This is a genomic window from Modestobacter sp. URMC 112, assembly GCF_053502575.1.
This window is the reverse complement of record NZ_CP199957.1, coordinates 4,529,419-4,641,884: the sequence shown is the minus strand read 5'-3', so window position 1 is coordinate 4,641,884 and position 112,466 is coordinate 4,529,419. Positions and strand designations below refer to the sequence as shown.

Annotated in this window: 103 protein-coding genes, 5 tRNA genes, 1 other RNA gene and 1 pseudogene (2 of these 110 only partly in view); 70 read left to right on the top strand and 40 right to left on the bottom strand. The window is 74.7% G+C overall.

Annotation, left to right across the window (positions count from 1 at the left end; genetic code table 11):
- From ACWIX6_RS22100 to ACWIX6_RS22075, 6 genes are all read right to left on the bottom strand, one after another.
- Positions 1–1,163, bottom strand: partial view of a fibronectin type III domain-containing protein gene (locus ACWIX6_RS22100; RefSeq protein WP_448614592.1) — the 5' portion only. 1,264 nt of this gene lie to the left of the window's left edge; 1,163 of the gene's 2,427 nt are visible here — the first part of the coding sequence; it begins with the start codon at positions 1,161–1,163; its stop codon lies off the left edge, out of view.
- Between the two features lie 128 nt (positions 1,164–1,291).
- A complete protein-coding gene (locus tag ACWIX6_RS22095) occupies positions 1,292–2,860 on the bottom strand; it encodes a lipopolysaccharide biosynthesis protein (RefSeq protein WP_448614591.1) in 1,569 nt (522 codons plus the stop codon).
- Between the two features lie 10 nt (positions 2,861–2,870).
- On the bottom strand, positions 2,871–5,066 hold the full coding sequence (locus ACWIX6_RS22090) for a fibronectin type III domain-containing protein (protein WP_448614590.1): 2,196 nt from the start codon (positions 5,064–5,066) through the stop codon (positions 2,871–2,873).
- A 126-nt stretch (positions 5,067–5,192) separates the two neighbouring features.
- Positions 5,193–6,494, bottom strand: a complete 1,302-nt coding sequence (locus ACWIX6_RS22085; RefSeq protein ID WP_448614589.1) for a hypothetical protein — start codon at positions 6,492–6,494, stop codon at positions 5,193–5,195.
- Between the two features lie 225 nt (positions 6,495–6,719).
- Positions 6,720–7,802, bottom strand: a complete 1,083-nt coding sequence (locus tag ACWIX6_RS22080; protein ID WP_448614588.1) for a hypothetical protein — start codon at positions 7,800–7,802, stop codon at positions 6,720–6,722.
- Positions 7,803–7,892: 90 nt separating this feature from the next.
- The gene (locus tag ACWIX6_RS22075; protein WP_448614587.1) at positions 7,893–8,069 is read right to left on the bottom strand and encodes a hypothetical protein; all 177 of its coding nucleotides are present in this window, start codon (positions 8,067–8,069) and stop codon (positions 7,893–7,895) included.
- 330 nt (positions 8,070–8,399) lie between these two features.
- Here ACWIX6_RS22075 and ACWIX6_RS22070 point away from each other — a divergent pair, with 330 nt between their 5' ends.
- Together ACWIX6_RS22070 and ACWIX6_RS22065 are read left to right on the top strand one after the other, a co-directional pair.
- A complete protein-coding gene (locus tag ACWIX6_RS22070) occupies positions 8,400–9,719 on the top strand; it encodes a UDP-glucose dehydrogenase family protein (RefSeq protein WP_448614586.1) in 1,320 nt (439 codons plus the stop codon).
- A gap of 300 nt (positions 9,720–10,019) precedes the next feature.
- Entirely contained in the window at positions 10,020–11,672 is a 1,653-nt protein-coding gene (locus ACWIX6_RS22065) for a GMC oxidoreductase (RefSeq protein WP_448614585.1), read from the top strand.
- Here the strand turns inward: ACWIX6_RS22065 and cysC are convergent.
- Positions 11,656–12,735, bottom strand: a complete 1,080-nt coding sequence (gene cysC / locus ACWIX6_RS22060) for an adenylyl-sulfate kinase (RefSeq protein ID WP_448614584.1) — start codon at positions 12,733–12,735, stop codon at positions 11,656–11,658. The two genes, ACWIX6_RS22065 and cysC, sit on opposite strands and share 17 nt — an antisense overlap.
- 65 nt (positions 12,736–12,800) lie before the next feature.
- Entirely contained in the window at positions 12,801–12,986 is a 186-nt protein-coding gene (locus ACWIX6_RS22055) for a hypothetical protein (RefSeq protein WP_448614583.1), read from the bottom strand.
- A gap of 165 nt (positions 12,987–13,151) precedes the next feature.
- Here ACWIX6_RS22055 and ACWIX6_RS22050 point away from each other — a divergent pair, with 165 nt between their 5' ends.
- Positions 13,152–14,030, top strand: a complete 879-nt coding sequence (locus tag ACWIX6_RS22050; protein WP_448614582.1) for a hypothetical protein — start codon at positions 13,152–13,154, stop codon at positions 14,028–14,030.
- Between the two features lie 10 nt (positions 14,031–14,040).
- On the opposite strand, the gene ACWIX6_RS22045 is transcribed toward ACWIX6_RS22050, so the two are convergent.
- From ACWIX6_RS22045 to ACWIX6_RS22025, 5 genes are all read right to left on the bottom strand, one after another.
- The gene (locus tag ACWIX6_RS22045; protein ID WP_448614581.1) at positions 14,041–15,081 is read right to left on the bottom strand and encodes a PHP domain-containing protein; all 1,041 of its coding nucleotides are present in this window, start codon (positions 15,079–15,081) and stop codon (positions 14,041–14,043) included.
- A 10-nt stretch (positions 15,082–15,091) separates the two neighbouring features.
- On the bottom strand, positions 15,092–15,640 hold the full coding sequence (locus tag ACWIX6_RS22040) for a DoxX family protein (RefSeq protein ID WP_448614580.1): 549 nt from the start codon (positions 15,638–15,640) through the stop codon (positions 15,092–15,094).
- Positions 15,641–15,782: 142 nt separating this feature from the next.
- Positions 15,783–15,956 carry a hypothetical protein gene (locus tag ACWIX6_RS22035; RefSeq protein ID WP_448614579.1) on the bottom strand — a complete coding sequence of 58 codons (174 nt, stop codon included), beginning with the start codon at positions 15,954–15,956 and terminating at the stop codon, positions 15,783–15,785.
- 116 nt (positions 15,957–16,072) lie between these two features.
- Positions 16,073–17,503 (bottom strand): phosphatase PAP2 family protein, encoded by a 1,431-nt coding sequence (locus ACWIX6_RS22030; RefSeq protein ID WP_448614578.1) that lies wholly within the window; start codon positions 17,501–17,503, stop codon positions 16,073–16,075.
- A gap of 167 nt (positions 17,504–17,670) precedes the next feature.
- A complete protein-coding gene (locus ACWIX6_RS22025; RefSeq protein WP_448614577.1) occupies positions 17,671–18,201 on the bottom strand; it encodes a CGNR zinc finger domain-containing protein in 531 nt (176 codons plus the stop codon).
- A gap of 103 nt (positions 18,202–18,304) precedes the next feature.
- Between ACWIX6_RS22025 and ACWIX6_RS22020 the strand changes: the two genes are divergently transcribed.
- The 14 genes from ACWIX6_RS22020 (at position 18,305) to ACWIX6_RS21955 (ending at position 32,719) form a co-directional block, all read left to right on the top strand.
- Positions 18,305–19,510, top strand: a complete 1,206-nt coding sequence (locus ACWIX6_RS22020) for an MFS transporter (protein WP_448614576.1) — start codon at positions 18,305–18,307, stop codon at positions 19,508–19,510.
- 98 nt (positions 19,511–19,608) lie between these two features.
- A tRNA-Ser gene (locus tag ACWIX6_RS22015) sits at positions 19,609–19,697 on the top strand.
- 20 nt (positions 19,698–19,717) lie between these two features.
- Positions 19,718–19,790, top strand: a tRNA-Arg gene (locus tag ACWIX6_RS22010).
- Between the two features lie 378 nt (positions 19,791–20,168).
- Positions 20,169–21,371: a hypothetical protein gene (locus tag ACWIX6_RS22005; protein WP_448614575.1), complete on the top strand. Its 1,203-nt coding sequence runs from the start codon at positions 20,169–20,171 to the stop codon at positions 21,369–21,371.
- Positions 21,372–22,190: 819 nt separating this feature from the next.
- Positions 22,191–23,156, top strand: coding sequence for a hypothetical protein (locus ACWIX6_RS22000; protein ID WP_448614574.1), 966 nt, complete (start codon positions 22,191–22,193; stop codon positions 23,154–23,156).
- Between the two features lie 32 nt (positions 23,157–23,188).
- Positions 23,189–23,725 (top strand): MarR family winged helix-turn-helix transcriptional regulator, encoded by a 537-nt coding sequence (locus ACWIX6_RS21995; protein ID WP_448614573.1) that lies wholly within the window; start codon positions 23,189–23,191, stop codon positions 23,723–23,725.
- A 92-nt stretch (positions 23,726–23,817) separates the two neighbouring features.
- The gene (locus tag ACWIX6_RS21990; protein WP_448614572.1) at positions 23,818–25,284 is read left to right on the top strand and encodes an HAD-IIIA family hydrolase; all 1,467 of its coding nucleotides are present in this window, start codon (positions 23,818–23,820) and stop codon (positions 25,282–25,284) included.
- Positions 25,281–26,282 carry a glycosyltransferase family 9 protein gene (locus ACWIX6_RS21985; protein WP_448614571.1) on the top strand — a complete coding sequence of 334 codons (1,002 nt, stop codon included), beginning with the start codon at positions 25,281–25,283 and terminating at the stop codon, positions 26,280–26,282. The genes ACWIX6_RS21990 and ACWIX6_RS21985 overlap by 4 nt, the downstream gene beginning before the upstream one ends.
- On the top strand, positions 26,279–27,244 hold the full coding sequence (locus ACWIX6_RS21980) for a glycosyltransferase (RefSeq protein WP_448614570.1): 966 nt from the start codon (positions 26,279–26,281) through the stop codon (positions 27,242–27,244). Before ACWIX6_RS21985 ends, ACWIX6_RS21980 begins: the two co-directional genes overlap by 4 nt.
- Entirely contained in the window at positions 27,241–28,515 is a 1,275-nt protein-coding gene (locus tag ACWIX6_RS21975) for a glycosyltransferase (RefSeq protein WP_448614569.1), read from the top strand. Before ACWIX6_RS21980 ends, ACWIX6_RS21975 begins: the two co-directional genes overlap by 4 nt.
- Positions 28,512–29,222 (top strand): D-sedoheptulose-7-phosphate isomerase, encoded by a 711-nt coding sequence (locus ACWIX6_RS21970; protein ID WP_448614568.1) that lies wholly within the window; start codon positions 28,512–28,514, stop codon positions 29,220–29,222. Before ACWIX6_RS21975 ends, ACWIX6_RS21970 begins: the two co-directional genes overlap by 4 nt.
- Complete coding sequence (rfaE2, locus tag ACWIX6_RS21965) at positions 29,219–30,577, top strand: D-glycero-beta-D-manno-heptose 1-phosphate adenylyltransferase (protein ID WP_448614567.1); 1,359 nt, start codon at positions 29,219–29,221, stop codon at positions 30,575–30,577. Before ACWIX6_RS21970 ends, rfaE2 begins: the two co-directional genes overlap by 4 nt.
- Positions 30,578–30,687: 110 nt before the next feature.
- Positions 30,688–31,587, top strand: a complete 900-nt coding sequence (locus ACWIX6_RS21960; protein WP_448614566.1) for a glycosyltransferase family 9 protein — start codon at positions 30,688–30,690, stop codon at positions 31,585–31,587.
- Between the two features lie 130 nt (positions 31,588–31,717).
- The gene (locus ACWIX6_RS21955; RefSeq protein ID WP_448614565.1) at positions 31,718–32,719 is read left to right on the top strand and encodes an IS481 family transposase; all 1,002 of its coding nucleotides are present in this window, start codon (positions 31,718–31,720) and stop codon (positions 32,717–32,719) included.
- 59 nt (positions 32,720–32,778) lie between these two features.
- Here the strand turns inward: ACWIX6_RS21955 and ACWIX6_RS21950 are convergent, their stop codons facing one another.
- Positions 32,779–33,768 (bottom strand): UDP-glucuronic acid decarboxylase family protein, encoded by a 990-nt coding sequence (locus tag ACWIX6_RS21950; protein WP_448614564.1) that lies wholly within the window; start codon positions 33,766–33,768, stop codon positions 32,779–32,781.
- 160 nt (positions 33,769–33,928) lie between these two features.
- Positions 33,929–34,171, bottom strand: a complete 243-nt coding sequence (locus tag ACWIX6_RS21945; RefSeq protein ID WP_448614563.1) for a DUF2630 family protein — start codon at positions 34,169–34,171, stop codon at positions 33,929–33,931.
- A gap of 101 nt (positions 34,172–34,272) precedes the next feature.
- On the opposite strand from ACWIX6_RS21945, the gene ACWIX6_RS21940 reads away from it, so the two are divergent.
- Together ACWIX6_RS21940 and ACWIX6_RS21935 are read left to right on the top strand one after the other, a co-directional pair.
- Positions 34,273–34,719, top strand: coding sequence for a VOC family protein (locus ACWIX6_RS21940; RefSeq protein ID WP_448614562.1), 447 nt, complete (start codon positions 34,273–34,275; stop codon positions 34,717–34,719).
- Positions 34,720–34,778: 59 nt separating this feature from the next.
- Complete coding sequence (locus tag ACWIX6_RS21935) at positions 34,779–35,204, top strand: hypothetical protein (RefSeq protein ID WP_448614561.1); 426 nt, start codon at positions 34,779–34,781, stop codon at positions 35,202–35,204.
- An 8-nt stretch (positions 35,205–35,212) separates the two neighbouring features.
- Here ACWIX6_RS21935 and ACWIX6_RS21930 read toward each other — a convergent pair whose 3' ends face one another.
- Together ACWIX6_RS21930 and ACWIX6_RS21925 are read right to left on the bottom strand one after the other, a co-directional pair.
- Positions 35,213–36,124, bottom strand: coding sequence for a prephenate dehydrogenase/arogenate dehydrogenase family protein (locus tag ACWIX6_RS21930; protein ID WP_448614560.1), 912 nt, complete (start codon positions 36,122–36,124; stop codon positions 35,213–35,215).
- Complete coding sequence (locus ACWIX6_RS21925; RefSeq protein ID WP_448614559.1) at positions 36,121–36,624, bottom strand: PaaI family thioesterase; 504 nt, start codon at positions 36,622–36,624, stop codon at positions 36,121–36,123. The genes ACWIX6_RS21930 and ACWIX6_RS21925 overlap by 4 nt, the downstream gene beginning before the upstream one ends.
- Before the next feature lie 12 nt (positions 36,625–36,636).
- On the opposite strand from ACWIX6_RS21925, the gene ACWIX6_RS21920 reads away from it, so the two are divergent.
- The 6 genes from ACWIX6_RS21920 (at position 36,637) to ACWIX6_RS21895 (ending at position 39,854) form a co-directional block, all read left to right on the top strand.
- Positions 36,637–37,164 carry a tRNA adenosine deaminase-associated protein gene (locus ACWIX6_RS21920; protein ID WP_448614558.1) on the top strand — a complete coding sequence of 176 codons (528 nt, stop codon included), beginning with the start codon at positions 36,637–36,639 and terminating at the stop codon, positions 37,162–37,164.
- Positions 37,161–37,808, top strand: coding sequence for an HAD-IA family hydrolase (locus ACWIX6_RS21915; RefSeq protein ID WP_448614557.1), 648 nt, complete (start codon positions 37,161–37,163; stop codon positions 37,806–37,808). The genes ACWIX6_RS21920 and ACWIX6_RS21915 overlap by 4 nt, the downstream gene beginning before the upstream one ends.
- Complete coding sequence (locus tag ACWIX6_RS21910; RefSeq protein ID WP_448614556.1) at positions 37,805–38,263, top strand: nucleoside deaminase; 459 nt, start codon at positions 37,805–37,807, stop codon at positions 38,261–38,263. Before ACWIX6_RS21915 ends, ACWIX6_RS21910 begins: the two co-directional genes overlap by 4 nt.
- A gap of 10 nt (positions 38,264–38,273) precedes the next feature.
- Positions 38,274–38,358 (top strand) — tRNA-Ser (locus ACWIX6_RS21905).
- A 235-nt stretch (positions 38,359–38,593) separates the two neighbouring features.
- Positions 38,594–39,487 carry a hypothetical protein gene (locus ACWIX6_RS21900; RefSeq protein WP_448614555.1) on the top strand — a complete coding sequence of 298 codons (894 nt, stop codon included), beginning with the start codon at positions 38,594–38,596 and terminating at the stop codon, positions 39,485–39,487.
- Positions 39,488–39,683: 196 nt separating this feature from the next.
- Positions 39,684–39,854, top strand: coding sequence for a hypothetical protein (locus ACWIX6_RS21895; RefSeq protein WP_448614554.1), 171 nt, complete (start codon positions 39,684–39,686; stop codon positions 39,852–39,854).
- A gap of 36 nt (positions 39,855–39,890) precedes the next feature.
- Here the strand turns inward: ACWIX6_RS21895 and ACWIX6_RS21890 are convergent, their stop codons facing one another.
- Both ACWIX6_RS21890 and ACWIX6_RS21885 read right to left on the bottom strand, forming a co-directional pair.
- The gene (locus ACWIX6_RS21890) at positions 39,891–41,648 is read right to left on the bottom strand and encodes a serine/threonine-protein kinase (protein ID WP_448614553.1); all 1,758 of its coding nucleotides are present in this window, start codon (positions 41,646–41,648) and stop codon (positions 39,891–39,893) included.
- Positions 41,649–41,685: 37 nt separating this feature from the next.
- Positions 41,686–42,033 (bottom strand): hypothetical protein, encoded by a 348-nt coding sequence (locus ACWIX6_RS21885; protein WP_448614552.1) that lies wholly within the window; start codon positions 42,031–42,033, stop codon positions 41,686–41,688.
- 159 nt (positions 42,034–42,192) lie between these two features.
- Between ACWIX6_RS21885 and ACWIX6_RS21880 the strand changes: the two genes are divergently transcribed.
- Positions 42,193–42,277: transfer RNA gene (locus ACWIX6_RS21880), tRNA-Ser, on the top strand.
- Positions 42,278–42,343: 66 nt separating this feature from the next.
- On the opposite strand, the pseudogene ACWIX6_RS21875 reads toward ACWIX6_RS21880, so the two are convergent.
- Positions 42,344–43,150: pseudogene (locus ACWIX6_RS21875) on the bottom strand (DMT family transporter); the annotation flags it as partial.
- A gap of 66 nt (positions 43,151–43,216) precedes the next feature.
- Between ACWIX6_RS21875 and ffs the strand changes: the two are divergent.
- The 12 genes from ffs to ACWIX6_RS21815 all read left to right on the top strand — a co-directional run bounded on the left by ffs (position 43,217) and on the right by ACWIX6_RS21815 (position 56,173).
- An RNA gene (gene ffs, locus ACWIX6_RS21870) (signal recognition particle sRNA small type) lies at positions 43,217–43,312 on the top strand.
- 101 nt (positions 43,313–43,413) lie between these two features.
- Positions 43,414–45,870, top strand: coding sequence for a DNA polymerase III subunit gamma and tau (locus tag ACWIX6_RS21865; protein WP_448614551.1), 2,457 nt, complete (start codon positions 43,414–43,416; stop codon positions 45,868–45,870).
- Between the two features lie 132 nt (positions 45,871–46,002).
- A complete protein-coding gene (locus tag ACWIX6_RS21860) occupies positions 46,003–46,338 on the top strand; it encodes a YbaB/EbfC family nucleoid-associated protein (RefSeq protein WP_448614550.1) in 336 nt (111 codons plus the stop codon).
- Between the two features lie 63 nt (positions 46,339–46,401).
- Entirely contained in the window at positions 46,402–47,001 is a 600-nt protein-coding gene (recR, locus tag ACWIX6_RS21855; RefSeq protein ID WP_448614549.1) for a recombination mediator RecR, read from the top strand.
- Between the two features lie 328 nt (positions 47,002–47,329).
- Positions 47,330–48,418, top strand: coding sequence for a methionine ABC transporter ATP-binding protein (locus tag ACWIX6_RS21850; RefSeq protein WP_448614548.1), 1,089 nt, complete (start codon positions 47,330–47,332; stop codon positions 48,416–48,418).
- Complete coding sequence (locus ACWIX6_RS21845; RefSeq protein WP_448614547.1) at positions 48,415–49,074, top strand: methionine ABC transporter permease; 660 nt, start codon at positions 48,415–48,417, stop codon at positions 49,072–49,074. The genes ACWIX6_RS21850 and ACWIX6_RS21845 overlap by 4 nt, the downstream gene beginning before the upstream one ends.
- A 50-nt stretch (positions 49,075–49,124) precedes the next feature.
- Positions 49,125–49,943 carry a MetQ/NlpA family ABC transporter substrate-binding protein gene (locus ACWIX6_RS21840; RefSeq protein WP_448614546.1) on the top strand — a complete coding sequence of 273 codons (819 nt, stop codon included), beginning with the start codon at positions 49,125–49,127 and terminating at the stop codon, positions 49,941–49,943.
- 260 nt (positions 49,944–50,203) lie between these two features.
- Positions 50,204–51,919: an ABC transporter substrate-binding protein gene (locus ACWIX6_RS21835; protein WP_448614545.1), complete on the top strand. Its 1,716-nt coding sequence runs from the start codon at positions 50,204–50,206 to the stop codon at positions 51,917–51,919.
- A gap of 91 nt (positions 51,920–52,010) precedes the next feature.
- On the top strand, positions 52,011–53,015 hold the full coding sequence (locus tag ACWIX6_RS21830; protein WP_448614544.1) for an ABC transporter permease: 1,005 nt from the start codon (positions 52,011–52,013) through the stop codon (positions 53,013–53,015).
- Positions 53,012–53,956: an ABC transporter permease gene (locus ACWIX6_RS21825; RefSeq protein ID WP_448614543.1), complete on the top strand. Its 945-nt coding sequence runs from the start codon at positions 53,012–53,014 to the stop codon at positions 53,954–53,956. The genes ACWIX6_RS21830 and ACWIX6_RS21825 overlap by 4 nt, the downstream gene beginning before the upstream one ends.
- A 4-nt stretch (positions 53,957–53,960) precedes the next feature.
- Complete coding sequence (locus ACWIX6_RS21820; protein ID WP_448614542.1) at positions 53,961–55,034, top strand: ABC transporter ATP-binding protein; 1,074 nt, start codon at positions 53,961–53,963, stop codon at positions 55,032–55,034.
- Positions 55,031–56,173, top strand: a complete 1,143-nt coding sequence (locus ACWIX6_RS21815) for an ABC transporter ATP-binding protein (RefSeq protein WP_448614541.1) — start codon at positions 55,031–55,033, stop codon at positions 56,171–56,173. Before ACWIX6_RS21820 ends, ACWIX6_RS21815 begins: the two co-directional genes overlap by 4 nt.
- A gap of 77 nt (positions 56,174–56,250) precedes the next feature.
- Here ACWIX6_RS21815 and ACWIX6_RS21810 read toward each other — a convergent pair whose 3' ends face one another.
- Positions 56,251–56,607, bottom strand: a complete 357-nt coding sequence (locus ACWIX6_RS21810; protein ID WP_448614540.1) for a Rieske (2Fe-2S) protein — start codon at positions 56,605–56,607, stop codon at positions 56,251–56,253.
- Between the two features lie 142 nt (positions 56,608–56,749).
- Here ACWIX6_RS21810 and ACWIX6_RS21805 point away from each other — a divergent pair, with 142 nt between their 5' ends.
- The 9 genes from ACWIX6_RS21805 (at position 56,750) to ACWIX6_RS21765 (ending at position 67,961) form a co-directional block, all read left to right on the top strand.
- Positions 56,750–57,508 carry a VOC family protein gene (locus ACWIX6_RS21805; RefSeq protein WP_448614539.1) on the top strand — a complete coding sequence of 253 codons (759 nt, stop codon included), beginning with the start codon at positions 56,750–56,752 and terminating at the stop codon, positions 57,506–57,508.
- A gap of 144 nt (positions 57,509–57,652) precedes the next feature.
- Complete coding sequence (locus tag ACWIX6_RS21800; protein ID WP_448614538.1) at positions 57,653–58,099, top strand: hypothetical protein; 447 nt, start codon at positions 57,653–57,655, stop codon at positions 58,097–58,099.
- A gap of 18 nt (positions 58,100–58,117) precedes the next feature.
- Positions 58,118–60,214, top strand: coding sequence for a TPM domain-containing protein (locus ACWIX6_RS21795; protein WP_448614537.1), 2,097 nt, complete (start codon positions 58,118–58,120; stop codon positions 60,212–60,214).
- 73 nt (positions 60,215–60,287) lie between these two features.
- Positions 60,288–61,451 (top strand): ROK family transcriptional regulator, encoded by a 1,164-nt coding sequence (locus ACWIX6_RS21790; RefSeq protein ID WP_448614536.1) that lies wholly within the window; start codon positions 60,288–60,290, stop codon positions 61,449–61,451.
- Positions 61,452–61,713: 262 nt separating this feature from the next.
- Positions 61,714–63,249 (top strand): sugar ABC transporter ATP-binding protein, encoded by a 1,536-nt coding sequence (locus tag ACWIX6_RS21785; protein WP_448614535.1) that lies wholly within the window; start codon positions 61,714–61,716, stop codon positions 63,247–63,249.
- Positions 63,246–64,433 carry an ABC transporter permease gene (locus ACWIX6_RS21780; RefSeq protein ID WP_448614534.1) on the top strand — a complete coding sequence of 396 codons (1,188 nt, stop codon included), beginning with the start codon at positions 63,246–63,248 and terminating at the stop codon, positions 64,431–64,433. Before ACWIX6_RS21785 ends, ACWIX6_RS21780 begins: the two co-directional genes overlap by 4 nt.
- Before the next feature lie 110 nt (positions 64,434–64,543).
- The gene (locus tag ACWIX6_RS21775; protein ID WP_448614533.1) at positions 64,544–65,602 is read left to right on the top strand and encodes a substrate-binding domain-containing protein; all 1,059 of its coding nucleotides are present in this window, start codon (positions 64,544–64,546) and stop codon (positions 65,600–65,602) included.
- 62 nt (positions 65,603–65,664) lie between these two features.
- The gene (locus ACWIX6_RS21770) at positions 65,665–66,846 is read left to right on the top strand and encodes a Gfo/Idh/MocA family protein (protein ID WP_448614532.1); all 1,182 of its coding nucleotides are present in this window, start codon (positions 65,665–65,667) and stop codon (positions 66,844–66,846) included.
- 107 nt (positions 66,847–66,953) lie between these two features.
- Positions 66,954–67,961, top strand: coding sequence for a sugar phosphate isomerase/epimerase family protein (locus ACWIX6_RS21765; protein WP_448614531.1), 1,008 nt, complete (start codon positions 66,954–66,956; stop codon positions 67,959–67,961).
- A gap of 129 nt (positions 67,962–68,090) precedes the next feature.
- On the opposite strand, the gene ACWIX6_RS21760 is transcribed toward ACWIX6_RS21765, so the two are convergent.
- From ACWIX6_RS21760 to ACWIX6_RS21750, 3 genes are all read right to left on the bottom strand, one after another.
- Positions 68,091–69,068 carry a pirin family protein gene (locus ACWIX6_RS21760; RefSeq protein WP_448614530.1) on the bottom strand — a complete coding sequence of 326 codons (978 nt, stop codon included), beginning with the start codon at positions 69,066–69,068 and terminating at the stop codon, positions 68,091–68,093.
- 16 nt (positions 69,069–69,084) lie between these two features.
- Positions 69,085–70,779, bottom strand: a complete 1,695-nt coding sequence (locus tag ACWIX6_RS21755) for an alpha/beta hydrolase (protein ID WP_448614529.1) — start codon at positions 70,777–70,779, stop codon at positions 69,085–69,087.
- 244 nt (positions 70,780–71,023) lie between these two features.
- Complete coding sequence (locus ACWIX6_RS21750; protein WP_448614528.1) at positions 71,024–71,683, bottom strand: maleylpyruvate isomerase family mycothiol-dependent enzyme; 660 nt, start codon at positions 71,681–71,683, stop codon at positions 71,024–71,026.
- A 125-nt stretch (positions 71,684–71,808) separates the two neighbouring features.
- On the opposite strand from ACWIX6_RS21750, the gene ACWIX6_RS21745 reads away from it, so the two are divergent.
- From ACWIX6_RS21745 to ACWIX6_RS21730, 4 genes are all read left to right on the top strand, one after another.
- Positions 71,809–73,449, top strand: coding sequence for a circularly permuted type 2 ATP-grasp protein (locus ACWIX6_RS21745; RefSeq protein WP_448614527.1), 1,641 nt, complete (start codon positions 71,809–71,811; stop codon positions 73,447–73,449).
- Entirely contained in the window at positions 73,443–74,393 is a 951-nt protein-coding gene (locus ACWIX6_RS21740) for an alpha-E domain-containing protein (RefSeq protein ID WP_448614526.1), read from the top strand. Before ACWIX6_RS21745 ends, ACWIX6_RS21740 begins: the two co-directional genes overlap by 7 nt.
- A complete protein-coding gene (locus ACWIX6_RS21735; protein WP_448614525.1) occupies positions 74,390–75,322 on the top strand; it encodes a transglutaminase family protein in 933 nt (310 codons plus the stop codon). The genes ACWIX6_RS21740 and ACWIX6_RS21735 overlap by 4 nt, the downstream gene beginning before the upstream one ends.
- A gap of 90 nt (positions 75,323–75,412) precedes the next feature.
- On the top strand, positions 75,413–77,239 hold the full coding sequence (locus tag ACWIX6_RS21730) for an ABC-F family ATP-binding cassette domain-containing protein (protein ID WP_448614524.1): 1,827 nt from the start codon (positions 75,413–75,415) through the stop codon (positions 77,237–77,239).
- A 110-nt stretch (positions 77,240–77,349) separates the two neighbouring features.
- Here ACWIX6_RS21730 and ACWIX6_RS21725 read toward each other — a convergent pair whose 3' ends face one another.
- The gene (locus tag ACWIX6_RS21725; protein ID WP_448614523.1) at positions 77,350–77,799 is read right to left on the bottom strand and encodes a helix-turn-helix domain-containing protein; all 450 of its coding nucleotides are present in this window, start codon (positions 77,797–77,799) and stop codon (positions 77,350–77,352) included.
- A 135-nt stretch (positions 77,800–77,934) separates the two neighbouring features.
- Here ACWIX6_RS21725 and ACWIX6_RS21720 point away from each other — a divergent pair, with 135 nt between their 5' ends.
- From ACWIX6_RS21720 to mnhG, 6 genes are read left to right on the top strand one after another with little or no spacing between them, the layout of a single operon-like run.
- Entirely contained in the window at positions 77,935–80,817 is a 2,883-nt protein-coding gene (locus tag ACWIX6_RS21720) for a Na+/H+ antiporter subunit A (RefSeq protein ID WP_448614522.1), read from the top strand.
- Positions 80,814–81,341 carry a Na(+)/H(+) antiporter subunit C gene (locus ACWIX6_RS21715; RefSeq protein WP_448614521.1) on the top strand — a complete coding sequence of 176 codons (528 nt, stop codon included), beginning with the start codon at positions 80,814–80,816 and terminating at the stop codon, positions 81,339–81,341. The genes ACWIX6_RS21720 and ACWIX6_RS21715 overlap by 4 nt, the downstream gene beginning before the upstream one ends.
- The gene (locus ACWIX6_RS21710) at positions 81,338–83,146 is read left to right on the top strand and encodes a Na+/H+ antiporter subunit D (protein WP_448614520.1); all 1,809 of its coding nucleotides are present in this window, start codon (positions 81,338–81,340) and stop codon (positions 83,144–83,146) included. The genes ACWIX6_RS21715 and ACWIX6_RS21710 overlap by 4 nt, the downstream gene beginning before the upstream one ends.
- The gene (locus tag ACWIX6_RS21705) at positions 83,143–83,709 is read left to right on the top strand and encodes a Na+/H+ antiporter subunit E (RefSeq protein WP_448614519.1); all 567 of its coding nucleotides are present in this window, start codon (positions 83,143–83,145) and stop codon (positions 83,707–83,709) included. The genes ACWIX6_RS21710 and ACWIX6_RS21705 overlap by 4 nt, the downstream gene beginning before the upstream one ends.
- Entirely contained in the window at positions 83,706–84,077 is a 372-nt protein-coding gene (locus ACWIX6_RS21700; RefSeq protein WP_448614518.1) for a monovalent cation/H+ antiporter complex subunit F, read from the top strand. The genes ACWIX6_RS21705 and ACWIX6_RS21700 overlap by 4 nt, the downstream gene beginning before the upstream one ends.
- On the top strand, positions 84,074–84,475 hold the full coding sequence (gene mnhG / locus ACWIX6_RS21695; RefSeq protein ID WP_448614517.1) for a monovalent cation/H(+) antiporter subunit G: 402 nt from the start codon (positions 84,074–84,076) through the stop codon (positions 84,473–84,475). Before ACWIX6_RS21700 ends, mnhG begins: the two co-directional genes overlap by 4 nt.
- 159 nt (positions 84,476–84,634) lie before the next feature.
- Here the strand turns inward: mnhG and ACWIX6_RS21690 are convergent, their stop codons facing one another.
- From ACWIX6_RS21690 to leuA, 3 genes are all read right to left on the bottom strand, one after another.
- Entirely contained in the window at positions 84,635–85,525 is an 891-nt protein-coding gene (locus ACWIX6_RS21690; protein ID WP_448614516.1) for a VOC family protein, read from the bottom strand.
- Complete coding sequence (locus ACWIX6_RS21685; RefSeq protein ID WP_448614515.1) at positions 85,522–86,052, bottom strand: RNA polymerase sigma factor; 531 nt, start codon at positions 86,050–86,052, stop codon at positions 85,522–85,524. Before ACWIX6_RS21685 ends, ACWIX6_RS21690 begins: the two co-directional genes overlap by 4 nt.
- A gap of 88 nt (positions 86,053–86,140) precedes the next feature.
- Entirely contained in the window at positions 86,141–87,874 is a 1,734-nt protein-coding gene (gene leuA, locus ACWIX6_RS21680) for a 2-isopropylmalate synthase (protein ID WP_448614514.1), read from the bottom strand.
- A 410-nt stretch (positions 87,875–88,284) separates the two neighbouring features.
- Between leuA and fdhA the strand changes: the two genes are divergently transcribed.
- The gene (gene fdhA / locus ACWIX6_RS21675; RefSeq protein WP_448614513.1) at positions 88,285–89,499 is read left to right on the top strand and encodes a formaldehyde dehydrogenase, glutathione-independent; all 1,215 of its coding nucleotides are present in this window, start codon (positions 88,285–88,287) and stop codon (positions 89,497–89,499) included.
- A gap of 83 nt (positions 89,500–89,582) precedes the next feature.
- On the opposite strand, the gene ACWIX6_RS21670 is transcribed toward fdhA, so the two are convergent.
- Positions 89,583–91,178: a phospholipase D family protein gene (locus ACWIX6_RS21670; protein WP_448614512.1), complete on the bottom strand. Its 1,596-nt coding sequence runs from the start codon at positions 91,176–91,178 to the stop codon at positions 89,583–89,585.
- A 74-nt stretch (positions 91,179–91,252) separates the two neighbouring features.
- Between ACWIX6_RS21670 and ACWIX6_RS21665 the strand changes: the two genes are divergently transcribed.
- From ACWIX6_RS21665 to ACWIX6_RS21655, 3 genes are all read left to right on the top strand, one after another.
- Positions 91,253–92,518, top strand: coding sequence for an aspartate kinase (locus ACWIX6_RS21665; protein ID WP_448614511.1), 1,266 nt, complete (start codon positions 91,253–91,255; stop codon positions 92,516–92,518).
- Entirely contained in the window at positions 92,515–93,564 is a 1,050-nt protein-coding gene (locus ACWIX6_RS21660; RefSeq protein ID WP_448614510.1) for an aspartate-semialdehyde dehydrogenase, read from the top strand. Before ACWIX6_RS21665 ends, ACWIX6_RS21660 begins: the two co-directional genes overlap by 4 nt.
- 84 nt (positions 93,565–93,648) lie before the next feature.
- The gene (locus ACWIX6_RS21655) at positions 93,649–94,143 is read left to right on the top strand and encodes a hypothetical protein (protein WP_448614509.1); all 495 of its coding nucleotides are present in this window, start codon (positions 93,649–93,651) and stop codon (positions 94,141–94,143) included.
- Between the two features lie 31 nt (positions 94,144–94,174).
- On the opposite strand, the gene ACWIX6_RS21650 is transcribed toward ACWIX6_RS21655, so the two are convergent.
- The 5 genes from ACWIX6_RS21650 to ACWIX6_RS21630 form a co-directional block, all read right to left on the bottom strand.
- The gene (locus ACWIX6_RS21650) at positions 94,175–95,974 is read right to left on the bottom strand and encodes a prolyl oligopeptidase family serine peptidase (RefSeq protein WP_448614508.1); all 1,800 of its coding nucleotides are present in this window, start codon (positions 95,972–95,974) and stop codon (positions 94,175–94,177) included.
- A gap of 4 nt (positions 95,975–95,978) precedes the next feature.
- Positions 95,979–97,088, bottom strand: a complete 1,110-nt coding sequence (locus tag ACWIX6_RS21645) for a hemolysin family protein (protein WP_448614507.1) — start codon at positions 97,086–97,088, stop codon at positions 95,979–95,981.
- On the bottom strand, positions 97,085–98,479 hold the full coding sequence (locus tag ACWIX6_RS21640; RefSeq protein WP_448614506.1) for a hemolysin family protein: 1,395 nt from the start codon (positions 98,477–98,479) through the stop codon (positions 97,085–97,087). The genes ACWIX6_RS21645 and ACWIX6_RS21640 overlap by 4 nt, the downstream gene beginning before the upstream one ends.
- A 68-nt stretch (positions 98,480–98,547) precedes the next feature.
- A tRNA-Pro gene (locus ACWIX6_RS21635) sits at positions 98,548–98,624 on the bottom strand.
- A 50-nt stretch (positions 98,625–98,674) separates the two neighbouring features.
- Positions 98,675–99,586, bottom strand: coding sequence for a metallophosphoesterase (locus tag ACWIX6_RS21630; RefSeq protein WP_448614505.1), 912 nt, complete (start codon positions 99,584–99,586; stop codon positions 98,675–98,677).
- A gap of 66 nt (positions 99,587–99,652) precedes the next feature.
- Here ACWIX6_RS21630 and ACWIX6_RS21625 point away from each other — a divergent pair, with 66 nt between their 5' ends.
- Positions 99,653–100,105, top strand: coding sequence for a GatB/YqeY domain-containing protein (locus ACWIX6_RS21625; protein ID WP_448614504.1), 453 nt, complete (start codon positions 99,653–99,655; stop codon positions 100,103–100,105).
- 27 nt (positions 100,106–100,132) lie between these two features.
- On the opposite strand, the gene ACWIX6_RS21620 is transcribed toward ACWIX6_RS21625, so the two are convergent.
- The 3 genes from ACWIX6_RS21620 to ACWIX6_RS21610 all read right to left on the bottom strand — a co-directional run bounded on the left by ACWIX6_RS21620 (position 100,133) and on the right by ACWIX6_RS21610 (position 104,664).
- A complete protein-coding gene (locus tag ACWIX6_RS21620; RefSeq protein WP_448614503.1) occupies positions 100,133–102,379 on the bottom strand; it encodes a transglycosylase domain-containing protein in 2,247 nt (748 codons plus the stop codon).
- A 108-nt stretch (positions 102,380–102,487) separates the two neighbouring features.
- Entirely contained in the window at positions 102,488–103,675 is a 1,188-nt protein-coding gene (locus ACWIX6_RS21615) for an ArsA family ATPase (protein ID WP_448614502.1), read from the bottom strand.
- Positions 103,672–104,664 carry an ArsA-related P-loop ATPase gene (locus ACWIX6_RS21610; RefSeq protein ID WP_448614501.1) on the bottom strand — a complete coding sequence of 331 codons (993 nt, stop codon included), beginning with the start codon at positions 104,662–104,664 and terminating at the stop codon, positions 103,672–103,674. Before ACWIX6_RS21610 ends, ACWIX6_RS21615 begins: the two co-directional genes overlap by 4 nt.
- Before the next feature lie 120 nt (positions 104,665–104,784).
- On the opposite strand from ACWIX6_RS21610, the gene ACWIX6_RS21605 reads away from it, so the two are divergent.
- Genes ACWIX6_RS21605 through ACWIX6_RS21595 form a run of 3 tightly spaced genes read left to right on the top strand, consistent with a single transcriptional unit; the run spans position 104,785 to position 106,233 of the window.
- On the top strand, positions 104,785–104,958 hold the full coding sequence (locus tag ACWIX6_RS21605) for a hypothetical protein (protein WP_448614500.1): 174 nt from the start codon (positions 104,785–104,787) through the stop codon (positions 104,956–104,958).
- A 10-nt stretch (positions 104,959–104,968) separates the two neighbouring features.
- Positions 104,969–105,439, top strand: coding sequence for a RidA family protein (locus ACWIX6_RS21600; protein WP_448614499.1), 471 nt, complete (start codon positions 104,969–104,971; stop codon positions 105,437–105,439).
- Positions 105,436–106,233, top strand: a complete 798-nt coding sequence (locus tag ACWIX6_RS21595; RefSeq protein WP_448614498.1) for an NUDIX hydrolase — start codon at positions 105,436–105,438, stop codon at positions 106,231–106,233. Before ACWIX6_RS21600 ends, ACWIX6_RS21595 begins: the two co-directional genes overlap by 4 nt.
- A gap of 222 nt (positions 106,234–106,455) precedes the next feature.
- Here the strand turns inward: ACWIX6_RS21595 and ACWIX6_RS21590 are convergent, their stop codons facing one another.
- Together ACWIX6_RS21590 and ACWIX6_RS21585 are read right to left on the bottom strand one after the other, a co-directional pair.
- Positions 106,456–107,130, bottom strand: coding sequence for a Crp/Fnr family transcriptional regulator (locus ACWIX6_RS21590; RefSeq protein WP_448614497.1), 675 nt, complete (start codon positions 107,128–107,130; stop codon positions 106,456–106,458).
- 170 nt (positions 107,131–107,300) lie between these two features.
- Entirely contained in the window at positions 107,301–107,585 is a 285-nt protein-coding gene (locus ACWIX6_RS21585) for a hypothetical protein (RefSeq protein WP_448614496.1), read from the bottom strand.
- A gap of 147 nt (positions 107,586–107,732) precedes the next feature.
- Between ACWIX6_RS21585 and nth the strand changes: the two genes are divergently transcribed.
- The 5 genes from nth to ACWIX6_RS21560 are packed head-to-tail and all read left to right on the top strand — an operon-like array spanning position 107,733 to position 111,646.
- Positions 107,733–108,584 (top strand): endonuclease III, encoded by an 852-nt coding sequence (gene nth / locus ACWIX6_RS21580; protein WP_448614495.1) that lies wholly within the window; start codon positions 107,733–107,735, stop codon positions 108,582–108,584.
- Complete coding sequence (locus ACWIX6_RS21575; RefSeq protein ID WP_448614494.1) at positions 108,581–109,162, top strand: TlpA family protein disulfide reductase; 582 nt, start codon at positions 108,581–108,583, stop codon at positions 109,160–109,162. The genes nth and ACWIX6_RS21575 overlap by 4 nt, the downstream gene beginning before the upstream one ends.
- A complete protein-coding gene (locus ACWIX6_RS21570; RefSeq protein ID WP_448614493.1) occupies positions 109,159–109,950 on the top strand; it encodes an NUDIX hydrolase in 792 nt (263 codons plus the stop codon). The genes ACWIX6_RS21575 and ACWIX6_RS21570 overlap by 4 nt, the downstream gene beginning before the upstream one ends.
- Positions 109,947–110,459, top strand: a complete 513-nt coding sequence (locus ACWIX6_RS21565) for a plastocyanin/azurin family copper-binding protein (RefSeq protein ID WP_448614492.1) — start codon at positions 109,947–109,949, stop codon at positions 110,457–110,459. The genes ACWIX6_RS21570 and ACWIX6_RS21565 overlap by 4 nt, the downstream gene beginning before the upstream one ends.
- 14 nt (positions 110,460–110,473) lie before the next feature.
- Positions 110,474–111,646: a MarP family serine protease gene (locus ACWIX6_RS21560; RefSeq protein WP_448614491.1), complete on the top strand. Its 1,173-nt coding sequence runs from the start codon at positions 110,474–110,476 to the stop codon at positions 111,644–111,646.
- Between the two features lie 252 nt (positions 111,647–111,898).
- On the opposite strand, the gene ACWIX6_RS21555 is transcribed toward ACWIX6_RS21560, so the two are convergent.
- Positions 111,899–112,466: the 3' portion of an alpha/beta fold hydrolase gene (locus ACWIX6_RS21555; RefSeq protein WP_448614490.1), read on the bottom strand. Its footprint extends 272 nt past the window's final position; the window shows 568 of its 840 coding nt (coding positions 273–840); its start codon lies beyond the right edge, outside the window; the stop codon is at positions 111,899–111,901.

Below are 112,466 nucleotides of genomic sequence, written 5' to 3'. Positions count from 1 at the left end.
ACGATTCCGGTGGCCGCGGTGACCGTCTGCTTGGTCGTGCTGGGGTTGTTGATGCTGGCGCCGGACCACTGGACGAAGGGGGCGCCCCTGCCGCTGGCGAAGGCCAGCGAGCCCAGCGGGGTGGACTTGTAGTAGACCGTGCCGCCGCTCTCGGTGGCCATGAACACGTACAGCCGGCTGTTGGTGCCGTCCAGCAGGATCTGCGGGCGGGTGAGGTTGTCGACCTTCTGGGCGGCCGTCGCGTTGGTCCAGCTCCCGGTCGAGGAACGCTGCAGGACGACGATGCTGGGGTCGGTGGAGCCGGTGCGGGAGGTCTTGACCGCCGCGAAGATCCGCCCGGAGTTGTCACCCTGCAGGGACTTCAGGTTCAGGTGGTCGTCGGCGTTGTTGGAGCCGGTCAGCGCGTTCTCGAGGGTCCAGCCGGCGGTCGGTGCGGCCGAGTCGGCGTGCACGGCGAAGCGCATGACGTCCTGGTCCTGGTCGGACCACATCACGCCGACCTTGCCGGCGAAGGCGATGACCCCGGCGATGTCGTCGGAGGAGACGGTGTTGTCCGACACGGGCACGAGGAACGGGGTGCCGAAGGTGAGCCCGTCGGTCCCGGTGTTGGTCACGTACACCCGCCGGGGCGAGCCCTGGGTGTAGGCGGCCCAGAGGCGGCCGGTGGTGTCCTTGGCGATCGACATCGACTCGGTGCCGCCGTTGCCGAAGGTCTTGCTGTACTCCCGGGTGTAGGTGTCCGTGCTGGCGTTGTAGGAGAACCGGATGGCACGCATGGCGCTGCCGGTCCGGCTGCCCACGTAGAGCTTGCTGCCGTCCCAGAGCGCGTCGCCGGTGCTGCTGGTGCGCTCGTCGACGACCGTCCCGGTGTTGACCCAGCGGTGGTCGGCCCCGAGCCGGTGGATGTAGACGCCGCCGGTGGCGGTCATGAGGGCCCACCAGGAGCCGTCGTTGTACCAGAGCTTGCTCTGCGGCTTGTCCGCGGTCGCGGCGAACCCGGGTCCCGGGTAGGTGGGGCCCTGGTAGGTCACCGGGTCGGCGGCCCGGGCTGCGGGTGCGCCCTGGACCTGCAGGGTGAGCATGGCGACCACGAGAGTGGCGAGGAGCCACAGGCTGCGGGTCCGGGTGGGGACCGCAGCGGGCAGAGCGGTGGTGGCAGGCACGTGACCTCATCGGACGTCGGGGCGGCCGGACCCGGCCGCGAAGCCCGATGAATATGCACAACCCCTCAGGGGTAGGACAACGAGTCGGCCATCGGGTCGCTACGCGCCGCAGCCGCGCCGGGAAGCCGTCACGGGACTGAATCGGATCGCCACGCCTCGTGGTCGTTCTGGCCGGAGGGCGCCGCATGCCCACCCGCTGCCGCCGCCGGGCGGGTGCGTCTGCCCTGCACCATGGACAGCACCTCGGTGTGCAGGGTGGGGGCGGCCAGCCGCAGGACGAGGGCTCCCGCCAGCCCCCCTGCCAGCACCGCGACGGCGAGCACCAGCGCGTCCGGTCCGGGGAGCAGCGTCACGACCAGCAGCGCCGCGCCACCGGCTCCCAGGCCGCCGGCTACACCGGGGGCCGCCGCCCGCACCAGCTGCGACCAGCGGCCGCCCATCACCCGCAGGGCGACGCCCTGCATCAGCACCACGAAGAGCGCGGCGGCGGCCGCCTGGGTCCAGGCGACCCCGACGATCCCCCAGCGGGTGGCGTAGACCAGCGCCGGCACCAGCAGCACGAGCCGCAGCAAGGAGATCTTGACCGAGATCCCCGGCCGTCCCAGCGCCTTGTAGAGGTCGTTGGCCCCGGCACCCAGTGACCGGAAGGCCGCGTACAGCGCCAGCGGCACCAGGGCGGCCACCGCCGGGCCCCACTGGTCCCCGAGCAGGACCGGGACGAGCACCGGTGCCACGGCGGCGACCCCGAGGCCGGCGCAGACGCCGTAGGTGGCCTGGATGCGCACGCTGGTGAAGTAGCCGCGGCGCAGCCGCTCGGGGTCCTCCCGGGCCTTGGAGTACAGCGGGAACGTCACCGACGACACGACGAAGAAGACGTTGATGATCAGCAGCTCGGGCATCCGGAAGGCCATCGTGTAGTAGCCCAGGGCCTCGGTGCCCAGTTCCCGGCCGACGATCAGGTAGTCGATGTCGAAGATGAGCTTGGCCAGCAGCATGCCGCCGGCGGCGGGCAGGCCGTACCCCAGGACGGCGCGCACGGCCGTGCGCTCGGCCCGCCACACCCGGGCGTCCGGGCGGTCGGGGAGCAGCACCCAGGTGGCGACGGCGTAGACGACCGCGCCGACGACGGTGCCCCAGACCAGGGCCAGTGCCCCCATGCCCAGGGAGGCCAGCACGATCGAGACGACGCCCAGCACCACCGACCGCAGGACGGCGGAGGCGCTGAGCCGGCGGAACTGCAGGTCCCGCCGCATCAGCGCCTCGGGCACCGAGGCGACCGCGCCGGCCAGCAACGAGATGCCCAGCAGCCGGATCAGCGGTGCCGCGTCCGGCTCGCCGAACAGCGCGGCGACGGCCGGAGCGGCGACCACGGCGCCGCCCAGGAGGAGCGCTCCGGAGGCGAGGGCGGTCAGCAGGGCGGCTCGTGCGGTGGCCACGGTCCGCGGCAGGTAGACCAGCGCCTGCGCCACCCCGAGGTCGGCGAAGGAGTCGGCGTAGGTGATGAACACCATCGCCAGGGCCACCAGGCCGAAGTCCTCCGGGACCAGCAGCCGGGCCAGGACGAGCGTCGTGGCGAGGACGCTGAGCTTGCCGAACAGGTAGGACGACCCCTGCCACGCCATCCCGGACGCGGCGGAGCCGCGCAGCGAGGGGTTGCGCGGCGGTTGTGGTCCCGCTTCCCGGGCCGTCGACGTCACCGTGCCCCGCTCACGCGCTCGGCCGCAGGGTCACGGTCTGGCCGACGCCACCGGACGAGCCGTTCGCGGTCGTCGTGTAGGGCCCGGCGGTGGTGCCCGGAGCCGTCGCGTCGCCGGCGGCGGCGGTGACCTTGTAGGTGGCCGTGCCCGGGGTGGTGACCTCGCTGCGCTCCACCAGCCGGGCGTCGGGGGTCAACGGGGTGGTCCGGGCGATCCCGGCGAAGGCGATGACCGGGCCGCCGGTGACGCCGGCCGCGGCAGGGCTGGTCACGGTCGCCGTCGTCGAGGTCGCCCCGGCCGACGCCACCACCGGGCTGGTGGTGGAGACGCCGCGGTAGGCCAGCACCTGCACGACGGTGCTCTGCGCCTTGCTGAGGGCGAACGTCGCCGACCCGTCGGTGCTGGTGGCGACCTTCACGAAGACAGCTTGACGCATGGTCGAGCCGTTGGCGTCCACGCGGACCTGGGTCCACCCGGTCGGGGCGGAGATCGTGGGTGCGCCGCGGGTGGCGACGGCAGCGACGAGGACGTCGCCGGTCTGCACGCCGGCCGGGGAGGCGACCGCGGTGCTGGTCGTCGTCCCCGTCGCCGTGGCGGCCCCGACGAACGTGGCCGGACCCGTGGCCGGGGGAGGAGCGGTGCTGCCGGCCGGCGTCGTCACCGTGGCGGGGTCCGACACCGGTGAGACGTTGCCGGCCGCGTCGACCGCGTGGACCGTGTAGGAGTACGTCCCCGACGCCGTGAGACCCGGGTCGGAGAAGGTCGTCCCCGTCGTCGTCCCGACCTGCGTCGCGGCCGCCGTGCCGGTGCTCCGGAGGACCCGGTACCCGGCCACCCCGACGTCGTCCGTGGCCGGCTGCCAGGAGACGGTGGCGGAGGTCGGCGAGGTGGCCTGGGCGGTCACCTGCTGCGGCGCGGTGGGCGGGGTGGAGTCCGGAGCGGGCGTGAGCGGCGGTGCGGACCCGAGGTACAGCTCACCGTGGTAGTAGCGGCCGTTCGTGTCGTCGGTGGCGAGGACGACCAGGCCGGTGCTCCCGTCGACCGCCTGCTTGGTCGTGCTGGGGTTGTTGACCTTCACGTTCGGCGTGGACACGAAGGGGGTGCCCTTCCCGCCGGTGAAGGCGAGCTGCCCGAGGGGGGTCCGCTTGTAGTAGACGATCCCGCCGCCGTTGCTCTCCGGCGACGTCATCAGGACGTAGAGCTGCCGGTTGGTGCTGTCCAGCGCGAGCTGGGGACGGGTCGCGTTCTCGGCCTTGGTCGCCGCGACCGCACTCGTCCAGACGCCCGCGGAGGTCCGCTGGTGGACGACGATGCTGGGCTCGCCGGAGCCGTCGTTGGACGTCTTCGTCGCGGCGTAGATGCGGCCCTGGTCGTCCTCGAGGAGTGACTTGAGGTTGATGTGGTCGTCCGCGGCGAGGCCGCCCGTGTAGGCGTCCTCCATCGTCCAGCTGGTGTCCGGCGCGGTGTCCACGTGCACCGCGAAGCGCATGACCTGGCTCTGCTGGTCGGAGTACATGACGCCGACCTTGCCGCCGAAGGCGATGACGGCGGAGATGTCGTCGCTGCTGAGCGTGGTGTCGGGCACCGGGATGACGAAGGGCGCGGTCCACGTCGTGTCACCGGTCGTGGTGTGGGCCACGTAGACCCTGCTGCCCTGGGTGTAGGTGACCCAGAGCCGGGACAGGCCGTCCCGGGCGATCGTGATCGACTCGCTGCCGCCCTTGCCGATGGTGATCGGGAAGCCGGCGTCCAGGGAGTAGACGTCCGTGGTGCTCTCGTAGGACATCCGGACCACCCGGAGCGTGCCGGCGGAGCCCGAGACGCGACTGGAGACGTACAGCTTGCCGCCCTCCCACAGGGCGTCCCCGGTGCTGGCGGCGCGGTCGTCCACGACCGTGCCGGTGTCCTGCCAGACGTGGTCCCGCAGGCGGTGGACGGTGATCGGTCCGCTGGTCGAGCGCAGCAGCCCCCACCAGGCGCCGTCGTTGTGCCAGAGCTTGCTCTGCGGCTTGTCCGCGGACGGCGGACCCCCCGCCACCGGGTAGGCCGGCCCCGCGTAGGTCACCGGCACCGCGTCCGCCGCGGCGGCGGCCGGCGCCCCCGCGGTGTGCAGGGTCAGCAGGCCCAGCACGATCGCGATCAGCGCAGCCGTCACGCGCGCGGGGACCGGCGTCGGGCGCACACTGCTGGACTGCACGGCGGACATGCACACCTCGGGAGAGATCGGGGGCTGGCTGAGCCGTGGGTCTCCCGGGAGCGGGGACGGCTGGGACTCTGAGCTGATCGTGACAGGAAGGGGACGCTCAGTCGCTCCCCAATGTGCGGGGTCGCGTCACGGGGCGGACAGGATGCCCCCGAGCGACAACTCCGCGTGGTAGTAGCGGCCGTTGTCCTTGTCGCTGGCCAGGACGACGAGCGGCACCGCCGGGTCGAAGGTGTTCCTGGTGGTCGTCGCGTCGTTGAGGATGACGCCCTCCCACGCGAGCAGGAGCGACCCCTTGCCGGGGGAGAAGCGCAGGTCGGCGGTGTCGGCGATCTTGTAGTGCAGCACGCCGCCCGTCTGGGGGGAGGTCGCGACCATGATCAGGTGCCGGCCGTCCGCGGTGATGGCCAGCTGCGGACGGGTCATGTTGTTCGCCACCGTCGCTGCGGTGTGCACCGTCCAGGCGCCGGAGGGGTCACGGCGCAGCACCTCGAGCAGCGGGCTCTCCGGTGCCTCGTCGTCGTCGCCGAGCGACGTCTTGACCGCGGCGTAGACGTCCCCGGTCGGGGACACGGCGAAGTTGATGTGCCCGTCGGCGATGTTGATGCCCTGGTCCACGACCTCGTTCTCGGCCCACTGGTCCACCGGCGCGGTGTCCTGACGGGAGGCCCAGTGGAAGGAGTCGGCGGTCTGGTTGGACCACAGCACGCCGATCTGGCCGGCGAACTCCACGATGGCGGTCGCGTCGTCGTCCGCGACGCTCTCCCCGCCCTTCAGCGTCACGGGCTGGGTGAACTGCTGACCGCCGGGTGCGCTGTTGTTGATCCACACCCGCCCGTCGGCGACCCAGGTGGCCCACACCCGGTCGACGGTGTCCACGGCGATGGTCAGGGACTGACCTCCGCCGATGGCGATCAGCTGCGGCGCCGGGGTCGACGGCGTCCAGACGCGGTCCGCCCCGTAGGTGTAGCGCTGCAGCAGCAGCTGGCCGGTGGAGGTGCGGGAGGCGATGTACAGGGTCTCGCCGGTCCACACCACGTCGGCGTTGCTCTGCGAACGGGCGTCCACGAACACGCCGGTGTCCACCCACGTGCCCTCGCGCAGCTCGAAGATGCGCACCTCGAGGCTGTAGGGCTCGATCATCGGTGCCCACCAGGACCCGTCGTGGAACCACAGCTTGCTCTGTGCCTTGTCACGGGTGGCGCTGAAGCCCAGCTCCCCGTAGCTGTAGTCCTGGGACGCGACCGTGAAGGGGTCGAGCTGGACCCGGCGCTGGTCCTCCGGGACCGCCTCGGCCGGGTCCGGCGTGGGAGCCGCGGCGGTGGCGACGCTGCCGCGGGGCTTCTCGTCGCCGAGCACGCTGAACGCGATGGCGGTGATCGCCACGATGGCGATCAACGCGACCACGACGGACCCGATCGTTCTCCGCACGCGACGTGCCCTCCAGTTCCTCGGGCCGGCCGGCCTCGGTGGTGGTGCCGCACGCTGACGTGCAGCAGCTCCGGCGGCCCCGACACCCGGGTCGCCTCTCCACAGTAGAACCATCGCACGGTCGCGCAGGCTCAGGCAGACGTCGGTGCGCGGGTCAACCCCTCGACCGGGTGATGCCTGCCGATTCGGGACGCGCCTGACGTCCGGCCGGACCCGGCGCGGCCGTCAGCGGGAGGTGGAGGACGTCTGGGCTGTTTCCGAGGTGGTCTGGCTCGTCTCGGTGGTCGTCTCGACCGGGGGGTTCGTGGTCTCGACCGGGGGGTTCGTGGTCTCGACCGGGGGGTTCGTGGTCTCGACCGGGGGGTTCGTGGTCTCGACCGGGGGGTTCGTGGTCTCGACCGGGGGGTCCGTGGTCTCGACCGGGGGGTCCGTGGTCTCGACCGGGGGGTCCGTGGTCTCGACCGGCGGGGTGGTCGTCTGGACCGGCGGGGTCGTGGTCTGGACCGGCGGGGTCGTGGTCTGGACCGGCGGGGTGGTCGTCTGCACCGGCGGCGGGGTGGTCGTCGGGACCGAGGGAGGGGTCGTGGTGCCCGGCGGAGTGGTGCCGGGGGGCGGCGGAGCCGGAGGCGGCGTCGTGATCTTGCTGGGTGAGCTCACCGTCGTGGTGCCGCCGGACGTCGTCCGCGGGGCGGTCGTCGACGACGGGGCCGGCAGCGGGCGGGCCAGCCGGGCGGGGGTCTTCGCGGCAGTCGGGGTGTCCTGCTGCCGCGTGGTCGCCGGCGCCGGGCGCTCCGCTGCCGCGATCGAGGGCGAGACCTGCGACGGCTCGACGTCGGCCGCCGGGTCCTCGGTGCGGGACGAGGTCGACGGGATGGTGGTGGTGCGCGGTGTGGTCTCGGCCGGTTCCTCGACGTCCGGCTCGAACAGCGCCTCGGCGAGGCTGACCCGGTCGTCGGCGGGCCCCGGAGCCACGCTCTGCACCCCGCCGACGATGGCGATGGCGGCGCCGGCGACCCCGAGCAGGCCTGCCACCTGGCGGTTGTCGATCACGGCCCACCGGGACCGGCGGGCGAGCAGGGTCACCGCGGCGGGGGCGAGGAGGGCGAGCCCGAGCACCACCAGGGTGAGGCTGATGCCGGCGACGAGCACCACGGCGGTGAGGGCGGCGACGGCCATCGGCACGGTCACCGCCAGCAGCAGCCCCGCCGGCAGGTCGGCGACGTGCCTGCGCCGACGTCGGGCCGGCTCGTGGACGGGCCGCCGGCCGGGTGCCGACTGGTGCCCCCCACCCAGTGGTGCGGCTGGCATCTCTGTTCCTCCCAAGGTGTGGGTGGGCCGCGACCTGCGATCTCGCCCGTTCGGAGGACAGTGGACCGGAACCTGCCGGTCCACGGCAACCTAGGTCGTCGCGCCGACTCGCGCCAGTTCGGGAGCGGGGAGCCGGACCGGTGACCGGTGCGGGTCCGCGCAGAGGGTCGCCGCGGACCGGTCGCCGTGCCGGACGAGCGCCCCCAGGAAGCCGCCGGCGAGGAGCGCGAGCCCCAGCCAGGCGGGGATGAGCAGTGCAATCGTCATGCGACCGAGGATCGGCAGCGCAGTTGTCCGTGCGGTGAACGCGTGCCCACGGGGGGACGCACAGTGCGCCACCATCCGCTCACCCGGGGACGCGCCGAGCGACGAGACGTGCACAACGGTTACTCCGAGGTCACGCACCGTGCCCGGTCGCGGGGTCCGCCCGGTGGTCGCTCTCCGTCAGCACCAGGTCCCCCGACCGGGTTGTCCAAGGAGTGCTGGCTGGACCCGGGCCGCCGATCCGGCCTACCGTCCGTCACGACATCGCACCGTCGGGATGTCGCGGGCGCCGCACGCGCTCGCCCCCGACCCCTGCCGCTCTGGAGCTGGTTCATGAAGATCTCGGTCATCGGTTGTGGCTACCTGGGCGCGGTCCACGCGGCCTCGATGGCCGAGCTGGGTCACGACGTGGTGGGCATCGACGTGGACCGGCCCAAGATCGAGGCCCTCCAGCAGGCGAAGGCGCCGTTCTACGAGCCGGGGTTCGAGGAGCTGCTGGCCCGGACGTTGGCGACGGGGCGGTTGCAGTTCTCCGCGGACATGGCCGACGCCGCGGAGGCGGTCCTGCACTTCGTGTGCGTGGGGACGCCGCAGAAGCGGGGGGAGTACGCCGCGGACCTGCGCTACGTGGAGGCGGCGACCGAGTCGCTGCTGGCGGTGCTGAAGCCCGGGGACCTGGTGGTGGGGAAGTCGACGGTGCCGGTGGGGACGGCGGCCCGGCTGGCCGAGACCGTCACCGGCAAGGTGCCCGGCGCGATGCTGGCGTGGAACCCGGAGTTCCTGCGGGAGGGCTTCGCCGTCCAGGACACCCTGCACCCCGACCGGCTGGTCTACGGCCTGCCCGCCGACGCCGACGGCGACACCGCCCGCGCCCTGCTCGACGAGGTGTACGCCACGATCGTCGCGGCCGGCACTCCGCAGGTGGTCACCGACTACGCCACCGCGGAGATGGTCAAGACGGCGGCCAACTCGTTCCTGGCGACGAAGATCTCCTTCATCAACGCGATGGCCGAGCTGTGCGAGGCCACCGGCGCGGACGTGAAGCAGCTCGCCGACGCGATCGGTCACGACGACCGGATCGGCCGGAAGTTCCTCAACGCCGGTCTCGGGTTCGGCGGCGGCTGTCTGCCCAAGGACATCCGGGCGTTCATGGCCCGGGCGGGAGAGCTGGGTGCCGACCAGGCGCTGACGTTCCTGCGTGAGGTGGACAACATCAACATGCGGCGGCGGATCCGGATGGTGGAGCTGGCCCGGGAGGTGTGTGACGGGTCGCTGGTCGGCAAGCGGGTCGCGGTGCTGGGGGCGGCGTTCAAGCCCGACTCCGATGACATCCGGGACTCCCCTGCGCTGAACGTGGCCGCGCAGCTGCAGCTGCAGGGTGCGGTGGTGCAAGTGACCGACCCGGCGGCTGGGGACAACATCCGCCGGTCCTGGCCGCAGCTGGACGTCGTGGACACCCCGGAGGCCGCCGCGGACCGGGCCGATGCGGTGCTGGTGCTCACCGAGTGGAAGCAGTACCGGGAGCTGGACCCGGTCGCGTTCGGGAAGCTGGTCAAGCAGAAGCGGGTGCTGGACGGGCGCAACGCCCTGGACCGCGACACCTGGGAGGCCGCCGGCTGGTCCTACCGCGCCCTGGGCCGCCGCGCCGGCTGACCGGGACGCGAGCCGCAGGGAGCTGCGGCACCCCCGTCGTCGACACAGCGTGAGGCCGTGACGGCAGCGCGTCCGGACCGTGTCGTTCGTCACCCCGGGAACGGCCCGGCCCGTGTCCCGAGGCCTGTCCGGCCGGTCCCGCCGGTGGCTAGGGTCCGCCTGACGTCCACCGGGCCGTCACCCGACGACGCGGCACCCGGTGGACCGAAGACGAGACGGTCGCCGGCGTCCCGCGCGTCCCGCGTCGTCCACGGAGGCCGGCGGGTGCCGCGCGGAGCCGGCCCACGACGGTCCGGGGCGGTGGCGGTGCTCTTCGACGGGCGAGAGGTCCCGGACGGGACGGTGCTGCGGGCCGACGTCTGCATCGTCGGCTCCGGCATCGCGGCCCTCGTGCTCGCGTCGAGCCTCGAGCGTGCCGGCCGGTCGGTCCTCGTGCTGGAGGCCGGTGGCCTGCACCGGGACCGGGCACTGGAGGAGACCCTGGAGGGCCTGCGGTCCGGCGCCGACCACGAGGGCCTCGCCTCGGTGAGCACCCGGCGGGTGGGCGGTGCCCTGGCGCTGTGGGGTGGCCGACTCGCGCCGCTGGACCCGGAGGACTTCGTCGCCCGCCCCGAGCGGGGTGAGAGCTGGCCACTGTCCCGGACCGACCTCGACCGGTGGTACGCCGAGGCCCAGCAGTGCCTGCGGGCCGGCCGCTACGAGTACCGGGCCGCCGCCGCGCTGCCCGGGAGCCGGCCGCTGCTCCCGGAGGGCGCTGAGGGGGCGCTGCTGACCGAGAAACTCTGGCGGTACTCCCCGCCGGTGCGGTTCCGGCACTTCGCCGAGCTGGTCGCCACCTCCCGGCGGCTCCGGCTGGGCCACCACGCCCTGGTCACCGCCCTGCACCAGGACGCGGACGGGCGGACGGCGCGCGCCGTGGTCGGCCGGGGCGGGGGTCCGCGGTGGTCGGTGCAGGCCTCGGAGTTCGTGGTGGCCGGCGGCGGGCTGCAGAGCACCCGGCTGCTGCTGGCCTCACGACGTCCCGAGGGTCCGGCCCTGGGTGACGAGCACGGGCAGGTCGGGCGCAACTACATCACCCATCCGGTGGCGGACGTGGCCCGGCTGGCGGTCACCCCGGACCAGGCCGCCCGGCTGTGCGCCTGGCAGCGGACGGAGGACGGCGTCTACGCCCGCACCTTCCTCGCCGTCCGGCCCGAGGTCCGGGCCGCGCACGGGCTGGTCAACGTCAACCTGGCGGTGTGGGGGCCGGACCCGCACGACCCCGCCCACGGCGACGGGCTGCTGTCGGCCTACGCCCTGGCCAAGCGGGCACTCCTCGTCGGCGGGCTCACCGGGAAGACGGCGGGCACCCACCGGTTCCACACCGACCGGCCGCTGGACCTGGCGCCCCACCTGCGCAACATCGCCACCACCGCGCCGGGCACCGTCCGGCAGGCCGTCGCGTTCGGCCGTCGGCGCTGGCTGGCGGACCGGGGGGTACCGGCCCTGCTCAACCCCGGGCGGTCCGGCGTGCTGCGGGTCCGGCTGGACGCCGAGCAGCGACCTCATCCGGGCAACCGGGTGGAACTCGCGGCCGAGCGGGACGCCCTCGGCATGCCCCGGCTGCGGTTGCACTACCAGGTGCGGGAGGCCGACCGGGACAGCTACTACCGGTCCCTGGACCTGGTGCGCACCGAGTTGGCGCGGCTCGGCGTCGGTCGGCTCCAGCTGCCCGACCGGGAGGCCTTCCTCGACCGGGCAGCGCTGGGCAGCGGCACCCACCAGATGGGGTTGCTGCGCATGTCGGAGAGGCCCGCGGACGGCGTGGTGGACCGGGACTGCCGGGTGCACTCCTCGCCGAACACCTACGTGCTCAGCACCGCGGTGTTCCCGACCGCCGGCGCCGCACCGCCGACGCTGACCCTCGTGGCGCTGGCGCTGCGACTCGGGCACCACCTCACCCGGCGGGCCTGAGCGTCGGGCCGGGGCCCGCGGATTCGGCCGTCGCGGGGGCAGGCGTGCCCAGCACGTGGCGCAGCACGAGCCGGGCGGCGTCCTCGACGCCCGACGTCCGGGTGTCGATGGTGACCTCGGCGGCTCCCGGCACCTCGTAGGGGTCGCTGATGCCGGTGAACTCGGCGATCTCCCCGCGGCGGGCCCGCGCGTAGAGGCCCTTGCGGTCGCGGGCCTCGCACTCGGCCAGCGGCGTCGCGACGTGCACGAGCACGAAGGAGCCCGGCCCGGCCTCGGCCTCCACCAGCCGGCGCACCTCGGCGCGGGTCTCCTCGTAGGGGGCGATGGGTGCGCAGACCGCGATGCCGCCGTGCTTGGCGATCTGCGCGGCGACCCACCCGATCCGGCGGACGTTGGTGTCCCGGTCGGCCCGGGAGAAGCCCAGGCCGGCGGAGAGGTGGCCGCGCACCTCGTCGCCGTCCAGCAGGGTCACCGTGCGCCCGGCCTCGAGCAGGAGCTCCACCAGCCGGCCGGCGATGGTCGACTTGCCGGCGCCCGACAGGCCGGTGAAGACCACCGCCCGGCCGCCGGTGGCGGGGCTCACCGCGGCCGTCCGGCTGCCCAGCAACCGCGCGCCGTAGGCGGCTGCGAGCTCCTCCTCCGGCAGCTCGGGGTCAGCAGCGCTGACCGGCACGGGCACGACGGTGAACCTCCGGCCGTCCGCGGCGGCGGCCCAGGCGGCAGCCGCGGTGGAGACGACGGCGGAGTCCGGCCGGGTGCCGGCCATCGGCAGCAGGACGAGCAGCCCGTCCGGCAGCTCGGCGACCTCCTCCGGCGGGAGCCCCACCCAGGCCGCACGCGGTGCGCCTGCGTCCAGGAGGTCACGGACGGTGCCGGGGGAGCGCCAGCGCGGGATCTCCCGCGGCAGGAGCCGGCCGTCCTCCCGGACGGCGACCAGGACGCCCTCGGCGTCCTCCAGCTCGTCGGCGTCGGGGAGCGCGGGCGGCTCGCCGGTCAGCCCGAAGGCGTACCGGGCCAGTGCGGCGAGCTCGGCGTCCGACAGTCGGGCTCGGGTCTGCGCCATGGCGACAGTCTGTCAAGCAGGGGCGACGGCCGACCTGTCCGAGCGCGAGCGACGCGGCCCCCGGCTCACATGCCGGGGCGGACGACCCCGCACCGGCAGGCGTAGAGCGAGGCGGCGCTGAAGGCGTCGTCGGAGACCCGGCGGAAGAGGTGCAGGTGGCCGGGACGGCGGCGGTGCGGGTCCAGGTGCGCCCGGTCGCCCGCCGACGCGCCGTCGAGCAGGGTCAGGGACGTGCCGGGGTGGATGATCACCCGGTCATCCTGACAGCGGCTGGGCCGCAGCGGTCTGCTGGGGGACGGCACCGGTCGCCAAGATCCACTCCGCTGCGTGACCGTGGGTGTGCCGTCACACTGTGATGTCACCCGGAAGCGTGGCGCTTCCTCAAGTGTCGCCTCCGCACTGCCGATGATCGGGTCATGCCGTGGTGGGGTTGGGTGCTGATCGGATGGACCGCTCTCGCGGTGGTGCTGGCCGTGCCGGTGGGCCTGCTGCTCGGTGCCGCCGAGCGACGCTCGGGGCTGGTCCCCGTCGAGATCGACTCCGTCCGAGCCGCCGTCCGGGCCGCAGCCCCCGCACGCCGGCGCATCCCCGTGCCACCGGTGGCGGTCGCGCTCGCCGGGGTCGGCCTGATCCTGGAGGCCGTCGGCTTCGTCGTCCGCACCACCGGCAACGAGCGCGGCACCGCGGCGCTGCTGTCGATGGACCAGCCGCTGTCGCTGCCGCGCATGTACGTGACGGCCCTCTTCGCCGCCGCCGCCATGGCCGCCTTCCTGGGAGCCACCCGGTCCCCCGGCCGCAGGTCCTGGTGGGTGGCCGTCGGCCTGGTGGCCGTCGCCGTCGCCCAGGTGAAGGGCGGCGGCACGGTGCACGTCGAGGCACTGACCTGGTTCGGGGTGCGGGGGCGGCCGGTCGTCGCCGCGCTCGGCAGCGCCGCCGTGCTGGCCGCCGTGCTGGCCGTGCTGTGGACCGTGAGCCGGAACGACCGGCGGAGCCGGCGTCGCGTGCTGGTCGCCTTCTCGCTGTACGGGGTCGCGGCCGTCGGGCTCTCCGCGGTGTCCTCGATCGCCGGCCGGTCGCTCGGTTCGTCGATCTGGCCGGCAACGGCGACGTTCGTGGAGGAGAGCGGTGAGGTGCTGGGCGGGGTCGCCGTCCTGGTCGCCGTCCTCGTCGGCGTGGCCCCCCGCCTCGTCCTGCCCGCCGCCTGGGCGCTGCGCCGCACCCAGGACGCGCAGACCATCGACGCCCCCGGCATGCTGCCGGGCTGGTCGCCGGAGTCGTCCTACCTACGCGGCTGATCCGCCGGGGTCACCGCGCCAGCAGCTCCTCGGCCGTCCGGGTGTTGACCACCCGGTCGGCCGGCACCCCGCACTCCACCGCCCGCGCGCAGCCGGCGTCCTGCCAGTCCAGCTGTCCGGGGGCGTGCGCGTCGGTGTCGATGGCGAAGTCGCAGCCCAGCTCGACGGCCAGGCTCAGCAGTCGCCTCGGCGGGTCCAGCCGCTCGGGGCGGGAGTTGATCTCCACCGCGGTGCCGTGCTCGACGCAGGCGGTGAAGACCGCCTCGGCGTCGAACTCGCTCTCCGGCCGGGGCCGCTGCGTCCCGTTGCGCTGCTGCCGGCCGATCACCAGCCGTCCGGTGCAGTGCCCGAGGACGTCGGTGTGCGGGTTGGCGACCGCCGCGAGCATCCGCTCGGTCATCTGCTCTCGGGGCGCGCGCAGCTCGGAGTGCACGCTGGCGACCACGACGTCCAGCCGGCCCAGCAGCTCGTCGCTCTGGTCGAGGGTCCCGTCCACGTTGATGTCGCACTCGATGCCGGTGAGCACCCGGAACGGGGCGAGCTCCTCGTTGAGGGCGGCGACCTCGTCGAGCTGGCGTTCCAGCCGGGCCGCGGTGAGGCCGTTGGCGACGGTCAGCCGGGGGGAGTGGTCGGTGAGCGCCAGGTACTCGTGCCCGATGGCGATCGCGGCCTCGGCCATCTCCCGGATGGGGCTCCCGCCGTCGGACCAGTCGGAGTGGCTGTGCAGGTCCCCTCGCAGGGCGGCGCGCAGCGCGGCGGCGTCGTCGGCCAGCGGTGCCAGCTCGGCGTGGGTCTCCTCGAGCGCCCGCAGGTAGGCCGGCACCTCGCCGCGGTGCGCCTCCACGACCACCGCGGCGGTCTTGTCGCCGATCCCCTTGAGGTCCTTGAGCGTCCGGGTCCGGATCCGGCGGTCCAGCTCGGCGTCGTCCAGCGCGGCGACCACGGTGGCCGCCGTCCGGAAGGCCTTCACCCGGTAGGACGGCTCGCGGGCGCGCTCCAGGAGGAAGGCGATCCTCCGGAGCGCGCCCGCGGGCGACAGTGGTGCGGTCATCGGGCTGGGGTCAGCGCTGCACCTTCTTGACCTGCTTGGCCGCCCGCTTCTGCGCCTTGGCGGCCCGCTTCTGCGCCCGCTCGTAGCTGGCCTCGGCGGCGGCAGCGGCCTTGCTGGCGGTCTTGCGGGTCCACCAGCCCACCGACGGCTTGCCCTCGGTGTCCACGGCGGCGATCAGCAGGCCGCCGAGCATGCTGAGGTTCTTGGCGAAGTGGGCGGACTGCCCGAAGCGCTCCTTCGGGTCCTCGTGCTCCCAGAAGCGGTGACCGGCGAGCGTCGTCGGCACCAGGGAGCCGGCCAGGGCCAGCGCGGAGAAGCGCGGGAAGCGGCCGAGCGCGAGCAGGCTGCCGGCGCCGACGTGGATGCCGGCGTTGATCTTCACCCACTGCTCGACGTCCCGCGGCACCTGCACGGGGAGCTGCCTGTCGGCGACCTCGGTGATCTGCTCGACGATAGGTGCGGCGCCGGGCACGCGGCTCTGCGGGTTGCGGAGGGTCTGGACACCCCCGTACACGAACGACGACGCGAGCAACGGCCGGGCGATCCGGCGGACCAACATGGGAGACCTCTTCCCTCGGGAACGTCAGCAGGGCCTGCACTGCCCGGCCCGGGGGCCGGACGACCTCTGCCTTCGGACCGTAGTGAGGTCCGGCGCTCCCCGCCCGGTCAACCCCGGGGTGACGGCTGCTCCGACGGGTGGTTCAGGGTGTGGGGACGGGGCGGCTCCGCCCGAGCACGTCGTCCACCGTCAGGTCGTCGGGCAGGCCCACCAGGTGGTCCGACATCGGCGCGCGTCGTTCGGCGATGCGGATGGCACCGCCCAGGAGGAGAGCAGCCGCCACAGCGACGACGAGCCAGACCACGGCGAGCACCACGACGATCACTCCCTCTTCCTAGTGCGGGCGACGATGTGGCCCCGCTCAGTACCCCGGGCAGATGGTGACGAAGCATCGCCTGTGCCTTGGCGCGGGTCGACGGCGGGTCCCCGGCCTCAGCGCTGCGCGTAGACGGTCAGCCGCTCCCGCTTGCCGAACCGGAACTCCGTCGCGGTCTCGCCGGTCTCGCCGTCGAAGGCCACCTGCTCCGGCCCGGACAGCAGTCGCACCGTGAGCTCGGGCACCTGGAAACCGTGGTAGCTGCGACTGTGCTCGCTCACCCCCAGGAGCGTGGCGAGCACCGCCCGGGTCCGGCCGAACCGCAGGTCGGCCCGGAGGTACTGCACGTCGAGCAGGCCGTCCTCCAGTCGCGGCCGCCACGCCGGGGACAGTCCGCGCGGCACGTAGCAGCCGTTGCCCACGAAGAGGATCCACGCCGAGATGTGCCGCCCGTCGACCTCCATCTCCACCGGGGACCCGTGCCGCAGCACCTGGGCGGCGGCCACCGTGAGCGCCATCCACTTGCCCATCCGGCCCGACAGCCGGTCGCGGCGCCGGACCATCTCGGGGTAGCTGCCGATGCTGGCGGTGTTGAGGAACGGCGTCCCGTTCACCTCGGCGACGTCCACCGACACCGCCGCGCCGTGCTCCACCGCGTCGACCGCCTCGGGCGGGGTCGCCACCCCCACGTCCCGGGCGAAGTGGTTCAGCGTGCCGGCCGGGATCACGGCCAGCGGCAGTCCGTGCTGCAGCGCGACGGCCGCGGCCGCCGCGACGCTGCCGTCGCCGCCGGCCACGCCCAGCGCCCGCGCCCGGCCCGACCGGGCCGCCTCGTCCAGCAGTTCGGTGACGCCGGCCTCGGCCGTGATCTCCCGGACCTCCGCGCGGGGGAGCAGCTGCGCGATGTCCGTCGCCGGGTCGTAGTCCTCCCGGCCCGACCGGGGGTTGACCGCGATGACCAGCCCCTCGCCGCCGGGCAGCGCGGGCGCCTCGTGGGAGGTGCGCACCCGGGCCGGCGTCGTCGGCCGGACCCGCCACCAGTGCTGGGTGGCCGTCGCGATCGCGCCCCCGATGACCATCCCGGCCACTACGTCACCGGGGTAGTGCACGCCGACGTGCACCCGCGAGTAGCCGACCCCCAGGGCCAGCGGCGCGACCAGCGCCGCCGCGCCCGGGCTCTCCAGCGCCACGCCGGTGGCGAACGCCGCCGCCGAGGCCGAGTGCCCGCTGGGGAAGGACAGCGTGTGCGGGGAGCGGCGCAGCGCCCGGCTGCTCTCGATGTTGGCCAGGTCCGGCCGGACCCGGCCGAACACCCGCTTGAGGACGACGTTCACCAGGGCGCTGGACACCGCCAGGGAGCCGACCCCCCGGACGGCCCCGCGGCGCAGCGGGCCCCGCTTGACGCCCAGGACCACGCCCAGCACCAGCCACAGCTTCCCGTGGTTCGCGAAGGTGGACAGCCGGCGCAGCCAGCGGTCGGCCGGCGTGGTGGGCAGCCGGCCGACGCGGGCGAGCAGCCGCGCGTCCCAGGTGAGCGGTGAGGGCATGCGCGGACGCTAGCCGAACGGCCTCCCTGCGGGGCCCGCCGCTCGGCCCGTCCAGTTGCGTGGGTGGCCTCCCTGCAGGGGCCCGCCGCGAGTGGAAGGACCCGCTCCTCCCCGACCCTCGCGAGCTCGGGCCGGGCCCCTGGAGTGGGCCCGGGGCAGGGGGGCCTCTAAGAGCGCTGGCGGGCCCGGTAGGCGGCCACCGTCGAGCGGCTGGCGCAGGTGTTGGAGCAGTAGCGGCGGCTGGCGTTGCGCGAGGTGTCGACGTAGACGTTGCCGCAGCCCTCGGCGGAGCACACCCCCAGCCGCTGCCAGCCGTGCTGCACGACCACCTGGGACAGCCCCATGGCGACCGTCGTCGTCAGCTGCTCGAGGGCGCCGGCGTCCGGGCGGGCGTAGTGCAGGTGCAGCTCCCCGTCGTGGTCGGTGGCGTAGGGCCGCGGCGAGGCCAGCGCCAGCAGGGCGTTGAGCCGGTCCCGCACCTCCTCCTCGCGCTCGGCGAGCGCCACGGCACGCACCAGGTCCGAGGTCCGCGCGACCTGCTCCACGTCACGGTCCGACAACTCGGCGGCCGTTCCTTCGGTGAACCACTCGGCGTGGACGTCGAGGAACGCCGGCACCCACGCGGGAACGTCGCGGTCGGCGTTGGCCAGGTCGATGGCCAGCTCCACCGCATTCGACCCGTAGGTGTCGTAGTTCATTTGACTCCCTACCCGTGCGTCCGTAGTCTCCGGGATGTGTAGGTGGTCAACCCTTGTTGGCCACCTACGATTCCCTTTCCGCTCGTCCTGAAGTGAGTTCGTCATGCGTTCGTACCTCACCGTGTGGCGGTTGCCGTCCGCCCCGGTGCTCCTGCTGGCCGGTTTCGCCGGACGGATGCCGTCCGCCATGGTGCCGCTCGCGCTGCTGCTCATGGTGCAGCAGCAGACCGGTTCCTACGCCGTCGCCGGCGCCGTCTCCGCGCTCTTCGGCATCGCCACCGCGCTGACCGCCCCCGTCCTGGGCCGGCTGGCCGACCGGCGCGGCCCGCGCGGGATCCTGCTCGCCCAGGTCGCCGCGTACCCGCTGCTGCTCGGCGGTCTGGTCGCCGTCGTCCTGGCCGGCGCACCGGTGCCGGTGCTGCTGGCCGCTGTCGCGGTGGCGGGGGTCAGCACCCCGCTGGTCTCGGGCACCGTGCGCGCGCTGTGGTCGCGGGTCGACCCGGTTGCCCGGCCCACCGCCTACGCGCTGGACGCCACGACCACCGAGCTGGTCTTCGTCGCCGGACCGACCGCGGTGGCCGTCCTGACCCTGGTGGCCGGCCCGCCGGTCGCGGTCGCCGTCGGGGTGGTCCTGGGCGTGGTCGGCGCTCTAGGCATCGCGACGTGCGCGCCGATGCGCGCGTGGGTCCCGGTCGCGGCGCCCGGGCGCCGCTTCCTGGCCACCGTCACCACCCCCGGCATGCCCCGCGTCCTGGTCAGCGGGACCGCGCTGATGATCGGTTTCGGTGGTCTCGAGGTCGCCATACCGGCGTTCGCCGACGCCGCCGGCTCGCCGGGGCTCTCTGGGCTCCTGCTGGCCGTGTGGTCGCTCGGGTCGGTGGCCGGCGGGCTGTGGTTCGGGGCGCGGATGGTCAGCGCCACGCTGCCGCGGCAGTACCGCTGGTGCCTGTTCGGCGTCACCATCGGGCTGGCGCCCCTGGCCGCGGTGCAGAGCCCGTGGGTGCTCGGCGTGCTGCTGTTCCTCGGTGGGACGGCGATCGCCCCCACGCTCACCGTGCAGAACTCACTGGTCGGCGCGATCGCCCCGGCGTCGGCCACCACCGAGGCGTTCACCTGGCTCTCGACCGTGGCGTTCGGCGCCTCGGCCGTCGGTGCCGCGCTCGGCGGTGCGCTGATCGAGACCTCCGCGGGCGTGGCCGGTGCCCTGGTGATGGCCACCGTCGCCGCGGCCCTGGCGGTGGCGGTCACCCTGGTGCCCGGACGCCGGCCGGTGGCGGGTCTGCCGCGCCGGGACGTCGTCCCGGCCTGACGCCGCGGGCGGCTCCCGGCGGGTCCACCCCCGTTGGGAGCCGCCCTCGGGCGCTGGTAACCTTCGTCCTCGGTGGTTCCGGGGCGACCCGGTCCCCGGGAGGCTTCGCCTAGTCCGGTCTATGGCGCCGCACTGCTAATGCGGTTTGGGTTCATCCCCATCCCGGGTTCAAATCCCGGAGCCTCCGCGCACGACAACTGAACACATGCACCCGTAGCTCAACGGATAGAGCATCTGACTACGGATCAGAAGGTTAGGGGTTCGAATCCCTTCGGGTGCACGTCTGGTTGAGACACCGACCTGCGCGTTTCCCCGACGGGGGAGGCGCGCAGGTCCGTTTTCGCAGCCTTGTGAGCGCAATGTGGGCGCATCCACCTCGGCGGTGGTCGCACGGAAGGGCAGGCGGGGGGCAGGGGGGCGCGTGATTCGACCGCCGCCCCTCGCCGGCACGGACTCCGTCCGCCATCGCGCCGGAGACCTCCCGAAGCATCGGGCTCTACTTGCTCGCTGGCCGGGACGCGCGTGGCCGCCTCGAAGAGGTCCGTGCGGTGCGTCGCCAGGCAACGCCACCGTCCGTAGCACGCCAAGGTCTTGCCCGTCATGCTGGACCGGAGCACCATGCGGGCGCCGGGGGATGAGCTCGTGAGGAAGTTGCTCGATGGAGCACATCAGCGCCAGCGACCTCCAGCAGATGTTCGCCCACGTGGTGGACGCCGGAACCTATGGCTGTTTCGAGTACCAGGGCATCGCGGTCGGACTACACAGCGATGAAGCGGACCTGTTGAATTGGTTCAATCAGTTCTTCGGCGGCTACTTCACGGTGACGGCAGCCGAGCGCACGGATGCTGTCGTGTACAGCAGCCACGATCCTGCCGTCTTCTCCCGAATCAAGGGGTGGGCGACATCCCACGGACAACGTCGCTCAGAAGATGAGACCGAGTATGCGGTCGATGCGAAGCATCGCGTCATCTACAGTCGCGTGGTCGACGACGCGAAGGGGAAAGTGGAGGAGAACTGCTTCGTCCTCTCGGCGTCAGGCAGGCGCGTGCTCGTGTCGTCTCCCGGCGCGCGCAAGGATCGCCAGAAGACCGTCAAGCGGTCACTTCGTAACCTCATGAAACTGCTCTTCATGGAGAAGGGCTGGCTTCCGTTCCACTCGGCCGCGTGCATCTGGAACGACACCGGGATCTGCATTCTCGGCGACAAGTACGCCGGGAAGACCAGCACGCTGGTCAACCTGCTAGCACGGCCCGGTGCACGACTGGTCACCAACGACAATCTGTTCTTGCGCGATGGCGGCGCAGTCCTCGAGGGCTGCGGCTTCCCGAACAAGGCCGGACTGCGGATCGGCACCTTGGCGGCCTATCCGAGACTGGTCGACTGGATCGGGAGAACCACCGAATCCTTCTATCCCCAGATCGATGCGGCGACGTTCCGCGATGTCGTCGCCACGACACCGGCCGATGAGTTGGGCAGCCGGTCCGAGAAGATCGTGCTTCTCTCCACCGAGCTCGCCGAGCAGTTCGACGTCCCCATCGAGCACGTTGCGGCGATCGAACTGTTCCTCGTCGTCCAGTTCGATCCCTCGCTCGAGCAATCGCACCTGACGCCGGTCACCGATCCGCAGCAGGTCAGTCGCTACCTGGCCGCCAACTTCCGAAGCCTGAGCGAGGAGAAGCAGGACTTCCTCCAGGACTTCTTCGACTTCGACGGCAACACGGCGTCCGCAGCTTTCAACGCACTGCTGGAGAAGTTCGCCTCGAGAGTGGCGGTGATGGAGCTGCATCAGAACGCGGACACGAACGAGCACTCCGCGGAACTGGTCGAACAGTTCACCCAGCAGTTGCGCGAGCGGGCATGAAAGTCGTGTCGTACTCGTGGCGATCCGAGTACGGGTGTGCGTTTCCTCGTCGCCCCGGCTGGCCGCCGTGCTCGTCCTCATCCGCACGGTGCCCGCCCTCGCCGAGCCGCTCCCGGGCGGCAGAGCTCACAGGGCGGCGGACAATGGTGGCCCTTCAGGACCGGCCGGGCACCGACCGCCGGTCGACGCGCCGGCGAACGACGCAGACCTCGACGGCGATCCGCTTGCTCGGGCGCTGTCGGGGCGCGGACTCGTTCACGTCCACCACCTCCGACGACCGCGGTGGGACTGCGACGAGCTGGACCCGGTCGCGTTCGCGAAGCTGGTCGAGCAGGAGCGGGTCCTGGACGGGCGCAACGCGTTGGTCCGCGACACCTGGGAAGCCGCCGGCTCGTCCTACCGCGCCCTGGGCCGCCGGCTGACCCGAACGACCGGTCGATGATCGTGCGGACGTGTGGCGGGCGGGGGGCCGGTCCTGACGGTCTGGCCGCGTTGGTCGGTCCACCCAGCACTGGGTGGCCATTGGTAGCCGGCTACCCCCGCCCGCAGTCACTGTGACCCAGCCCACACCGGTCGTCAAGCGGAGCCCGGCGCGCCCCCGGCGCCACGCGGTCGTCGTGCCCTGGACCCCCCACCGCGTCGCCGGCGGACCGGGCCGGGCCGGGCCGTCCGACACGCCGTAGCCGGCGACACGCCGTGACACGCGTGTGACTGGAGTGACGGAGCGCGATCCGTGAGGCGTCCCGGCACATGATGGGAGCTGCTCCCGGGCAGCACCCGGGGGTCCGATCGACCAGCGACGCACCAGGACGGAGGCGCGTGCCCACGACCCTGCTGCCGCCGCGGTCCCGTCCCGGTCGTCGTGTCACCGGTCGTGGCCCGGTGCGCGCCCGGGTCCTCCGCACGCCGGTGGTGCTGGCGGCCGCCGCCGGGCTGACCCTGTCCGGCCTGGCCCTGGCCGGGCCGGCCGCTGCGATCGAGGACCCCCGCCGGCCGGTCGTGACCGTCACCCACGGACCCAGCTGCGGTCCGGGCGCGGTGCGGGTGCACGTCACCAACGGCACCGAGGCGCACCGGGTGGCCCTCGTGCTGGACGGCGACGCGGAGCAGCAGGCCGCCGCGCTCGGCCCCGGGCAGGAGGCCGACCTGGGCAGCGCGGACGTCGCCTGGGGCACCACCGTGGCCGTGACCGTGACCGTGCGGGGGGCCGGCGGCGCCGCCGAGCCCCCGCTCGACCTGGGCACCTACACCCGTCCCAGCTGGGCCGACTGCGACGCCCTCGAGCCGCGCGTCCCCGCTCCCGGCGTCCCGGGTCAGCCGGTCGAGCTGGCAGGGAGCCCGGCGGCCGACCCGGTGGCGCCGGTGCCGGCCGGGGCGGCCACTGCGGTCGGCGTGGCCGCGTCGGTGGCCCCGGGCGGGGTGGTCACCGTGCGGGGGAGCGGGTTCAGCCCGGGCGAGGCGGTCGACGTCTCGCTGTCCGGCGGGTCGGGTGTGCTCGCCACCGTGGTGGCCGCCGCCGACGGAGCCGTCGAGGCGGTGGTGCAGATCCCGCGCGGCACCGACCTCGGACCGGTGTCCGTGCAGCTGGTCGGCCGGACCTCGTCGGCGGTCAGCGGGCTGGACCTCCAGGTCGCCGCGCGGCCGCCGTCCCTGGCAGAGTCGTCGACGTCGATGCCGGTGGTGGCCGCCGGGACGGCGTTGCTGGTCGCCGGCGCCGCCCTGGGGGCGGCGACCGCACGCCGGACCTCCAGGGCCGTCCGCCCCGCCCCCGCCCCATGGGCCTGACGCCGCCCCACCCCGAACCGCAGACGGAGACGATGGACCAGACCTCCCGGCACGATCCCCGGCACGCCGCCACCGAGGACGACGCCGCGCCGGCCCGCGGCGTCCCCCGGGACGTCCGCGGACTCGCGGCCGCCGGCCCGGGGGCACCCGAGACCTGGCTGCGCATCGTGCAGGTGCACGACCGGATCACCCGCCGCGTCGACTCGGCGCTGCACCGGCAGCACGGCCTGTCGCTGACCGGCTTCGAGGTACTGCGCCGGATCGCCGAGTCCCCCGCCGAGCAGGCGTCCATGGGCGACCTGGCCGAGGCGGTCGGGCTGTCCCGGCCGGGGATCACCAGCACGGTCAACCGGCTGGTCGAGGACGGGCTGGTCACCCGGGAGCGCGGCGACGCCGACCGCCGGCTGCTGCACGCCCGCCTGACCCCGGCCGGCCGGGACCGGGTGCAGTCGGCCCGCAGCACCCACGACGACCTGCTCGCCCACCTGCTGACGCTGCTCGGCGACGACGCCGCGGTGGTCACCGACGCCCTCGCCCGGGTCTCCGCGGCGGCCCGCAGACTCCCCTGAAGCAGGACACTTAAAGCCCGTAGTGTTTCGTCGTGCACCGGTCGGGCTAGATCACCGGAATGGCGTCGGATCTCGGACGGTGCACGGTCGTCGTGCCCACCCTCGGCAGGCCGTCCCTCGACGTGCTCCTCGACGCCCTGGCGGCCGCCTCCGGGCCGCGCCCGGCCGAGCTGGTCCTGGTGGACGACCGGCCCGCCGGGGCGCCGCTGCAGCCCGACCGCCCCGGCCTGCCGCCGGTCCGGGTGGTCCGCACCGGCGGGGGTGGTCCCGCCCGGGCGCGCAACCTCGGCTGGCGCACGGCCCGGACCGACTGGGTTGCCTTCCTCGACGACGACGTCGTCCCCGACCCCGACTGGTACGAGCGGCTGGCCGACGACCTGACCGCCCTGCCCGCCGATGCCGCGGGCAGTCAGGGCCGGGTCCGGGTGCCGCTGCCGGCCGACCGCCGGCCCACCGACTGGGAGCGGGGCACCGCGGGCCTGGCCACCAGCAGCTGGATCACCGCCGACCTGGCGTACCGCCGGGCCGCGCTGGCCGCCGTGGGCGGCTTCGACGAGCGCTTCCCCCGGGCCTTCCGGGAGGACTCCGACCTCGCGCTGCGCGTGATGGACGCCGGCGGGCGGCTCACCCGGGGCGAGCGGTGGATCACCCACCCGGTCCGCCCGGTCGACCGCTGGGTCAGCGTCCGCGTCCAGGCGGGCAACGCCGACGACGTGCTCATGCGCCGGCTGCACGGGCCGACCTGGCGGGAGCGCGCCTCCGCCGCCGTCGGCCGTCGACCCCGGCACCTCGCCGTCACCGCCGCCGGCCTGGCGGCCCTCGGCCTGGCCGCCGGCCGCCGGCCGCGAGCCGCCGCGCTGGCCGCGCTCGGCTGGGCGGCGGGCACCGCCGAGTTCGCCTGGGCCCGGATCGCGCCGGGCCCGCGGGACCGCGTCGAGGTCACCACCATGCTGGCGACCAGTGCCCTCATCCCGCCGCTGGCCACCTGGCACGTCCTCCGCGGCGCCGTGCAGCACCGGGCCGTACCGCCCTGGCGCGGACTGCCGGACCTGGTGCTCTTCGACCGCGACGGCACGCTGGTGCACGACGTCCCCTACAACGGCGACCCGGACCTGGTGCGGCCGGTCGACGGCGCCCGCGCGGCACTGGACGCGCTACGCGCCCGCGGCGTGCGGATCGGGCTGGTGAGCAACCAGTCCGGGGTCGGCCGAGGGCTGCTGACGACGGCGCAGGTGGAGGCGGTGAACGCCCGGCTCGCCGAGCTGCTCGGCCCCTTCGACACCGTGCAGGTGTGCCCGCACGCCCCGGAGGACGGCTGCGGCTGCCGCAAGCCCGCCCCCGGGATGGTCAAGGCGGCCTGCGCCGAGCTCGACGTCGACCCGGCCCGCTGCGTGGTGATCGGCGACATCGGCGCGGACGTCGGCGCGGCCGAGGCGGCCGGGGCGGTCGGCATCCTGGTGCCGACGCCGGTGACCCGCCCCGCCGAGGTCACCGCCGCGGCGCACCGCGCCCCGACCCTGACCGAGGCGGTCCAGGACGTGCTGGACGGCCACTGGTGACCCGCACCGTCCTCGTCGCCCGGCTGGACAACGCCGGCGACGTGCTGCTGCAGGGCCCGCTGGTCCGCGCGGTCGCCGCCGCGGCGGACCGGGTGGTCTTCCTCGCCAGCCCGCAGGGCACCGCCGCCGCGCAGCTTCTCCCCGGGGTGGACGACGTCCTGACCTGGCACTGCCCGTGGATCGACGGCGACCCCCGGCCGGTCGACGCCGACGACCTCACCGCGCTGGCCGACCGGGTCCGCGCGCTCGGCGTCGCCGAGGCCGTCGTCAGCACGTCGTTCCACCAGTCGCCGCTGCCGCTGGCGCTGGTGCTGCGCACCGCCGGCGTGCGCCGCATCTCGGCGATCAGCGTGGACTACCCCGGCTCGCTGCTCGACGTCCGGCACCGCGTCGACGACGACCTCCCGGAGCCCGAACGTGCCCTGTCCCTGGCCCGCGCGGCCGGGTTCGAGCTGCCCGAGGGGGACGACGGCCGGCTCGCCGTCCGCCGTCCGCTGCCGCCGGTCGACCAGGAGGGCCCGTACGTGGTGCTGCACCCCGGCGCGTCCGTGCCCGCCCGCGAGTGGCCGGCGCAGCGCTGCGCCGAGGCCGTCGAGGCGCTGTCGGACGCCGGCTGGCGGGTGCTGGTCACCGGCGGGCCGGGGGAGCGGGCCCTCACCGAGGCCGTCGCCGGCACCCGCGGCGTCGACCTCGGCGGTGACACGTCGCTGCCGGAGATGGCCGCGCTGCTCGACGGCGCGGCGGCGGTCGTCGTCGGCAACACCGGCCCGGCGCACCTCGCCGCCGCCGTCGGCACCCCCGTCGTCTCGCTGTTCTCCCCGGTCGTGCCGGCCGTCCGGTGGGCGCCCTACGGCGTCCCGACCGTGCTGCTCGGCGACCAGAGCGCGCCCTGCCGCGACAGTCGGGCCCGCGAGTGCCCGGTGCCCGGCCATCCCTGTCTGAACTCGGTGACCGCCGCGGACGTCGTGGCCGCGGTCGGGAAGGTGGTCGCGGCATGAAGGTCCTCCTCTGGCACGTGCACGGCTCGTGGACGACGGCGTTCGTGCAGGGCGCCCACGAGTACCTGCTGCCGGTCACGCCCGGCCGGGACGCCGACGGGCTCGGCCGCGCCCGCACCTGGGACTGGCCGGCGTCGGCCCGCGAGGTCACCCCGGACCAGTTGAGCGCCGAGGACGTCGACGTCGTGGTGCTGCAGCGCACCCGCGACCTGGAGTTGGTGCGGGAGTGGCTGGGCCGCGAACCCGGCCGCGACCTGCCCGCGGTGTTCCTCGAGCACAACGCCCCCGACGGCGCCGTCCCCGACACCCGGCACCCGCTGGCCGACCGGGACGACGTCCCGATCGCCCACGTCACCCACTTCAACCGGCTGTTCTACGACAACGGCCGGGCACCGACGACGGTGATCGAGCACGGCATCGTCGACCCCGGCGAGCGCTACACCGGCGAGCTGGCCCGCGCCGCCGTGGTGGTCAACGAGCCGGTCCGCCGCGGCCGGACCACCGGCGGCGACCTGCTGCCCGGGCTGGCCGCGGCCGCGCCGGTCGACGTCTTCGGGATGGGGCTGACCGGCCTGCACGAGCGCTACGGCCTGGACCCCGACCGGGTAGCGCTGCACGACGACCCGCCGCAGGCGGCCATGCACGCCGAGCTGGCCCGCCGCCGGGTCTACGTGCACCCGGTCCGCTGGACCTCGCTCGGGCTGTCGCTGCTGGAGGCCATGCACCTGGGCATGCCGGTGGTCGGGCTGGCCGCCACCGAGGCGGTGGAGGCGGTGCCCGCCGAGGCGGGGGTGCTGTCCACCCGGCCCGAGCGGCTGTGGGCCGCGGTCCGGGAGTACCTGCACGACGAGGACGCCGCCCGGCTGGCCGGCAAGGCCGCCCGGGCCGCGGCGCTGGAGCGGTACGGACTGGCCCGCTTCCTCGCCGACTGGGACCGGCTGCTCGAGGAGGTCACCCGATGAGGTCCGACCGACGGGGCAACCGTGCCGCGCCGACCGAGCCGCTGGGCACCGGGCCGCTGACCATCGACCTGGTCAGCGAGCACGCCAGCCCGCTGGCCGCGATCGGCGGCGTCGACGCGGGCGGTCAGAACGTGCACGTCGCCGCGCTGGCCGCGGGCCTGGCCCGCAACGGCCACGCGGTCACCGTGCACACCCGCCGCGACGACGCCGCGCTGCCCGAGGTGGTGACCACCGCCGACGGCTACGACGTCGCGCACGTGAGCGCGGGCCCGCCGGTGGCGCTGCCCAAGGACGAGCTGCTCGGCCACATGCCGGCCTTCGCGGCGGCGCTGCGCGCCCGCTGGTCGGTGCAGCGGCCCGACGTGGTGCACGCGCACTTCTGGATGAGCGGCCTGGCCTCGGTGGAGGCGGCCGGCAGCCTGCTCGCCCCGGTGCCGGTGCTGCAGACCTTCCACGCGCTGGGGTCGGTCAAGAAGCGGCACCAGGGCGCGGCCGACTCCTCTCCCGCGCAGCGGGTCGAGCTGGAGCGCGGGCTGTGCGCGGCGGTCGACCACGTGGTGGCCACCTGCTCCGACGAGGTGTTCGAGCTGCGCCGGCTGGGGCTGTCCACCGACCGGGTCTCGATCGTGCCGTGCGGCGTGGACACCTCGGTGTTCAGTCCCCGCGGCCCGGTCGCGCCGCGTTCGGGCCGGCCCCGGCTGCTGGTGCTCGGCCGGCTGGTGGAGCGCAAGGGCCAGGAGGACGCCGTCCGGGCGCTGGTCGCGGTGCCCGACGCCGAGCTCGTCGTCGTCGGCGGGCCGCCGGCCGACCAGCTGGACGCCGACCCGGAGGTGCAGCGGCTCCGCGCGGTCGCCGCCGAGGTCGGGGTGGCCGACCGGCTGGTGTTCGCCGGCGCGGTCGCCCGCGCCGACGTCCCCGCCTGGGTGCGGTCGGCCGACGTGGTGCTCGCCGTCCCCTGGTACGAGCCCTTCGGCATCACCCCGCTGGAGGCGATGGCGTGCGGCCGCCCGGTCGTGGCCACCGCCGTCGGCGGGCTGGTCGACACCGTCGCCGACGGCGTGACCGGTGACCTGGTGCCCGCCCGCGACCCGGCGGCCCTGGGCGTCGCGCTGGCCGCGCTGCTGGCCGACGCCGACCGTCGCGCCGCCTACGGCACCGCCGGGGTGTCCCGGGTCCGCAACCGCTACCGGTGGGCCCGCGTGGTGGCCGACACCGAGGCCGTCTACCGGCAGGTGCTGGCCGCCCGCCGTCCCGTGGAGGCCGCCCGATGACCACCCCCCTGAGCACTGGAGGAAGCGCCATGACCCCGATCGGGGCAGCCCCGCTGCGGACGGCCGAGGTCGTCTCGCCCGACACCTGCACGCACCTGACCGGGCACGACCACGTCACCTCGCTGACCGCGGCCCTGGCGGACGTCACCGCGCAGGTGGACACCCTGGACCGGTGGGGCCGGCTGATCGCCGCAGCGCTGTGCGGACCCGACCGCGCCCGGCTGATGGCCGCGGGCAACGGCGGCAGCGCCGCGCAGGCGCAGCACCTCACGGCCGAACTGGTCGGCCGGTACCGCGCCGACCGGCCGCCGTTCTCCGCGATCTGCCTGAACGCCGAGACCTCCAGCCTCACCGCGATCGCCAACGACTACCCGGCCGACGAGCTGTTCGCCCGCCAGGTGGAGGCGCACGGCCGGCGCGGGGACGTCGTCGTCCTGATGTCCACCAGCGGCCGCAGCCCGAACGTCGTCGCCGCCGCCCGGCGGGCCCGGGCGGCCGGGATGACCGTGCTGGCCATGACCGGTCCGGCGCCCAACCCGCTGGCCGCCGCCGCGGACGACGCGTTCTGCATCGACTCGGAGTGGACCGCGACCGTGCAGGAGTGCCACCTGGTCGCCCTGCACCTGGTCTGCGCCGCCTTCGACGCCGCCGTGCTCGCCGCGCCGGCCCGGGTGTCGTCGGAGAACCACCTGGAGGTGCTGCCGTGACCGGGCCGCTGGTGGTCGTGGGGGACGCGCTGCTCGACGTCGACCTGGTCGGGTCGGCGTCCCGGCTCACCCCTGACGCCCCGGTGCCGGTGGTGGAGGACGTGCAGACCCGCGAGCGTCCCGGCGGTGCGGCGCTGGCCGCGGTCATCGCCGCGGCCGCCACCTCCCGCGAGGTCGTCCTGGTCGCCCCGATGGCCGACGACGACGGCGCCGCCCGGCTGCGGGCCCTGCTGGCCGGCCGGGTCCGGCTGGTCGCGATCCCGGCGACCGGCGGCACCGCGGTCAAGCAGCGCGTGCGGGTGGGGGACCACTCGGTGGTCCGGATTGACAGCGGCGACCCGGTCGCGGTGCTCGGCCCGCTGCCGGCCGAGGCCGCCGAGCTGATCCGGGGGGCCGCCGCCGTCCTGGTGGCCGACTACGGCCGGGGGACGACGTCAGCGCCCGACGTGCGCGCGGCGCTGTCCGCCGCCCGCGGCCCGGTGGTCTGGGACCCGCACCCCCGCGGCGCCGACCCGGTGCCGAGCTCGCGGCTGGTCACCCCCAACGGCGCGGAGGCGGCCCGGGTCGCTTCCGCGGTGAGCGGCACCGGGCTGGCCGCGGTCGGCGCCCGCGCCGAGGAGCTCATCCGGCAGTGGGGCGTCGGCGCGGTCGCGGTGACGCTGGGCGCCCGCGGCGCGCTGCTGTCCTACGGCGAGGGCGCGCCGATGGTCGTGCCCGCGGTGCCGGTGACCGGCGGCGACCCGTGCGGCGCAGGCGACTCCTTCGCCGCCGCGGCCGCGCTGGCCCTCGCCGACGGCGCGGTCACCGGCGAGGCCGTCGCGGCCGCCGTCGCGGCGGCGTCGGCCTTCGTCGCGCGCGGTGGCGCGTCGTCCTGGGACGCTCCCGCGGAGCCGCCCGCTCCCACCCCGGGAGGGGTCGATGCGCTGCTGGAGCGGGTGCGCGCCGCCGGCGGGACGGTGGTCGCCACCGGTGGCTGCTTCGACCTGCTGCACGCGGGGCACGTCGCCACGCTGCGGGCCGCCCGCGGGCTGGGCGACTGCCTGGTCGTGTGCATCAACTCCGACGACTCGGTGCGCCGGCTCAAGGGACCCACCCGGCCGCTGGTCAGCGCCCCCGACCGGGCCCGGGTGCTGGAGGCGCTGGAGTTCGTCGACGCCGTCGTGGTGTTTGGCGAGGACACCCCCGCGCAGGTGCTGGACCGGCTGCGCCCCGACGTCTGGGCCAAGGGCGGGGACTACGCCGGCGCCGACCTCCCCGAGGCCGCGGTGCTGCGCGGCTGGGGCGGCCAGGCCGTCGTCCTGCCCTACCTGGACGGCCACTCGACCACCGCCCTGGTCGAACGCTCCCGCGTGTGAAAGAGGACCCCGCTGCCTCCCAAGCCTCGCGAACTCGGCCCGGGCCCCTGCAGCCGGGCCGCCAGGCCCAGTCTGGCGCGCTTCCGGTACCGAAAGCGCCGGTAGCGGTCGTGCTGCGGCCGCTGGGGCTGGGGGACCTGCTCACCGGGGTGCCGGCGATCCGGGGCATCAGGGCCGCCGTGCCGGACCACCGGCTGGTGCTGGCGACGACGGCGGGGCTGGCCCCGCTCGCCGCGCTCGTCGACGCCGTCGACGAGGTGCTCCCCGCCCGCGAGCTCGAGCCGCTGGAGTGGCCCGGCCCGCCGCCGGAGCTCGCCGTCGACCTGCACGGCAAGGGGCCGCTGTCCCACGTCGTCGTCGCGGACCTGCGGCCCGGGCGGCTGCTGACCTTCGACAGCCCCGGCTACCCCGGCCCGGCCTGGCACGCCGACGAGCACGAGGTGCGGCGCTGGTGCCGGCTGGTCGAGGAGGGCCTGGGGGTGACCTGCGACCCCGATGCGCTCGACCTCGCCGTCCCCCCGGTGCCGCCGCCGGTGCGCGGGGCCGCCGTCGTGCACCCCGGTGCGGCCTTCCCGGGGCGACGCTGGCCGCCGGACCGGTTCGCCGCGGTCGCCGCGCACCTGGCCGCCCGCGGTCACGACGTCCGGGTCACCGGTGGGCCGGCCGAGGTCGACCTGGCGCGCGCCGTGGCCACCGCGGCCGGGCTGCCCGAGTCTGCCGTGCTGGCCGGCCGGACGACGTCGATGGAACTGGCCGCCGTGGTCGCCGCCGCCCGGGTGGTCGTGTGCGGGGACACCGGGGTCGCGCACCTGGCGACCGCCTACCGCCGTCCGTCGGTGGTGCTGTTCGGGCCCGTGTCGCCGGCGCTGTGGGGCCCGCCGCCGTGGCCGCAGCACGTCGTCCTGTGGCACGGCGACGGCACCGGCGACCCGTGGGGCACCGACCTGGACCCGTCGCTGGCACGGGTGACCGTCGACGAGGTCACCGCCGCCCTCGACCGCCTGCTCTAGGTGTACTGACCGGAGACGTTGGTCGAGGACGTGTGACCACAGGATTTGACTGACCGATCTTGTGGAGGAGGACCTCCGGACGTGGAGTGGAGCTGCTGAAGGCATCCACGACACGAACCCGGAGGTCCTCGTGGCCCACGCTAATGCCGCTCTGACCCCTCGCATGCGTCTGCGTCTGGCCCGCGCAGTGGTTGAGGACGGCTGGACCGTCTCCTACGCCGCGGCGGTGTTCCAGGTCGCCTACCCCACGGCCAAGCGCTGGGCGGAGCGCTACCGCCAGGCCGGGCCAGCCGGCATGGTCGACCGCAGCTCACGCCCGCACCGCTGCCCCCGCCGCACGCCGCGGCCGGTGGTCCGCAAGATCGTGCAGCTGCGCTGGCGCCACCGACTGGGACCGGTGGAGATCGGCGCCCGACTGGGGGTGCCGGCCTCCACGGTCTACGCGGTGCTGCGGCGCTGCCAGATCCACCGGCTCTCCCACATCGACCGGCGCACCGGCGAGCGGGCCCGCCGCTACGAACACGACCACCCCGGCTCGCTGCTGCACGTCGACGTCAAGAAGCTGGGCAACATCCCCGACGGCGGCGGCTGGCGATACCTCGGCCGCCAGCAGGGCACAAACAACCGGCACGCCACCGCGCGCACCTCGGGCAAACCTCGCAGCAGGCACCACAACCCGCTGATGGGCACCGCCTTCGTGCACACCGTGCTCGACGACCACAGCCGGATCGCCTACGCCGAGATCCACGACGACGAGACCGCCGCCACCGCCATCGGCGTGCTGCGCCGCGCGGTGGCCTGGTTCGCCATCCGCGGCGTCACCACCGAGCGGGTGCTCTCGGACAACGGCTCGGCCTACCGCTCCCACGCCTGGCGCGACGCCTGCCTCGAGCTGGACATCAAGCCCAAGCGGACCCGGCCCTACCGGCCGCAGACCAACGGCAAGATCGAGCGCTTCCACCGCACCATGGCCGACGGCTGGGCCTTCCGCCGGATGTTCCTCAGCGAACACGCCCGCCGCCAGGCACTCCCGGGCTGGCTACACGAGTACAACCATCACCGGCCCCACACCGCGATCGGACGTCGCCCCCCAATCACGCGACTGACCAACCTGTCTGGGCAGTACATCTAGGCCCCGCTGCAGGGGCCCGCCACGAGCCTGCGAGTGGCGGGGGGCAGCGGGGTCCTTCTTCAGGAGGCCGGGGTCGCCTGGAGCCGGCGGGTGGCGGCGAACCAGTCGACGGTGCGGCGCAGGCCCTCCGCCGAGGGGACCGACGGGCGCCAGGCGAGCAGCTCCTCGGCGCGGGTGGTGTCCGGACGGCGCACCTTGGGGTCGTCGACCGGCAGGTCGATGAACTCGATGGGCGACGAGGAGCCGGTCAGCTCGACGATCCACTGCGCCAGCCGCAGCATGGACAGCTCGTCGGGGTTGCCGATGTTGACCGGGCCGGCGTGCGGTGAGGCGGCGAGCTCCAGGATGCCGCGCACCGTGTCCTCGACGTAGCAGATCGACCGGGTCTGAGAGCCGTCGCCGGCGACGGTCAGCGGCCGCCCGGACAGCGCCTGGCCGATGAACGCGGGGATCGCCCGGCCGTCGTCGGGCCGCATCCGGGGGCCGTAGGTGTTGAAGATCCGCACGATGCCGGTGTCGATGCCCTGGGAGGTGCGGTACGCGGTGGTCAGCGCCTCGCTGAACCGCTTGGCCTCGTCGTAGACGCCGCGCGGGCCGACCGGGTTGACGTTCCCCCAGTAGTCCTCGGGCTGGGGGTGCACCAGCGGGTCGCCGTAGACCTCGGAGGTGGAGGCCAGCACGTAGCGGGCACCCTTGTCCTTGGCCAGACCCAGCGTGTGCAGCGTGCCGAGGCTGCCGACCTTGAGCGTCTCCAGCGGCATCCTCAGGTAGTCCAGCGGGCTGGCCGGCGAGGCGAAGTGCAGCACCAGGTCGACCGGTCCGGGCACGTGCACGTAGTCGGTGACGTCGCAGCGCACCAGCCGGAAGCCGGGGTGCTCCATCAGGTGCAGCACGTTCTCCGGCGACCCGGTGAGGAAGTTGTCCAGGCAGACGACCTCGACGTCCCGGGCGAGCAGGTGCTCGCACAGGTGGGAGCCGAGGAAGCCGGCCCCGCCGGTCACCACGGCGCGACGGATCTCCCGTGCGCTGCGCACTGGGGTCTGCACCATCGGCGTCCTCCCGGGCCTGCGGGCGGTCCCCGCGTCCGCTGCCCCCTACCCGGAGATCAACTCCGCACACTTCAAGGCGAAAGTGTCCATCCGCGGGACCCTCGACCCCTGCAAGGGCCCGCCGCGAGCCCGCGAGCGGTGGGGGACAGGGGGTCCTCCCTCACTGCAGGTAGTTCTCCACCTGCGGCTCGGGGCGGGGGCTGGCCTCGTCGGGGTCCTGGCCGTACTGGCGCTTGGCGTCGCGCTGGCGCAGCAGGTCCCAGAGCTGGTCGCGGTCCTGCTCGATCTGGGTCAGCCGGGCCCGCTGCTCGTCGGTGTGCTCCGAGCTGTCCCGCAGCCGGTGCTCCTCCTCGACGAGCGCCTCGATGCGGGCGCGGATGTCCTTGTCGGTGTCGCCGTCCATGGGGGTCCCCTCCTCGGTACCGGTCGTCGCGGTCAGCCTGCCCACAACCGGGGCCGGGCAACCGCCCGGGGTCCCTCCGCCCCGGCGGTAGCGTGCGCCGGGTGGAGCAGCGCATCAGCCTGGTGACCCTCGGGGTCGCCGACCTCGCGCGGGCGCGGAGGTTCTACGAGGCACTCGGCTGGCGGGGTCAGGAGGTCGAGCAGACCGTCTTCTTCCAGGCCGGAGGGCTCGCCGTCGTGCTGTGGGGACGGGCGGCGCTCGCGGCCGACGCGGGCGTCGCGGACGACGGAGCGGACGGGTTCGGCGGGATGGCCCTGGCGCACAACGTGCGGTCCCGCGCGGAGGTCGACGCCGTGCTGGCCGAGGCGTCAGCGGCCGGTGCGGTGGTCACCCGGCCGGCCGCGGAGACCTTCTACGGGGGCTACGCCGGGTGCTTCACCGACCCCGACGGTCACGTCTGGGAGGTGGCGTACAACCCCGGCTTCCCGCTCGGCCCGGACGGCGCCGCCACCGTCCCCGACCTGGGCGGGTCCGGTCCGGCCGGCTGATGGTCCCCGCGCGGTGCGAGGATGCGGGTCGCCCGGCCCGAGCGAGGGGAGTGCCCGCGGTGGACCTGCCGATGCTGGCCGCCGCGTCCCTGTTCGCCGGGACTACCGCCTACGGGGCCGTGGTCGCGGTCAGGGAGGGCGTGCCCGGCGAGCCGTTCGGCCGGCGGTCGCCCGGAGGGGTCCTCACCCAGGTGGTGACCGGGATGGGGACGGGGACGATGGCGCCCTGGCCGATGCCGGTCGCCGCGCTGGCCGCCGCCGTCCGGGCGCGCCCCGGGGCGAGCGGACCGGGGCGGGTGGGCCTGGCCGTCGGGTCGCTCTGCCTCGCCGGCATCGTCATCGAGCCGGTGGCCTGGGGGCTGCGATCCGGCTCGCGGGCCACCACCGCCACGACGGTGCTGCACCTGCTCAGCGGGGTCGCGCTGGTCCTCGCCGGACGCCGGTCCGTGCTGGCGGCCCGCGACCGGGGGACACCCCCGGGCTGACCGAACGCTCAGGCCGCCGGCACCCAGCCCTCCACGAACGCCGCCAGCCGGTGGGTCACCGCACCGCCGGCCCGGCCCAGCGCCAGCAGCGCGGCGCGTTCCAACGGGACCCGCACCGGACGGCGCCCGGCGGTCGCCGTCCGGGCCGCGTGGCCGGCCGCGACCAGCTCCGGCCACGGCCGGTCCAGCTGCGCCCGCACCCGGGCCAGGGCCGCGGCGGCCGGGCCGGCGTTGCCCTCGACCAGCGCGGTGACGAAGCCCGGGTCGCTGGCGATCACCCGGGTCCCGTCCCGGAAGCTGCCCGCGGCCAGGCCGAGTGCCAGCGGGCCCGCCTCCCGGGCGGCGGCGGCCAGCGCCGCGGCCAGCAGGTGCGGGACGGCGCTGATCGCGGCGACGGCGTCGTCGTGCTCGGCCGCGGTCACCGGGACCACCTCCGCGCCGACCGCCAGGGCCACCTCCGCCACCCGCAGCCAGCGGCGCAGGTCGGTCCCCGGCTCCAGGCACAGCGCCCAGCGGGCCCCGCGGAAGAGGGTCGGGTCGGTCGCCTCGGAGCCGGACCGTTCGGTGCCGCACATCGGGTGGCCCCCGACGAACCGGTCCCCGTACGCCGCTCCCAGCGCGGCCACCACCGGTGCCTTCACCGAGCCCAGGTCGGTGACGGTGGCGTCCGGGTCGAGCGGCAGTCCGTCCAGTGCGGTCGTGAGCACGGGCATCGGGACGGCGAGCACCACCACGCCGGCCAGCTCGGGGGTGACCGTGACCCCGCGCGCGGTGGCGGCACCCCGGGCGGCGGGGTCGACGTCCCAGCCGGACACCGGCCGGCCGGCGGCGACCAGAGCGGCGGCCAGCGAGCCCCCCAGCTGCCCCAGCCCGAGGACCGACACGGGCGGGACGGGCATCGTCGGAACGGGGAAGCTCACGGCCGCGGTCCCTGGTCGGCCGGCGCGGGAGTCGTGTCCCACGGCGTGCCGAGCCGGAAGACCCGGGCCAGCGCGGTGGCGATCCGCCGGCCGTCGCCGGCGACCACGTCGATCCGGTAGACCGCCGTCCGCCCGGTGCGGTGCAGCTCGACCCCGTCGGCGACCAGCCGGTCGCCCAGCCGGCCCGCGTCGAGGAACTCGGTGTGCACGTCCTGGGCCACCGCGAGGGTGCCGTGGCTGTTGCTCACCGCGGCGTGCACCACGTCCAGCAGTGCCATCGTCGCCCCACCGTGGGCGCTGCCCGCGGCGTTGAGGTGCTGCGCGCCGACGGTCATCGCCGCCCGGGCCCGTCCCGGGCCGACGAACTCCAGCTCGATGCCCAGGTGGGCGGCCAGCGGGTCGGCGGCGAGCGCGCCGAAGAGCGCCGGGTCGACGGCGTCGTCCCCGGCCGCCTCGTCGCCGGCGGTCTCGGTGCTGTCGGTCGGGAGGGCGTCGGCCATGATCTGAAGGCTATGGCCACCGATCCCTCCTCTCCGCTCCCCCCGAGCTTCGCCGTGCGGGTCAGCCATGGCGGCGTGCGCTGGCAGTGCGAGCTGCTGGCCGAGGACGCCGACGGCGAGCTGCCGGCCCTCGAGCGGGCGCTCGGGCAGCCCGGCGCCGACGGCGGGCCCGGCCCCTTCGTGGTCGTCGTGGACAGCCGGCTCTACTTCGTCGTCCTGCGGCACGGCCCCGGCGGGCTGGTGCGGGCGCTGATCTCCGACGCCACCCTGCAGGAGTGGCTGCTGGCCGCCGAGGTGGTCGAGCGGTACGGCATCGGCGCCGAGGACGGCGCGTCGTTCGCCGCCACCGTCGAGGACTTCGACGACGAGGGGCCCGGGTGGCCCGGCGGCGACCTGGACGTCTTCTCCGACGCCGGACTGCCGGCCGACGAGCTGGCCCTGCTGCTGGGCGCGGACGACCTGTGGGCCGACGAGATGGTGCTGCGCATCGCCGACCGGCTGGGCTTCGCCGAGCAGCTGACCGCGGCGGCGTCGGCGTGAGCGGGGCCGCGGTGACCGCCGTCGTCTTCGACCTCGGCGGGGTGCTCACCGAGAGCCCGATGACCGCGTTCGCCGCCTACGAGGCCGAGGCGGGCCTGCCCGACGGGCTGGTCCGGCGGCTGAACAGCATCGACCCCGACACGAACGCCTGGGCCCGGTACGAGCGCGGGCAGCTGGACGAGGCCGGCTTCCGCGCCGCCTTCGAGGCCGAGGCGGCGGCCGCGGGTCACACCGTGGACGCCGGCCGGGTGCTGGCCGCGCTGGCCGGGGAGCTCCGGCCGGCGATGGTCGACGCCGTCCGGCGGCTGCGGGACGCCGGGGTGCCGCTGGCGCTGCTGTCGAACAACGTGGCCCCGATGCCGCGGACCGGGCGGCTGGGGGAGCTGCTGGAGCTCTTCGACGCGGTCGTCGAGTCCTCGGTGGAGGGGGTCCGGAAGCCGGAGCCGGAGATCTACTCCCGCGCCCTGCAGCGGCTGGGCCAGGCGGTGGGGCGACCGGTCGCGGCCAGCGACTGCGCCTACCTCGACGACCTGGGGATCAACCTGAAGCCGGCCCGGGCGATGGGGTTCCGCACCATCAAGGTGGTCGACCCGGACGCGGCACTGGCCGAGCTGTCAGCGCTGGTGGGCATGGACCTCCGGTGACCGAGGACGAGGCGATGCTCCGTGCCCTGGAGCTCGCCGCGGTCGCCCAGGGGTGGGGCGACACGCCGATCGGCGCGGTCGTCCTCGGACCCGACGGCGCGGTGCTGGCCGAGGCGGCCAACGAGCGGGAACGGCGCGGGGACCCCACCGCCCACGCCGAGGTGCTGGCGCTGCGGGAGGCCGCCCGGGTGCACGGCGACGGCTGGCGGCTGACCGGGGCGACGCTCGTCGTCACCCTGGAGCCGTGCACCATGTGCGCCGGCGCGAGCGTGCTGGCCCGGGTCGCCCGGGTGGTCTACGGCGCCGACGACCCCAAGGCCGGCGCCGCCGGGTCGCTGTGGGACGTGGTCCGGGACCGGCGGCTCAACCACCGCCCCGAGGTCACCGGCGGGCTCCGGGCGGAGGAGTCCGGCGCGCTGCTACGCGCGTTCTTCCGCGCCCGGCGGGGCCTGTAGTCTCTCCGGCGGTGGCGTGTCCGAGCGGCCGAAGGAGCACGCCTCGAAAGCGTGTGAGGTGCAAGCCTCCGTGGGTTCAAATCCCACCGCCACCGCTCCGGGCTACTGACGGGAGTCCCGTCGAGTAGCGACGAAGATGACGGCGAAGCCGTCCTCGGAGTATCTGACCGGTAGGTCGGGGACTCCGGGGGCGGCTTCGCCGCTCTCCGGAACCGGGTCAGCAGCTGTCGCGGGCTGCTCGACGGCCACCGCGGGTCGTCGGAGGCCGTGTGTGCCGGTCCGGGACGTTCACGTGGTCCGTCTGGGCCTGTCGCTTCCTAGGATGACCGCGTGGCCGAAGCCGCATCGCCACCGCCGAAGGACGATCGCCGGTCGGTGCACGACCATCCCTGGGTCTTGGTGGGCGCGGGAGTCATCGCGACAGCGAACGCAGTAGCCGCGATCGAAGGACCGCTCGGTCTGACGTCTTTCGTCCTCGTCACGGTGTCCTGCGCTGGGGGGCTGCTTGCCTACTACCGCCTTCCCCCAGGCCCCTGGCGGATACTGGTCTCCACGCTGGCGGGCGTCATCTTCGTGGCGGCGATGGGTCTCGGCGCATGGAAGGGGAGCGACCGGCCTGCACCGTCCGCCGAGGCCAGTCAGCCCCCGGCAGCCACCCGGGTCCCCGCGGCGGCCGAGCCTTCCCCGCAGCCGGTCTCCTTCGAGGCCGACGACCTCAAGACGGTCACCAACGACCGGTACAACTTCAGTGTCCAAGTGCCGAAGACGTGGTTCAGGCTGGATCCCGCGAACTCCGACGGATGGACGTTCCAAGCCCCCGACGTGGACGGAGTCGCGATCAGCGCGTACGGGTCACATCCAGTCCTGTCACATGAGCCCGCGGACCCTGTCGAGTACATCGACGAGGTCATGCGGTCGACGCGAGCCCATGTCGCCGACCTGGGCGGCGCCATGGTCGCCGACGGCTACGCGGGCGGATACGCCTACGCCCAGCGAGATGACGGCACCGAAGTCGAGTACGAAGTGCCGGGATCGCACTACGAGTACACCCTGCCTGAGACGGATGGCCGTCCGGCCGTGACGGTGACCGGGCGCAGCATCTGGGCGGAGAACCACGTGGTGGCCGTGGAGGCGCAGGCCCCGACCGGGGAGTTGACGCGGTACCGGGCGGCGTTCCGGGACCTGCTGGCCACGGTGCACGCCTCCGTGGACTGTCTCTGTTGATCGTCCCGGGTGGCCCCAGGGGGTGGAGCTGCCCCGCCAGCTCAGCCACTTCCCCCCGGGCAGTGCCCGGGCGGCGCGTTCGAGCGTGCACTGGTGGCCAGCCGGAACAACACGGCACGGTCCAGGCCCACGAGGTCACCGTGTCAGACGAGGACGACGGCCAGCAGGCGCAGCCGGGCGCTGGTTGACTCTGCCCATGGTCGAGCCCGTGCCCGAGCCCAGCCCGCTGATCGACCCGAACGAGCCGGTGCCGGACGACCCGGCCGAGCTGCTCCCCGACGCCGCCGAGCCGCTCCCGCCCGCGCCGATCGAGGCGACACCCGACGACCCGGGCGGCGATCCGGGCGGCGTACCCGAGCCCGCCTGACCCGCGTGACGGCCCGGGCTCGGGGCTGACCGGGGCTCAGACCGGTCGGTCGGAGTCCACCAGGAGCTGCCCGTCGGGTCCCTCCACCAGCACGATCTCGTGCACCTCGGGGAAGACCTCCCCGTCGTCGGCCACGAACGTGACCTCCGCCGTCGCGCTCAGCTGGCCGTCCGAGGCCTGGACCGAGCCCAGCTCCACCGAGCGGAACCCGCTCCAGAACGCCCGGTAGTCCCCGATGCTGCTGATGCCCTGCAGGGTCGGGCCGGTGCGGGCGTAAGCCGTGTCCGGATCGCCCGGCAGCAGGCCGTAGTAGTCACGGAGGAACGTCTCGATCTCCGCAGCGGTGACCGGGCCGTCGTCCGTCTCCTCCGGGGGCGTGGTGGTCGCCGTCGTGGTCTCCGGGGACGTCGTCTCCGGCTCGGTCGTCTGCTCGGCTCCGGTGGTCTCCTCGGCCGACGTCGGGGCGGCGCTCGTGGTGGCCGGCGTCTCGGCGGCCGGGTCCACGGGGTCGTCGGGCCGGCTGGTCAGGAACACCAGCAGCGCCGCGACCGCGCCGACCACCAGGAGGGCGGCCAGGACGGCGGCCCACCGGCGCCTCCGGGGGGCGGCCCGCCCGTCGTCCGGCCGTGCCGCCGGAGCCGGCGGTCGCCGGTCGGGCGGCTCCACCGGTGGGGGCGCCGAGCGCGGCGGTCGCGACGTGGGGTCGGCGGCGGGCGTGCTGCCCGCGGCGCCGGCCGGGGCAGGGGTCTCGACGGCGGTGGCGGGGGCAGGGCTCCCGGCGGCGGCGGCCGGAGCCGGGGTCTCGACGGCGGTGCGCGGTGCCGCGGCCGCGGCGGCCGAGGCGGCTGCAGCGGCCGCCGGCGCCCGGCCGGACGGCATGCGCTTCTGCCGGCCGGGCAGCCCCGGGAGGGTGCGGGGCAGCAGCGTCCGGGCGGTGAGCACCTCGGTGACGTCACGGTCCGGGCCGGCGGCGAGCTTCGCCAGCTCGTCCCGCACCTGCAGCATGGTCGGCCGCCGGGCCGGGTCGGCCGACAGCATCCGCATCAGCGGGGCGGTCAGCACCCCGGCCTGGTGCGGCGGCGAGAAGTCGCCGCCGGCGACCCGGTGCAGCATCTGCAGGGCGTTGTCGCTGAGCCCGAACGGCGGGGTGCCCTCCAGGCAGGCGTAGAGCGTCGCGCCGAGGGAGAACACGTCGCTGGCCTCGTCCGGGGGCGAGCCCTGGGCGACCTCGGGCGCCAGGAAGGCCGGCGTCCCCTTGACCACCCCGGTCTGGGTCAGCGACACGTCCCCGACGGCGCGGGAGATCCCGAAGTCGGTGATCTTCACCAGCCCCTCACGGCCCGGGGCCGTGCCGATCAGGATGTTGCCGGGCTTGACGTCCCGGTGCACCACCCCGGCCGCGTGCGTGGCCGCCAGCGCATCGGCCACCTGGGCGCCGATCTGGGCGACCTCCGCCGTCGGCAGGATGCCCCTCTCGTGCAGCATCGTGGCCAGGCTGACCGAGGGCAGGTACTCCATGACCAGCCACGGCTGGCCCTCGTCGAGGACCATGTCGTAGACCGCGACCGCATGCGGGTGCGACAGCCGGGCGGCGATCCGCCCCTCGCGCATGGCCGCCTCTCGGTTGGCCGCCGCCAGCGCCGCGTCGATGCCCACCGGCACCAGCACCTGCTTGACCGCCACCTCCCGGCCCAGCAGCTCGTCGCGCGCCAGCCAGACCGCACCCATGCCGCCGCCACCCAGCTGCGAGCGCAGCCGGTACCGACCGGCCACGAGGACGCCGGGGCCGGTCACCGGAGGAGGACGTGCACGGGCCGGGGGACGGCGCTGGTCAGGCCGTGACGGGGGTCCCGAACCGACGGGAGTACTCGGTCTGGGCCCCCTCGGGCATCGCGTCGTAGAGCTCCGCCAGCTCCGGGACGGCGCTGTCCGGCAGCTCGTCGAACAGCTGCGACCAGCTCGGCGGGTCGTCGTAGCTGCGGGTGAGCAGCAGCTCCCAGGCCCGGGTCTGCCGCTCGTGCTGGGCGCGGCCGGCCACCAGCCCGGACAGGTAGGCGTCCTTGGCCGCAGCCTTCTCCGCCCGGGTCGCGTCGTCGGGCAGGTGGGTGGGGTCGGTGTCCCGCAGGGCGGCGACGATCGCCGCCACCACCTCGGGGCGCACCTGCTCGGACTCGGTCATGGCCTGCCCCTCCCGGCCCGTCGCCGGACCACCTCGCTCACTCGGACACCTGATCATCCCTGTCCCGGGGGCCCGCCGACCACCCGAGCGGCGCGGCGCGCCCTGCGGGAGCCCGCTGGCTGACCGTCCGGGCGCGGCCCGGTAAAGTGGCGGCGCACTGGAGGATTCGCCTAGTGGCCTATGGCGCTCGCTTGGAAAGCGGGTTGGGTGCAAGCCCTCGGGAGTTCGAATCTCCCATCCTCCGCAGGTAGAGCGCCGTGACGGCGCCGAGCATCATCGCGCCCCCGGCCAGTGCGGCCGGGGACAGCCGCTCGCCCAGCACCGCCGCGGCCAGTGCCGTCGCGGTCAGCGGCTCCAGCAGCGTGACGATCGAGGCCACCGCGGCCGGCACGGTCCGCACCCCGGTGAAGAACAGGCCGTAGGCCAGCGCGCTGGCCACCACCCCGAGGTAGGCCAGCAGCACGAGTGCCACCGGGTCAGCGGTCAGGTCCAGCCCCGCGGCCAGCGCCACCGGGGTCAGCAGCAGCGCGCCCACGGTGAACCCGACCGTCGTCGTCGGGACCCCGTCGGGCACCTGCGAGGACAGCAGGACGACGCCGGCGTAGGCGACCGCGCAGCCCACCGCGGCCAGCGCCCCCAGCAGCACCGCGTCGCCGCCGTCCCCACCGGCGGACACGCCGACGAGCAGCACCAGCCCGGCCAGCGCCACGAGCAGCGCCGTGCCGGTGGCCCGGTCGGGCCGGCCGTGCCCCAGGACCGCGGCGCCCACGGCCACCAGGAGCGGGGCGAGGCCCAGGGCGACCAGGGTGGCGATGCTCACCCCGGCCGTGGCGACCGCGGCGAAGTAGGCGGCCTGGTAGGTCGCCAGCCCGCCCCCCACCGCGACGAGCCTCCAGCGCAGCCCGCGGGTCAGGGGCGCCCGCTGCCCGTCGCCCCGCCGTCGGCCGAGCAGGTGCACGGCGACCAGGACGGCCGCGCCGACGGCCATCCGGTGCCAGGCGACGTCCAGCGGGTCCAGGCCCGTGCGGTCGGCCACCAGGTCCCCGGTGAGACCGGACGTCCCCCAGGCCAGCGCCGCCAGCACGACCAGCAGGAACCCGCGGGCGGGGGTCGGCACGGGACCTCCTGGGTCCTCCGGTCGGGCGGTGGCGCCGGTCGGCCCGGCCGGTCCTCTACAGTAGGCAGCGACCCCTCGTGCGGCGTCACCCTGTGAACCTCCCCAGGGCCGGAAGGCAGCAAGGATAAGCGGGCTCTGGCGGGTGTGCGGGGGGTCCCTTGCTGTCCCGGGAGGGCACCTCCTCCACCGGCGCGCCCGGTCTCGTCCACCGGCCCGCCGCGAGCGGTGAGAGGGACGCGGTCCTCTGGGTAACCTCAGCGACCGTGGCACTGGCTCTGTACCGGAAGTACCGCCCGGCGACCTTCGCCGAGGTGGTCGGCCAGGAGCACGTCACCACGCCCCTGGTCAACGCCGTCGACAGCGGCCGGATCAACCACGCCTACCTCTTCAGCGGTCCGCGCGGCTGCGGCAAGACGTCGTCGGCGCGGATCCTCGCCCGGTCGCTGAACTGCGTGCAGGGGCCGACGTCCAACCCCTGCGGGGTGTGCCCGTCCTGCGTCGCGCTGGCGCCCGACGGCCCCGGTTCGCTGGACGTGATGGAGATCGACGCCGCCAGCCACGGTGGCGTCGACGACGCCCGCGAGCTGCGGGAACGGGCCTTCTTCGCGCCGGTCAACAGCCGCTACAAGGTCTACATCGTCGACGAGGCGCACATGGTGACCACGCAGGGCTTCAACGCCCTGCTGAAGGTCGTCGAGGAGCCGCCGGACTTCCTGGTGTTCGTCTTCGCGACCACCGAGCCGGACAAGGTGCTGCCCACCATCCGCTCGCGCACCCACCACTACCCGTTCCGGTTGGTGCCCCCGGGCACCCTCCGCACCCTGCTCGAGCGCACCTGCGAGGCCGAGGGCGTGGCGGTCGAGCCCACCGTCTTCCCGCTGGTCGTCCGGGCCGGCGGTGGCTCGGTGCGGGACTCGCTGTCCATCCTCGACCAGCTGCTCGCCGGCGCCGGCCCCGAGGGCGTCACCTACCGCACGGCCGTGGGCCTGCTCGGCGTCACCGACGACGCGCTGATCGACGAGACCGTCGACGCGCTGGCCGCCTCGGACGCGCCGGGTGTCTTCCGGGCGGTCGACCGGGTGGTCGAGGCCGGGCACGACCCCCGCCGGTTCGCCACCGACCTGCTCGACCGGCTGCGCGACCTGATCGTGCTGGACGCCGTCCCCGAGGCCGGCGGCAACGGGCTGCTGGACTGCCCGCCCGACCGGATGGACGTGATGTCCCGCCAGGCCCAGGCGCTGGGCGCCGCGACGCTGTCCCGGCTGGCGGACACCGTCCACGAGGGGCTCACCGAGATGCGGGGGACGACGGCGCCCCGGCTGCTGCTCGAGCTCGTCTGCGCCCGCATGCTGCTGCCCGGGGTGGACGGGTCGGCCGCCGCCACCCTGCAGCGCCTGGAGCGGCTCGAGCGGCGGCTGTCCATCGCCGGGGAGCACGCCGGCCGGCCCGAGCCGGCCGCACCCGCCCCGGCGCCCCGCGCGGCCGCGCCGGCACCGCGGACGGCCGCGCCGACGGCCGGACCCGCGGCTGCGCCCGGACCCCAGCCCGCGGCCGCGGTCGCACCCCAAGCCGCGCCGGCGGCCGAGCCCGCCCGCGCCACGGAGTCCACCGGCGCGCGCCGGCCCTACGTCCGGCCGTCCCAGGCGCGGACCGCGTCGGACCCGGTCCAGCCCCCCGCGGCGGCGGTCGCCGCAGCGCCCGACGGCGACGACGGCTGGCCCACGACCGCCCGGCCGGGAGCGCTCCCGGCGGCGAGCGGGGCGCCGGCCGCCGTCGCACCCGCACCGGCGGCTCCTCCCGCACCCAGCACAGCCGCCGCGCCGGGTGGCGACGACTGGCCCGCCACCGTCGCGCCGGGCTCGGGTGCCGCCGCTCCGCGGTCCCGCCCGACCGCCGCCGAGCGCCCCGTGCCGTCCGCCGACGGCGCCGCGGCCGGCCGGCCGGCCGCGGAGGCCCCGGGCCGCCGGCCGCCCGTGGCGACCGGCGACCCCGACATCCCGCTGCCGCCCGAGCCGGACGACGACGAGGACTGGCCGCAGCCCGCTCGGGCCGCCGCTCCCCAGCCGCCCCGCCCCGCCCCGAGCGCGCCGCCTGCCCCGCCGGAACCCGGTCCCCGGGCCTCCGAGGACGCGCCGGCGTCCGCCGAGCCGGCGCCGCCGCGAGCCGCCGCCGAGCACTCGCCGGCTCCGCGTGGCGGTGAGCCGATGCCGCTGGTGTCGGCCGACCCCGGACCGGCCGCCGACGACGGCGAGCTGACGACCGCCGACGTCCGGCGGATCTGGCCCGAGCTGTTGAAGGTGGTGCGCGGGCACAAGCGCACCACTGAGGCGTTGCTGAAGAGCGCCCAGGTGCACGACCTCACCAACGGCACGCTCACCCTCGCGGCCACCTCCCCGGCGCTGGCCAAGATGCTCGGCGACGACCTGAACAAGGACGTCGTCCGTCAGTCGCTGGAGGAGCTGCTCGGCGTCCGGTGGAAGGTGCAGGCCGTCGTCGACACCCCCGGCCGGCCGGCACCCGGCACGCCGGCGCCGACCCCCGAGGCGGCACGGGCGGCCACCCGGGCCGCCGAGTCCGCCGAGGCCGACGAGCTGCTCGCGGAGCGTGCCGCCGACGCGGCCACCGGGGGCAGCCGGGACGCCGAGCCGGTCCTGGACGCCGAGCAGGCCGCGCTGCAGCTGCTGCGCACCCAGCTCGGCGCCCGCCCGATCGACGACTGAGGAAGGACCCCCTCGCCCCTGGCCTCCTCGCAGGGTCCTGCCGCGAGCGGTGGGGGCAGGGAGGTCCCTGCTGCGGGTGGGCCGGCGGCGGCGTCGACCGCAATCATCGGTCGCAGCACCTACGCTCGGTGCATGGGACCCGGAGGCCAGCCCGACATGCAGCAGCTCATGAAGCAGGCGATGGAGATGCAGCAGCAGCTGGCTGCCGCCCAGGCGCAGCTGGCCGAGGCCGAGGTCACCGGCACGGCCGGCGGTGGCCTGGTCAGCGTCACCATGACCGGCAGCGGGGAGCTGACCGCGGTCACCATCTCGCCCGAGGCCGTCGACCCCGACGACGTGGAGACGCTGCAGGACCTCGTCGTCGCCGCCGTCCGGGACGCCAGCCGGGCCGCCAACGAGCTCGCCGCCTCGACCATGGGGCCGGTGACCGGCGGGCTCGGTGGCGGGCTGGGTCTCCCCGGCTTCTGACCACCCCCGTGGGTCCCGGGCGCGGACGGAGCGCCGGGGAGTCCACCCTTGCCGAGGAGCACCGTGTACGAGGGCGCTGTCCAGGACCTGATCGACGAGCTCGGCCGGCTGCCCGGTGTCGGGCCGAAGAGCGCGCAGCGCATCGCGTTCCACCTGCTGGCCGCGGAGTCCGCCGACGTTGGCCGGCTGGTGGCCGCGCTGCAGCGGGTGCAGGCCGAGGTGCGGTTCTGCACCGTCTGCCACAACGTCGCCGAGGCCGAGCTCTGCCGGATCTGCCGTGACCCGCGCCGGTCCCTGGACGTCATCTGCGTCGTCGAGGAGCCCAAGGACGTCGTGGCGATCGAGCGGACCCGCGAGTTCAAGGGCCGCTACCACGTGCTGGGCGGCGCGATCAGCCCGATCGAGGGCATCGGCCCCGACGACCTGCGGGTCAAGGAGCTGATGACCCGGCTGATGGACGGCCAGGTCACCGAGCTGATCATCGCCACCGACCCGAACCTCGAGGGTGAGGCGACCGCCGCCTACCTCGCCCGGCTGGTCGGTCCGCTGGGGCTGGCGGTCTCCCGGCTGGCCAGTGGGCTGCCCGTCGGCGGCGACCTGGAGTACGCCGACGAGGTCACCCTGGGCCGCGCGTTCGAGGGCCGCAGGCGCATCGACGCTTGAAGGACCCCGTCCTCCCCACCCTTCGCAGGCTCAGGGTGGGACCCGGGACGGGGCCGCAGGTCCTGTCTCGGAGGGGCCGGGCTCGGCTAGGTAGTTGAGCGATCCATCACATCCTCGTCCCTGCGGTGGCGTGGTGCGTCCTCGCGGCTGATCCTGGACGGGTGGTCGGGCCGGGTTCGTTGACGCGTCGTCGCGTCATCGACCTGATGCGCACCGCCGGCCTCCTCTGACGCCGGGCGGCCGTCCGCCCCCGCGCGCCGCCCGCGCCCACCGCACCGCCGGTGGAGCCCGCCGCGCGCCCGTCCCCGCCCATCCCCAGAGGACCCCCGTGATCGAGCTGTCCGACGTGCGCAAGGTCTTCCCCTCCCGGCGTGGCGCCGCGGAGGTGGTCGCCGTCGACGGGGTCAGCCTGTCGGTGGCGCGCGGGGAGTTCGCCGGGGTGGTCGGTCAGAGCGGCTCGGGCAAGAGCACCCTGGCCCGGCTGGTCAACCTGCTGGAGCGCCCGACGTCGGGCACGGTCACCGTCGACGGCCAGGTGCTCACCGACCTCGACGCCGACAGCGTGCGCCGGGCGCGGCGGAAGGTCGGCATGGTCTTCCAGCACTTCAACCTGCTGGACTCGCGCACGGCGGCCGGCAACGTGGAGCACCCGCTGGAGCTGTCCGGCGTCGGGCGGGTCGAACGCCGGCGCCGGGTCGCCGAGCTGCTGGACCTCGTGGGCCTGGCCGACCGGCACGGGTCCCGCCCCGGCCAGCTGTCCGGCGGACAGAAGCAGCGGGTCGCCATCGCCCGGGCGCTCGCCGCCCGGCCCACCGTGCTGCTCTGCGACGAGGCCACCTCCGCCCTCGACCCGGCCAGCACCGCGGGCGTGCTGGACCTGCTGCGCCAGGTGCGCGCCGAGCTCGGGCTCACCGTCCTGCTGATCACCCACGAGATGTCCGTCGTCCGCGCCGTCTGCGACAGCGCGGTGCTGATGAGCGCGGGCCGGGTGGTCGACGGCGGCCCGCTCACCGAGGTGCTGGCCCGCCCGGACTCCGCGCTGGCCGCCCAGCTGGTCCCGGCACCGGCGGTGTCCGACGCGGCCGGCGGCCGGCTCGTGCAGGTCACCGTCACCGACGCGACGCCCGAGGGGCTGGTGCTGCAGACCCTCGCCGGCGAGCTGGGGCTGTCCGTCGAGGTCGTCGGCGGCTCGGTCGAGACCGTGGCCGGCCGGCGGTTCGGCCGGTTGCTCCTGCGGGTCGACGGGGACGACGGCCGGCTGGACCCCGCGCTGGCCCGGCTGCGCGCGGCCGGGGCGCTGGTCGGACCGGCGGCGGCCGGGGACCGGGCCCCGCTCCCCGGCACGGACGACGAGCCCCCGCCGGACCGGGTGCCGGACGTCCAGCGCCTGGTCGACGCGCCGGACGTGCAGCGGTGAACGACTGGGCCCGGCTCGCCCCGCAACTGGCCGACGCCACCGGGGAGACCCTCTACATGGTCGGCGTCGCGACCGTCCTCACCGTGCTGCTCGGCGTCCCGCTGGGTGTCCTGCTGACCGTGACGGCGCCCGGCGGTCTCGCGCCGCAGCCGACGGTGAACCGGCTGCTGGGCCTGGTGGTCAACCTGGGCCGGTCGCTGCCGTTCATCATCCTGCTGGTCCTGGTCGCCCCGGTCACCCGCGGCATCGTCGGCACCACGATCGGCTCCACCGCGACGATCGTGCCGCTGACCATCGGCGCGGTCCCGTTCCTGGCCCGGCTGGTCGAGACCAGCCTGCGCGAGGTGGCGCACGGCAAGGTCGAGGCGACGCTGGCGATGGGAGCGCGGCGCCGGGACGTCGTCCGTACCGTGCTGCTGCCCGAGGCGCTGCCCTCGCTGGTCGCCGGGGTGACCGTCACCGTGGTGGCGCTGATCAGCTACTCGGCGATGGCCGGGGCGATCGGCGGCGGCGGCCTCGGCGACTTCGCCATCCGCTACGGCTACCAGCAGTTCCGCACCGACATCACGCTGGCGACCGTCGTCCTCCTGTTGCTCGTCGTCCAGCTCCTGCAGTGGGCCGGCGACCGCTGGGCGCGCCGGCTCGCCACCCCCTGACCCCCGCCGCCCGACCGGCCGGCACCACCCTGCACCGAGGAGACCCACCCATGCGTCCCACCCCCACCCTGCTCGCCGCTGCCCTGGTCGCGGGCCTGTCCCTGACCGCGTGCGGCGGAGGCGGTCCGGAGCTCTCCGCCGCCGACGAGCCGCTGGCGGTCGGGGCCTCTCCCGTCCCGCACGCGGAGATCCTCCGCTTCATCGACGAGGAGCTGGCCGAGGACGCCGGGCTGGACCTCGAGGTCGTGGAGTTCACCGACTACGTCCAGCCCAACGTCGCGCTGGAGGACGGCTCGATCGACGCCAACTACTTCCAGACCGTGCCGTACCTGGACGAGCAGGAGGCCAACGCCGGCTACGACTTCACCCCGCTGGCCCCCGTGCACATCGAGCCGCTGGGCATCTACTCCGAGTCGCTCACCGACCTCGGCGCCCTGCCCGACGGCGCCACGGTGGCGATCCCCAACGACCCGACCAACGCCGGGCGGGCGCTCCGGCTGCTCGCCGCCAACGACCTGGTCGTCCTGGCCGACACCGGGGACGCCGCGCCGACCGCGCTGGACATCGCCGAGAACCCGAAGGACCTGCAGATCTCCGAGGTCGAGGCCGCCCAGCTGCCCCGGTCGCTGGCCGACGTGGACGCCGCGGTGATCAACGGCAACTACGCGATCGACGCCGACCTGGTCCCCGCGGAGGACGCCCTCGCGCTGGAGGAGGCCGAGGGCAACCCGAACGCCAACCTGCTGGTCGTGCGGACGGGCACCGAGGACGACGAGCGGATCGGCCAGCTGGAGGAGCTGCTGCACTCCGACGAGGTCCGGGCCTTCATCGAGGACACCTACGAGGGTGCGGTCATCCCCGCCTTCTGACGCCTGCTGCGGTCGCGGCACCGCGGTGGCGGCACGCCGGTCGCGGCCGGTGTGCCGCTCCCGTCGGCTGCGGAGACGGACCGGTCCGCGGGGCGGCCGGGCGGTACAGGTCTCGATCCGGTGACGATGGTGGACCGGGTCCCGTCGGGGTCCAGGGCGCGCCCTAGTGTCCTGTCCCGCGCCCGCAGCTCCTCTCGATCGCGGGCGCCCCGGCTCCACTTCATCCGGCCCCTCGCGGCCGAGAAGGCAGGTCCTCCGCGATGCACCATCGCCCCACCCGTGCGCTGGCCGCCTCGGCGGCCGCCCTCACCGCCCTGACGATGGCCGCCTGTGCCTCCAGTGACCGGGAGGAGGGATCCGGTGACGGCGGCGGCGGTGGCGAGGCCGCGGCCAGCGGCGGCACGTTCGTCTTCGGCGCGGCGGGCGACCCGACGATGTTCGACCCGGCGTTCGCCACCGACGGCGAGTCCTTCCGGGTCACCCGGCAGATCTACGAGGGACTGCTGACCAACGAGCCCGGCACCGCCGACCTCGCCCCGGCCCTGGCCGAGAGCTACGAGGTCTCCGAGGACGGGCTGACCTACACCTTCGCCCTGCGCGAGGGCGTCACCTTCCACGACGGCACGGACTTCAACGCCGACGCCGTCTGCTTCAACTTCGAGCGCTGGTACAACTTCGAGGGCCTGGCCGCCAGCCCCGCCGCCTCGGAGTACTGGCAGAACAACTTCGGCGGGTTCGCCAGCACGCCCGACATCCCGAGCCTGTACGCCGGCTGCGAGGCCACCGACGAGTCCACCGTCGAGCTGAAGCTGAGCCAGACCACCAGCCGCTTCCCGGCGGTGCTGGCGCTGCCGAGCTTCGCCATGCAGAGCCCCGCCGCGCTGGAGGAGTTCGCCGCCGACGACCTGGGCGGCAACGGCGACGCGCTGACCTACACCGAGTACGGCCTGGAGCACCCGACCGGCACCGGTCCCTTCCGGTTCGACAGCTGGGACCAGGGCAACGGCGAGGTCCGGATCGTCCGTAACGAGGACTACTGGGGCGACCCGGCCGGCGTCGACGAGATCGTGTTCCGGTCCATCGCCGACGGCAACACCCGCCGCCAGGAGCTGCAGGCCGGCTCCATCGACGGCTACGACCTGGTGGCCCCGGCGGACTACCAGACCCTCGAGGACGGCGGCTTCCAGGTGCTGCCGCGCGACCCGTTCAACATCCTGTACCTGGGCATCAACGGCGGCGGTGTCGAGGGGACCAGCGCCAACCCGGCCCTGCAGGACATCCGGGTCCGCCAGGCCATCGCGCACGCCATCGACCGGGACACCATCGTCCGGTCGCTGCTCCCCGAGGGCGCCGAGGCGGCCATCGAGTTCGTGCCCCCGGCGGTCGACGGCTGGACCGAGGACGTCACCAGGTACGACTACGACCCGGCCCGGTCGCAGCAGCTGCTCGCCGAGGCCGGCGCCGCCGGCACGACGCTGCGGTTCTACTACCCGACGGACGTCAGCCGCCCCTACCTGCCGGACCCGGCCGCGATGTACGAGGTGATCAGCAAGAACCTGACCGACGCCGGGTTCACCATCGAGCCGGTCTCCCTGCCGTGGAACCCGGACTACCTCGACGCCGTCCAGGCCGGTCAGGCCGACGTCCACCTGCTGGGCTGGACCGGTGACTACAACGACGCCTACAACTTCATCGGCACGTTCTTCGCCGACGCCGGTGGCGGGAAGATGAAGGCGGAGTTCGGTGGCTGGGCCGCGCCGGAGATCTTCTCGGCGCTGGCCGCCGGGGACGCCGAGCCGGACACCGCGGCGCGCGGCCCGCTGTACGAGCAGGCCAACGCCGCGATCATGGACTTCCTGCCGGCGGTCCCGATCTCGCACGCCCCGAACGCGCTGGTCGTGGCGCCGGGCGTGGAGGGCCTGATCCCCAGCCCGCTGTCGGCGGAGGACTTCTCCACCGTCACCGTCACGGAGTGAACCGTCCGGTGGCGGCTCCGGTGACCCGGTCACCGGAGCCGCCACCGGCGCGTCCTGACCCGTCCCCCTCGCCGAGGAGCTGACCGACCGCGTGCTCCGCTTCATCGTCCGGCGGCTGCTCCAGCTGGTGCCGATCCTGCTGGGCCTGTCGGTGCTGCTGTTCGCGTGGCTGCGCGCGCTGCCCGGCGGACCGGCGCAGGCCGCGCTCGGTGAGCGGGCCACCCCGGAGGACATCGCCCGGTACAACGAGGCCTTCGGGCTGGACCAGCCGGTGCTGGTCCAGTACGGCAAGTTCCTGGGACGCGCCCTCCAGCTGGACTTCGGAACCTCCTCCCGTACCGGGCGACCGGTCGGCACGGAGTTCCTGGAGCGGTTCCCCGGCACGGTGGAGCTGACCCTCTTCGCGATGGTGTTCGCGATCGGCGTCGGCATCCCGGTGGGCTACCTCGCCGCCCGCCGGCACGGGAGCTGGCTGGACTCGTCCTCGGTCATCGGCTCGCTGCTCGGCGTCGCCATCCCGGTCTTCTTCCTGGCCTACCTGCTGCGCCTGCTCTTCGCCGTCGAGCTGGGCTGGCTGCCCGGCTCCGGGCGGCAGGACGTGCGGATCGACGCCACCCACATCACCAACTTCTACGTCCTCGACGGGCTGCTGACCCGGGAGTGGGACGCGGCGTGGGACGCGCTGGTGCACCTGGTGCTGCCCGGGGTCGCGCTGGGCACCATCCCGCTGGCCATCATCGTCCGGATCACCCGTGCCTCCGTCCTGGACGTCGTCAACGAGGACTACGTGCGCACGGCCAACGCCAAGGGCCTGGCGACGGCGGTGGTCCGGCGGCGGCACGTCATCCGCAACGCGCTGCTGCCGGTCTCGACGACGATCGGCCTGCAGACCGGCCTGCTGCTGTCCGGCGCGGTGCTGACCGAGACGGTGTTCGCCTTCGGGGGCGTCGGGTCGGCGCTGCGCGACGCCATCAGCAACCGGGACTACGCCATCCTGCAGGGCTTCATCCTGATCCTCGCGGTGGTGTACGTGCTGGTGAACCTGCTGGTCGACATCTCCTACGGCCTGCTCGACCCACGGGTGAGGGTGCGATGACCGCCTCGCTCGGCGACCGCCGCCGCGAGCGCATCGACGCCCTCGCCGCACGGGCCGGTCAGGTCAGTGAGGGCGGCGGTGGCGTCTCGCTGGCCAGGAGCGCCTTCCGCCGGCTGCGCCGGGACCCGGTGGCCATCCTCGGCGCGGTCATCATCGTGGTCTTCCTCCTCGTCGCCGCGCTCGCGCCCTGGTTGGCGCCCCGCGACCCGCTGGAGCAGGCGCTGCTGTCGGAGGTGCGGCAGGGGTCGATCCCCGGCTCCCGGGAGGGCTTCCCGCTCGGCGTGGACCAGCTGGGCCGCGACGTGCTGTCCCGGCTGATCTACGGCTCCCGGCAGTCGCTGCTCATCGGCGTGGTGTCCACGGTGCTCGGCGCGGTGGTCGGCATGGCGCTCGGCGTGCTCGCCGGGGCCTTCGGCGGCTGGGTCGACACCGTGGTGATGCGGTTCGTGGACATCCTGCTGTCCATCCCCGGCCTGCTGATGGCGATCAGCATCTCGGTGCTGCTGGGGCAGAACCAGTACGCGCTGATGATCGCCATCGCGGTGACCCAGGTGCCGGTGTTCGCCCGGCTGCTGCGCGGGTCGATGCTGGCCCAGCGGGACAGCGACTACGCCGTCGCGGCCAAGGCGCTGGGCGTCAAGCGGTCGAGGATCGTCCTGGGGCACGTCCTGCCCAACTCGCTGTCCCCGGTGATCGTCCAGGCGACCCTGTCGCTCGCGACGGCGATCATCGAGGCGGCGGCGCTGAGCTTCCTGGGGCTGGGCGACCCGGACATCGGCCGGCCGGAGTGGGGGGCCATGCTCTCCAGCGCCCAGTCGGTGCTGTCCTTCCGGCCGCAGCTGGCCATCTACCCGGCGCTGTGCATCATCGTGGTGGCCCTCGGCTTCACCCTGCTCGGTGAGGCGCTGCGCGAGGCCCTCGACCCGAAGTTCCGGAGGTGAGCCGGTGAGCACCGCCTCGAGTGCGCTCCGTGGGGCCGCCATCGCCGGGTCGGCGCCGGTCCTCGAGGTCGAGGACCTCGCCGTCCGGTTCACCCGGCGCGGTGAGGCGGGCACCCAGGCCGTCGACGGGGTCAGCTTCGCCGTCGCGCCGGGGGAGACGGTCGGGCTGGTCGGGGAGTCCGGCTGCGGGAAGTCGGTCACGTCGCTGGCGGTGATGGGCCTGCTGCCCCGGCGCGGCGTGCAGGTCAGCGGATCGGTGCGGCTGGACGGGAAAGAGCTGCTCGGCGCCGGCGACCGGACACTGCGCCGGCTGCGCGGAGCGGACATGGCGATGGTCTTCCAGGACCCGCTGTCCTCGCTCAACCCCACGGTGACCATCGGCGTCCAGGTCACCGAGGTGCTCAAGCAGCACCGCGAGCTGACCGGCAAGGCCGCCCAGGACGAGGCCACCGACCTGCTGGACCGGGTCGGCATCCCCGACCCCCGGCGCCGGCTGGGGGAGTACCCGCACCAGCTCTCCGGCGGCATGCGGCAGCGGGCGCTGATCGCCATGGCACTGGCCTGCTCGCCCCGGCTGCTCATCGCCGACGAGCCGACGACGGCGCTCGACGTCACCATCCAGGCGCAGATCCTGGAGCTGCTCCGCGACCTCGTCCAGGGCTCCGGGACGGCGCTGGTGATGATCACCCACGACCTCGGCGTGGTCGCCGGGCTGTGCGACCGGGTGCACGTGATGTACGCCGGGAAGATCATCGAGACCGCCGACCGGCGGGACCTGTTCGCCCGGCCGCGGCACCCCTACACCGGCGGCCTGCTCGCCTCCGTCCCCCGGCTGGACACCACGCGGGGCACCCCGCTGACCCCCATCCGCGGCTCGGCGCGCGACGCCATCCCGTGGTCGGAGGGCTGCGCGTTCGCCCCGCGCTGCGACTCCGGCGAGGACGACTGCCTCACCGAGGTCGCCGGGGACACCGTGCACCTGGAGTCCGACGGCCGGGGCCGGGAGCTCCGCTGCCGGCACCCGCTCGCCCTCCCGCCGACCGCCGGCTCGCCGACCACCCCGGGAGCCGCACGATGACCGCCGGGGGGACCGCCGCCGGGGAGCCGCTGCTGCAGGTGCGCGGCGTCCAGGTGCACTTCCCGATCAAGCGTGGGCTCTTCTTCGACCGCACGGTCGGGCACGTCAAGGCCGTGGACGGCGTCGACCTGTCCATCGACCGGGGGACCACCTACGGCCTGGTGGGGGAGTCCGGGTGCGGCAAGTCGACCCTCGGCCGGGCCATCCTGCGGCTCGTCGAGCCGACTGCCGGTGAGGTCCTCTTCGACGGCACCGACGTCGCCTCGCTCGCGCCCGAGCCGATGCGGCACATGCGCCGGCGCATGCAGATGGTCTTCCAGGACCCGCTCGGCTCGCTCGACCCGCGGCAGGACGTCGAGTCGCTGCTCGCCGAGCCGCTGCACGCGCACGGCCTCGGCGGCGACAAGGCCGCCATCGCCCGCCGGCTGCGGGAGCTGCTGGACGCCGTCGGGCTGCCGGCGGCGGCGCTGCGCCGCTACCCGCACGAGTTCTCCGGCGGGCAGCGGCAGCGGATCGGCATCGCGCGGGCGATCACCGTCGAGCCCGACCTGCTGATCGCCGACGAGCCGGTGTCCGCGCTCGACGTCTCGGTGCAGGCCCAGGTGCTCAACCTGCTGGAGGAGCTGCAGCAGCGGCTCGGCCTGACCTACCTGGTGATCGCCCACGACCTGGCCGTGGTGCGGCACATCAGCGACGTCGTCGGCGTCATGTACCTGGGGTCGCTGGTCGAGCAGGCGCCGGCGGACGCCCTGTACGAGTCGCCGCTGCACCCCTACACGCGGGCGCTGATGAGCGCCGTCCCGGTGCCGGACCCGGTGGTCGAGGACTCCCGGGAGCGGATCCTGCTCGCCGGCGACCTGCCCTCCCCGGCGAACCCGCCGTCGGGCTGCCGGTTCCACACCCGCTGCCCGTGGCGGCAGGAGACCCGGTGCGACGACGAGGTGCCGGTGCTGCGCGAGCTGGCCCCGGGGCACCGGGTCAGCTGCCACTGGGCCGAGGAGATCGACGCCGGCGTGCTGCGGCCCAAGTCGGCGGACGAGGTGGCCGCGACCCAGGGGGTCTCGGTGGCCGCCACCGGCCCCTCCGCCATGGACGACGGCTTCGTCGGCGGGGTGGACCAGCCGATCGAACGGACTTAGAGGACCCCCGCGCCCCGAGGACGGCCCCGTCCAGCGGCTCACCCCGAGCGTGCGAGGGGTGAGGAGGACGGGGTCCTTCATTCGACGACGACGTCGTCCCCGCGGCGGAGGGCGCGGCGGACCCGGAGCGGCAGGAGCCGGCCCAGACCGGCGACCAGCCCGGAGTAGCCGGGGGTGGGGCCGTGGTAGCCCAGGAAGCCCCGCGGCCCGTCGACCATCGCGCCGGTGTCGACGTCGTAGCGGGCCTGGTGCCAGGGGCAGACCAGGCAGCCGTCGGCGTCGATGCTGCCCTCCGACAGGTCGGCCAGCTGGTGGCGGCAGCGGCGGGACACCGCGAAGAGCTTGCCGTCGGCGTTGCCGACGGCCCAGTCCCCGACCCGGCGGACGGTCCCCGGTGGCAGCTCGGCGGCGGGCAGACGGTCGGGCTCGGGCACGGTGGGACCTCCTGGCGGACGCGGTCGGTGCCGACTGCCCTACCCACGGCAGCGACCGGCAGACGTGGCGCAGCGGACCCCGGGAACCGTCGGTGCCCGGTGGGACGGTTCCCTCCCCTGATCGACCACCGAGGAGGAAGCGATGCCCACGCGTGACACCGTCTGGCCCAACGGCACCCCGTGCTGGACCGACTACGGCGCCCCCGACGTCGAGGCGGCGAGGTCCTTCTACACCGCCGTCCTGGGCTGGACGTACACCGGCGGGGAACCGGAGTTCGGCGGGTACCTGATCTGCCAGGTCGCCGGGCGCGACGCCGCCGGCATGGGGCCCCAGCAGGACCCGGACGACCCACCCCGCTGGACGACGTACTTCGCCACCGACGACGCCGCCGCCACGGCCGCCCGGATCACCGAGGCGGGCGGCACCGTGCTGTTCCCGCCGATGGAGGTCGGCCCGATGGGCACGATGGCGATCGCCCGGGACCCGCAGGGCAACCCCTTCGGGCTCTGGCAGGGCGCCCTCAACACCGGGGTGAAGATCTACGGCGAGCCCGGCGCCCTGGTCTGGAACGAGGCGGCGGTCGAGGACCCCGCGGCGGCACGGGAGTTCTACTCCGCCGTCTTCGGGTTCCGGTACGACGAGGTGCCCGGGGCCGAGGGCTACACCACCTTCAGCACCGACGGGCGTCCGCTGGGTGGGCTGGGCGGCCACCAGGAGGGCTCACCGAAGGGGTGGTCGACCTGCTTCTCGGTGTCCTCGACCGACGAGGCGGTCGCCGCCGTGGAAGCCGGCGGCGGCAAGGTCGCGATGCCTGCCATGGACACCGAGTTCGGCCGCTTCGCCGTCGTCGTGGACCCGTGGGGTGCGGCGTTCTCGGTGATGCAGGAGCCCGGCAGCTGACCCTGCGCAGGACCTGACATCCGGCACCTGTCCCAGGCGCCCGGCCGAGGACAGGGTGGGGGACGGGACGCCCGCTGACGACCGCTGTCGGCGGGCGCCCGCTCCGGGCCGGCACCGGCCGGCCCGCCGGAGGGAGTGGTTCCCGTGCGCGATCTCGTCCTGCATCTGCACGTCGCCGTCGGCGCGGGGGCGCTGGTGCTGGGCCCCTGCTGGCTGGTCGCCCGCCGGCGCGGCCGGAGCGCCACCGGCTGGGCGGTGGCCTACCAGTGCGGGCTGGGTGGAGTCGTGCTGTCCGCGGCGTTCCTCGCCGCCACGGCCCCCGGGTTGTCCTGGCTGCTGCCGGTGGCCATCGGCACCGAGGTCCTCGCCGTCACCGGCGCGCTCGCCCGCCGCCGGGGCTGGCCGGGATGGCGGAGCTGGCAGCCGCACCTGCTCGGCGGCTCCTACATTGCCCTGGTGACCGGCGTGCTGATCGCGGAGTCGGGCCCGGTCTTCTGGGTGCTGCCGGCGTTGGTCGGCCAGCTGCCGATCGCGCTGGCCAAGCGCCGGCTGCACGCGCTGCCGGCCGGGGTCGCGCCCGCGCCGGCCTGATCGGCGACGATGGGCGGCATGTCCCGCCTCGCCCGGCTGCCCGCCGTCCTGACGCTGCTGCTGGTGCCGCTGCTCCTCGCCGGCCCCGCGGCCGCCGAGCCGCCGGGGCGGCTGGCCGAGCAGGTCACCGACTCCGCCGGGGTGCTCGGCGGGGCGCAGGACGTGCAGGACGCCGTGGACCGACTGCGGGAGTCCGAGGGAGTCCAGCTCTTCGTCGTGTACGTCTCGACCTTCGACGGCGCGGGTGGGCAGGAGTGGGCCGATCGCAGTGCGATCGCCTCGCAGCTGGGCGTCGACGACCTGCTCTTCGCGGTCGCGGTCGACGACCGGGCCTACGGCCTGTCGGTCGACGACGCCTGGCCCGGTCCCGAGGCCGAGATCGACGCCCTGCTGGCCGACGAGGTGGAGCCGCGGCTGTCCGCCGACGACTGGTCGGGCGCCGCGGTCGCGCTCGCCGACGGGCTGGGCGACGTGGCCGGGTCCGGCGCGGTCGCCGGGTCGGGCGACTCGGGCGGGAGCTCGGGCGGTGGGGGTGCGCTGGCCGTGCTGGCCGGGGCCGCCGTGATCGGCGGCGGTGGGTACCTGCTGGTCCGCAGCCGGCGGCGGAGGGCGACCGACGCCACCCGGGCGAGCGAGGCCGCGCGCGCGGCCGACCCGTTCCCCGACGAGACGACCGAGCAGCTGACCTACCGCGCCAGCGCCGCGCTGCTCGAGGTGGACGAGGCCGCCCGCACCTCCCAGCTGGACCTGGACTTCGCCCGCGTCCAGTACGGCGAGGAACCGGTCGCCGGCTTCGCCGAGGCGCTGAGCCGGTCGCAGGCCGAGCTCGCGCAGGCCTTCACCATCCGCCAGCAGCTGGACGACGAGGTCCCGGAGGACGAACCGACCCGGCGGCGGATGCTGGCCGAGCTGCTGCGGCTGACCGGCTCCGCGGACGCCCGGCTCGACGCGCAGGCCGAGGCCTTCGACCGGCTGCGCGACCTCGAGCGCACCGCGCCGCAGGTGCTCGAGCGGCTCGAACCGCAGATCGCCGCCCTGCAGGCACGCGTGCCGCAGGAGGAACAGCGGCTGGCCCAGCTGCGCACCCGGTACGCCGACTCGGCGCTCGCGCCGGTCGCGGACAACCCCGGACAGGCCGCCGCGCTGCTGGCCGTCGCCGAGCAGGAGGTCGCCGAGGCCCGCGCCGACGTCCGAGCGGGCCGGGCCGGGCAGGCGGTCCCCGACCTGCGGGCGGCGGAGGACGCGGTGGCGCAGAGCGGCACGCTGCTCGACGCCGTCGCCCGCGCTGCCGCGGACCTGGAGTCGGCGGCCGGCCACATCGCCGCCGTGCGCGCCGAGACCCAGGCCGACGTGGCCGAGGCGCACGGCCTGCTGTCCGCAGGGGCGGACCGGACCGGCCTGGGCCCGCTCGTCGCCCGCGCCGAGGCCGCGCTGGCCGCCGCCGACTCCGCTGCCGGGGCCGGACGGGGCGCCGATCCGCTGGCCGTGCTGCGGCAGCTCGAGGAGGCGGACGCGGCACTGGACCGGGCCCTCGCCACGGCCCGCGACGCGGCGGGCGAGGCCCGTCGTGCCATGGCCGCGCTGGACCACACCCTGCTCACCGCCCGCTCGGGCATCGCGGCGGCCGGTGACTTCATCAGCACCCGCCGCGGCGCGGTCGGCCCGGAGGCCCGGACCCGGCTGGCCGAGGCGCAGCGGCACCTGGACGCCGCCGTCACCACCGGGCAGGCGGACCCGGTGGCCGCGCTGCGGGAGGCGCAGCAGGCCGCCCAGCTCGCCCGGCACGCCCTCGACCTGGCCCAGGCCGACGTCAGCCGCTGGTCGGCCGGCGGCGGCGCGGGCCACGGAGGACCGGCGTACGGCCCCGTCGGGTACGCCGGCGGCCGGGGCGGGGTGGACCTGGGCAGCATGGTGCTCGGCGGGATCCTCTTCGGTGGGGGGTCCCGTGGCGGCGGCGGCTTCGGCGGCGGCGGGTTCGGTGGGCGGTCCGGCGGCGGCGGGTTTGGCGGCGGGAGGTCGCGCGGCGGGTTCGGGGGCGGGCCCTCGCGGCGTTCCAGCGGCAGCTTCGGTGGCTCGGGGAGCCGCGGCCGGCGGGGTGGCGGCGGCCGCTTCTGAGCGGCTCACCGGGGTCGGAGGCGCGTTCGCGGGACGGGCGTCGGGGCCGGGGGCGCGTGCCACTATTGCGGGCGTGACGCACCCTGCCTCGCCCAGCGCGCTGCTGCGCCACGTGCGCACGGGGCGGGCGCACAGCCGCGCCGAGCTGATCGCGCTGACCGGTGCGTCGCGGAACACGGTCAGCGCCCGGGTGGACCAGCTCATCGGGGCCAACCTCCTCGAGGAGAGCGGCCGCGGGTGGAGCACCGGCGGCCGGCCGCCCACGCTGCTGCGGTTCAACAGCAAGGCCGGCTGCGTGCTCGCCGTCGACCTCGGCGTCACCAGCGTGGACGTCGCGGTGACCGACCTCTCCGCCCAGGTGCTGGCCACGGCCGGGCACCCCATCGACATCGCCGAGGGCCCCGGGCCCGTGCTGGCCGAGGTCGACCGGCTGGCCCAGGTCCTGCTGACCGAGGCCGGCCTCACCCCGGCGGACGTGTGCGCCGTGGGGGTGGGCGTGCCGGGACCGGTCGAGTTCTCGACCGGACGGCCGTTCCACCCGCCGATCATGCCGGGCTGGCACGACTACCCGATCCCCAGCGCGTTCGGCCGGTACGACTGCCCGGTCTTCGCCGACAACGACGTCAACGTCATGGGTCTCGGCGAGATGGGCATCAAGGGGTCCGTCGAGGACGTCCTCGTCGTCAAGGTCGGCACCGGCATCGGCTGCGGGATCATGATCGAGGGCCGGGTCTACCGCGGTGCGCAGGGCAGCGCCGGGGACATCGGGCACATCTCCGTGCCGCCGCCGCGGGGCCGACCGGTGATCTGCCGGTGCGGCAACGAGAACTGCCTCGAGGCCATCGCCGGCGGTGGCGCGCTGCTCCGGCAGGCCGTCGAGGCGGGGCTGCCGGTGACCACGACGCGCGAGCTGGTCGAGCTGGCCGCCCGGGGAGAAGGGCCCGCCGTCGAGCTGGTCCGGGACGCCGGCCGCACCATCGGCACGGTGCTCGCCAGCCTGGTCAACTTCTTCAACCCGCACCGCATCGTCATGACCGGCGGGGTCGCGCGGGCGGGCGCCCCGCTGCTCGCCGGCATCCGGGAGGCCGTGTACGGCCGCTCGCTGCCGCTGGCCGCCCGGGCGCTGGACATCTCGGTGAGCGACGCGCCGGACATGTCCGGCCGGCTCGGAGCCGCGCTCATGGCGATCGAGGGCTTCCTGGACGAGGACACCGTCCACCAGGCCGTCGCCCGCTGACCTCCCGGTCAGCCCGCACCTCCCCCGGCCGGCCCACGCGGGCCCTCGGGGCGCAGCCCTGCCCTGACTCGAACGTCGCAGTTCCGTAACGGCCGTCCAGGCCTTGACCGCAGCGCAACGCGACCTTAGTGTTCCGCGTCACGCACTAATGGTCAGCGCTGGGCAAAAGTCGGAGGTGGTCTCGATGGCCGGACGGTCGCCGGACGGCAGTCGTACGAACTCCGCCGCGGGGCCCGTGCCCGGGGACGCACCCCTCCTGGAGATGCACGGCATCGTCAAGCAGTTCCCCGGGGTCCGGGCGCTGGGCGGCGTGGACCTCGACGTGCGGCCGGGGGAGGTGCACTGCCTGCTCGGCCAGAACGGCGCCGGCAAGTCCACCCTGATCAAGGTCCTGGCCGGCGCGCACCAGCCCGACGAGGGCCGCATCACCTGGCGCGGCGAGCCGGTCCGGCTCGGCGACCCGCAGGCGGCCATGTCGCTGGGCATCGCGACGATCTACCAGGAGCTCGACCTGGTCGCCGGGCTCACCGTCGCGGACAACGTCTTCCTGGGCCGGGAGAGCTCGCGGTTCGGCGTCACCCGGCCTGCCCAGGCCAACCGGGCGGCCGCCGCCCTGCTCACCCGGCTCGGCCACCCCGAGATCCGGCCCACCGCCGAGGTGGGGCAGCTCCCGGCCGCCGCCCAGCAGATGGTCAGCATCGCCCGGGCGCTGTCCCAGGACGCCCAGCTGATCATCATGGACGAGCCGTCGGCCGTGCTGGACAACGAGGAGGTCGAGCGGCTGTTCGCCGTCATCCGCGACCTCACCCGGCACGGCGTCGCCGTGGTCTACATCAGCCACCGGCTGGAGGAGATCCGCCAGATCGGTGACCGGATCACCGTCCTCAAGGACGGCCGGACCGTCGCCACCGGCCTGCCCGCCCGGGAGACACCCACGCGTGAGGTCATCACGCTGATGACCGGCCGGACCATCGAGTACGTCTTCCCGCCCCGGGCCGGGCGTCCTCCGGCCGACGGGCAGCCGCTGCTGGAGGTCGAGGGGCTCAGCCTGGCCGGCCGGTTCTCCGACGTCTCCTTCGCCGTCCGCCCCGGGGAGATCCTCGGGCTCGCGGGGCTGGTCGGCTCCGGCCGCTCGGAGATCCTGGAGACGCTCTACGGCGCCCGCCACCCCACGACCGGCACCGTCCGGGTGGGCGGCCGCCGGTTGCGCCGGGGGGACGTCGCCGCGGCGGTGTCCGCCGGCATCGGGCTGGCCCCGGAGGAGCGCAAGAGCCAGGCCCTGGTCCTCGGCGACCCCATCTACCGCAACATCACCATGTCCAGCCTCGCCCGGTTCGCCCGGGCCGGCTTCCTCTCCGGAGGTGCCGAGAGGGCCGCGGCCCGGAGCCAGGCCGAGGCCCTGGACCTGCGGCCGGTGGACGTCGACCGGGAGGTCCGCACGCTGTCGGGCGGCAACCAGCAGAAGGTCGTGCTGGCCCGGTGGCTGCTGCGCGACTGCCGGGTGCTGCTGCTCGACGAGCCCACCCGCGGCGTCGACGTCGGCGCCCGGTCGGAGATCTACGCGCTGGTCCGCGCGCTCGCCGACCGCGGCGTCGCGGTGGTCGTGGTGTCCAGCGAGATCCCCGAGGTCCTCGGCCTGGCCGACCGGGTGCTGGTCGTCTCCGACGGCCGGGTCGTCGCGGACGGTCCGGCCGAGCAGTTCGACGAGCACCGGGTGCTCGACCTCGTCATGGAAGGAACGGTCCCCGGGGCGGGGTCCGCACTGGTCGCACGACCGCACGAAGGGGACGTGGCATGAGCGCCAGCACCACCGCGACGACCGGCGTGGGCGGCACCCCACCGGCGGGCTCGCCCGCTCGGCAGCGCGGCGCCGGAGGTGCCGGCTTCATGTCGGGGCCGATCGGCCGCAACCTCGGACTGGTCGTCGCGCTCGTCCTGCTGTGCGTCGTCGGCCTGGCCACCGCGGGTGACCGGTTCGCCGACGTCGACAACGTGCTCACCATACTGCGGGCGGCGTCGGTGATCGGCGTCGTGAGCGTCGGCATGACGTTCGTGATCATCGGCGGGGGCATCGACCTGTCGGTCGGCGCCCTGGTCGCGCTGGCCTCCATCTGGGCGACGACCCTGTCCACCCAGGCCATGGCCGAGGACGTGCACTGGATCGTCATGGTCGTCACCGCGCTGCTGGTCGGCGCGGGGGCCGGGCTGGTGAACGGGGTGGTGATCGCCTACGGCAAGCTCGTCGCCTTCATCGCCACCCTGGCGATGCTGGCGGCCGCCCGCGGCCTGGCCGAGATCATCGCCAACCGCCGGACCCAGATCGTCCAGGACCGCGACTTCCTGGCGTTCTTCGCCGGTGACGTCCTCGGCGTCCCCACCCTGGTGATCATCTTCGCGCTGGTCGCCGTCGCCGGCTGGGTCCTGCTCAACCGGACGACCTTCGGCCGGCGCACGTTCGCCGTGGGCGGGAACGCCGAGGCCGCCCGCCTGGCCGGCATCCGCGTCCAGCGCCACACGGTGCTGCTGTACGTGCTCTCCGGCGTCACCTGCGGGATCGCCGCCGTGATGCTGATGGCCCGCACGACGACCGGCAGCTCCACGCACGGGACGCTCTACGAGCTCGACGCCATCGCCGCCGTCGTCATCGGCGGGACGCTGCTGCTCGGCGGCCGGGGCACGATCGTCGGCACCGTCCTGGGCGTGCTGATCTTCACCACGCTCGGCAACGTCTTCACCCTCAACGACCTGTCGAGCTCGGCCCAGGCGGTCGCCCGCGGCGTCATCATCGTGGCCGCCGTGCTGCTGCAGCAGCGGCTGGCCGGCGGCAGCCCGTGGACCCGCCGGTCCGGGGCCACCACGGCGACCGGTGGTCCCGCCGGCGCGGCCGGCGGCGGATCGGCGACGCCGGGCGCGCCGGCCGGGGCCCGCCCCGGAGCCGCGGCCGAGGACCGCCCCGGCGCAGGCGGCGCCGCTCAGACCTGACCGCGGCCCACCACCCCCGGTCAGCACCACCCGGCGCCACCGGCGGCCGGTGCACCACCACCACCCCGGCCGCCTGGCTCCCGCCAGGGGCGCGACGTAGGAGAGCGAAGATGTCTGCAACGAGGCAGCGCCGGTTCCGCCGCATGATGTCCACGACCGTCGCCCTGGTGGGCGCCGGCGTGCTGGTGACCGGCTGTACCAGCAACACCCCCGAGGGCGAGAGCTCGGGCGGCGGTGGCGGCAACGCCGCCGCGAGCGACAACGACGAGGCCGGTGACACGGTGCGGATCGGCTTCTCCGCGCCCGCCGCCGACCACGGCTGGATGGCCGGCATCTCCTCGGCCGCACAGGCGGCCGCCGAGGGGTACGAGGACGTGGAGCTCGTGGTCGCCGAGGGCACCAACGACGTCAGCACGCAGATCAGCCAGGTGGAGACGTTTATCAACGACGGCGTCGACGCCATCGTGCTGCTGCCCTTCGACGGCGCCGCGCTGACCCCGGTCGCGCTGCAGGCGATGGAGGCCGGCATCCCGGTCATCAACGTCGACCGCGAGTTCAACAGCCCCTTCGCCGCACGGGCCACGATCCTGGGTGACAACTACGGCATGGGCGTCTCGGCCGGGACGTACATGTGCGACCGGCTGGGCGACAAGCCCGACGCGGTCGTCGCCGAGATCGCCGGCATCGACTCGCTGCCGCTGACCCAGGACCGCAGCCAGGGCTTCGCCGACGCGCTGGCCGAGTGCGGCCTCGAGGTGAGCAACCGGGTCGCGGCGGAGTTCACCGTCGAGTCCGGCGAGGAGGTCACGGCCAACCTGCTGCAGGCCGCTCCCCGGATCGACGCCATCTGGAACCACGACGACGACCAGGGCGTCGGCGTCCTCGCGGCGATCGAGAACGCCGGCCGGGACGAGTTCTTCATGGTCGGCGGCGCCGGGTCGGCCAACGCCATGCGCGCCATCCAGGAGGGCAACACCGTCCTGGAGGCCACGGTCGTCTACCCGTCCACGCAGGCCGCCGACGGCATCAAGCTGGCCCGGCTCATCGCCCAGGACAAGAGCCTCTCGGACCTGAACTCCCCGGAGGTGCCGCGGGAGATCGTGCTCAACGCGCCGGTGGTCACCGCGGACAACGTCGACCAGTACATCGACTCCGCGTTCGAGTCCTGATCCCCTCGTGGTCGCCGGGGCGCACGGCGCGCCCCGGCGACCACCCCACCTGGAGCTGACCCATGTCCGCAGCAGCGCGACCCACGCTCGGCGTGGGCCTCATCGGGTACGCCTTCATGGGCGCCGCCCACAGTCACGCGTGGCGCACCGCGCCACGGTTCTTCGACCTGCCGCTCGACCCGCGGATGACCGTGCTCGCCGGCCGCGACCCGGCCGCGGTCGGCGCCGCGGCACAGCGGCTCGGCTGGGCCGGCACCGAGACCGACTGGCGACGGGTCGTCGAGCGGGACGACGTCGACCTGGTCGACGTCTGCACCCCCGGGAACACCCACGCCGAGATCGCCATCGCCGCTCTGGAGGCCGGCAAGCACGTGCTGTGCGAGAAGCCGCTGGCCAACTCGGTCGCCGAGGCCGAGGCGATGACCGCCGCGGCGGAGCGGGCCGCCGCCTCCGGGGCGCGGGCGATGGTCGGCTTCACCTACCGGCGGGTGCCGGCCGTCGCGCTCGCCCGCCAGCTGGTCGCCGACGGGCGGCTGGGCGAGATCCGGCACGTCCGAGCCCAGTACCTGCAGGACTGGATCGCCGACCCGTCCGCGCCGATGTCCTGGCGGCTGGAGAAGGACAAGGCCGGGTCCGGTGCGCTGGGCGACATCGGGGCGCACATCGTCGACCTCACCCAGTTCATCACCGACGAGGTCCTCACCGGGGTCAGCGCCCTGCTGGAGACCTTCGTGCCCAAGCGGCCGCTGCCGACGGCCACCGGGAAGCTGACCGGGGTCGGCGGCGCCGAGATGGGCGAGGTCACCGTCGACGACGCCGCGGTCTTCCTCGGCCGGTTCACCGGCGGGGCGCTGGCCACGTTCGAGGCGACCCGGTTCGCGCTGGGCCGCAAGAACGCCATCCGGATCGAGGTCAACGGGTCGGCGGGCAGCCTGGCCTTCGACTTCGAGGACATGAACGTGCTGCACTTCTTCGACGGCACGGAGCCCGCCGAGGTGGCCGGCTTCCGCCGGATCGTGGTCACCGAGCCGCAGCACCCGTACGTCGCGGCCTGGTGGCCGGCCGGTCACGGCCTCGGCTACGAGCACGGCTTCACCCACCAGGTCGTCGACCTGGTCACCGCGCTGGCCGCCGGTCAGCAGCCCACGCCGTCCTTCGCCGACGGTCTGCAGGTCCAGCGGGTGCTCGACGCCGTCGAGCGCAGCGCCGCCGACCGCTCCACCTGGACCGAGATCCCCAGGTAGCTCCACCACCCGGGGGCTGCCGGTACCAGGAGCCCCGCGCTCCCGGTACCGGCAGCGCAGTCCCTGACCGAGGCCGCAGGAACGACCCAACGAGAGGACCTTCTCCGATGCCCCGTCCCGTCACCCTGTTCACCGGCCAGTGGGCCGACCTGCCGTTCGAGGAGGTGTGCCGGCTGGCCTCCGGGTGGGGCTACGACGGGCTGGAGATCGCCTGCTGGGGCGACCACCTCGACGTCGCCCGGGCCGCGGAGGACGACTCCTACGTCAAGGGCCGGCTGGACCTGCTGGAGCAGCACGGGCTGCAGGTCTTCGCCATCTCCAACCACCTCAACGGCCAGGCGGTCTGCGACGACCCGATCGACGAGCGGCACCGCGGCATGGTCCACCCCCGGGTCTGGGGCGACGGCGACCCCGAGGGCGTGCGCCGCCGGGCCGCGGAGGAGATGAAGCTGACCGCGCGGGCCGCCCGCGCGCTGGGCGTGGACGTCGTCGTCGGCTTCACCGGGTCCAAGATCTGGAAGACCGTGGCGATGTTCCCGCCGGTGCCCGAGTCGATGGTCGAAGACGGCTACGCCGACTTCGCCGCCCGGTGGAACCCGATCCTGGACGTGTTCGACGAGGTGGGGGTGCGGTTCGCCCACGAGGTGCACCCGTCGGAGATCGCCTACGACTACTGGACGACGGTCCGCACGCTGGAGGCCATCGGGCACCGGGAGGCCTTCGGGTTGAACTGGGACCCCAGCCACTTCGTCTGGCAGGACCTCGACCCGGTCGGCTTCATCTGGGACTTCAGGGACCGGATCTACCACGTCGACTGCAAGGACGCGAAGCGCCAGGTCGGGAACGGGCGGAACGGCCGGCTCAGCTCCCACCTGCCCTGGGCCGACCCGCGGCGCGGCTGGGACTTCGTCTCCACCGGGCACGGCGACGTCCCGTGGGAGGCCTGCTTCCGCATGCTCAACACCATCGGCTACGCCGGTCCCATCTCGGTGGAGTGGGAGGACGCCGGGATGGACCGCCTGGTCGGCGCTCCGGAGGCGCTGGAGTTCGTGCGCCGGCTCGCCTTCGACCCGCCGGCCGCCGCCTTCGACGCCGCCTTCTCCAGCGGGAACTGAGGAAGGACCCTCCTGCCCCCCACCACTCGCAAGCTCGCGGCGGGCCCCTGCAGGAGGGCCACCGGGGTCGGCGCCCTTCCAGGGGCCCGCCCTAAGCCTGCGAAGGGTGGGGGGGCAGGGGGTCCTTCCTCAGCGCTCGCGGCCGCGGGGCTTGAGGGGCAGCGAGGGCAGTGGCGGCGCCGGCATCCGGACGTCGTCCCACCCGGCGACGGCACCGAACCGGTCGCCGCCGCTCGCCTCGGCGTCCCACTGCTCGGCGAACCCGGCGATCTCCTCACCGGACCGGCCGACGAAGTTCCACCACATGACGATCTGCTCCTCGAACGGCTCGCCGCCGAGCAGCAGCAGCCGGCTCGCCTCCTCGGCGCGCAGCCGCAGTGACCGCCGCCCCGTCCCGAGGTAGAGCATCGCGCCGGGCGTCAGCGGGGCGTCCTCGACGGTGGCCGCGCCGGAGCTGGTCAGCAGCGCGTACTCGAAGTCCGGTTCCAGCGGTACCTCGACGTCGGCCCCGGCGGCGAGGTCCAGGTCGGCCCCGACCAGCGGCGTGTACGCCCGGCCGGGTGAGGTGGCACCGCCGAAGGAACCCATGAGCACGGTCGCGGTCAGCCCCTCGGAGGTGAAGCCGGGCAGCGTGGCGTGGTGCTCGAAGGCGGCGGGCACCGACCGGTCGTCGTCCGGGAGGACCACCCAGAGCTGGGCCCCGTGCAGGTACCGCGGATGGACGGCGGGGGACTGCTCGGAGTGCGCGATGCCCTGTCCGGCGGTCATCAGCGCCAGCTCGCCCGGGCCGAACCGCAGGTCGCTGCCCACCGAGTCGCGGTGGTGCACCTCGCCCTCCAGCAGCCAGGAGACCGTCTGCAGCCCGGTGTGCGGGTGCGGCGGCACCTGCATGCCCGGGCCGGCGGCGATGTCGTCGGGGCCGTAGTGGTCGACGAACGCCCAGGCCCCGACCATCCGCCGGCCCAGGGTGGGCAGCAGCCGGCGGACGACGGTGCTCTCCCCGAGCAGCACCTCCTTGCCCGGCAGCAGGTCCAGGACCGGGTGGGCCGGTGTGTCCGTCCGGCCGCCCAGCTCGCGGGCGGCCGGACGGCGGTCGAGGTTGCTCATCCGACGGTGCGCCGGATCAGCCGGCGTCCAGGGCGTGCCGGACCGCCACCGGGAGGTCCACCGCGCGCAGCTCGTCCCCCGCCTGAGCGGTGCTCGGTGTCTCTGCCGCCGTCGGTCCGAACGGCGAGCCCTCGGGCTGGCACACGGTGTCCGCGGCAGGCACCTCGCTGGTCACCAGGTAGTGGGTGACGTGGCTGTTCACGCAGTAGTTGCCGGCACCGAAGTAGGCGGTGTGGCCCCATCCGGCGTAGGTCAGCAGCCGGGAGTTCGGCAGCAGCTCGGACGCGGCCAGAGCACCCGAGTACGGGGTGGCCGGGTCGAACTGGTTGCCGACGACCAGCACCGGCGACGACGTCTGTGCCGTCCAGGGACCGAGGTAGCGGTCCTGCCCGGCGGTGTCCGGCCACGACCGGCAGACGCTGAAGCTCCAGTTCCAGAGCCGTCCGAACCGGCCGTACCGGTCCTCGGCGTCGTCCGCGGCCGTCTGCCACGCCTCGAACGACGTCGGGTTGACGCTGTCGGAGCAGCCGACGCCGGGCCCCGCCTCGAGGAAGTTCGGGTACTGCTCCTGTGGGGCGCGCGTGAGTCCGAGCTCGGTGCGGAGCACGGACACGCTCTCCCCCAGCTCGGCCGGGGAGAGCTCCCGCTCGAGGTCGGCGAGCAGGAACGCGAAGTCGGGCCAGACGAACGGGGCGTACAGCGCGCCCACCGTCACGGCGACCAGGTCGTTGTACGTGATCCCGAAGGTCTCACCGGTCAACGGGTCGACGACGGTGGCCGGGTGTCCACGCAGCCGCTCGCCCAATGCCGCGTAGCGCCCAGCGGCGTCGCCGGAGAAGGCGCACTCCGGGCCAGCCTCGTCGCACAGCCGGAAGAACTCGTCCAGCGTGCGCTGGGAGCCCTCGGCGCTGGCGAGGCGGGTGCCGAGGGGAGTCGTGTCCGCCTCCTTGCCCTGGCCGGTGGTCCAGGCCACCGGGTCGATGACGCCGTCGAGGACCAGGGCGCGGACCCTGGAGGGGAACAGGTTGGCGTAGTACTGCCCGAGCACCGAGCCGTAGGAGAAGCCGAGGTAGGTCAGTGCCTCGTCGCCGAACGCCTGGCGGAGCAGGTCCATGTCCCGGGCCACGTCGGCGCTGGACATGTGGTCACGGATGTCGCCGCCGCGCGCGGCGCAGGCAGCGGCCAGGGCGTCGTCGGACTCGCGCTGCACCTCCTCCTCGGCAGGGGTGTCCGGGTACGGGAACGGCGGGAGGACCGACAGCGCCTCGTCGAAGGTCTCGAAGCAGCGCAGCGGCGTGCTGCGGTTGGTCCCGCGGGGATCGAACCCGACGATGTCGAAGCGCCCGCGCAGCTCCAGCGGCAGGATCTGGGCGACGCCGCGGGCGAAGTCGACGCCCGACCCTCCGGGGCCGCCCGGGTTCAGCAGCAGCGAGCCGATGCGCTGACCGGGGTCGCCGGCGGGCAGCCGGATCACCGAGATGCCGATCTGCGGGCCGAGCGGGTCGTCGTGGTCCAGCGGGACCGGCACGGTGGCACATTCGAAACCGTCCCGGCAGTCCGTCCAGGAGACCTCGGACGTGGTCGGGGGGATCGGGGCCGGCTGTGCCGGAGCGGCGTGTGCAGGCGGCACGAGCAGCACCGTGAGCAGCACCGCGGCGACGGGGGTGGCGAGTGCAGCGCGTACGCGACCGCGGGACAGGGTGTGGCTCATGCGGACTCCCGGGGCGTTCGGATGGGTGACGCAGCCAGGCCCCCGCTTCGGCGCCTGCTGTCCTCGGTCCGGCCGCCCCGGCGTGCGCATCGACGTCGACGACCAGGCCCGAAAGCTACTGGGCGGAGTTCAGGCAACACCATGGTCACGTAGAGCAAGTGGGGTCCGCCGGTGGGCGCTGACCCCCTGCGGTGGATCGACTACTCACCGCTGCAGGTGTCGTGGAGCTGGGTGGCCGGGACGGTCATCCGCCACCGGGACGCCCGGGCTCGGAGGCCCCGCTCCACCGGGCGACCCCGGGCCCGGTCAGCTCGCGGTGCACGCCGGCGCGCCCCAGCATCCCGAGCAGCAGCGCGTCGCCCGGTCCGCGGACCTCCGGCGCGCCCGGCTCGCCCGCGGTCCAGTCCAGCTCGGGGGCGACCAGCCGCAGGCCGGCCGCGCGCTGCCGGCTGCCGAACGGGCCGCCGAGCCGGACGGCGGTGTCCAGGGCGCAGCGGAGGTGCTCGGGCGGCGTGGCCCGCGGTCGGCCCAGCGGGCGCAGGAGATCCTGGGTGTGGCTGACCACCTCCACCAGCATCTGGCCGGGGGTGCCGCCGGGCGGGGTGCGCCGGCTGGTCACCGCCCGCCGCCATCCCGACAGCAGCGTCGTCAGAGGCGCTGAGCCGCGCTGCACCGCCGTCCGCCGGAGGAACCGGTCGACGTCGAAGCCGGCCCGCACCATCCCCACCACCGCGGAGCTGAGCGGGGTGTCGGTGGCCATGGTCAGGTGGCCGACCACGTCCCGCACCCGCCACCCGTCGCAGAGGGTCGGCGTCTCCCACTCGGCCGGTCGCAGCTCCTGCAGCAGCGTGAGCAGGTCCTGTCGCTCGGCCGACACCTGGGCCCACAGCCGGTCGTCGTCCACCCCCGGACCGTGCAGGCTCCCCGGCCCCGTGGCAACCCCACCGCGCGCCACCGGGTTCGTGGACCTCGCCGGCGGCCGGCCGCGGCCGAAACGCGCGGGACACACGCCCTGTCTAGGTTCGTCGCATGGCGGACCTCTTCGACGGCTACCCGCTCGGGCGGCAGTGGGACGAGATGTTCGAGGCCCCGTCCCGGCCACGGGCGCCGTACACCGGTCTCTACGGCTCCCTCCAGCCCATGTCGGGCGAGGAGCTGGCGGCCCGGGCGGACGTGCTCTCCCAGACCTACCGGGACGCCGGTGTCACGTTCGCGCACGCCGGCGAGGAGCAGCCCTTCCCGCTGGACATCGTGCCGCGGGTGATCGGCGCCGAGGAGTGGTCGCTGGTCGAGCGCGGCGTGGCCCAGCGGGTGCAGGCGCTGGAGGCGTTCCTGGCCGACGTCTACGGCGCCGGCGAGGTCTTCACCGACCGGGTGGTGCCGCGCAGCGTGGTCACCACCAGCGCGCACTTCCACCGGGCCGCGCACGGGCTGGTGCCGGCCAACGGGGTGCGGGTGCACGTCAGCGGCATCGACCTGGTCCGCGACGAGGCCGGGGACTTCCGGGTGCTGGAGGACAACCTCCGCTCGCCGTCGGGGGTCAGCTACGTGATCACCAACCGGGCGGCGATGAGCCAGGTGCTGCCCGAGCTGTTCGGGGACCACCGCATCCAGCCGGTCGCGGACTACCCGGGCCGGTTGCTGGCCGCCCTCAAGGCCTCGGCGCCGGCCGGCGTGGTCGACCCGACCGTCGTCCTGCTGACCCCGGGCGTCTACAACTCCGCCTACTTCGAGCACGCGCTGCTGGCCCGCCAGATGGGTGTCGAGCTGGTCGAGGGCCGCGACCTGGTCTGCTCCGGAGGCCAGGTCAGCATGCGGACGACGGACGGCCAGCAGCGCGTCGACGTCATCTACCGCCGCATCGACGACGAGTTCCTCGACCCGGTGCACTTCCGGTCGGACTCGGTGATCGGCTGCGCCGGGGTGCTCAACGCCGCCCGTGCCGGCCGGGTCACCATCGCCAACGCGGTCGGCAACGGGGTGGCCGACGACAAGCTGCTCTACACCTGGGTCCCGGACCTGATCCGGTACTACCTGGCCGAGGAGCCGGTGCTGGCCAACGCCGACACCTACCGGCTCGACGACGCCGACACCACCGAGTGGGTGCTGTCCTCCCTGGACCAGCTGGTGCTCAAGCCGGTCGACGGGTCCGGGGGCAAGGGCATCGTCATCGGGCCGCGGGCCGACGAGCGGACGCTGGCCGAGCTGGCCGTCAAGGTCCGGGCCGCGCCCCGGGACTGGATCGCGCAGAAGCCGATCGGCCTGTCGACGTCCCCGACCCTGATCAACGGCCGGATCGCCCCGCGGCACGTCGACCTGCGGCCGTTCGCCGTGAACGACGGCTCGCGGGTGTGGGTGCTGCCCGGCGGGCTCACCCGGGTGGCGCTGCCGGAGGGGGAGCTCGTGGTCAACTCCAGCCAGGGCGGTGGGTCCAAGGACACCTGGGTGCTGTCCCCGCCGCGCCCGGTGCCGGACACCGCGCCGTCCCCGGACGTGACCCGGATCGAGTTCACCACCGCCGACCTGCCGGCCGAGCCGCCCGCGCAGGACCCCGGCCCGGCCAACGACAACGCCATCGCCCAGGCCCAGCAGCAGCAACAATTGAAGGACCTCGCCCCTCTCGACCCTCGCAAGCTCGCGCCGAGCCTCCGGGCGAGGCCGTCATGCTGAGCCGGATCGCCGAGTCGTTGTTCTGGATCGGCCGGTACGTGGAGCGGGCCGACGACACCGCCCGGATCCTCGACGTGCACACCCAGCGGCTGGTCGAGGACCCGTGGATCGACGAGCGGCGGGCCTGCGGGAACCTGCTCGCGCTGATGGGGTCCCCGTGCGAGCCGCACCAGGCCGACACCGAGCGGGTGCTCGGCGCGCTCGCCTTCGACCGCACCAGCCCCAGCTCGATCGTCGGCGCGCTGTCCGCGGCCCGGGAGAACGCCCGGGGCGCCCGCGAGGTGCTGTCCGCGGAGATCTGGGAGTCGCTCAACGTCACCCACAACGCGCTGCCCCAGCAGCGCACGATGGCCCGCCGGTACGGCCCGCACTCGCTGTTCCGGTTCGTCCGGGAGCGCTCGGCCATGGTGTTCGGCCTGGCCGACGCCACGATGAGCCGGGACGAGAGCTGGCTGTTCCTCATCCTCGGCCGCTCGCTCGAGCGGGTCGACATGACCTCGCGGATGCTGTCCACCCGGGTGCTGGCCGGGGACGCCGCGCCGTCCTGGACGCTGGTGCTGCGCTCCACCGGCGCCTACGAGCCCTACCTGCGCACCTACCGGGGTGCGGTCAACTCCAGCCGGGCGGCGGAGTTCCTCCTGCTGGACCGGCTCTTCCCACGGTCGGTGTTCGCCGCCCTCGAGCAGGCCGAGGGCTGCCTGGCCGAGCTGGAGCGGGCCAACGTCCGGGACGGGCACCGGATCGGCGTGGCCGGGGAGGCGCACCGCATCGTCGGCCGGGCCCGCACCATGCTGGAGTTCATGCAGACCGACGAGATCCTGGCCAAGCTGCCGGTCCGGCTCGACGAGCTGCAGCGCACCTGCTCGCTGGCCAGCGAGGCCGTCACCAACCGCTTCTTCACCGAGCAGGCCCCCCAGGTCTGGGTGCCGGAGGGCGTCCTGTGAGCAGCAGCCCGTCCTCCGGTCCGGCGCAGTCCCAGTCGCAGTCCGGGCGCACCCAGACCCAGAACGGGCCGGTGCGGGCGGCCGGCGACCGCTGGCGGCTGCAGGTCGTGCACCGCAGCGCCTTCCGCTACGCCGGGCCGGTCCGGTCGTCCTACAACGAGGCGCGGGTGACCCCGGAGAACAGCGGCCGGCAGACCACGCTGCGCTCGCGGGTGGAGATCGAGCCGGCGGCCACGGTCCACGCCTACCGGGACTACTGGGGCTCCACGGTCACCGCGTTCGACCTGCACGGCCCGCACACCGAGCTGGTCGTGCAGGCCACCTCGGTGGTCGAGGCCGGCCCCGAGCAGCACGTCCCCGACCCGCTGGACTGGGCCGGGCTGGCCGACCCCGACGTCCTCGACCGGTTCGGCGAGATGCTCCGGCCCACCCCGCTCACCGCGATCGACGAGCCGGTGGTCCGCGACGCCCGCGCCGCCGTCGGCGACGCAGGACCCCGGGACGCCGGGCACGCCGTCTGCCGGTTCGTCCGGGACCACATGGAGTACCTGTCCGGGTCGACGAACGTGAAGACGAACGCCATGCAGGCCTGGACGTCGGGCAAGGGGGTGTGCCAGGACATCTCGCACGTGTCGGTCGGGCTGCTCCGGGCGGTCGGGCTGCCGGCCCGCTACGTCTCGGGCTACCTGCACCCCCGGCCGGCGGCGGGGATCGGGCTGCCGGTCACCGGGGAGAGCCACGCCTGGGTCGAGTGGTGGGACGGCGGCTGGCACGGCTTCGACCCGACCAACTCCACGGAGATCGGCAACCGGCACGTGACGCTGGGCCGCGGCCGCGACTACGCCGACGTGCCACCGTTCAAGGGGATCTTCTCCGGCCCGAGGAGCGAGGGGCACACCGTCACCGTCGAGGTCACCCGCCTGGCGTGAAGAAGGACCACCCTCCCCCCCCCCGCCTCGCGAGCTCGGGGCGGGCCCCTGCAAGGGAGCCGTCCTGCGGCCTGGAAGACTCGGGGCCTGATGAGCGCACCCCTGAACCTGGTCAACCTCGAGCGGGTGCACAAGGCGCACGGCACCACCGTGATCCTCGACGACGTCTCCCTGGGTGTCGCGGCCGGTGAGCGGATCGGCGTCGTCGGCCGCAACGGCGGCGGCAAGAGCACGCTGCTCTCCCTGTTGACCGGGAGCGACGAGCCCGACTCCGGGCGGGTCACCCGCCGCGGCGACCTGGCGATGGGGGTCCTGGACCAGTCCGGCACGCTCCCCGCGGGGACGACGGTGCGCGACGTCGTCCTGCCCACCTCCGCCTTCGCCGCCGAGCACGAGTGGGCCGGTGACCCCGCCGTCCGCTCGGTGCTCACCGGGCTCGAGCTCGACCGGCTGGGGCTGGACGCCCCGGTGGCGCCGATGTCGGGGGGCGAGCGGCGGCGGGTCGCGCTGGCCGCCCAGCTGATCCGCCCCCTGGACCTGCTGGTGCTCGACGAGCCGACCAACCACCTCGACGTCGAGGGCGTCGCGTGGCTGGCCGAGTACGTGCGCCAGCGGGCCGGCGGCCTGGTCGTGGTCACCCACGACCGGTGGTTCCTCGACGAGGTGTGCACGACCACCTGGGAGGTCGCCGACGGCAGCGTGCACGCCTACGAGGGCGGCTACTCCGCCTACACCCTGGCCCGCGCCGAGCGCGCCCGGATCTCCGCGGTCACCGAGGAGCGCCGGCTCAACCTGGTCCGCAAGGAGCTGGCCTGGCTGCGCCGCGGCCCCCCGGCCCGCACCAGCAAGCCGAAGTTCCGGATCGAGGCGGCGCAGGCGCTGATCGCCGACGAGCCCCCGCCCCGGGACTCGATGGCGCTGGCCGGCTTCGCCGCCCGGCGGCTGGGCAAGACCGTCTACGACGTCGAGGACGTCGACTTCGCCGTCCCGACCGAGGACGGCCCGCGGCCGCTGTTCCGCGACCTGACCTGGCACGTCGGGCCGGGCGACCGGATCGGCATCGTGGGGGTCAACGGCGCGGGCAAGACGTCGCTGCTCAAGCTGCTGGTCGGGGAGACCCGGCCCGACTCCGGCCGGGTCGTGGTCGGTCAGACCGTCGCGCCGGCCTACCTGTCCCAGCACGTGACCGAGCTGCCCCCGCGCGCCCGGGTGCTGGAGGCGGTCCAGGACGTCGCCCGGATCGCCCGGATCGGCAACCAGGACATCTCGGCGTCCTCGCTGGCCGAGCGGTTCGGCTTCGCCGCCAACCGGCAGTGGACCCCGGTCGGTGACCTCTCCGGCGGCGAGCGCCGGCGGCTGCAGTTGCTGCGGCTGCTGATGGCCGAGCCCAACGTGCTGCTGCTCGACGAGCCGACCAACGACCTGGACATCGACACCCTCACCGCGCTGGAGGACCTGCTCGACGGGTTCCCCGGCACGGTGCTGGTCGTCAGCCACGACCGGTACTTCGTCGACCGGGTCTGCGACTCGGTGGTCGCGCTGCTCGGCGACGGGTCCCTGGCCGCGCTGCCCGGCGGGGTTGAGGAGTACCTGTCGCGCCGGGCGGCCGGCCAGGCCGCGCTCAGCTCGGCGCCGGGAGCCGGTCCGGCGTCGCTGGGCTCCTCGGTGGGCTCTCCCGCGGCGGGCGCCGCCGCGTCGGCGGCCGACGTCCGGGCCGCCCGCAAGGAGGCGTCCCGGCTGGAGCGCCGGATGCTGAAGCTCGACGCCGACGAGAAGCGGCTGCACGAGCAGCTCGCCGACGCGGCCGCCGACTACTCGAAGGCCGCGGAGCTCGACGCCCAGCTGAAGGCCCTGCACGCGGAGAAGGAGCAGGTCGAGACCGACTGGCTGGCCGCGGCGGAGATCGCCGAGGCCTGAGAGCGCCTCGGCCCACCCGCCCCCACACGCCTCGAACGTGCTCTTTCGGGCTCGAGCACACGTGCTCGAGCCCGAGAAAGCACGTGACGGGCCCGGGCGGGAGCGTCCGCCTACGGGAGCGGTCCGGTCACGCCCGGCTGCTGAGCCCCGTCCGCCGCCCCCGCGTCGCGCTCGTCGTGGTGGCAGCGCCCCTGGTAGGAGACCAGGTCGGCGAGCCGGACCCGGCGGTGCCGGCGGGGCTGGTCGTAGGGGATGACGCCCTGGTCCAGCAGCCGGACCAGCGTGGGCCGGCTGACGCCGAGCAGGTCGGCCGCCTCTTGCGTCGACAGCACCGGCTCGTGGCAGGACAGCGTGACCGGCCGTCCCGCGCCGAGGGCGGCGGCCGACCGGGCCAGCACGTCGAGCAGCTCGGGCGGGAGGTCGAACCGGGCACCGTCCGCGTCCCCGACCGTCCACCCCGCCGCGGCCGGCAGCGCGGCCACCAGCGCCCGCAGCTGCCCGGCGGCGGTCTCGTCGGTCGGCGGGTCCACGGTGTGTTCGCCGGCGGCGGTCGGGTGCACGGCCGGGAGCATAGGCCCGATCTCCGCCGAAATCGAACAAATCGAAAGCCGCTGGTAGGGTGAGGGCACCGCCGCGCCACCGCACCCCGGTCCGCCGTCGTCCCCGAGCCGCCGTCCCCACGACCCCGGAGACACATGACCGCACTCCTCCTGCTGCACCTGCTGGCCGCCCTGGTCGCGCCGCTGCTGGTCCGCTGGTGGGGCCGGCAGGCGTTCCTCGCGCTCGCACTGGTGCCCGCGGCCGGCTTCGGCTGGGTGCTCGGGCGGCTCGGCTCGGTCACCGGCGGCGGGGAGGTGCGGGAGACCACGCCGTGGATCCCGACCCTGGACCTGGCGGTCACGCTGCGGCTGGACGCGCTGTCGCTGGCCTTCGCCGCGCTGGTGACCGGCGTCGGCGCGCTGGTGCTCGTCTACTGCGCCCGCTACTTCGAGCCCGGCGACGACGGCCAGGGTCGCTTCGCCGCCGTCCTGACCGCGTTCGCCGGCGCCATGCTCGGCCTGGTCGTCGCGGACGACATGCTGCTGCTCTACGTCTTCTGGGAGCTCACCACCGTCTTCTCGTTCCTGCTCATCGGCGGGTCCGGGACGCGGCTGGCCGGACGGCGGGCCGCCAGCCAGGCGCTGGTGCTCACCACGGCCGGCGGGCTGGCGATGCTGGTCGGGCTGCTCCTCATCGGCGAGTCCAGCGGCAGCCACCTGCTGTCGGAGGTGGTGGCCGACCCCGGCAGCGGGCCGTACCTGGTCGCCGGGACGGCGCTGGTGCTGGTCGGGGCGATCACCAAGTCGGCGATGGTGCCCTTCCACTTCTGGCTCCCCGCCGCGATGGAGGCGCCCACCCCGGTCAGCGCCTACCTGCACGCCGCAGCCATGGTGAAGGCCGGGATCTACCTGGTCGCCCGGTTGGCCCCGGGGCTGGCCGACGTCCCCGGATGGCGGCCGGTCGTGCTCGGCCTGGGCGTGGCCACCATGCTCGTCGGCGGCTACCGGGCGCTGCGGCAGAACGACCTCAAGCTGCTGCTGGCCTTCGGCACGGTCAGCCAGCTGGGCTTCCTCATGACGCTGGTCGGTGCCGGCAGCGCCGAGCTGGCCGCCGCCGGGCTGGCCATGATCCTGGCCCACGGGCTGTTCAAGTCCACGCTGTTCCTCACCGTCGGGGTCATCGACCACGCGACCGGCGTCCGGGACCTGCGCCGGCTGTCCGGGCTGGGGCGCCGGCTGCCCGTGCTGGCCGTCATCGGCACCCTCGCCGCCGCGTCCATGGCCGGGCTGCCGCCGCTGCTGGGCTTCGTCGGCAAGGAGGCGGCGTTCACCGCGCTCTGGGACGGCGGCCTGCCCGACCGCGCCGCGGCCGTGCTCGTGCTGGTCGGGCTGGTCGCCGGGTCGGTGCTCACCGTGGCGTACTCGGCGCGGTTCCTGTGGGGCGCGTTCGCCCGCAAGCCCGGCCTGCCCGCGACCGAGCCCGCCGAGCTGGTGCACGCACCGGGCCCGCTGTTCCTCGCCGCGCCGGCGCTGCTCGCGCTGTGCGGGCTGGTCGCCGGCCCGGCCAGCCCGGTGCTCGACCCGCTGGTCGCCGCGTACGCCGCGACCCTGCCGCTGGTCGCCGCGGAGGCCGAGCACCTCGCGGTCTGGCACGGCCTGCAGCCGGCCCTGGGACTGTCCGCGGTCACCGTGCTCGGCGGCGCGGCGCTGTTCGCCGTCCGCCGCCGGGTCACCCGGCTGCAGTCCCGGCTGGCGGTCGGCGCCTCGGCCGACGAGGGCTACTGGAACACGATGCAGGCGCTGGACCGGTTGTCGGTGCTGGTCACCGGCACCACCCAGCGGGGCTCGCTGCCGGCCTACCTGGGCACGATCCTCGTCGTCGTGCTGGCCCTGCCGGGCTCGATCCTGGTCTTCCGTGCCCCGTGGCCGGGGGAGTGGCGGGCCTGGGACTCCCCGGTGCAGGCCCTCGTCGGGGCCGCCGCGGTCATCGCGGCGTTCCTGGCCATCCGGATCCGGCAGCGGCTGTCCGCGGTGCTGGTCGTCGGCGTCACCGGCTACTCGCTGGGCGTGCTGTTCATCCTGCAGGGCGCCCCGGACCTGGCGCTGACCCAGTTCCTGGTCGAGACGCTGACCCTGGTGACCTTCGTGCTGGTGCTGCGCAAGCTGCCCAAGGACATCACCGAGCGGCACCGGCCACGCGAACGCGCCGTCCGGGCCGTGATCGCCGGCTGCGTCGGGGCCTTCATGGCCGCCGTCGGCGCCGTGACGCTGGCCTCCCGCACCGCCGAGCCGGTGTCGGTGGACTATCCGGAGCAGGCCTACGAGTTCGGCGGCGGGCAGAACATCGTCAACGTGACGCTGGTCGACATCCGGGCCTGGGACACCCTCGGCGAGATCTCCCTGCTGGTCGTGGCCGCCACCGGGGTGGCCAGCCTGGTCTTCCTGCGCCGCCGGACCGGTGTCGTGGCCCGCGCCGGGGACCTGGTGCCGGCGGCACCTCCGCGGGCCCGCTGGGCCCCGCGCAACCAGTGGCTGGCGGCCAGCGCCCTGCTGCCACCGCAGCGCCGCTCCGTGGTGCTCGAGGTGGTCACCCGGATCCTGTTCCACACCGTCGTCGTCTTCTCGCTCTACCTGCTGTTCACCGGGCACAACGAGCCCGGCGGCGGCTTCGCCGGCGGACTGGTCGCCGGGCTGGCGCTGGTGCTGCGCTACCTGGCCGGCGGCCGGTACGAGCTGGGTGAGGCGGCGCCGGTCGACCCGGGCCTGCTGATGGGCGCCGGGCTGCTGTTCTCCGGCGGCACCGGGGTGGTCGGCCTCAGCCTGGGCGCCGAGGTGCTGCAGACGGCGATCCTGCAGACCACCCTCCCGGTCCTCGGCGACGTGAAGCTGGTGACCTCGCTGTTCTTCGACATCGGGGTCTACCTGATCGTCGTGGGCCTGGTCCTCGACGTGCTGCGCAGCCTGGGCGCCGAGCTGGACCGCCAGGTGGACGAGGACGACCCCATCGACTCCACCCCCGACGAGGTGATCGTGCGATGACCCCCACCGTCGTCCTGCCGGTGGTCATCGGCGGGCTCTACACCGCCGGGGTGTACCTGCTGCTGGACCGCAGCCTCACCCGGGTGCTGCTGGGCTTCCTGCTGCTGGGCAACGCCACCAACCTGCTCCTGCTGTCCACCGGCGGTCCCGCCGGGCTGGCCCCGATCCTGGGGGCCAACGACCCGGAGCAGATGAGCGACCCGCTGCCGCAGGCGCTCGTGCTCACCGCCATCGTGATCACCTTCGGCATCTCCGCCTTCCTGCTGGCGCTGATCTACCGCTCGTGGCGGCTGGTCCGGCAGGAGGTCGTCGGCATCGACGAGGAGGACCGGCGGGTCGCCGCCCGGCAGGCGACGGACGCCGACGAGATCGACCCCGACGACCTCGCGCCGGAGGACCGGCCGGCCGGGCACGCCGACAGCCTGGTGTCCGACGTCGAGGTGGAGGAGCGGTTCGAGCGGCTGTACCGCGGCATCGCCGCCGACGACATCGAGCTCCCGCCGACCCAGCGGAGCGGCCCGTGACCAGCGTCCTCACCCCGCTGCCGGTGCTGCTGCCGCTGCTCGGCGCGGCCGGCGCCCTGCTGGTGGGCCGGCACCCGCGCGTGCAGCGCACCCTGAGCATCCTGGTGCTCTCCGCCGTCCTCGCCGTCTCTGTGGCGCTGCTGCTGCTCGCCGACGCGAACGGCGCCGAGGCCGTGTCGGTCGGCGGGTGGCCGGTGCCGCTGGGCGTCGTCCTGGTGGTCGACCGGCTGTCCGCGCTGATGCTGGTCGTCGCCAGCACCGTGGCGCTGGGCGTGCTCGTCTTCGCCGTCGGCCAGGGCTCGGCGGACGGCGACGAGGAGACGCCGCTGTCGATCTTCCACCCGACGTTCCTGGTGCTGATCGCCGGCGTGGGCAACGCCTTCCTCGCCGGTGACCTGTTCAACCTCTACGTCGGCTTCGAGATCCTGCTCACGGCCAGCTACGTGCTGCTGACCCTGGGCGGCTCGGCCCCCCGGATCCGGGCCGGGATCACCTACGTCGTGGTCAGCCTGCTCAGCTCTCTGCTGTTCCTCGCCGCGATCGCCCTGGTCTACGCCTCGACCGGCACGGTCAACATGGCCCAGCTCGCCGTCCGGGTCGCCGACCTGCCCGAGGGCACCCAGCTGCTGCTGCAGTCGATGCTGCTCATCGCCTTCTGCATCAAGGCCGCGGTGTTCCCGCTGTCGGCCTGGCTGCCCGACAGCTACCCGACCGCCCCGGCGCCGGTCACCGCGGTGTTCGCCGGCCTGCTCACCAAGGTCGGCGTCTACGCGGTCATCCGCACCCAGACGCTGCTGTTCCCCGGCGGGGCGCTCGACGACGTGCTGCTCTGGGCCGCCCTGGCGACCATGCTGATCGGCATCCTGGGCGCGGTCGCCCAGACCGACGTCCGGCGGATCCTGTCCTTCACCCTGGTCAGCCACATCGGCTACATGGTGTTCGGGATCGCCCTGGGGACGACGGCCGGACTGGCCGGCGCGGTCTTCTACGTCGCCCACCACATCGCCATCCAGACGACGCTGTTCCTGGTCGCCGGGCTGGTGGAACGGCAGGGCGGGTCCACCTCGGTCGACCGGCTCGGCGGGCTGGCCCGGACCTCCCCGCTGCTGGCGGTGCTGTTCTTCGTACCGGCGATGAACCTGGCCGGGATCCCCCCGCTGTCGGGGTTCATCGGCAAGCTCGGTCTGCTGCAGGCGGGCGTCGCCGAGGGCAGCGGACCCGCGCTCGTGCTGGTCGCCGGCGGCGTGGTCACCAGCCTGCTGACCCTGGTCGCCATCGCCCGGGTGTGGACCCGCGCCTTCTGGCGGCCCCCGGCGCAGGAGCCGGCGGCCGACACCGCGCGGGCCGCCGCGGCCGACGCCGGTCCGGACACCGGGTCCGCGCCGTCCCCGGCGCCCGTCCCGGACGGGCAGCGGGCCGGGGACGGCGCCGGCCGCGAGCCCGTCGGGGTGGCCGCCCGACAGGGCGCGAGCCGGCCGTTCGGGGATCCGGGGGTGTCCGCGGCGGGCGGCCGGCGCATCCGGGCGGCCGCCCGCCAGCGGGCCTGGGCCCGGCACCGCGCCGTCGCCACCGCCACCGCCCCGGCGGAGGACGGTCTCGGCGACGGGTCCCGCAACCGGCGCCCGAGCCCCGCGCGGCCCCTGCCGCGGGTGATGCTCGGCGCCACCGTGGCGATGGTGGCGGTGACCGCCTCGCTCACGGTGGTCGCCGGCGGGCTGTACGGCTACACCGACCGCGCCGCCGCCGACCTGCGGGAGCGCACGCCGTACCTGGAGTCGGTCCTCGGTGAGGGGACACCCCGGTGACCGCTCCCGACGTCGCCGTCCGCCGGCTGCGCAACCAAGTGCCGCTGCTGGTCTCGCTGGTCCTGGTCTGGAACCTGCTGTGGGGAACCTGGTCGTGGGCCAACCTGATCTCCGGCACCCTGGTGGCGGTGGCCGTCACCTGGCTGCTCCCCCTGCCGCCGGTGACCGGCGGCGCCCGGTTCCACCCGCTGGCGGTGCTGCGCTACGTGGGGCACTTCGCCGTGGACCTGGTCGTGTCCAGCGCCCAGGTGGCGTGGGAGGCGATCCGGCCCTCCGGGCTGCGGCAGGGCGCGATCATCTCCGTGCAGCTGCGCAGCGACTCCGACCTGCTGCTCACGATGATCGCCGAGTCGCTGTGCCTGGTCCCCGGGTCGATCGTCATCGACCTGGACCGGGAGCAGCGGACCTTCGCGCTGCACCTGCTCTCCGTGCGGGACCTCGCCGAGGTCGACGAGCAGCGCGCGCGGGTGCTGGCCACCGAGGAGCGGGTGGTGCGGGCCTTCGGCTCCGCCACCGACATCGCCGCGCTCGACCGCCGTCCCGCCGGGAGGGGCACCTCGTGACCGTCGTCTCCGTGCTCACCTTCGCCATGCTGGGCGGCGGGGTCCTGCTCGCGCTGGTCCGCCTCGCGCTGGGCCCCTCCCTGCTGGACCGGGTGGTCGCCACCGACGCGCTGCTGGTCATCATCAGCGCCGGGCTGGCCGTCTACGCCGCGCTCACCCGCAACCCGACCGTCGTCCCGGTGCTCGTCGTCGTGTCCCTGCTGGGCTTCGTCGGCTCGGTGTCGGTCGCCCGGTACATCGGCGGCATGCTGATGGCCTCGGCGGACGACGGCCAGGACGTCGGCCTGCCGCCGGCGGCCGAGCAGACCGCCGGGCAGGCCGGCGGCCCGCCCGGCGCCGGGACGACGGCGGGCGGGGAGCCGAGGTGAACGACGTGGACTCGGCGGCCGACGTCGTCGCCGCGGCGTGCCTGCTGCTCGGCGCGTTCTTCTGCCTCACCGCCGGGATCGGGCTCCTCCGCTTCCCCGACGTGCTGTCCCGGATGCACGCCGGCACGAAGCCGCAGGTCGTGGGTGTGCTCCTGATCATGGTCGGCGGGGCGATCCGGCTCACCGGCTCGTCGGTGACCTGGATGCTGCTGCTGGTCGCGGTGTTCCAGCTGCTCACCGCGCCGGTCAGCGCGCACATGGTGAGCCGGATCGCCTACCGCCGCCGGCACGTGCGCCGCGACCGGCTGCTGGTCGACGACCTCGGCGGTGCTCCGCGGGCCGAGCCGGGCGCGCCCCGCGGCGACGAGCCGGCGGACAGCAGCCCGCTGCGCGACTGAGGCCCCGCGGCCCGCCCCGAGCCCACGTGGCCCCGCTCAGAGGCTCACCGTGAGCCGACACGGCCCCCGCTCAGAGGCTCACCGCGAGCTCGCGAGTGGTGAGGAGAGCGGGGTCCTTCTCGAGCAGGACGGGGCTCTTCTCGAGGAAGGGGTCCTCCTTCAGGACAGCTCGCCCAGCCAGAACGGGAGCCCCTGGTCGTCCCGGCACAGGGCGGACCGCCCGTAGGGCTGCCGCTCGACCTCGCCCGCCTCCCCGCCGGCGGCGCGGACCGCGGCGACGGCGGCGTCGACGTCCGCGACGGCGTACATCGGCACGGTGCCCGGCTCGGTCGCGCCGCCGCCGATGCCGACCATCGGGGTCGGCCCCTCGACCTGCCAGCCGTCGGGAACCCGCCCGGGCACGGCCGACCAGCCGAGGACGGCGCCGTAGAACTCCAGCGCCCGGCGGCCGTCGGGCACGTTGAGGGTCAGGTAGACGGCGTCCCCCGGCCGCAGTGGCGGGCGCGGCTCCGCCGGGGGCGCCGTGGCGGCCTGCAGCATCCAGCGGTGGCCGTACGGGTCGACCACGACGCCGGTGCGGCCGTAGGGGGCGTCGGCCGGTGGCCGCTCCACGGTGGCACCGCGCTCGGCGGACCGGGTGACGGCGCCGTCGACGTCGGGCACGGTCAGGTGCAGCGAGACCGCGACCCGGCCCGGCTCGGGCGCCGCCAGCCCCAGCTCCGGGTACTCGTCGGCCAGGTACAGCTGGGCGCCGCCGACGTCCAGCTCGGCGTGGCCGATCCGGTCGTCGTCCATCACGTACGGGTCGCCGACCAGCCGGGCGCCGAGCGCGTCGGTGTACCAGTCGATCGCCGCGCGGGCGTCGCGGACCACGAGGTAGGGGGTGAGCGGGGACATCGCAGGGCCTCCGGTGGGGTCGGGGTGGGTCGGGCGGGCTCGGAGGAGTTCGCGCTGCAGACGGGCCCGCAGCCGGGCGGCGAACACGGGGTCGGGCTCGACCGGGCCGTCGGAGCCGGCCAGCACGCGGAACGGGCGGTCGACGTCGCTCATCGCGGATCCCCCGACTGCTGCTCGGTGGACTCGTAGGCGGACCGGAAGGCGCGGCGGGCCCTGACCAGCAGCGCCTCGGTGGCGTGCAGCGTGCGACCGAGCGCCTCGGCGACCTGCGGCACCGTCAGGTCGTCCAAGTAGCGCAGCACCAGCGCGGCGCGGTGCGCCGGGCCGAGTCGGCCGAGCACCTCGTGGGCCCGCAGCGCGTCGAGCTGGGCGTCCCAGGGGTCCTCGACGTCGGCACGACCGCCCTCGAGCAGCCGCAGGCCGCGGTCCTCCCGTTCCAGACGCCGCCAGTGGTCGACCAGCTTGTGCCGGGCGGTGCCGATCAGCCAGCCCACCGAGATCGCCGCGTCGCCGGCGCGGACCGCGGCCAGGAAGGTCTCCGCGGTCAGGTCCTCGGCGAGAGCCCGCTGGCCACAGCGGGCCAGCAGGTAGCCGAACACCTCTGGCAGGGCGCGGTCGTAGAGCGACAGCAGCCCGGGGTCGGGCGGTGGTCCCACCGCACGCGATCCCGGGCTGCCCATGTCCCTCCGTCGTCCGGGCGCCGTGTCCTCCGACGGCCTCGCCGCAGGATCCCGCCCGAGCTCGACGAGGGGCGGAGGGGTCCTCCTCCTACCGCTGGGCCCGGTTCACCGCCGACACGACCGCGCGCAGCGACGCGGTGACGATGTTGGCGTCGATCCCGACGCCCCACAGGACCCGGTCGCCGACGGCGCACTCGACGTAGGCCGCCGCCCGGGCGTCGCCGCCGGCCGACATGGCGTGCTCGGCGTAGTCGAGCACCCGGACGTCGACGTCCATGCTGTGCAGCGCGTCGACGAAGGCCGCGATAGGCCCGTTGCCGCGCCCGCGGACGGTCATCGGCACGCCGTCGTCGACGAGCCGGGCGGTGAGCTCGTCGGTACCCGCGCCGGACGCGGTGTGCTCGTGCCCGGACAGGGCGAACCGGCCCCAGGGGGCGTCGGCGTCGGGCAGGTACTCGCTGGAGAAGGCCGCCCACATCTGCTCGGCGGTCACCTCGCCGCCCTCGTCCTCGGTGTGCCGCTGGACCACGGCGCTGAACTCGATCTGCAGCCGCCGGGGGAGGTCCAGGTGGTTCTCGGTCTTCATGATGTAGGCGACGCCGCCCTTGCCGGACTGGCTGTTCACCCGGATCACGGCCTCGTAGCTGCGGCCGACGTCCTTGGGGTCGATCGGCAGGTAGGGGACCGCCCACGGCATCTCGTCGACGGTCTTCCCCGCGGCCGCCGCGTCGGAGGCCATCACGGCGAAGCCCTTGTTGATGGCGTCCTGGTGCGAGCCGGAGAACGCCGTGTAGACCAGGTCGCCGCCGTAGGGGTGCCGCTCGTGCACGCCCAGCTGGTTGCAGTGCTCGACGGTGCGCCGGACGTCGTCGATGTCGGAGAAGTCGATCTGCGGGTCGATGCCCTGGCTGAACAGGTTCAGGCCCAGGGTGACCAGGTCGACGTTGCCGGTGCGCTCGCCGTTGCCGAACAGGCAGCCCTCGATCCGGTCAGCGCCGGCGCGGTACCCGAGCTCGGCGGCGGCCACCGCGGTGCCGCGGTCGTTGTGCGGGTGCAGGGAGAGGACGACGGCGTCCCGGCGGCCCAGGTTGCGGTGCATCCACTCGATCTGGTCGGCGTAGACGGTGGGCTCGGCCATCTCCACGGTCGCCGGCAGGTTGAGGATCGTCGGCCGGTCGGGCGTGGGCTCCCAGACGTCGGTGACGGCGTTGCAGACCTCGACGGCGTAGTCCAGCTCGGTGCCGGTGAAGGACTCGGGGGAGTACTGGAAGCGGATCTCGGTACCGCTCATCTGCTCGGCCAGCTTGCGCACCAGCTGGGCCCCGTGGACGGCGATGTCGGTGATCCCGGCCCGGTCGGAGCCGAACACCACCCGCCGCTGCAGCGTGGACGTCGAGTTGTACAGGTGGACGATCGCCTGCCGCGCGCCGCGCAGCGACTCGTAGGTGCGCTCGATCAGCTCGTCGCGGGCCTGGGTCAGCACCTGGACGGTGACGTCGTCGGGGATCAGGTCGTCCTCGACGAGCTGGCGGACGAAGTCGAAGTCGGTCTGGCTGGCCGCGGGGAAGCCGACCTCGATCTCCTTGTAGCCCATCCGGACGAGCAGCTCGAACATCCGCCGCTTGCGGTCCGGGGTCATCGGGTCGATGAGCGCCTGGTTGCCGTCGCGCAGGTCGACGGCGCACCAGCGGGGAGCCCGGGTGGTCACCGTGTCGGGCCAGGTGCGGTCGCGCAGGTCGACGGGGGGGAACGGCGCGTACCTGCCGATCGGCATCGGCGACGGGCGCTGGGGGTTGCGGGCGTGCGGGTGGTTCTCGCTCATGGGGGGCTCCTCGGGCGCGTGCGGCTGGCGCGGGTGCGCAGCGGCGGGATGCGGCCAGCGGGCGCGGGGCACGCGCGGACTCCGCGACGAGGGAGCCGACCTAGGAGAGGGCCTCGCCGCGGCGGGTAAGCAGGAGGCTGCCGCGCACGGGGTCACGGTAGCAGCGGCGCGGCCCCGGGCGCACCGGCACACCGTGCCACCGCACCTCGGGGCGACCAGCCCGAGGTGAGCGCCGTGGAGCCGTCGTCCCGGGTGCCGTGGGACCACCCCCGGCCGGCGTCGTGAGGACGCCGGAGCAGCCGTTGCGCCTCCGCCCGTGAGGCACCATGGTGTGGTGCACGTCACGACGAGGTAACGGCACGTGCCTCGGCAGGCGGACCGCAGGACCGCTCATCGAGAGGAGCCAAGCAATGGCAGGCAACAAGGGCGTCGCCTACGTCGGCCCCGGCAAGGTCGAGGTCCAGGACATCCCCTACCCCAAGCTGGAGCTGCAGGACGGCCCCGGGGTGAACCCGGCGAACATCGGCCGCAAGACCGAGCACGGCGTCATCCTCAAGGTGGTCACCAGCAACATCTGCGGGAGCGACCAGCACATGGTCCGCGGCCGCACCACGGCCCCGGAGAACCTCGTCCTCGGCCACGAGATCACCGGCGAGGTGATCGAGGTGGGCCGCGACGTGGAGTTCATCAAGCAGGGCGACCTGTGCTCGGTGCCGTTCAACATCGCCTGCGGCCGGTGCCGCAACTGCAAGGAGGGCAAGACCGGGATCTGCCTGAACGTGAACCCGGCCCGTCCCGGTGCCGCCTACGGCTACGTGGACATGGGCGGCTGGGTCGGCGGCCAGGCGGAGTACGTGATGGTCCCCTACGCCGACTGGAACCTGCTCAAGTTCCCGGACCGGGACCAGGCGCTGGAGAAGATCCGCGACCTGACGATGCTCTCGGACATCTTCCCGACCGGGTTCCACGGCTGCGTCACCGCCGGCGTCAAGCCGGGAGCGACGGTGTACATCGCCGGTGCCGGTCCGGTCGGCATCGCGGCCGCGGTGGGCGCCCAGCTGCTCGGGGCTGCCGTGGTCATCGTGGCGGACCTGGTGGAGTCGCGGCTGGCCCAGGCCCGGAGCTTCGGCTGCGAGACCGTGGACATCTCCAAGGGCGACCCGAAGGACCAGATCGAGCAGATCCTGGGCGTCCCCGAGGTCGACTGCGGTGTCGACGCGGTCGGCTTCGAGGCGCGCGGGCACGGGGAGGGTGCGAGCAAGGAGGCGCCGGCCACGGTGCTCAACTCGCTGATGGAGATCACCGCGGCCGGTGGGGCAGTGGGCATCCCCGGCCTCTACGTCACCGGCGACCCGGGCGGCATCGACGAGGCCGCCAAGGTCGGCTCGCTGTCGCTGAGCCTGGGCACGGGCTGGGCGAAGTCGCTGAGCTTCACCACCGGGCAGTGCCCGGTGATGAAGTACAACCGCGGCCTGATGATGGCGATCCTGCACGACAAGGTGCAGATCGCGAAGGCGGTCAACGCCACGGTGATCCCGCTGGAGCAGGCGCCGCAGGGCTACGCCGACTTCGACAGCGGCGCGGCGAAGAAGTACGTGATCGACCCGCACGGCATGGTCGCCTGACGACAGCCCCGGGAGCATCGCAGCGAGGAACGACCGTCCCGGGCGGCGGGCCCCCTGTGGGGTCCGCCGCCCGGCCCGCCCGCTCAGAAGCTGTGGGTCCGCCGGAGCCGCAGCGGGCGGCCGTCGGGGTCGTTGACCAGCCGGTACAGCGGTGTCGCCCAGAGCCGGGTCAGCCAGGACAGCTTCTCGGGCCGGTGGGGGCGCAGCCGGCCGGGCGGCCGGGGGCCCTGCCGGCCTCCGTCGTGCCACTCCTGCAGGGCGTCGGCCGACCGGTCCATCGCCGCGACGAAGTCCTCCGGGTCGAGCAGGTCGCCGTCCTCGCCGCCGCCGTCGACGTCCCGGCCCAGGTGCTCGCGGGCCAGCCGCAGGCGGAGGTCCCGGGCGAAGACCCGGGCACCGAACCCGGTCCCGGCCGGGTCGCGCGGGTCCCGCTCGTCGCGGGTGGTGTCCAGCACCGCGCTGGACAGCTCGCTGTCATGGGTCCAGGAGCGCCGGTTGAAGTTGTCGCTGCCGACGCTGGCCCAGACGTCGTCGACGACGCACACCTTCGCGTGCACGTAGATCGGCGTCCCCTCGTCGTTCTCCAGGTCGTAGACGTGCACCCGGTCCGGGCCGGCCGCCTGGCACGTCTGCAGCGCCTGGTGCCGGCCGACGTACTGCGGCCGCTGGGCCACCGCGCTGTCCTGGTCGGGCACCCGGGGGACGACCACCACCAGGTGCAGGCCGGGGTGGGCGCGCAGCGCCTCGGCGAACAGGTGAGCGACGTCGGAGGACCACAGGTACTGGTCCTCCAGGTACACCAGCCGGCGGGCCTGGTTGATGGCCTTGGTGTAGCCGCGGGCCACCGAGCGCTCACCGTGCGGGGCGAACGGGTAGGCCGGCTTGATCGCCGGATAGGTGCGCAGCGTCTGCACCAGGTGCGGACCGCACTCGGGGGGCGGCGGGGGCTGCTCGGGCAGCGGGACCGCGTTCATCCGCGAGCTCGACAGCTTGTCGTGCACCCAGGCCAGCGGGTGGTCGGTGTCCGGGCCGTGCGGGTCCGCCCAGCGCTGGCGGAACACCGTGTCCAGCACGCCGACCACCGGCCCCTGGAGCTGGAGCTGGACGTCGTGCCACGGCGGCGTGGGGCCGTAGGCATCGGCCATCGACTGCGGCTGCGGGTCGCCCAGGTGCTCGGCGTCGTCCCGCCGGGAGTGGCACAGGTCGATGCCGCCGGCGAAGGCGACGTCCCGGGACGGCTCGGCGGGGTGCCGCAGGACGACGATCTTCTGGTGGTGGCTGCCCAGCCGGCGCACCCGCTGGTCGAGCACCACCACCCCGCCGCCCTCCTCGACAGCGGCGTCCAGCGCGGCGTTCTCCTCCTTGCTGAAGCTGAGCCCGTCCCAGTGCGAGCGCCAGACCAGACCGCTCACGCACACGCCCCGGCGGGCGGCCGCGGCGAAGAGCTCACCGACCGTCGGGCCGTCCTCGCGCATCCGCTCGTCCGGGTCGCCGCGCCAGTCGGTGAACAGCAGGTGGTCGCCGTCGCCCATCGCCTCCACCGCGGTGACCAGCCGGTCGAAGTAGGTCACGCCGTCGACGAGCGGCTCGGCGCGGTTGCCCGCGGTGCACGCCGGGAGGCCCGCCGCCGGGTTGCCGCGCTCGTCGGCGGTGAGCAGCCAGTGCCCGGCGTCGTCCATCCGATGATCACAACCCGCGGTGAACCGGCCCCGCAACCCCCGGCTGCGCGCCGCCGTCGGTAGCCTGTGACACCGTGGCCCTGGTCGTGCAGAAGTACGGCGGTTCCTCCGTCGCCGATCCCGAGCGCGTCAAGCGAGTCGCGGAACGCATCGTGGAGGCGAAGAAGAACGGCGACGACGTCGTCGTGGTGGTCTCCGCGATGGGTGACACCACCGACGAGCTCCTCGACCAGGCCAGCCAGATCACCGCCGACCCGCCCGGCCGCGAGCTGGACATGCTGCTGACCGCCGGCGAGCGGATCTCCATGGCGCTGCTGGCCATCGCGATCTCCACGCACGGGTACGAGGCGCGGTCGTTCACCGGCTCCCAGGCCGGCGTCATCACCACGTCCAGCCACGGCCGGGCGCGGATCATCGACGTCACCCCCGGCCGGCTCCGGCAGGCGCTCGACGAGGGCTCGATCGTCATCGTCGCCGGCTTCCAGGGCGTCAGCCAGGACACCAAGGACATCACCACGCTGGGCCGCGGCGGGTCGGACACCACCGCCGTGGCCGTCGCCGCGGCCCTGCAGGCCGACGTCTGCGAGATCTACACCGACGTGGACGGCGTCTTCACCGCCGACCCGCGGATCGTCCCCAACGCCAAGCGCCTGGAGACGATCACCTACGAGGAGATGCTCGAACTGGCCGCCTCGGGGGCCAAGGTGCTGATGCTGCGCTGCGTCGAGTACGCCCGCCGCTACGGCATCCCGGTGCACGTCCGCAGCTCCTACTCACAGCTCCCGGGCACGATCGTGGCCGGCTCCATGGAGGACCTCAGCGTGGAACAGGCCATCATCACCGGCGTCGCGCACGACCGCAGCGAGGGCAAGATTACCGTGTTCGGGGTGCCCGACCGTCCCGGCGAGGCGGCGCAGCTGTTCCGCGTCCTCGCCGACGCCGAGGTCAACATCGACATGATCGTGCAGAACGTCTCGGCCGACGCCAGCAAGCTCGCCGACATCTCCTTCACCCTGCCGGTGAGCGACGGGCCGACCGCGCTCGCGGCGCTGGAGCAGGTCAAGCACACCGTGGGCTTCACCGACGTCAGCTTCGACCAGCACATCGGCAAGGTGTCCCTGGTCGGCGCCGGGATGCGCTCGCACCCCGGCGTGTCGGCGCGGTTCTTCGGGGCGCTGGCCGACGCGGGGGTCAACCTGGAACTGATCAGCACCTCGGAGATCCGCATCTCCGTGGTGTGCCGGGACACCGACCTGGACGTCGCCGTCCGCGCGGTGCACGACGCCTTCGACCTCGGCTCCGACGTCGAGGCCGTGGTCTACGGAGGGACCGGACGATGAGCACGACCGAGGGACTCCGCGTCGGCATCGTCGGCGCCACCGGACAGGTGGGGGCCGTGGTCCGCGAGATCCTCGCGGAGCGGCGCTTCCCGATCAGCGAGCTGCGGTTCTTCGCCTCCGCCCGCTCCGCCGGCAGCACCCTGCCCTGGGGCGACGGCGAGATCACCGTCGAGGACGCCGCCACCGCGGACCCGGCCGGCCTGGACATCGCGATCTTCTCCGCCGGCGGGTCGACCTCCACGGCGCAGGCGCCGCGGTTCGCCGCCGCCGGGGTGACCGTCATCGACAACAGCTCGGCCTGGCGGCGGGACCCCGACGTGCCGCTGGTGGTCAGCGAGGTGAACCCGCAGGCGTTGGGCGAGGTCCGCAAGGGCATCATCGCCAACCCGAACTGCACCACCATGGCCGCGATGCCGGTGCTGGCGCCGCTGCACGCCGAGGCGCAGCTGACCCGGATCGTGGCCAGCACCTACCAGGCCGTCTCGGGCAGCGGGCTGGCCGGCGTCGACGAGCTCGACGGCCAGGTCAAGGCCGTGGTCGACAAGGCGGCGGCGCTGACCCACGACGGGTCGGCGGTCAGCTTCCCCGAGCCGGTGAAGTACGTCCGCCCGATCGCCTACAACGTGCTGCCGCTGGCCGGCTCGATCGTGGACGACGGCACGTTCGAGACCGACGAGGAGCAGAAGCTCCGCAACGAGAGCCGCAAGATCCTCGGCATCCCGGACCTGCTGGTGTCCGGCACCTGCGTCCGGGTCCCGGTCTTCACCGGCCACTCGCTGTCGCTGAACGTCGAGTTCGCCCGCCCGCTGTCGGTCGACCGGGCCACCGAGCTGCTGGCCTCGGCGCCGGGGGTGGAGCTGTCCGACGTCCCCAACCCGCTGCAGGCGGCCGGCCGCGACCCCAGCTACGTCGGGCGGATCCGCCAGGACCCCGGGGTCCCCGACGGCCGCGGGCTGGCGCTGTTCGTCAGCAACGACAACCTGCGCAAGGGCGCGGCCCTGAACACCGTGCAGATCGCCGAGCTGGTCCTCGCCGCTCGCCGTTGACCGTCGTCGCCCGGCTGCCCGCCGGGCCGGCCGGTGTCGCCGCACGACGGTGATCGACCCGGGTCCACGGCGCAGGATGGCGTGGTGACGTCCGACGAGCTGCCTCCCGAACTCCAGGCCGCGCTCGACCAGGCCCGCGAACGCCCCTGGCCGGGGCCGGACCTCTACACGCTGCGCGCGTGGGTGGAACTCGACTCGGCGCTGGACAGCGGCGTCCCGCTGGACGCCGCCCACGCCGTGCTGACCGACGGCGCCGAGCGCGCCTTTGGTCCGCGGCTGCACGAGTGGGTCACCGGGGCGCTGGCCGCCGAACAGCGGGACCCGGAGGACCTCGCCGTCCTGCTGGCCGACGACGCGCTGGCCGAGCGGGTGCTGCAGCACGTCCGGGACCGGATGCGGGACGACGACCGGGCGCCGGACCCGCCCAGCGAGGAGCTCGGCTGGTACGCCTACGCGCCCGGCGACCCCGCCGGCGCCCGGGAGCGCTTCCGGCGCGCCGTCCGGTCGCGGAGGCGGACCGCCCGGGACGCGCTGCTCGCACCCCGCCGGCGCCGGGTCGCCGGTCCGCGCGACCGCTGAGCGGGCTCCCGGTGCCGGGAGCCCGCCGGGGTCAGGGCCGGACGTGCCGCAGGGCGAAGGAGAGGGCGACCTCGACCTGGCGGATGGTCTCCTCGACCACCAGCGAGCCGTGGCCGGCGTCGAAGCGGTACACCTCGTGCGGCTTGTCCCGCTCCACGAGGGCGGCGAGGTAGTTGTCGATCTGCCGGATGGGGCACCGCGGGTCGTTGGCCCCGGCGACGACGAGCACCGGCGCGGCGACGGCGTCGACGTAGGTGATCGGCGAGGAGCGCACGTACACGTCCCGCACCTCGTCCGGTGAGCCGCCGAACAGCGCCCGGTCGTAGGCCCGCAGGCCCTCCATCTCGTCCTCGTACGCGGCCAGGTAGTCCGCCACCGGGACCTCGGCGATGCCGGCCGCCCAGCGCTCCGGCTGGGTGCCCAGCCCGAGCAGCGTGAGGAACCCGCCCCACGACCCGCCGGAGATGATCGCCCGCCGGGGGTCGACCACGCCCTCGGCCACCAGCGCGTCCTGGACGGCGGCGACGTCCTCCAGCTCGGTGAGCCCGGGCCGGCCGGTGAGCGCGTCGCGCCACTCGCTGCCGTAGCCGCTGGAACCCCGGTAGTTCACGTGCACCACGGCGTACCCGGCGTCGACGTAGGCCGCCCGCCGGGCGCGGTAGGAGTCGTCGTCCTGCGCCTCCGGGCCGCCGTGCACCAGGAACGCCGTCGCGTGCGGCCCGGGCCCGGCCGGCCGGACCAGCAGCGCGTGGACGTCGCCACCCGGGCCGGGGACCCAGCGGTCCTCCAGCGGGTACGCCGCGGGCGGCTCCTCGCCAGGGGCGGCCAGCACCACCGGACCGTCGGCGCGGCGGATGACCGGCGGCCGCTCCGAGGACGACCAGGCCAGCTCCACGGAGCCGTCGGGACGGGCGGTCGCGCCGCGGACGACGCCGCGCGGGGTGTCCAGCGCCTCCAGCGTGCCGGTGACCAGGTCGTACCGGTACAGCTCGCTGCGGGCCGCGGTGTCGTGCCCGACCAGCAGGGCGGTGCCGTCGGGGTACCAGCCGGCGGTCACGTCCCCGGGCAGGTCGAGCACTAGCTCGGTCTCGGTGCCGCGGACGACGTCCCAGATCAGCAGCTCCTCGCGGCCGCGGCGCTCGTGCCCGACCAGCAGCCGGGCGTCGCCGTCCCGGGGGGCGAAGGCGAGCGCGTGCAGGCCGCGTCCCTCGCCGTCCCACTTGTCGGCGACCAGCGACAGGTCGTCCGTGCGCAGCACCCGGAGCGCGGGGTACCGCGGGTCGCCGTGCTCGGAGTGGGAGTAGACGAGGAGCGTGTCGTCGTGGGTCAGCGCCTCGACCGACGCGGTGTCCTGGGTGCGGTGGAACACCGACGGGGCGCCGTCGGAGGGGGCGATCCACAGCTCGCTGCCGTCGTCGGTGGACCGGCCCGCCAGCACGACCGTCCGGCCGATCTCCAGCCCGGCGGGGTAGGCCGGCCCCACCTCGGGGAGCGCCGGGGAGTCCGGGCCGCCGGTGAACGGCTGGCGCTGCCACACGCCGAACTCGTCGCCGTCGGTGTCGGCGAACCACCAGATGCTCTCCCCGTCCGGGCTGAGCGTGGCGATCGAGGTGCCGTTGGGCCGGTCGGTGACCTGGCGGTGGGTGTCGGTGTCCCGGTCCCAGGCGTACTGCTCGACCACGCCGCTGACGTCGGAGGCGTACAGGCACCGGCTCGGCGCCTCCTCCGCCCACTCCGGCAGGCTCACCCGGGGAGCGCGGAACCGCGCCTGCCAGCGGGCTGTGACCTCGGGTGGGAGGGCGGTCTCGGTCGGGGTCGTGTCGGCGCTCACCGGCTCATCTTCCCCCGGCGCCGGCTCCCGCCGTCCTGCCGGCCCCGGACCCGACGGCCGAGGCCGCGGCCGCGCGCCCCTCGTCGGCGGCGTCCCGGACGTCGCCGATCAGCTGCTCCAGCACGTCCTCCAGGGCCACCAGGCCGACCACCTCGCCGGCCTCGCCGGTCACGCGGCCCAGGTGCGACCCGGTGCGCCGCATCTCCTGGAGCACCTCGGGGAGGTGCTCGCCGGGGGAGAGCTCGACGAAGTCCTTCACCGCCTGGTCCGGGATCGGCTGCTCCCGCGACGTCGGACCGCTCCCCAGCACGTCCTTCACGTGCACGTACCCGGTCAGCGTGCCGTCGTCGGCGCGCACCGGGTAGCGGCTGAAGCCGTGCTCGGCGACCACCGACTCGAGGTCCCGCGGGGTGGCCGAGCGCGGCACCGTCACCAGCTGGCCGGGCTCGATGAGCACCGACCGGACGTCGTGCTGTTCGAACGTGAGAGCGCCCGCGGCCAGCTCGCTGACCTCGCTGCCCAGCAGCCCCTCCTGCCGGGACTGGCTGATCATCGAACGGATCTCCGACTCGTCGAAGCTCGCCGCGATCTCGTCCCGGGGCGTCACCCCGAACAGCCGCACGAAGGCGTTGGCCGTGACGTTGAAGAACCAGATGAACGGCCGGAGCACCCGCACCATGACCGCCAGCGCCGGACCGAGGGCCAGCGCCGCGCGGTCCGGCCCGGCGATGGTGATGTTCTTGGGCACCATCTCGCCCAGCACCATGTGCAGCACGGTGACCAGCGCCAGCGCGATCACCAGGGCGATCGGGTGCAGCAGGGCCTCCGGCGCACCGATCGCCGCCAGCGGGACCTCGATGAGGTGCGCGACCGCCGGCTCGCCGACGGCGCCCAGGCCCAGCGAGCACAGCGTGATGCCCAGCTGGGCGCCGGCCATCATCTGCGAGACGTTCCGCAGCGCGGCCAGCGTCTTCTGCGCCCGGACCGACCCGGCCGCCGCGCGCGGCTCCAGCTGGTCGGCGCGGACCGACACCAGCGCGAACTCCGCGGCGACGAAGAAGGCGTTGCCCAGCAGCAGGGCGACCAGGACCAGCAGGCTGACGACGTCGCTCATGCCTGCGCCACCTCGCCGGCGCGGACGGCGGTCGCCCCGCCGGGACGCCGGGAGACCTCCGCGGCCACGGTGTCCCCGTCGGTGTCCCCGTCGGCGTCGCGCGCGGGCAGGGGGTCGGCGCTCAGCCGGGCCAGCCGCCGTCCCTCCACGTCGGTCACCGTCAGCCGGTGACCGTCCACGTCCACCGAGTCGCCCTCCTCGGGCAGCCGGGCGAGCGCGTCGATGACGTAGCCGGCCACGGTCTCCCAGCGGCCCTCCGGGACGTCGATGCCGGTCCGGTCGCGGACCTCGTCGGGGCGCAGCAGCCCGGAGAGCTCCCAGGTGTCGCCGGCGCGGCGCAGCTGGCGCAACGGGCGGTCGGTCTCGTCGGTGATCTCCCCGACGAGCTCCTCGACGATGTCCTCGAGGGTGACGATGCCGTGGGTCGCCCCCCACTCGTCGACGACCAGCGCCATCTGCAGGCCCTGGTCGCGGAGCAGGTCCAGCAGCGGGTCCAGCCGCAGCGACGAGGGGACGGCGAGGACCGGGGCGGCCAGCTCGCCGGCGCTGCGCTGCTCCCGCTCCGCCTCGGGGACCGCGACCGCGTGCTTGACGTGCACCACCCCGGTGACCTCGTCCAGGTCGGCCCCGTAGACCGGGAACCGGGAGTTGCCCGAGCGGATGGCCGCGTCGATCACGTCGGCGGCCGTGGCGCTGGCGCTCAGCGTCCACAGCCGGGTGCGGGGGGTCATCACGTCGGTGGCGTACTTCTGCCGCAGCCCCAGCGACCGGCCGAGCAGCCGTGCGGCGACGGGGGAGAGGTCGCCCTCCTCGGCCGACCGGCGGGCCACGGCGGCGAGCTCCTCGGCGCCGCGGACGTCGTCCAGCTCCTCCTTGGGCTCGAAGCCCAGCCGCCGCACGATGCCGTTGGCCAGCGCCTGGAGGACGCGCAGCACCGGGCCGCTGACCGTGGTGAAGGCGCGCATGCCCGGGGCGACCACCCGCGCGGTCCCCAGCGGCCGGGCGATGGCCAGGTTCTTGGGGCCGAGCTCACCGAGCAGCATCTGCAGCGTGGTGGCCAGGGCGATGGCCAGCCCGACGGCCACCGCCGGCGTCGCGGAGGCCGGCACCCCGACGGCCTCGAGGACCGGCTCCAGCAGTCCGCCCAGCGCCGGCTCGGCGAGGAAGCCCACGACCAGCGTGGTGATCGTGATGCCCAGCTGGGCGGCCGAGAGCTGAGTCGACAGGCCGCGCAGCGCGGTCACCACCCCGGCCGCGCCGCGGTCACCCCCGTCGGCGGCCCGCTCCGCCTGCCCGCGGTCCACGGTGGTGAAGGAGAACTCGGCTGCGACGAAGAAACCGGTCAGTGCGGTGAGCAGCACCGCGGCCAGGAGGAGCAGCCATTCGGTCATCGGCGGGTGGGTGCCCCCGGGGGAGGTGCCGGAAACGACTCAGGGACCGCCGATCGGCGGTCCCTGAATGGTCGGGGTGACAGGATTTGAACCTGCGGCCTCGTCGTCCCGAACGACGCGCGCTACCAAGCTGCGCCACACCCCGCGGTGCGCCGACCACTCTATCCGACCGGCGCGACGCGTCTCCCGCCGGTGTCACCCGGTCCGTGCGGTGAGGGTCAGCAGCGTCGCCTCCGGTGGGCAGGCGAACCGCACCGGCGCGTAGGGGCTGGTGCCCAGCCCGGCCGACACGTGCAGCCAGGTGCCGTTGGGCCGCGCCGTCGTCGGCTGCGCCCAACGGTGCAGCCAGCGGACGTGCTGCCGGTCGATGCCGCAGTTGGTGACCAGGGCGCCGTAGAAGGGCACCCGCAGCTGCCCGCCGTGCGTGTGCCCGCACAGCAGCAGGTCCTGGCCGTCGGCGACGAACTGGTCGAGGACCCGGGGCTCGGGGGAGTGCACCAGCCCCAGCCGCAGGTCCGCCGTGGGGTCGGCCGGACCGGCCACCAGCTCGTACCGGTCCCGCTGGATGTGCGGGTCGTCCAGGCCGGCCAGGGTGATCCGGCGGCCGTCGACGACGAGCTCCCCGCGGGCGTTGGTGACGTCGACCCAGCCGCGCGCGGTCATCGCGTCGCGCAGGTCCCGCCACGGCAGCTCCTCGCCGTGCACCCGCTTGTGGTCGGTCCAGAAGTACTTCAGCGGGTTCTTCGGACGCGGCGCGAAGTAGTCGTTGCTGGAGAGCACGAAGGCCCCGGGGAGGTCGAGCAGCGGGTCCAGCGCCCGCAGCGTCGCCGGGACGGCGTCCATCCCGGCGAGGTTGTCCCCGGTGGTGATCACCAGGTCCGGCTCCAGCGCGGCCAGCCCGGCCACCCACTCCTGCTTGCCGGTCTGCCCGGCGGTCATGTGCAGGTCCGACAGCTGGAGCACCCGGAGCGGGTCCGACCCGGGGGCGAGCACCGGGACGTCGAAGCGGCGCAGCGTCCACCGGGTGCGCTCGTAGAGGCCGGCGTAGGCCACGGTGGCGGCGCCGGTCGCGAGGACGGCGGTGGGGACGGCGGTGAGCGCACGCATCCCCCGAGCCTAGGGCTGCCGGGAGGAGGGCATCCCGGGTGACCGGGCGGGTGGCAGGCTGGACGCGTGCCCGAGCTCAAGGACCGCCTGCGTACCGACCTGACCACCGCCATGAAGGGCCGTGACGAGCTGCGCACCGCGACGCTGCGCATGGTGCTCGCCGCGGTCACCGCCGAGGAGGTGTCGGGCAAGGAGGCGCGGGAGCTGTCCGACGACGAGGTGCAGGGCGTGCTGCGGCGGGAGGCCAAGAAGCGCCGGGAGGCCGCGGAGGCCTTCGCCGGGGCCGGCCGGAGCGAGCAGGCCGAGCGCGAGCGTGCCGAGGAGGCGGTGGTGGCCGGCTACCTGCCCGCGCAGCTGGGGGACGCCGACCTCGCGGCCCTGGTGGCCGACGTGGTCACCCGCACCGGGGCGTCCGGCATGAAGGACATGGGCCGGGTGATGGGCGCCGTGCAGGCCCAGGTCGCCGGCCGCGCCGAGGGCGGCCGGGTCGCCGCCGAGGTCCGCCGCCAGCTCGGATGAGGAACCCCGTTCGGCCGGGTGCTCCCCTTACTGGGTGGGGCTGGGCGACGCCGGGTCGACCGGGGCGGGAGGCGGTTCGGGGGACGGCGCGGGCTCGGGGGCGGGCGCCGGCTCCGAGGATGGGGCGGGGTCGGACGACCGGGGCGCCGGGCTGCTGCTCCGCCGCGGCGTCGAGCGGCGGTCGTCGTCATCGTCGTCGTCCCGCGGGGTGGACAGGACGGCGCCGCCGCCCTTGGTGCCGGCCGCGACGGCGGGGTCGGCCGGGGGGAACTTCCGGGTCGGGCCCTGGTCCAGGATCGGCTTCATCGCGTCGTGCCAGATCTGCGCGGGCCGGCCGCCGCCGTAGCTGCCGACGTCCTGGTTGCCCTTGGGGTTGAGCACCATGACCGAGGCGGTGTAGTCGGGCATGAAACCGACGAAGGCCGCGGAGAACCGGCTCTGCGACGTGCCGGTCTTGCCGGCGATGTCGTGGCCGGGGACGTTGGCCCGGGTGCCGGTGCCGGCGCTGCTCCGCACGTCGTCCAGGAGCGCCTGGCTGAGGGTGTTGGCCACACCCGGCGGGATGGCCTCCGGGGTGCAGTTGTCGTTCGTCACGACCGGGGAGCCGTCGTCCCGGGTGAGCGGCTGACCGGACCCGTCGAGGATCTGCACGACCGGGGTCGGTGCGCAGCGGGTGCCGCTGGCGGCCAGCGTCGAGTAGGCGCTGGCCAGGTAGAGCGGGCTGGTCTCGATCGGGCCGAGGGTGAAGGAGGCCTGCCGCCCCTCGATGACCTCCTTGGCCCGGTCCTCGGGCAGGTTGAGGCCCATCCGCTGGGCCATCGTCACCGGCCCCCCGAGGCTGCCGAGGGTGTCCTCCAGACCCACGAAGTAGGTGTTGGAGGACCGGACGAGCGCGTCGTGCATGGTCAGCGTGTTGGGCAGCGTGCCGACGTTGCCGATCGGCCCGTAGGCCGGACCCCGGGTGCCGCCGTTCTTCTTGAAGACCCGGGAGTAGTAGGGGTCGCTGGTGGTCAGCCGGTAGTTGATCCCGTAGCCCTGCTCGAGGGCGGAGGCGGCGGTGAAGACCTTGTAGGTCGAGCCGGACCCCTGGCTGGGCACCACGTTGAGCAGCACCGACTCGCAGGATGGGTCGACGGCGCTGTCGCAGCCGTAGCGCCGGTTGGTGCTCATCGCCAGCACCTCGCCGGTCCCCGGCTCGACGGCGGTGTAGATGCCGGCCAGGTCCGCGCCCATCGGCAGGCTGTTGAGCACCGCCTGGTCGCCGGCGGCCTGCATGTCCGGGCGCAGCGTCGTCTGGATCGTCCAGCCGCCGTTGTCGATCTCGGTCTGGGTCAGCCCCAGCGTGCCGGTGAGGTACTGCTCGAGGTAGCCGCAGAAGAAGCCGCCGATGCTGGCGTAGGCGCAGCCGTTCGGCGGCCGGGCGCCGGGCGCGGTCTCGACCGGGGCGGCCGACACGTCGGCGAGCTCCTGGTCGGTGATGTGGCCCAACTGGTGCATCCGGTTGAGCACCTGGTCCCGCCGCACCTTCGCGGCCTCGGGGTTCACCAGCGGGTCGTCGTTGGTCGGGCTCTGCACCAGCCCGGCCAGCATCGCGGCCTGCGGCAGCGAGAGGTCGGCGGCGTTGACGCTGAAGTAGGTCTGCGCCGCGGCCTGGATGCCGTAGGCGCCCTCACCGAAGTAGGCGATGTTGAGGTACCGGGTGAGGATCTCGTCCTTGGAGTACGTCTGCTCCAGGGCGAGGGCCAGCCGGGCCTCCCGCAGCTTGCGGGCGACGCCCTCCGGCCCGTTCTGCTCGACCGCCGCCGCCCGCTCGTCGGCGGTGTCGGCGGTCTGCAGCAGGGTCTGCTTCACCAGCTGCTGGGTGAGCGTGGAGCCGCCCTCCTGCACCTCGCCGGCAGCCAGGTTGGTGGCCAGCGCCCGCATCGTGCCCTGCACGTCCAGGCCGTTGTGCTCGTAGAAGCGGCTGTCCTCGATGTCGACGATGGCCTGCTTCATCACCGGCGAGATCTGCTCGGGGGCGACCGGCGTCCGGTTGTTCACGTAGAACTGGGTGATCACCGAGCCGTCCGCGGCCAGCACCGTGGTGTTCCCGTTCGGCGTGGCGTCGGTCAGCTCGACCGGCAGGGCGTCCAGCAGGGACGCCGAGTTGCGAGCGACCAGACCCGTCCCACCGATCCAGGGGAACAGCAGCGCGGCGACCAGCACGCCGGCCACGACGATGATCGCGGCCAGCTTGCCCAGGGCGCCGAGACGGAGGCGTGCAGAAGCAGACATCGCAGGCCAAGGTACCTGTCCCCGGAGGCCGGGTGGCGCCCGTCGCACGCCGACGCGCGAGCGCCCCGGTGCACCGTTACCGGGCCGTTGTACGTCCCGGCGCGTCGCTCAGGGACGCGCCGGGAGGACCCGGCTGCGCGGCGTGCCGGTCGGGGTGTCGTCCTCGGCGCCGAGCAGCGCCGAGGCCATCGTCCGCAGCCCCGCCAGGTCGTGGACGTCGCCGGCTGCGGCGGGCACCGTGCGCATGCCCACCTCCGGGTGCGCGCTGGTGAACCGGTCGGCCAGCCGCTGTTCCCGGGTCGCCAGCAGCATCCGCTCGGCGTGCACCCGCAGCGCTCCCGCGGCGAGCTTGGCCCCCCGGCCTCCGGCCTCGGCCACCGCCTCGGCGGCGGCCTCGGCCCGGTTCGCCGACAACGCCGTCGTCGCGGGAGGGTGCGTGCGGTTGAGCACCAGGCCGGCCAGCGGCATCCCCTCGGTGGACAGCCGGTCCACGAAGTAGGAGGCCTCGCGCAGTGCGTCCGGCTCGGGGGCGGCCACCACCACGAACTGCGTCCCGGGCTCGCGGAGCAGCTCGTAGGTCGCCGTCGCCCGCTCGCGGAACCCGCCGAACATCGTGTCCAGGGCGGAGACGAACGAGGAGATGTCGCTGAGCAGCTGGCCGCCGAGGATCTTGCTGATGATCCGGCTGAAGATCATGAAACCGGCCCCCACCAGCCGGACCCCGGCCCGCCCGCCGGCGCGGGCGGGCGCGGTCAGCAGCCGGATCATCGTGCCGTCGAGGAATCGGCTCATCCGGTTGGGGGCGTCGAGAAAGTCCAGCGCCGAGCGGGACGGCGGCGTGTCGACGATGACCAGGTCCCACCGCTCGGTGGCCCGCAGCTGCCCCAGCTTCTCCATCGCCATGTACTCCTGCGTCCCGGCGAAGGACGAGGACAGCGCCTGGTAGAACGGGTTGGCCATGATCAGCTCGGCCCGCTCGGGGGTCGAGTGCGCGGTGACGACGTCGTCGAACGTCCGCTTCATGTCCAGCATCATCGCGTCGAGCCGGCCGGCGGCCCCCGGGACGTCGACCTGCCGCGGCTCGTTGTCCAGCTCCTCCAGCCCCAGGGACTGCGCCAGCCGGCGAGCCGGGTCGATGGTCAGCACGACGACCGTCCGGCCGGCTCCCGCGGCCGCCAGGGCCAGCGCCGCGGACGTCGTCGTCTTGCCCACCCCGCCGGAGCCGCAGCAGACGACGATCCGGGTCGACCGGTCGGCGACCAGCGCGGCCAGGTCCAGGGCCGGGGCCGCGGTCACGCCGCCACCTCGGTGCGCAGGTGCCGCCCCAGCCGGTCGGCCAGCTCGAACAGGCAGCCGACGTCGACCGGCCCCACCGCCTGCGGCAGCTCCACCGTCGGGCGGCCCAGCTGCTCGACCACGCCGCGCAGCGCGTCCTGCGCCGCCCAGCGCTGGGCGTGCTCCACGGCCTCGGCGGCCAGGGCGTCGGCCAGGTCGGGGCCGCCGGACACTCCGGCGGCGTCCAGGGCCGGGGCGAGGTCGGCGCCGGTGAGCCGGCCCTCCGCCGTCCGGGACAGGCTCGCGGCCGGCAGCAGCGGCTCGGTGGCCATGTTGACGATCACCGACCCCACCGGCAGCCTGGCCGCGGTCAGCTCACCGATCGCGTCCGCGGTCTCCTGCACCGGCATGTCCTCCAGCAGGGTCACCAGGTGCACCGCCGTCTGCGGTGAGCGGAACACCGCCATGACCCCCTCGCTCTGGGTGTGGATCGGGCCGGAGCGGGCCAGGCCCGCGACCTCCCCGGTCACGTTGAGGAAGCGGGTGATCCGGCCGGTGGGCGGGGCGTCGACGACGACCGCGTCGTACACCGGCCGCCCGTCGTGGCGGCGGGTCACCGCCTCCTTGATCTTCCCGGTGAGCAGCACGTCGCGCAGGCCCGGGGCGATCGCGGTGGCGAAGTCGACCGCGCCCATCCTGCGCAGCGCCCGGCCGGCGCGCTTCAGGTTGTAGAACATGTCCAGGTACTCGAGGAATGCGGCCTCGACGTCGATGGCCAGCGCCTTCACCTCGCCGCCGCCGCGGGCCACCGCCACCCGGCGCTCCTCGTAGGGCAGCGGCGGGGTGTCGAAGAGCTGCGCGATGCCCTGCCGCCCCTCGGTCTCGACCAGCAGCACGTGCCGGCCGTCGGCGGCCAGCGCCAGGGCCAGGGCGGCGGCGACCGTCGTCTTCCCGGTACCGCCCTTGCCGGTGACGACGTGACACCGCACGGAGGACGGCTCGGGGTTCACCCTCGCCAGCCTACGAGTCGGAGGACCCCCCTGCCCCCCAGCGCTCGGAGGCTCGCGCCGGGCCCCTGCGGCGGGGCCGTTCCATCCTGTCGCCCTCCCGGCTGCGCTAGCGTCCCGGTCATGAGTGCACCCACCCGCCGTACCTGGGAGTACGCCACCATCCCGCTGCTGATCCACAACACCAAGGCGATCCTGGACTCGTGGGGTGTCGACGGGTGGGAGCTCGTGACCGTCCTGCAGGGCCCGGGCGGCGGCGACCAGCTGGTCGCCTACCTCAAGCGCCCGACGAGCTGAGGGGCCGGCGATGAGCGACCCGGCACAGGGCTGGCACGCCCGGCTCCGCGAGCTCGGCATCCGGCTGCCACCGGTGGCCGCGCCGGTGGCGGCCTACGTCCCGGCGGTCCGCGCCGGCCAGCTGGTGTTCACCTCCGGCCAGCTGCCCTTCGTCGACGGCGGGCTGCGCCGCACCGGCAAGGTGGGTGGCTCGGTCGAGGTCGAGGACGCGGCCGCCGACGCCAAGGTCTGCGCCCTCAACGCGCTGGCCGCCATCGACGACCTGGTCGGCCTGGACGCCGTCGCCCGGGTCGTGCGGGTCGTCGGCTACGTGGCCAGCGCGGAGGGCTTCACCGGCCAGCCCCGGGTGGTCAACGGCGCCAGCGAGTTCCTCGGGCGGGTGTTCGGTGACGCCGGCGTGCACGCCCGCAGCGCCATCGGCGTGGCCGAGCTGCCGCTGGGCTCCCCGGTCGAGGTCGAGCTGACCGTCGAGCTGCGGTGACGGTGATCCGGCAGGCGGCCACCGTGCTGCTGCTGCGCGACGGCGCCCCCGGCCTGGAGGTCTACCTGCTGCGCCGCACCAAGGGGATGCCCTTCGCCAGCGGCATGACCGCCTACCCCGGCGGCGGGGTCGACCCGCGGGACGGCGACACCGACGTGCACTGGGTCGGCCCCGCGCCCGCGGAGTGGGCGGCCGCCTGGGGCTGCGACGAGCGGTTGGCCCGCGAACTGGTCTGCGCCGCCGTCCGGGAGACCTTCGAGGAGGCCGGCGTCCTGCTGGCCGGGCCGGGGGACGGGGCGACCGTCGTCCCGGACGTGTCGGGTGACGACTGGGAGGCGCAGCGGCAGGCGCTGCTCGCGCGGGAGCTGTCGCTGTCCGAGCTGCTCGCCGGGCGGGGACTGGCGCTGCGCTCGGACCTGCTGCGGCCCTACGCGCACTGGATCACCCCGCCCGAGGAGGCGCGGCGCTACGACACCAAGTTCTTCGCCGCGCTGCTGCCGGTCGGTCAGGAGGCGCGCGACGTCTCCGGCGAGGCCGACGAGGCCGTCTGGACGACGCCGGGGCAGGCGCTGGCCGACTACGCTGCGGGCACCCGGTCCATGCTGCCGCCGACGATCCACACCCTCGGTCAGCTCCAGCTGTTCCCCGACGCGGCCGCCGCGATGGCCGGCTCCCCGCCGGCGCCGCTCGAGCCGATCAGCCCCACCTTCGAGCGGGGCCCGGGCGGGACCTGGGCGGTGCTGCCCGACGGCACCCGCATCCGGCTGGTCACGCCACTCACATCGCGACCCTGACGGGCCGCACCGCGATGACATCGCGACCCTGACGGGCCGCACCGCGATCAGGTGCCGGCGCCGGCTGCGTTGAGCCGTTGGCCGTGTCCCGGTGAGGGACCCTCCGGGTCCCGTCCCCGGGCCACCTCGCTCCGCTCGGGTCCGCACCGGCGCTCGGCCCGTAACGCAGGAGAGCCCCCTCCGGCGAACCGGAAGGGGCCCTCGGGCAGGTGGGTCCTTTTGTCAGCGCGCGCGGCGGCGGAGGCGTTCCTCGTCGAGGACGACGACCGACTTGCCCTGCAGCTGGATCCAGCCACGGTGCACGAAGTCGGCCAGCGCCTTGTTCACCGTCTCGCGGGAGGCGCCGACGAGCTGGGCCAGCTCCTCCTGGGTCAGGTCGTGCTTGACCCGCAGGCCGTCGCTCTCCCGGCTGCCGAAGCGGTCGGCCATCTGCAGCAGCGCCTTGGCCACCCGGCCCGGGACGTCGGTGAAGATCAGGTCGGCGACCGAGTCGTTGGTGCGGCGCAGCCGGCGGGCCAGCACCTGCAGCAGCCGCTCACCCACCTCGGGGTGCGCCTCGATCCACGGACGCAGCATCGCCTGCGGCATCTTGGCCAGCCGGACGTCGGTGACCGCGGTGGCCGACGCCGTGCGCGGGCCCGGGTCGAACACCGACAGCTCGCCGAACTGGTCCGACGGGCCCATCACGGCCAGCACGTTCTCCCGGCCGTCGGGCGCCCGGCGGGACAGCTTGATCTTGCCGGAGAGGACGACGTAGAGGCTGTCGCCGGGCTCGCCCTCGTTGAAGACCACGCGCCCGCGGGGCAGCGTGACCGTCTCCAGCTGGCTCGCCACGGGTTCGACGGACTCGTCCGACAGTCCCTGGAAGAGACCGGACTGGGCAAGGACCTCGTCCACGCGCACCTCTCGCAACGTCCTCGCGGGTGCGATGGCGACCCGCGTCCAGGGGAGTCTAGGGCCTGTGTCACGCACGCCAACTCCGGAACGTCACCAGCTTGCCCACTCTGAGTGGGTCGGGCCAGTCGGGCCTGTCGCCCGGGGGTGCTCAGGCCCGGCGCGCCGGGCCGTCAGCGGGGTTCGGCGGTCTCCATCGGGACGCCCCGGTCGGTGACCGCGCGCTGCCCGGTCCCGCGCTCACGGCCCACGCCGCGACGGCGGCGGCGCCAGCGGCTCATCGCCCGGCGGATGCCGGAGCTGGCCAGGGCGTCGACCTCGCCGGCCGTGGCCGTGCCGAGGAACTCCTCGACCTCGCGCTGGGACGTCGGCCGGCGCAGCGGCTCCTCCACCCGCTCCATCACGAGCAGGAAGGCGATCAGCAGCGGCGGGAAGAGGATGACGATGAGGGCGACCACGCGGCACCTCCTCGGCGACGTGTCCGGGCCGCGTCGGGCCCGGGGGGAGGGACGACCGCGTCCAGCGGTCGGGCGGCGTCCGGCGCACGCTCCGCCGTCGAGTATGACCCGTCGGTGCCGTCGTCGCCGCGGCCTACCCTCGTGCGCGTGTCGCAGCCCGTCCTCCAGCCGTCCGGCGCCCAGCCGTCCGGCGCCCAGCCGTCCGACGTCCAGCCGGACGCCCCCGCCCGGCGTCCGGTGCGCGCGGTGCGCCCGGCCCGCGCCGTCCGCCTCGGGCTGCCGCCGTACGACCCGGCGGAGAGCCCGCTGGCCCGCACCCGGCGCGCCCGCCGGATGGCCCGCGAGCTCGCCGTGATCCACCCCGATGCGCACTGCGAGCTGGACTTCACCACTCCGCTCGAGCTGCTGGTGGCCACCGTCCTCTCGGCCCAGACCACCGACCGGACGGTGAACCGGGTGACCCCGGCGCTGTTCGCCCGGTACCCCGACGCGGCCGCCTACGCCGGCGCCGACCGCGCCGAGCTGGAGGAGCTGCTCAAGCCCACCGGCTTCTTCCGGGCCAAGGCGAACTCGGTCATCGGCCTGGGACAGGCGCTGGTCGAGCGCTTCGACGGGGAGGTCCCCGGGAACCTGCCCGACCTGGTCACGCTGCCCGGCGTGGGCCGCAAGACGGCGAACGTCGTCCTCGGCAACGCCTTCGGGGTCCCCGGGCTGACCGTGGACACCCACTTCGGCCGGCTGGTGCGCCGGTTCGGCTGGACCGCGGAGGAGGACCCGGTCAAGGTCGAGACGGAGATCGCCGAGCTCGTCCCGAAGAAGGAGTGGACGATGTTCTCCCACCGGGTGATCTTCCACGGGCGACGGGTGTGCCACGCGAAGAAGCCGGCCTGCGGGGCATGCGGGCTGGCCTCGTGGTGCCCGTCGGCCGGGATCGGCCCGCTGGACCCCGAGGTCGCCGGCCGGCTGGTGAAGAGCCCCGCTGCCTCGGACACCGAGTGAGCCGGGCCGCGCGGCTGGCGGCCGCCCCGGTCGCCGTCGGGCTGCTGCTCGGCGGCTGCTCCGGAGCGGACGAGGAGCAGCCGGCTCCGGTGCCCGACGTCGCGTCGGCCGAGACCGACCTGGCCGCGTGCCCGGAGCAGCCCGACCAGCCTGCCGCGGCCGGGGGTCTGCCCGCCCTCCGGCTGGAGTGCTTCACCGGCGGCGCGGTGGACCTCGGCCGTGCCCCCGGGGTGCCCACGGTGCTCAATCTGTGGGCCAGCTGGTGCGCCCCCTGCCGGGAGGAGCTGCCGGTGGTCCAGCAGCTCGCCGACGCGGCGGGGGACCGGGTGCGCGTCCTCGGCGTGGTCAGCAAGGACGGCGTGCCGCAGGCGACGTCCTTCGCCGCGGACGCCGGCGCCACCTTCCCCAGTGCCTTCGACGGCGACGGCGCGCTGATGGACGGGCTGGGGATCCGGGCGCTGCCCTACACCTACTTCCTGGCCGCGGACGGCTCCCTCGCGCACGTCGAGGTCGGCCCGGTGGACTCCCTGGAGGAGTTCGAGCAGCTGGTCGCCGACCACCTGGGCGTGACGCTGTGAGCTCCCTGCCCACGGCCCCGGACGGACTCCCCGCGCACCTGCGGCGGCTGGTCGCCGCCGCCGGCGACCTGCCGCTCCCACACCGGCACGGCGCGCCCAGCGCCACCGCCCGCCGCTCGGCGGTGCTCATCCTCTTCGGCACCGGCCCGGCCGGCCCGGACGTGCTGCTCATCGAGAAGTCCTCCCGGCTGCGCAGCCACGCCGGCCAGCCGGCGTTCCCCGGCGGCGGCGCGGACCCGGGGGAGGACTACCCCGTGGGGACGGCGTTGCGGGAGGCCCACGAGGAGGCCGGCGTCGACCCGGCCGGCGTCCGGGTGCTGGCCACGCTGCCCGAGCTGTTCCTCGGGCCCTCGGACAACCTCGTCGTCCCGGTGGTGGGCTGGTGGGACGACCCGCGCGAGGTCACCACGGGCGACCCCCGCGAGGTGGCCCGGGTGGCGCGCGTCCCGCTGGCCGACCTCGTCGACCCGGCGAACCGCTTCCGGGTGCGGCACCCCTCGGGCTACGTCGGGCCGGCGTTCGGGGTGGCCGACATGGTCGTGTGGGGCTTCACCGCCGGGCTGCTGGACGCGGTCCTGGAGGCTGCCGGGCTGACCCGCCCCTGGGACACCCGGGACGTCCGGCCGCTCGCCGTCCCCCCGCCGGCGCCGGGTGCCGCCGGTCCGGCCGACGGTCCGGACGCCGACGAGGTCGACCCGCTGGACGACGACGCCGCCGACCGCGCCGCGCCGACGGTCGCCGACGACGCCGGACCGGGCCCGGCGCCGCGTACGGTTCCCGGGCGATGAGCGCTTCTGCGGCCACGAGCGGCGCCCTGCCTCCAGTCCGGTCCGGCGCGTCCGCGACGTCGCGCCGGGTCCCGCGCGGCCGGGCGCTGCTGGGCGGGCTGCTGCTCGCCGGCGGCCTGCTCGCCGGCTGCGGCGGCGGTGAGCCGACCCTGCCGGAGGCCACCCGGACCCCCGGCCCCGCGGTCGGCGCGGTCACCACGGCGCCCGACGGGGTGCAGGAGGTCGTCCTGGAGACCGGGGACGACTACGTCTTCACCCCGGCCGCGTTCACCGTCGCCCCAGGGCCGGTGCGGGTCACCGTCCGCAACGTGGCCGAGCAGATGACCCACAACTTCGAGTTCACCCCGGACGCCGGCCCGGCCGCCATCACCGAGGCGATCCCCTACCTGGCGCCGGGGGACTCCGACACGGTCGAGTTCACCGTCTCGACGCCGGGCGACTACCCGTTCGAGTGCAGCTTCCACGTCGCGCAGGGCCAGGTCGGCACCATGACGGTCACCGAGGGCTGAGGGGGTTGTCCGTCGTGGACCTGGTGCTGATCGTCCTCGCCCTGCTCTTCGCGCTGTCCGGCTTCCGGCAGGGGCTGATCGTCTCGGCCGCCTCGTTCGTCGGGTTCTTCGGCGGCGCGGTGCTCGGAGCGCAGCTGTCCGGCCCGGTGGCCGCCGACCTGGCCGACACCAGCGTCAGCCGGGTGTTCGTCGCGCTGGTCGTCGTCCTGGTCGGGGCGCTGCTGGGCCAGCTGCTGGCCGGGGTGGTGGGCCGGGCGATCCGCACCCGGGTCACCTGGGAGCCGGCCAAGGTGGTGGACGCCGTCGCCGGCGCCGTGGTCTCCGCCCTGGCTGTGCTGCTGGTGGCCTGGATGGTGGCCACGCCGCTGGCCAGCTCGCCGTTCCCCGGCGTCGCCGGCCAGGTCCGTCAGTCCTCGCTGGTGCAGGCGGTCGACCGGGGCGTGCCCGACGACGTCCGCTCGCTGTACGACTCGCTGCGGGAGGCGATCGACCGGCAGGGGCTGCCCGACGTCCTCGACCCGCTCACCCCGACCGAGGTCCGCGACGTGCCGGCGCCGGACCAGGCGCTGCTCGCCAGCCCCGTGGTCGGGCAGGTGCAGGGCTCGGTGGTGCAGATCCGCGGCGTCGCCACCGCGTGCTCACGGCAGATCGACGGCTCGGGTTTCGTGTACTCCGACGAGCGGGTGATGACCAACGCGCACGTGCTGGCCGGGGTCACCGCCCCGGTCGTCACGGCCGAGGGCGAGAGCTACGACGCGACCCCGGTGTACGTCGACGAGGCCACCGACGTCGCGGTGCTCGCCGTCCCCGGGCTGCCCCAGGTGCCGCTGGCCTTCACGCCCACGCCGGTCGACTCCGGCGCCTCGGCCATCGTGATGGGCTATCCCGGTGGCGGCGGGCTCTACGTCGGGCCGGCGCGGGTGCGCGACCGCGGTGAGATCAGCGGCCCGGACTTCCGCGCCGAGGGGACCGTCGTCCGCGACGTCTACGCGCTGTTCGGCCAGGTGCGCGCGGGCAACTCCGGCGGGCCGCTGCTGGCCACCGACGGCTCGGTGCTCGGGGTGGTCTTCGCCTCGGCCATCGACGACCCGGACACCGGCTACGCGCTCACCGCCGACCAGGTCGCGACGGCCGCCACGACCGGGATCCAGTCCTCCGCGGCCGCCGACACCGGCGCCTGCGAATAGAAGGACCCCGCCCCCCTCACCCCTCGCGAGCTCGGGGCGAGCCTCTGGACGGGGCCTGACTGCCCCCCACCGCTCGCAAGCTCGCGGCGGGCCCCTGCAGCAGGGCCACTGACGCGCTGGACGGGGCCTGACTGCCCCCACCGCTCGCAAGCTCGCGGCGGGCCCCTGAACGGGGGCCGTTCGAGCTCGCGGCGGGCCCCTGAACGGGGGCCGGCCCGAGCTGGCGAGGGTCGGGGAGGAGCGGGTCCTTCGTCAGCGGGCCCAGCGGGCGATCGCGTCGGTGACCTCGGCGGCCGCCTCCTCGTGCGGGAAGTGCCCGACGCCTTGCAGCTCGCGCCACTCGTAGGGCCCCGCCACGTAGCGCCCCGACCCGCGGGCGGTCTGCGGCAGCACGCAGCTGTCCAGGGCGCCGTGCAGCTGCAGGGTGGGTGCGGTCACCGGCGCGGCCATCCGGCGGGCGAAGCGCAGCCCGTCCGGCCGCAACTGGGAGCGGCCGGCCCAGCGGAAGTACTCCATCGCCCCGTAGGCCGCCTGCGGGATCCGGGACGCCGACCGGTAGCGCGTGACGGCCTCGGCGAAGTCGGCGGTGCCCGCCCAGTCCGGGCCCGACCAGCGGCGCATCAGCTCGGCCACCGGGTCGTCGTCCGCGCGGGTGAGCCGCCGCTCGGGGAGCCGGGGCAGCTGGAAGCGCAGCGCGTAGCGGGAGGCGTGCCGCTGCCGGGCGTCGACCATCCCGGCCCGCAGCCGGCGGGGGTGGGCCATCGACAGCACGACCAGCCTGCGCACCGTCCGAGGGTGCAGCGCGGCCATCGTCCAGCCG

Excerpts from the sequence above, each read along its gene's own strand:
- ACWIX6_RS22090 (WP_448614590.1), bottom strand. The coding sequence starts at position 5,066 with ATGTCCGCCGTGCAGTCCAGCAGTGTGCGCCCGACGCCGGTCCCCGCG.
- ACWIX6_RS22080 (WP_448614588.1), bottom strand. The coding sequence starts at position 7,802 with ATGCCAGCCGCACCACTGGGTGGGGGGCACCAGTCGGCACCCGGCCGG.
- ACWIX6_RS22075 (WP_448614587.1), bottom strand. The coding sequence starts at position 8,069 with ATGACGATTGCACTGCTCATCCCCGCCTGGCTGGGGCTCGCGCTCCTC.
- ACWIX6_RS22070 (WP_448614586.1), top strand. The coding sequence starts at position 8,400 with ATGAAGATCTCGGTCATCGGTTGTGGCTACCTGGGCGCGGTCCACGCG.
- cysC (WP_448614584.1), bottom strand. The coding sequence starts at position 12,735 with ATGGCGCAGACCCGAGCCCGACTGTCGGACGCCGAGCTCGCCGCACTG.
- ACWIX6_RS22050 (WP_448614582.1), top strand. The coding sequence starts at position 13,152 with ATGCCGTGGTGGGGTTGGGTGCTGATCGGATGGACCGCTCTCGCGGTG.
- ACWIX6_RS22045 (WP_448614581.1), bottom strand. The coding sequence starts at position 15,081 with ATGACCGCACCACTGTCGCCCGCGGGCGCGCTCCGGAGGATCGCCTTC.
- ACWIX6_RS22040 (WP_448614580.1), bottom strand. The coding sequence starts at position 15,640 with ATGTTGGTCCGCCGGATCGCCCGGCCGTTGCTCGCGTCGTCGTTCGTG.
- ACWIX6_RS22030 (WP_448614578.1), bottom strand. The coding sequence starts at position 17,503 with ATGCCCTCACCGCTCACCTGGGACGCGCGGCTGCTCGCCCGCGTCGGC.
- ACWIX6_RS22025 (WP_448614577.1), bottom strand. The coding sequence starts at position 18,201 with ATGAACTACGACACCTACGGGTCGAATGCGGTGGAGCTGGCCATCGAC.
- ACWIX6_RS22020 (WP_448614576.1), top strand. The coding sequence starts at position 18,305 with ATGCGTTCGTACCTCACCGTGTGGCGGTTGCCGTCCGCCCCGGTGCTC.
- ACWIX6_RS22005 (WP_448614575.1), top strand. The coding sequence starts at position 20,169 with ATGGAGCACATCAGCGCCAGCGACCTCCAGCAGATGTTCGCCCACGTG.
- ACWIX6_RS21995 (WP_448614573.1), top strand. The coding sequence starts at position 23,189 with ATGGACCAGACCTCCCGGCACGATCCCCGGCACGCCGCCACCGAGGAC.
- ACWIX6_RS21980 (WP_448614570.1), top strand. The coding sequence starts at position 26,279 with ATGAAGGTCCTCCTCTGGCACGTGCACGGCTCGTGGACGACGGCGTTC.
- ACWIX6_RS21975 (WP_448614569.1), top strand. The coding sequence starts at position 27,241 with ATGAGGTCCGACCGACGGGGCAACCGTGCCGCGCCGACCGAGCCGCTG.
- ACWIX6_RS21970 (WP_448614568.1), top strand. The coding sequence starts at position 28,512 with ATGACCACCCCCCTGAGCACTGGAGGAAGCGCCATGACCCCGATCGGG.
- ACWIX6_RS21950 (WP_448614564.1), bottom strand. The coding sequence starts at position 33,768 with ATGGTGCAGACCCCAGTGCGCAGCGCACGGGAGATCCGTCGCGCCGTG.
- ACWIX6_RS21945 (WP_448614563.1), bottom strand. The coding sequence starts at position 34,171 with ATGGACGGCGACACCGACAAGGACATCCGCGCCCGCATCGAGGCGCTC.
- ACWIX6_RS21925 (WP_448614559.1), bottom strand. The coding sequence starts at position 36,624 with ATGGCCGACGCCCTCCCGACCGACAGCACCGAGACCGCCGGCGACGAG.
- ACWIX6_RS21920 (WP_448614558.1), top strand. The coding sequence starts at position 36,637 with ATGGCCACCGATCCCTCCTCTCCGCTCCCCCCGAGCTTCGCCGTGCGG.
- ACWIX6_RS21895 (WP_448614554.1), top strand. The coding sequence starts at position 39,684 with ATGGTCGAGCCCGTGCCCGAGCCCAGCCCGCTGATCGACCCGAACGAG.
- ACWIX6_RS21885 (WP_448614552.1), bottom strand. The coding sequence starts at position 42,033 with ATGACCGAGTCCGAGCAGGTGCGCCCCGAGGTGGTGGCGGCGATCGTC.
- ACWIX6_RS21860 (WP_448614550.1), top strand. The coding sequence starts at position 46,003 with ATGGGACCCGGAGGCCAGCCCGACATGCAGCAGCTCATGAAGCAGGCG.
- ACWIX6_RS21840 (WP_448614546.1), top strand. The coding sequence starts at position 49,125 with ATGCGTCCCACCCCCACCCTGCTCGCCGCTGCCCTGGTCGCGGGCCTG.
- ACWIX6_RS21835 (WP_448614545.1), top strand. The coding sequence starts at position 50,204 with ATGCACCATCGCCCCACCCGTGCGCTGGCCGCCTCGGCGGCCGCCCTC.
- ACWIX6_RS21825 (WP_448614543.1), top strand. The coding sequence starts at position 53,012 with ATGACCGCCTCGCTCGGCGACCGCCGCCGCGAGCGCATCGACGCCCTC.
- ACWIX6_RS21815 (WP_448614541.1), top strand. The coding sequence starts at position 55,031 with ATGACCGCCGGGGGGACCGCCGCCGGGGAGCCGCTGCTGCAGGTGCGC.
- ACWIX6_RS21805 (WP_448614539.1), top strand. The coding sequence starts at position 56,750 with ATGCCCACGCGTGACACCGTCTGGCCCAACGGCACCCCGTGCTGGACC.
- ACWIX6_RS21795 (WP_448614537.1), top strand. The coding sequence starts at position 58,118 with ATGTCCCGCCTCGCCCGGCTGCCCGCCGTCCTGACGCTGCTGCTGGTG.
- ACWIX6_RS21785 (WP_448614535.1), top strand. The coding sequence starts at position 61,714 with ATGCACGGCATCGTCAAGCAGTTCCCCGGGGTCCGGGCGCTGGGCGGC.
- ACWIX6_RS21780 (WP_448614534.1), top strand. The coding sequence starts at position 63,246 with ATGAGCGCCAGCACCACCGCGACGACCGGCGTGGGCGGCACCCCACCG.
- ACWIX6_RS21775 (WP_448614533.1), top strand. The coding sequence starts at position 64,544 with ATGTCTGCAACGAGGCAGCGCCGGTTCCGCCGCATGATGTCCACGACC.
- ACWIX6_RS21770 (WP_448614532.1), top strand. The coding sequence starts at position 65,665 with ATGTCCGCAGCAGCGCGACCCACGCTCGGCGTGGGCCTCATCGGGTAC.
- ACWIX6_RS21765 (WP_448614531.1), top strand. The coding sequence starts at position 66,954 with ATGCCCCGTCCCGTCACCCTGTTCACCGGCCAGTGGGCCGACCTGCCG.
- ACWIX6_RS21760 (WP_448614530.1), bottom strand. The coding sequence starts at position 69,068 with ATGAGCAACCTCGACCGCCGTCCGGCCGCCCGCGAGCTGGGCGGCCGG.
- ACWIX6_RS21755 (WP_448614529.1), bottom strand. The coding sequence starts at position 70,779 with ATGAGCCACACCCTGTCCCGCGGTCGCGTACGCGCTGCACTCGCCACC.
- ACWIX6_RS21745 (WP_448614527.1), top strand. The coding sequence starts at position 71,809 with ATGGCGGACCTCTTCGACGGCTACCCGCTCGGGCGGCAGTGGGACGAG.
- ACWIX6_RS21740 (WP_448614526.1), top strand. The coding sequence starts at position 73,443 with ATGCTGAGCCGGATCGCCGAGTCGTTGTTCTGGATCGGCCGGTACGTG.
- ACWIX6_RS21730 (WP_448614524.1), top strand. The coding sequence starts at position 75,413 with ATGAGCGCACCCCTGAACCTGGTCAACCTCGAGCGGGTGCACAAGGCG.
- ACWIX6_RS21720 (WP_448614522.1), top strand. The coding sequence starts at position 77,935 with ATGACCGCACTCCTCCTGCTGCACCTGCTGGCCGCCCTGGTCGCGCCG.
- ACWIX6_RS21715 (WP_448614521.1), top strand. The coding sequence starts at position 80,814 with ATGACCCCCACCGTCGTCCTGCCGGTGGTCATCGGCGGGCTCTACACC.
- ACWIX6_RS21690 (WP_448614516.1), bottom strand. The coding sequence starts at position 85,525 with ATGAGCGACGTCGACCGCCCGTTCCGCGTGCTGGCCGGCTCCGACGGC.
- ACWIX6_RS21685 (WP_448614515.1), bottom strand. The coding sequence starts at position 86,052 with ATGGGCAGCCCGGGATCGCGTGCGGTGGGACCACCGCCCGACCCCGGG.
- leuA (WP_448614514.1), bottom strand. The coding sequence starts at position 87,874 with ATGAGCGAGAACCACCCGCACGCCCGCAACCCCCAGCGCCCGTCGCCG.
- fdhA (WP_448614513.1), top strand. The coding sequence starts at position 88,285 with ATGGCAGGCAACAAGGGCGTCGCCTACGTCGGCCCCGGCAAGGTCGAG.
- ACWIX6_RS21670 (WP_448614512.1), bottom strand. The coding sequence starts at position 91,178 with ATGGACGACGCCGGGCACTGGCTGCTCACCGCCGACGAGCGCGGCAAC.
- ACWIX6_RS21660 (WP_448614510.1), top strand. The coding sequence starts at position 92,515 with ATGAGCACGACCGAGGGACTCCGCGTCGGCATCGTCGGCGCCACCGGA.
- ACWIX6_RS21645 (WP_448614507.1), bottom strand. The coding sequence starts at position 97,088 with ATGAGCGACGTCGTCAGCCTGCTGGTCCTGGTCGCCCTGCTGCTGGGC.
- ACWIX6_RS21640 (WP_448614506.1), bottom strand. The coding sequence starts at position 98,479 with ATGACCGAATGGCTGCTCCTCCTGGCCGCGGTGCTGCTCACCGCACTG.
- ACWIX6_RS21630 (WP_448614505.1), bottom strand. The coding sequence starts at position 99,586 with ATGCGTGCGCTCACCGCCGTCCCCACCGCCGTCCTCGCGACCGGCGCC.
- ACWIX6_RS21620 (WP_448614503.1), bottom strand. The coding sequence starts at position 102,379 with ATGTCTGCTTCTGCACGCCTCCGTCTCGGCGCCCTGGGCAAGCTGGCC.
- ACWIX6_RS21605 (WP_448614500.1), top strand. The coding sequence starts at position 104,785 with ATGAGTGCACCCACCCGCCGTACCTGGGAGTACGCCACCATCCCGCTG.
- ACWIX6_RS21600 (WP_448614499.1), top strand. The coding sequence starts at position 104,969 with ATGAGCGACCCGGCACAGGGCTGGCACGCCCGGCTCCGCGAGCTCGGC.
- ACWIX6_RS21565 (WP_448614492.1), top strand. The coding sequence starts at position 109,947 with ATGAGCGCTTCTGCGGCCACGAGCGGCGCCCTGCCTCCAGTCCGGTCC.